Here is a 114442-nt window from a genome sequence, read left to right as displayed (position 1 = left end):
GTCAACCTGGGCATCGCCGCGGCCACCCCGCGCGGTCTGATCGTGCCGAACATCAAGGACGCCCACGCGAAGACGCTCCCGCAACTGGCGGAGGCGCTCGGCGAGCTGGTCGCCACGGCGAGGGACGGCAAGACGTCACCCGCCGCGATGCAGGGCGGCACGGTGACCATCACCAACGTCGGCGTCTTCGGCATCGACACCGGCACGCCGATCCTCAACCCGGGCGAGGCGGCGATCCTGGCGGTCGGCGCGATCAAACTCCAGCCGTGGGTCCACAAGGGCAAGGTGAAGCCGCGTCAGGTGACCACCCTCGCGCTGAGCTTCGACCACCGCCTGGTCGACGGCGAACTGGGCTCCAAGGTCCTGGCGGACATCGCGGCGATCCTGGAACAGCCGAAGCGGTTGATCACCTGGGGCTGAGACCCGACGAGAAGCGAGAGAAGGGTGAGACCGTGCCTCCCAGTCACGGTCTCACCCTTCTTTTGAGCTGCGGAAACGCTGAGAGTGTCACTCCTGCTTACGGTCTCGGAGACACTCTCGGCCTGAGGTGGATAGGGTGAGGGCGGGCGGCCGCAACTTCGGATTGCGACCGCCCACTCCTCTCAGGGCTGGTTCAGCACGTAGACCGGTGCCCCGTCCTCCGCCCCGCCTCGCGAGTGAATGCAGGCGTGCTTGCGCAGCAGCCGGAGACACTCGTTGACCCGGTGCACCGTCAGGCCGGTACGCGCGGCGATCGATTCGAGCGGCTCGCGCAGCTCCCCCTTCTCGACGAGGACAGGGGCGATCACGACGGCCACCGTCCACACGTCCTCGGTCACCGACAACCGCCGCCGCCAGTCGGCGAGTACGGACTCGGTGGTCGGCAGGACTGCGGGACTGTCCTGGGGCGTACGACGTTCGAGGGCGACGGCGTCGAGCCGGTCCGCGATGCGTTCCATCGCGCGGACCATGGCCTGTTGTACGGCCAATGTGGCCTTCTGCGTGGCCAGCATCTCTCGCTGCAACTCGATCGACTCACGCTGCCCGGTCGCGAGTTGCTCGTCCAGGTGAAGGTTGTGCGCCTCGAGTCGGACGATGGCATCCGCGACCTGCTCCGGCATGGCGTACGCAACGGGCGCGCCCGGTTCGGTCGGCTGCACCTCGGCCTGGGCGAGAGTGTAAGACCCATCTCGCTGTACTGTCTCGATGACTTCGGCGACCCACTGCTTGAAGGGGGCGCAGGCGGGCTTGGTGCAGGCGTTGACGAGAAGGATGAGACCCTGCAGAGAGATGACATTCAGGTCTCGGCGCCACTCTCTACCTGCGGGAATGCTGAGACCGTAACTTCCAGTTAGGGTCTCAAGAATCTCTCGATGGTCTTCTGGGACATGGTCGGAGAGTGCTTTCTGCGGGTTGGTGTGTCCCAACCGGTTGCAGACATCCACCGCCGGAAACCAGTGCCTCCCGTCCGGCATGGTCAGCCGTCGCACGCGCGCTCCGGTCGCCGCGTACACGAAGTCGCTGATGTCGATGGCCTCGTGTCGGCCGGCGGGCTTCGCTTGCTTGTTGGGTTCGTTCATGGGAACCACCTCCGCCGCGGAACCTAGGGCGGAGAAAATCGAATATGTCAGCCAAATACCGGCATGTTCACGATTGCGAGGGAAGAACACGAGTTCCGCTGCGGGAGGTCCTACAGGTATGGCAAAAGGCCCGCCGCATGGGGTGCGGCGGGCCTTCTACGGATCGGTGCGAGGCGGGTCAGATCGTGGAGAAGCCGTAGTTGAGGAGCTTCGTCGCGTCCGTCGCGCGCTGCGCGTACGTGGTGGAGGCGAGGACGGTGCCGATGACCGTCTTGCCGTTGCGGGTCGCGGCGAAGACGAGGCAGGCGCCCGCCTCGGGGCCGGAGCCGGTCTTCACGCCGATCGCGCCGCTGTAGCTGGAGAGCAGCGTGTTGGTGTTGGTCCAGGCGCCCATGGTGCGGGTGGAACCGGTCTTGGTGATCGTCTTCGCCGTGTAGCTCTTCGTCTTGACGATCGTGCGGAACGTGGCGTTCTTCATCGCGCTGCTGGCGATTTTCGTCAGGTCGCGCGGCGTCGAGTAGTTGTTGCCGTTCCCGATGCCGTCGAACGAGTCGAAGTGGGTGTTCTTCAGGCCCAGGTTCTTCGCGGCGGTGTTCATCTTGGAGATGAAGTTGGCGACCCGCTTGGCGCGGGTGGTGCCCGAGCCGTAGGTGTCCGCGAGCGCGTAGGCGGCGTCGCAGCCGGAGGGCAGCATCAGCCCGTAGAGCAGCTGGCCGACGGTGACCTTGTCGCCGACGATGAGGTGCGCCTGGGAGGCGTTGTTGGCGACGACGTAGTCGCTGTACGCCTTCTGGATCGTGACCTTCTTGTTGAGGTTCAGGTTGGACTGCGCGAGGACGACCTTCGCGGTCATGATCTTCGTCGTGGAGCCTGTGGAACGCTTGGTGTCGGCTGCCTTCGTGTACAGCGTCTTCGCGTTCGCGTTGTTCATCACGTAGCCGCCCTTGGCCACGATGGAGGGCGCCGTGACGGCCTGCGCGGGAGCCGCGGTGAGGGCGCCGGTCGCGAGCATCGCGCCGGACGTGACGGCGACGGCGACGGCCCTGCGGAAACTGGTGCCCTTGATGCCGGTAATCAACTGAAATACCCCGAGTCGAGTCGAGTCGTAATGCCCCTGGCGTGCGGCCGAGTTGGGGGTGCCAAGGCGGGTGGGGCCGCACGTGTGTGACACGTAAGTAGCACAGATGGTTGTGCGGCTGCTGAGAGCGATTTACATCACGTCCGGATGGCGGACTCCGATCCCTTTTGCGCACGTGTTGTATCTAAGCTGTGGGCATGAGCCTGGCCGTCAAGCAGCCCCCCGCCGCCGACCGCGTCTACTCCCATGTCAAGCAAGGTGTCCTGGACCGACATTACGAAGGCGGCACGCTCCTCACCGAGGGCGAGCTGGCCGAGGCCGTGGGGGTGTCCCGTACCCCGGTGCGGGAAGCGCTGCTACGGCTGGAGGTCGAGGGCCTGATCAAGCTCTACCCGAAGAAGGGCGCCATGGTGCTGCCCGTCTCCGCGCAGGAGATCGCGGACGTGGTGGAGACCCGGATGCTGGTCGAGGAGCACGCGGTGCGCAAGGCCGTACCGGCCTCCCCGGCGCTCGTGGCCCGGCTGCAGGAACTGCTCGACCGGCAGAAGACCCAGGCCGCCGCCGGCGACCTGGCCGCCGCGGCCGTCACGGACCGCTGCTTCCACGCCGAGATCGTCCGCGACGGCGGCAACGCGATCCTCTCCCGCCTCTACGACCAGCTCCGCGACCGCCAGCTGCGGATGGGCGTCGCCATCATGCACGCGCACCCCGACCGCATCGCCAAGTCGCTGACCGAGCACGAGGAGATCCTGGACGCGCTGCGCGCCGGGGACGCCGAGCGCGCGGTCGAGCTGGTGCACCGTCACGTCGACTGGTTCTCCCACCTGGCGCGGGGTGAGGTCCGATGAGCCGCGGCAGCGTGCCGTTGCCCGGCGACCCCTCCTCGAAGGGGGCGCCCCCGGGCGGCCGCCGGGCCGTCGCGGTCTGGGTCATAGGCGTCTCGGTCTACTTCGTCGCCGTCATCTTCCGTACCTCCCTCGGGGTCGCCGGGCTCGACGCCGCCGACCGCTTCCACGTGGGCGCCTCGGCGCTGTCCACGTTCTCGATCCTCCAGCTGCTGGTCTACGCCGGCATGCAGATACCCGTCGGACTGCTGGTCGACCGCCTCGGCACGAAGAAGATGCTGACCATCGGCGGGGTGCTGTTCACCGCGGGGCAGCTGGGGTTCGCCTTCTCCCCGTCGTACGGCACCGCGCTCGCCTCGCGGGCACTGCTGGGGTGCGGTGACGCGATGACGTTCATCAGCGTGCTGCGGCTCGGCACCCGCTGGTTCCCGGCCCGGCGCGGCCCGCTCGTCGCCCAGCTCGCCGGTCTGGCCGGCATGGCGGGCAACCTCGTCTCCACGCTGGTCCTGGCCCGGCTGCTGCACGGCGTCGGCTGGACACCGGCGTTCGCGGGCAGCGCCCTGGCCGGTGTCGTCGTCCTGGTCCTCGTGTTCCTGTTCCTGAAGGACCATCCCGAGGGGCACGAGCCGGAGCCCTTCCCGCACCAGGGGGCGGCGTACGTGCGCCGGCAGATCGCCGCGTCCTGGCGGGAGCCGGGCACCAGGCTCGGTCTGTGGGTGCACTTCACCACCCAGTTCCCGGCGATGGTGTTCCTGCTGCTGTGGGGGCTGCCGTTCCTGGTCCAGGCGCAGGGGCTGTCCCGCGCCACGGCCGGTGAGCTGCTCACCCTGGTGGTCCTCTGCAACATGCTGGTCGGCCTCGTCTACGGCCAGATCGTCGCCCGGCACCACACGGCCCGGCTGCCGCTGGCGCTGGGCACGGTCGCGGCGACGGCCGTGGTGTGGGCGGCGACGCTGGTGTATCCGGCCGAGCACGCGCCGATGTGGCTGCTGGTGGTGCTGTGCGCGGTGCTGGGGGCGTGCGGTCCGGCGTCGATGATCGGCTTCGACTTCGCGCGTCCCGCCAACCCGCCCGAGCGGCAGGGGACGGCGTCCGGGATCACCAACATGGGTGGTTTCGTGGCCTCGATGACGACGTTGTTCCTGGTGGGCGTGTTGCTGGACGCGACCGGAGACAACTACACCGTGGCCTTCTCGTGCGTGTTCGTGCTGCAGGCGCTGGGGGTGAGCCAGATCCTGCGCCTGCGGGGCCGGGCGGTCCGGCGGGAGCGGGAGCGGTTGGTGGCCAGCCGGGTGGAGACGGTGCACGTCCCCGCCTGATTCCGCACCGGACCCTGCTCCCGCTTCTTTCCGGATTCCTACCGGTCTTACTGCGTGACGGCGAAGTTGCGCAGGATCGCCGCCGTCAGTTCCGGGTCGCCCTCCGCCTTCACCCGGTCCGCGACCGCGTCCGGGGTGGTGCGGCCGCAGGCCAGGCGGACGTAGGTCTCCCAGTCGAGGGTGAAGATGGCCGCGGGGCCGAGGGCCGGGGTGGACTCCAGGGTGCCGCGGCCCTGGATGTCGATGCGGATGGTGCGCAGGAACTCGATCGGCCCGTGCACGTCGAAGATGACGGCGGAACTGCGCGGCGCGTACGCGTCGTTGGCCACCACCCGGGGCAGCTCGCCGAGCAGCACGTCCCGGGCGACCTGCGCGCCCGGCGAGTCGAGGTTGCCCGGCCGGCCCAGCGCCGCGCGCAGGTCCTGCTCGTGCACCCACACGTCGAAGGCGCGGTTGCGCATGGCCTCTTCGAGGGTGATCTCCTTGCCCATCGGCCCGCGCACGATGTGCCCCGGCTCCCGCGACTCGTTGCGCAGCTGGCGGTTGCGCCGGATGATCGTGTACTCCAGCTCCGAGGTCATCTCGGGCGCCGTGTGGTGGCGGCGGGCGTCGACCTGCATCTCCATGTAGCGCTGGTGCTCGTTGGTGATGTGGAAGAGGTCGCGCGGCAGTGAGTGAATGGGGCGGGGGTCGCCCAGCATCTCGCAGTCCAGGCCGATGACATGCGAGACCACGTCCCGCACCGACCACCCCGGGCACGGTGTCCGCCGGTTCCACTCGCCCTCGACAAGCGGCGTCACCAGCTCGGATATCGCGTCGATGGAGTGGGTCCAAGCGTCGGCGTAGGGCTGGAGGGCGGGATGCAGACTCACGGAAACGGGACCCCTCGGCGGTCGGTGCTCGGGCAGGTGGTGGCGGCGCTGCCAGTGGTAGGTAGCTGCTGTCGGCGGGTGTCTTGAGACGCTAAGTTACGCTGCTGTGAGGCACCCCGGCAGTGCTTTCGTGTGACGATCGTAGGCCCGTGTGAACGGCTCGAATGCCAGGACGGTGGTAGTGTGCGCGCCTCGCTCATCCAGATCGATGTAAACGAGGGCGAATCGGTCGAATCGCGTCGGCGACGCGTGACCGCACTGGTGCGCGAGCAGGCGGATGCCGATCTCGTCGTGCTGCCCGAACTGTGGACGACGGGCGCCTTCGCCTACGACCTGTTCGCCGCCGAGGCCGAGCCGCTCGAAGGCCCGACGTTCGAGGCGATGTCCAAGGCGGCGAGCGACGCGGGCGTCTGGCTGCACGCCGGCTCCATCCCGGAACGGGACCCTGACGGCCCCCTCTACAACACGGCCCTCGTCTTCTCCCCCTCCGGTGAGCCGGTCGCCGCCTACCGCAAGATCCACCGCTTCGGCTTCGACAAGGGCGAGGCGGTGCTGATGGGCGCGGGGCAGGAGCTGGTGACGGTCCGGCTGCCCGAGACCACCCTCGGCGTGGCCACCTGCTACGACCTCCGCTTCCCCGAACTCTTCCGCGGACTCGTCGACGCCGGAGCGGAGACGCTGGTGCTCTCGGCGGGCTGGCCCGAGCGACGACGCGCGCACTGGACGCTGCTGGCCCAGGCGCGTGCGGTCGAGAACCAGGCGTTCGTGCTCGCGTGCGGAACGGCCGGCACGCACGCCGGAGTTCCGCAGGCGGGTCACTCGATCGTGGTGGATCCGTGGGGCGAGGTGCTGGCCGAGGCGGGCGCCGGCGAGGAGGTCCTCACCGTCGATCTCGACCCGGCCAAGGTCGCCGCGACCCGGGAGCAGTTCCCGGCCCTCAAGGACCGCCTCCTGGGCCTGGAGCCCCCGCACCGCAGGTAGTGCCGCCCGGTCGCCCGGCAGCGCCTGGTCAGTCCCCGTCCCGCTCCTTGTCGGCGAGGTGGATCACGCACACCGCCACCGCGATCAGCAGTGCCGGGTCCGCGTCGTCCCGGACGATGTCGACGCCGTACGTCTCCCGCACGTGCAGCCAGCGCCGGGAGACCACGGCGAGCAGTTCACCGTCGTACTCGACGGCGAACTCCCGGTCGAGGATCTTGCCGCTGACGTCGAGTTCGGTGCCGTCGACCAGATGGACCCGGTAGTGGTGGCGCAGCAGCGACAGCCGCTTGCGCCGGATGGTCGCCAGGGGCTCGCCCTCGCGTTCGAGCACCATGGTGTCGCGCAGGGCGAACATCTTCTGGTGGATGTCGACGAGGACGCGCCCGTGCCGGTCCTTCAGCTCGAACGTGTCGCGCACCCGCATGGCCTTGCCGTCGACGAGGAACACCTTGTCGCCGTGCTCGTCCTCGATCCAGTAGTCCTCACCGAAGCCGAGGAGCCGGTCGCGTACCAGGAATCTCATACCGGTACCGTTCCCCGCCGGGCGCCGGACATCACTGTCCGGCCGACCGAACCGCCGGTCGGGCAGATGTCCGGCAGGTGAACTCTTCGCGGGGGCACCCGTGCCGCCCAACCAGGGGCGGGGATTCCGAGTCGAACGGTACGCAAGTCGTCACGAACGATCCGTGCGTTCCCGTTCCCTCCGGAGGTACCTCGAATGGCCCGTACACCGCACGCACGCACGGCCGTCGCCGCCCTCGCCCTCGGCACGGCCCTGGCCGCACCGCTCGCCGTGGCCGGCACCGCCACCGCGGCCACGTCCTCCGCCACCGCCACGGTCAACCCGTCCGACTCGGAGCTGACCTACCAGGCCGCGGCCGGTCAGGCCAACAAGGCCGCCGTCACCGCGTCGCTCACCGCGGACCGCGCGGGCATCGTCTACGTCATCGACGACGTCGTCCCGATCACCGCGGGCCACGACTGCGCCTACGTCGACGCCGCGGACCATACCAAGGTCTCCTGCCGGGTCGAGTTCGTGGACTCCCAGGACCCGTACGCCGCGCTGATCGTGAACCTCGGCGACCGGGACGACACGCTCACCTACAAGAACGCCACCGACCAGGTCTACTTCTACGCCCAGATCTCCCTCGGCACGGGCAACGACAGGGCCACCGACTCCGGCAGCCTCGACGGCGCCTACGTCTCGGGCGACGCGGGCAACGACACCCTCACCGTCGGCGCGGAGGGCCTGGCCTGGGGCGGCGACGGCAACGACACGATCTACGCGAGCGGCGGCGACAACATCGTCCAGGGCGGCAAGGGCGACGACAAGCTGCACGGCGGCAACGGGGACCAGTACCTGTCCGGCGACGCCGGCAACGACACGCTCACCGGCGGCACCGGGAACGACGACCTCTACGGCGGCACGGGCAACGACGTGCTGTACGGCAACAGCGGCAACGACAAGCTCTACGGCAACAGCGGCAACGACAAGCTGTACGGCGGGGCCGGCCGGGACACCCTCTCCGGTGGCCCCGGCACGGACGTGGTCCACCAGAACTGACCCCGCTCGACACAGGCGCCTGACCGGCTTGCCCACAGGCGCCTGACCGGGTTGTCCGGATCGGCAACGCGACACCCGGCGGGCAATGGCGGGGATCTTCCGCCGGTCTGATTTCGGTGGTCCGCCGGTCCGGCCACAGCGTAGTCTCCGGTGACCTGGGAGGTGACAGCTTGCCGTCGAACGGAAATCTACTGGTGCCGGCCCCGCTTGCGGACGCGGCTCCAACGGTCGGTGAGCTCTGTGCCGCTGGGTACGGAGTCTCAGCGGGCCCAGGATTCTGCCTGATCTACCCGGACCGATCCGTCGAGGGCAACAACTCCTTCGCCCTGGCCGGCCCGATCAGCGAGCGGCTGGGGGTGCCCGTGCTCGCCACCTTCGTCTACGACTCGGACACGCTGGAGATGGAGGTGTCCCGCGACGGAACGCTCGTCCACGCGTACCACTCCTGGCCGGACGTCGACACGACAGGGGACAGCGACGGCGAGGAGTTCGACCCCTGGGCCAAGCCTGAGCCCGTCGGAGCGGATCCGGCGGCCTTCCTGGACTTCGCCGTCGGGCCGGTCGACCACTCCTTGTTGGCCTCCGCCCTTGCGAACGACCCCGTGGACCCGGCGGACAGGGATGTGGACGGACTCTCGGGCGGTTACGTCTGGGCCCAGGCACAGCATCACGACGTTCTGAAGGCGCTCGGACACCCGGACCACGTGCTGAACCTCGCGCACCGGGACTACTTCCACCTCAGCCGACCCTGGCCGGTGCTTCCGGCCGGAATCGAGTGGAGCGACCTCACGCTCTTCGGGGCAGCCGAAACTCCTCCGCTGATGACGCCCGGTCTCCTGGCCGAGATCCGGGCGCTTCTCCCGGGCAATCCCCTGGGCTTCGAGGGCATCGCCCGCCGACTGGGGATCACCACCGGCGCGATCTTCGGCCATGTCCCCGACCTCAAGGACGTGATCCAGGGCCGCACCCAACCCTGAACCCCACGCGGCAGGGGGATTCCTCCCCGTGGAATGCCCGGACACCCCGATGAGGTTGGATGCAGGTATGGCTTCACGTGCACGCGTCCGCGCTCCCGAGCTGATCGGCAAGGGCGGCTGGCTCAACACCGACGGTAAAGCTCTCTCCCTCGCCGACCTGCGAGGACGCATCGTCATCCTGGACTTCTGGACGTTCTGCTGTATCAACTGCCTGCATGTTCTGGACGAGCTGCGGGAGCTGGAGGAGCGGCACCGGGACACGGTGGTGATCGTCGGGGTGCACTCGCCGAAGTTCGTGCACGAGGCGGAGCACCGGGCGGTCGTCGACGCCGTCGAACGGTACGGCGTCGAGCACCCGGTGCTGGACGACCCGGAGCTCGCCACCTGGAAGCAGTACGCGGTCCGGGCCTGGCCGACGCTGGTCGTGATCGACCCCGAGGGGTACGTCGTCGCCCAGCACGCCGGCGAGGGGCACGCGCACGCGATCGCGCGGCTGGTCGAGGAGCTGGAGGCGGAGCACGAGACGAAGGGCACCCTGCGGCGCGGTGACGGCCCGTACGTGGCGCCGGAGCCGGAGCCGACCGCCCTGCGCTTCCCCGGCAAGGCCCTGCTGCTGCCGTCCGGGACCTTCCTGGTCAGCGACACCACCCGGCACCAGCTGGTGGAGCTGGCCGCGGACGCGGAGACGGTCCTGCGGCGGTTCGGCTCCGGCACGCGCGGTCTCGCCGACGGCACGGCGGACACCGCCTCCTTCAACGAGCCGCAGGGCCTCGCGCTCCTCGGCGACGGCTCGGTGATCGTCGCCGACACGGTCAACCACGCGCTGCGCCGGCTCGACCTGGCCACCGGCCGGGTGACCACCGTCGCCGGCACCGGCCACCAGTGGTGGCAGGGCTCCCCGACCTCCGGCCCGGCCCGCGGGACCGACCTGTCCTCCCCGTGGGACGTGGCGGTCTTCGGCGGCCGGGTGTGGATCGCGATGGCGGGCGTGCACCAGCTGTGGACGTACGACCCGGAGAGCGAGACGGTCGCCGTCGCCGCCGGCACCACCAACGAGGGGCTGGTCGACGGGCCGGCGGCCGAGGCCTGGTTCGCGCAGCCGTCCGGTCTCGCGGCCACCGCCGACCGCCTCTGGCTCGCCGATTCCGAGACGAGCGCCCTGCGCTGGGTGGACCCGGACGGGCAGGTCCACACCGCCGTGGGGACGGGGTTGTTCGACTTCGGGCACCGCGACGGCGCGGCCGGACAGGCGCTGCTCCAGCACCCGCTGGGCGTGACGGCCCTGCCCGACGGCTCGGTGGCCGTCAGCGACACCTACAACCACGCCCTGCGCCGCTACGACCCCGCGACCGGCGAGGTCACCACGCTCGCCACGGACCTGCGGGAGCCGAGCGACGCGGTGCTCGTCGGCGAGGACATCGTGGTCGTCGAGTCGGCCCGCCACCGGCTGACCCGGCTGCGGCTGCCCGAGGAGGCGGTCCGGGTGGAGTCGGTCGCCCACCGCACCCGGCGCGCGGCGACCGAGGTGGCCCCCGGCCGCCTCCGCCTCGACGTGATCTTCCAGGCGCCGGCGGGCCAGAAACTGGACACCCGGTACGGCCCGTCGACCCGCCTGCTCGTCTCCTCGACCCCGCCGGAGCTGCTCCTCAAGGGTGAGGGCGCGGACACCGACCTGGCGAGGGAGCTGGAGCTGAACCCGGCCGTCGAGGAGGGCGTCCTGCACGTCTCGGCGATGGCCGCGAGCTGTGACGACGACGAGGCCAACGAGTACCCGGCCTGCCATGTGCACCAGCAGGACTGGGGGGTGCCGGTGCGGATCACCGAGGGTGGGGCCGACCGGCTGCCGCTGGTCCTCGCCGGAATGGACCAGCAGCAGCCGGCGTGAGGGGGCGCGGGGCCCCGCCGTGTGCGGCTGCGGGGGCGTGGGGCGACCAGCCCCACGCCCCCGCAGCCTCTGCTGACCGGACCGGCTACCGCCGCCGGGGAACCAGCTTGAACAGCGCGACCCCGGCCGCCACCAACGTCGTGGCGGCGACCACCATCGCCATGCTGTTGATCCACAGCCCGGTGGCGGCCAGGGTCGCCCCGCCCGCACCCACCGTGCCCGCGCCGATCACTCTGCCGTACATCGCTTTTCTCCTAGGAGGGTTGAGGGGATCTCACGTCGCCACCCACTTCTCCTCGCTGCGGCGCACCAGCCCCCACAGTGAGGTGAAGTAGACGGCGTGCTGGAAGAGGTCGTAGAGCATCTCCGGGACCATCAGCGCGGCGACCAGGACGGCCTTCGGTCCCGCCCGCCGTACCGAGACGGTCTTCTCGACCACGAAGATCAGGCCGATCGCCGTCCAGAACGGCGACAGGCCCGGCCAGCCGTACAGCGAGGTGAACGCGGCCATGTAGGTGAGGTAGATCAGGAAGGAGAGCGCGCCGAAGCCCATCAGGAACTGCTGGGCGAAGTAGCGGGCGGTGACCCGGGTCCAGCCGTAGTCGCGCAGGTTCTCCAGGGCGCCGCGCTGCCAGCGCAGCCGCTGGTGCCAGAGCTTGGGGAGGGTCGGCATGACCTCGGTGGTGACCGCGCAGCCGGCCGGGGACATGGCCCGGTAGCCGAGGGTCTTGACCGCCTTGGTCATCTCGTCGTCCTCGGTGAGCGAGGCGAGGCTGTAGTAGCCGGTCCCGCCGCCGAGTTCACCGGACCGGCGGGCGGCGCGGACCTCGCGCAGCACGCGGGCGCGGAACATCGTGCCGGTGCCGGTGAGGACCTGGGCCTTGCCGCCGGTGCGCTCCAGTTCCCAGGCGTAGCGGTGGAACTCCATGCGCTGGAGGAGGCCGAGGAAGCCGCCGCCGTCCTCGCCGTAGAAGACTCCGCCGACGGCGCCGACCTTGCGGTTGAAGGTGCCGAGCGCGGTCTCCACGAACCAGGGGTTCAGGACGGTGTCGGCGTCCTGCACGAGCAGCAGGTCACGGTCGTCCATGTGCGGCAGCACCCAGGCGATGGCCTGGTTGAGAGCGCCGGCCTTCTTGTGGGTGTTGCCCTCGGTGTGGAAGACGTGCGCGCCGTGGGCGGTGGCGACGGCGGCCGTGTCGTCGGTGCAGTTGTCGGCGACGACGACGATCAGGTCGGGCTGCCGGGTCTGCTGCCAGAGGCCGTCGATCGCGGAGGAGATACGTTCCTGCTCGTTGTGGGCAGGGATGAGGACCGCGAGTCTGGGCCTGCCGTCGGGATCTTCGGGGGCGGCGTGGGCACGGCGCGGGGCGTGACGGCGCACGTCTCGTACCCCCGTTCGTGAAAGCCGCGGTGGGCCCGGATGACGATATTCCGGACCCGTGTCGATCGTCAGTCTTCACGAAAACCCTACAACTGGGGTAGTTGAATCCGGTAACGGGTTGCTCACGGTTGCCGGTGATGCCCTGTGCGGGCTGGTGTGTCCGTTACATGCCATACCCGTCGGTGTAGCCGTCGTGACGGCGCCGGTCCTCCTCGACGACCGCCGTGGGCGGCACCATGACCCGCCGGCGGCGGGCGATGCTGCTGAACGTGGCGACACCGATGATCCCGACGGCCATCAGGATCAGGCCCACGACATCGAGGTTGACGCCCTGCATGTGCCAGTCGGTCGCGAACGCGAGGATGGCCCCTACGGCGATGAGAATGATGCACCCGCCGAGCCCCATGAGCGTTGCCTCCCCTTCAGGTCCGGTCGTTCCGGTTCCCACCGGGTACCCGGAGAAGGGCGGGGCATGTGCGGCGGCCCCGGGCAACTACCCTTCCAGGAACGCCACCAGCGCGTTCGCCAGCAGGAACGGGTCGTCGGCGCCGCACAGTTCGCGGGCGCTGTGCATGGAGAGGATGGCCGCGCCGATGTCGACGGTCCGGATGCCGTGGCGGGCCGCGGTGATCGGGCCGATCGTGGTGCCGCAGGGCATGGAGTTGTTGGAGACGAAGGTCTGGAAGGGCACCCCGGCCTTGTCGCAGGCGGCGGCGAACACCGCCCGGCCCGAACCGTCCGTGGCGTAGCGGTTGTTGACGTTGACCTTCAGGATCGGTCCGCCGTTCGCGCGCGGGTGGTGGGTCGGGTCGTGCCGCTCCGCGTAGTTGGGGTGGACGGCGTGGCCCATGTCGGAGGAGAGGCAGACGGTGGCCGCCAGGGCTCTCGCCCGGTCCTCGTACGATCCGCCGCGCGCCAGCACCGAGCGCTCCAGGACGCTGCCGAGCAGCGGGCCGTCCGCGCCGGTGTCGGACTGGGAGCCGGTCTCCTCGTGGTCGAAGGCGGCGAGGACGGGGACGCAGGGCAGGTCCGCGCCGGCCGTGGCCACGGCCGCGAGGGCCGCCGTGCCGGCGTGCACGGAGAGCAGGTTGTCCATCCGGGGGCCGGCCAGCAGTTCCTGGTCGCGGCCCAGGTACGCGGGCGGTTCCACGGCGTAGGTCATCAGGTCCCAGCCGGTCACCGAGCCGGCCGGCAGGCCCGACTCCTGCTCCAGGAAGGCGATCAGGTCGCCGTCGCGGACGTCGTCGCCGAGGCCCCAGACGGGCTGGAGGTGGCGCTGCTGGTCGAGCTTGAGCCCCTCGCTGCCGACCGAACGGTCCAGGTGGATGGCGAGCTGCGGCACCCGCAGCAGTGGCCGGTCCACGTCGACCAGGCGGGTGGAGCCGTCGCGCAGGCTGAGCCGGCCGGCCAGGCCCAGGTCCCGGTCGAGCCAGGAGTTCATGAGCGGCCCGCCGTAGATCTCCACGGCGACCTGGCGGAAGCCGTGCGCCCCGGAGTCCGGGCGGGGCTTGACCCGCAGGTTCGGGGAGTCGGTGTGGGCACCGACGATCCGGAACGGCGTGTGCGGCGCGGCGCCCTCCGGTACGTACCAGGCGATGATCGCGCCGCCGCGCAGCACGTACTTGCCGCCTGCCGTGCCGTCCCAGGCGTCCGTCTCGGCGACCTGCTGGAAACCGGCCTTCTCCAGGCGGGCGGCGGCGTTCGCGACGGCGTGGTACGGCGTGGGAGCGGCCGCGAGGAAGGACATCAGGTCGTCGGTGTGGCCGCGCTCGAAGCGGGAGGGTTCGCTCATGTTATTCACCTTAACGACGTGCGGTGGCCCGCTCCCGAGAGGAGCGGACCACCGTGGAGGCTACTCAGGCCGGCCGGGGTGTCAGAAGGCCGCCTCGTCCAGCTCCATCAGGTCGAGGTCGACCCCGGCCGCGACCTTGCGGGCCAGGGTGACGCCCGGCAGCACGTTGGCCGCGAAGAACTTCGCCGCCGCGATCTTGCCCGTGTAGAACGCCTTGTCCTTGGAGGACGCCGTCTCCAGCTTCTCGGCGGCGATCGCGGCACCCTTGAGCAGCAGGTAGCCGACGATCACGTCACCGGAGGCGAGCAGCAGGCGGGTGGTGTTCAGACCCACCTTGTAGATGTTCTTGACGTCCTGCTCGGTGGCCGCGAGGTCGGTCAGCATCAGGCCGACGATCGCCTCCAGCTCGACGGCCGCCTTCGCCAGGTGCTCGCGGGCGCCGGCCAGCTCCTCGCCGCCGGTGCCCAGCGCCAGGAACTTCTTGATGTCCTCGGCGAGCGAGTTCAGCGCCGCGCCCTGGTTGCGGACGATCTTCCGGAAGAAGAAGTCCTGGCCCTGGATGGCGGTGGTGCCCTCGTACAGGGTGTCGATCTTGGCGTCCCGGATGTACTGCTCGATCGGGTACTCCTGCAGGAAGCCGGAGCCGCCGAAGGTCTGCAGCGACTGGGCGAGCTGCTCGTAGCCCTTCTCGGAGCCGTAGCCCTTGACGATCGGCAGGAGCAGGTCGTTGAGCGCGTGCTCGGCCGCCGCGTCCTCGCCGTTCGCCTCCTTGACGGCGATGGCGTCCTGGATGGAGGCGGTGTAGAGGACGAGGGCGCGCATGCCCTCGGCGTACGCCTTCTGCGTGATCAGCGAGCGGCGGACGTCGGGGTGGTGGGTGATGGTGACCTTGGGCGCGGTCTTGTCCATGAAGTTCGCCAGGTCCGGACCCTGGACGCGCTCCTTGGCGTACTCCAGCGCGTTGAGGTAGCCGGTGGACAGCGTCGAGATGGCCTTCGTGCCGACCATCATGCGGGCGAACTCGATGATCCGGAACATCTGGCGGATGCCGTCGTGCTTGTCCCCGATCAGCCAGCCCTTGGCCGGGTGCCGGTCGCCGAAGGTCATCTCGCAGGTGTTGGAGGCCTTCAGGCCCATCTTGTGCTCGACGTTCGTGGCGTAGACGCCGTTGCGCTCGCCCAGCTCGCCGGTCTCGAAGTCGAAGAGGTACTTCGGGACGAGGAAGAGCGACAGGCCCTTGGTGCCGGGGCCGGCACCCTCGGGGCGGGCCAGCACGTAGTGGAGGATGTTCTCCTCCATGTCGTGTTCACCCGAGGTGATGAAGCGCTTCACGCCCTCGATGTGCCAGGAGCCGTCCTCCTGCTGGACCGCCTTGGTGCGGCCGGCGCCGACGTCCGAACCGGCGTCGGGCTCGGTGAGCACCATGGTCGAACCCCAGGTCCGGTCCACGGCGAGCTGCGCCCACTTCTTCTGCTCCTCGGTGCCCTCCTCGAAGAGGATGCGGGCGAACGCCGGGCCGGAGGAGTACATCCACACGGCCGGGTTGGCGCCGAGCACCAGCTCCGCGTACGACCAGATCAGCGACGGGGGAGCGGTGGTGCCGCCGATCTCCTCGGGCAGGCCGAGACGCCAGTACTCGGAGTCCATGAAGGCCTTGTAGCTCTTCTTGAAGGACGCCGGGACCGGGGCGGTGTTGGTCTCCGGGTCGAAGACCGGGGGGTTGCGGTCGGCGTCGGCGAAGGACTCCGCCAGCTCGTTCTCGGCGAGCCGGGTCAGCTCCTCCAGGACGCTCTTCGCGGTGTCGGTGTCCATCTCGGCGAACGGGCCGGTGCCGTACAGCTTGTCGCGCCCGAGCACTTCGAACAGGTTGAATTCGATGTCGCGGAGGTTGGACTTGTAGTGCCCCATGGTGACGGCTCCGTATCCGGATCGGCGAGGCACTGAATCCTCGCGCAAGCTTTCACATACCAACGAGTAGCTCCGATGATGCTACCCGTCGGTAATAAGACGCAACCCCCTCCCGTGAAGTGTGAGAAGGGTCTACCTTCTCGCGGACCCCGCGTGTCTCGGTAGGCTTGCGCGCATGTATGGATACGGCCAGCCCATGGACGGTGGGGCCGCTCAACAGCAGCAGTACGCCTCGCCGCAGCAGCAGATGGCTGGCGGTCTCGGCGGGTACGGCCAGCAGCCGCCGCTCTACCCCGAGCCGTCCCCGCCCTCGCTCGCCGACGCGGTGCGCGCCTTCACCACCGGACAGGTGACGGCCGAGGACTTCCAGCAGGTCTTCGCCACGTCCAAGGTCTACTGCCCGCGCGGCGACAACCCCGGATTCCTGGCCCTGCACAACACCCAGCAGCCGGTGATCCCGATGTTCACCTCCCTGAAGGAGCTGCGCCGGTACGCGGGCAAGGAGTCCAAGTACTTCGTCATCACCGGCGCGGAGGTGATCGACCTCCTCCCGACCGGCTACGGCTTCGTCCTGGACATGGAGGGCGAGCACCGGATGGTGTTCGACGCGAAGGCGGTCGAGCAGATGGTGGACTTCGCGATGCGGCGGATGTACGGCTAGCCGCCCCCGCTCCGCGGACGGCTGACGCCAGTCGCCACAGTGCGGGGCCCGACCCGACGACATGCCGCCCCGCCCCGGCCCGCCGCGGGCGCGTGCCCCCCACGGCTGGAAACGTGCCCTTCCGGCAGGCAGCGGACACGGCAGATCGGCGGGGCACGCATGGCGGTGGCACGGAACGTCCTGATCACGGGCGGCTCGGCGGGGATCGGACGGGCCTGCGTGCAGCGGTTCGCACGCGGCGGCGACCACGTCTGGTTCACCTACCACTCCGGACGCGAACGCGCGGCCCGGCTGGTCGCGGAACTGGCCGACACCTGCCGGCACCCGGCGCGGGCCTTCGAGTTCCGCCAGGGCGAGTGGCCCGACCACGAGCGGCTGGTCGCGGAACTGCCCGGACCGGTCGACGTCCTCGTCAACAACGCGGCGGTCGGCTCGAAGACCGTCGAGACCTACGTCCCCGGGCCCGGCCACACCCAGGACGCGGCGTTTCTGCAGATCAACGCCATCGGACCGCTCTGGCTCAGTGAGCAGCTGCTGCCGGGCATGCGGGCCCGCGGCGGCGGCACGATCGTCAACGTGGCCAGCGTCGGCGGGGGCGTGGCGCAGTTCCCCGGCTTCCGGATCGCGGACGGCATGAGCAAGGCCGCCCTCGCCTACCTCACCCGCCACCTGGCCGCCGAACTGGTCCACGACCGCATCGACGTGGTCGCGGTCTGCCCCGGAGCCGTCGAGACCCCCATGTTCGAGGCGAGCACCCTGGCCGGCCTCTCCCCGGCACGCCGCTCGGCCCTCGAATCCGCCCTGCCGCGCGGCCGGCTGATCCACCCCGAGGAGGTCGCGGAACTCGTGTGGTGGCTGACCGGCCCCGGCGCCGGGCTCCTGCACGGCGCGGTGATCGACGCGTCGATGGGCCTCGGGGTACGCCCGGGACTGCTCAGCGACCGGACCGGGACCGCCGGGACCGCCGAGACCGCCGAGACCGCCGAGACCGCCGGGGCCGACCGGTGACCCCGGCCCCCCGCACCTCCCGGCAGGCCGCCCGCCTGGTGGCCGGTTCACCGGCCATCGCCCAGGCGCACTTCCGGGCGGAGGCACTGCCGTACCACCCGCGGCTGCGGCCCGACGGCTGGCTCAACCTCGGCACCGCCGAGAACCGCCTCGTCCAGGACCTGCACGAGGGGACACCACCCCGCCCCCTGACGGCCCGCGACACCCGTTACGCACCCCTGTACGGCACCCCGGAGCTGCGCGCCCACATCGCACGCCACCTGGCCGACCTCGGCGGCGGGCCGGTCGACCCCGAGGACCTCGTCCTGGTGGCCGGGGCGACAGCCGCGCTCGACGTCGCCGCCACCGCCCTGTGCGACCCGGGCCAGGCGATCGTCATCCCCACGCCCTGCTACGGCGCCTTCGACACCGACCTCGCGGGCCGCTCCGGCGCCCGGCTGCTGCCGGCCCCGCCGGACGCGCGGGACGGCCACTCACTCTCCGTACCGGCCGTGGACCGGACGCTGACCGAGGCCCGGCGGGACGGCGTGGACGTACGGGCCGTGGCACTGGCTTCCCCGGCCAACCCGACCGGACAGGTCCATGCGCCCGCCGACCTCAGGGACCTGGCCGAAGCGGCGGCCCACCACGGCGTGGACATCGTGGCGGACGAGATCTACGCCGGCTCCGTGTTCGGACCGCTGCCCTTCACCAGCCTGCGCACGGTCGCCGCCGACCCCGCCCGCATCCACACCGTGTGGGGCTTCGCCAAGGACTTCGGGCTGCCCGGTTTCAAGGCCGGCGTGCTGCACACCACCGACCCCGACACCCGGGCCGCCGCCCGCGCCCTCGCCTATTTCGCCCCCGTCTCCACCCACACCCAGGCCCACCTGACCGACCTCCTCGCCGACCCCGCCCGGGTCCGCCACTTCCACGCCGAGAACCGCCGCCGGCTCGGCGCCTCGCACGCCCGCGCCACCGCCCTGCTGGACGCCTTCGGCATCCCCTGCGCCCCCGCCCAGGCAGGCTGCTCTCTCTGGGCCGACCTCGCGGCCTGGCTGCCCTGCCCCGGCTTCACCGGGGAACGCCGGCTGTGGCAGGAGATCCTCGACCGCACCCACGTCAGCATCCTGCCCGGCGAAGCCTTCCACGCCCCGCGCCCCGGCTGGTTCCGCGTGTGCCACTCGCTCGACGCGGCCCTCGTGGAGGAGGCCCTGACCCGGCTGGGCCGGCTGCTCACCACGAAGGGAGCACCCCATGTCGACGCACCACACCCCGCGGCCGCACCCGCCGGGCCCGCTCGACCGCTGGTATGAGCAGGCGGGCGTCCGCACCGGGGTGCGCCGGATGTTCCACGAGGACACCGAGCGCGGCAAGGTCTTCTTCCCGGCCGCGCTCGTGCCCTACGCCGGCCACGAGGCGGTACGGCGGCTGCCTCCCGAGCGGCTGCGCGAACTGACCGTGCGCCACCTCTACCAGTTCCTGCTCTCGACGACCCACCTGGAGACCCGGGTCGTCAACACGGCCGCCGAGGCCGTGGCGAACGCCAGGACCGGGCTCGACCTGCCCGCCGCGCTGCGCCCGGACGCCTTCAAGGTCTACTGCGACGAGGGATACCACGCCCTCTACAGCCTCGACCTGGCCGACCAGATCGCCGCCGCGACCGGCATCCCCGTCCCGGACGAGGACTACGGCGGCTTCGTCGACCGGTTACGGGCCTCGGCGCGCCGCGCGCTCCCCGACGCGCCCGCCCTCGCCGCACTCCTCCAGGCGGTCGTCTTCGAGACGCTGATCACGGCCGTCCTCAACGAGGTGCCGGGCGACCCCGCCGTCGTCGGCGTGGTGCGCGACCTGCTGCGCGACCACGCCCGGGACGAGGGCCGGCACCACCGCTTCTTCTCCGCGCTCTTCCGGGAACTGTGGACCCACCTGTCCGCCACCGACCGGGTCAAGGCCGCCCACGCCCTGCCCGAACTGATCCGTACCGCGCTGACCTGGGACCTCGCCCCGGTGCGCAGCTCGCTCCGGCTGGCCGGTCTCGACGCGGACACCGCCCGTCAGGTCGCCGACGACTGCTGCGCCCCCGGCCCCGACCCCCGCCGCCTGAACGACACCGCCCGCTCGACGCTGCGCCTCTGCGCCGCCGTGGGCGTCTTCGACCTGCCGGGCACGCGCGAGCACTTCGCCGCCCACGGCCTCGGCGACGGCGACGCGGACCCGGCGGCGACGGAGCCCGTGGAACAGGAGACACCGTGAACCCGACCACCTCCACCTCCTCCACCACCACGACCACCACGACGGCGGCCCTCACCTATGGCGCCTACCTGCGGCTGCCGCAGCTGCTCGGTCAGCAGGTGCCGCGGGCCGCGGCGGCGCACGACGAGCATCTGTTCATCACCGTCCACCAGGTGCACGAGCTGTGGTTCAAGCAGCTGCTGACCGAGCTGACGGACGCCCGGGACCGGATGCTCGCCGGGGACGGCGCGGTGGCGGTGCGGCGGCTGCGCCGATGCCGTGAGATCGAGCGGGTGCTGCTGTCGGCGCTGGAGCTGCTGGACACGATGGCGCCGCCCGACTTCCAGGCGTTCCGCGGCGCGCTGGGCTCGGCCAGCGGCGTGCAGTCCGCCCAGTTCCACGAGATCGAGGCGCTCTCGGCGCGCCGGGACCGGACCCGGGCGATGCGCTGGCTGACCGACGCCGAGCGGGCCCGGCTGGACCGGCGGCTGCTGGAGCCGACCCTGTGGGACGGCTTCCTCGGGCTCCTGGCAGGTCTCGCGGCCGGAGACCGGGCCGCGGCCCTGCGCGGGGAGGGGCCGCTCGGCGACCTGGCCGACGCGCTGCTCGGCCACGACGAGGGGTGGGCACTCTGGCGGGCCCGGCACGTCCTGGTCGTGGAGCGGCAGATCGGCGGCGCCCGGGGCACGGCGGGCAGCTCGGGGGCCGCCTATCTGCGGTCCCGAAGCGGGCAGCGGTTCTTCCCGGAGCTGTGGGAGGCTCGGGGCCGTGCCGTGCTCCCCTGATGTGCCCATGGCGAAGTCGGGGCGATGGCCCGGAGGGAATGCCCTCCGGGCTTTTCTCGTTGGGGGTGGCAGAAAGTTCAACGCTCAACTAAACTGGGCGCACAAGGAGGAGCCGACATGCCTGCAGTGACTGTCGAGAACCCGTTGACCCTGCCCAGGGTGGCCGCCCCGGCCGACGCCGTGGCCCGTCCCGTGCTCACCGTCACGACTGCGCCGAGCGGTTTCGAGGGCGAGGGCTTCCCGGTGCGCCGGGCGTTCGCGGGGATCAACTACCGCCATCTCGACCCGTTCATCATGATGGACCAGATGGGGGAGGTGGAGTACGCGCCGGGCGAGCCCAAGGGGACCCCCTGGCACCCGCACCGCGGCTTCGAGACCGTCACCTACATCATCGACGGGATCTTCGACCACCAGGACTCGCAGGGCGGCGGCGGCACCATCACCAACGGCGACACCCAGTGGATGACGGCCGGCTCGGGTCTCCTCCACATCGAGGCTCCGCCGGAGTCCCTGGTCATGTCGGGCGGCCTCTTCCACGGGCTCCAGCTGTGGGTGAACCTGCCGGCCAAGGACAAGATGATGGCGCCGCGCTACCAGGACATCCGCGGCGGCACGGTCCAGCTGCTCACCACCCCGGACGGCGGCGCGCTGCTGCGGGTCATCGCCGGCGAGCTGGACGGGCACGCGGGCCCTGGCATCACGCACACGCCGATCACGATGATCCACGCGACGGTGGCGCCGGGTGCGGAGGTCACGCTGCCCTGGCGGGAGGACTTCAACGCCCTCGCGTACGTCCTTGCCGGAAAGGGCTCCGTCGGCGCCGACCGCCGCCCCATCCGCCTGGGCCAGACCGCCGTCTTCGGCGCCGGTGGTTCGCTGACCGTCCGCGCGGACGAGAAGCAGGACTCGCACACGCCGGACCTGGAGGTCGTGCTGCTGGGCGGGCAGCCGATCCGCGAGCCGATGGCCCACTACGGTCCCTTCGTGATGAACACCCGCGAGGAGCTCCAACAGGCCTTCGAGGACTTCCAGAAGGGCCGCCTGGGCACGATCCCGGCCGTCCACGGCATGACGGGCACCGGCCCGCAGGCATAACCCCACCTCGCCCCCAGGAGGCCCGCCGCCTTGCGCGCCGGGCCTCCTCCCTCCTTCTCCCTGCCTTCTCCCTGCCTCTCGGCCTCGCTTCGTGGTCGGCCGAGTCGGGTGGTGGTTCACTCGGCAGGAGGTGCACGGTGGGGCATGCGTCGGGCTCGCGTGGTCCGCTGGACCCGTGCAGCTGTTGCCCGAGCCCGTACGCCGATGCGCCGCGTGGTGCGCGGTCCTGCTGCTGGCCGCCGGCGTCGCATACGTGGGCATCCAGCTCTGCTCGCAGTTCCGCACCGCGGTGATCCCGGTGCTGCTCGCCCTGCTGGGCACCGCCCTGCTCGGCCCCCTCTACCGACGGCTCGTACGGGTCGGTGTCCACCGCTCCTTCGCCGCCGGTCTCACCTGCGTCGCCGTCGTCGCCGTCGCCGGCGGTGCCGTCTACATCGTCGTCGCGGCCCTCGCCGACACCGGCGACCAGATCGTCGCCTCGCTCAAGGAGGCCGCGAAGTCGCTCGCCCGGCACTTCGGGGCGGCCGGGACCTCGCTCGGCGATCTGGCCGGCAACGCCCGCAAGCTGCTCGGCAAGTTCGGCGGGACCGCCGCCTCCAACGTCATCAGCGGCGTGAGCGTCGTGGGCGAGGGCATCGCCATGGCCGTCCTCGCGCTGCTGCTCGTCTTCTTCTTCCTGCGCGACTCGGACCGGGTCGTCCCCACCATCCGGGCCGCCGTGCCCGGCTCCGGCGCCGACCTGGCCGAGGCCATCGCCCGCCGTGCCTTCGAGGGCATCGAGGGCTTCATGCGCGGCACCACCGTGATCGCCTTCATCGACGCCTTCTGCATCACCGTGGGCCTGCTGATCCTGCGCGTACCGGGAGCCGTCGGACTCGGCGCCCTCGTCCTGGTCGGCGCCTACATCCCCTACCTCGGCGCCTTCCTCTCCGGTGCCGTCGCCGTCCTGGTCGCGCTCGCCGACCGCGGTCTGGTGATCGCGCTGTGGACGCTGGGCGTCGTGCTCGCCGTGCAGGTGCTGGAGGGGCACGTGCTGCAGCCCGTGATCCAGAGCCGGACCGTGCAGATGCATCCGGCGGTGGTCATGCTGGCCATCACGGCCGGGGCCTCGGTCGCCGGGATCCTGGGCATGCTGCTGGCCGTACCGCTCACCGCCGCCGCCTTCGGGGTCGTCCACGAACTGCGCGCCCGCTACGCCGCCGACGGGCCCCCACCGGCCGACCCGGCCGGCTGAGCCCGCACGCCGACCCCGTCGGCTAGTCTCCGTCGGCCTCGTTCAGCTCGAACCAGATGCTCTTGCCCTGCCCGCGCGGTTCGACGCCCCAGGCGTCCGCCAGGATCTCGATCAGGACCAGACCGCGGCCGGAGGAGGCCAGCTCACCGGGGCGGCGCTTGTGCGGCAGGTCGTCGCCGGCGTCCGTGACCTCGACCCGCAGCCGGCGCCCGGGGGCGTGGCCGGAGACCTCGGCGAGCAGCAGCGCGTCCGCGTCGGTGTGGACGAGGACGTTCGTGAGCATCTCGGAGACCAGCAGGACCGCGGAGTCGACCTGGTCGGGCGAGCCCCAGTCGTGCAGCAGTTCGCGCACGTGCTGGCGGGCCTCGGCGATCCGCTCGGGCTCGTCCTGGGCCACCGACAGCAGCGTGCGGCGGATCCGCGGCCGTACCGCGAGGTGCTCGTCGCTGTCCCGGACGCTGCCCGGCCGGGACAGCAGCAGGACCGCGATGTCGTCCTCGCGGCGGTCGGCCGGTGGCCGGGCGGCGTGCGGGGAGGAAGGGCCGTGCACGGCCTGGACCAGCCCGTCGGCCAGCTTCTCCAGGTCGCCGTCGTCGTGCTCCTCCATGATGGTCCGGACCCGCTGCCAGCCGCTCTCCATGTCGTGGCCGCCGGTCTCGATCAGGCCGTCGGTGCACAGCATCATGGTCTCGCCGGGTTCCAGGGCGAACCGCGTCGTCGGATAGTCGGCGTCCGGGTCGATGCCGAGCGGCAGGCCGCCCGCCGTGGGCCGCCGCAGCACGGTGCCGTCGGCCATCCGGATCGTCGGGTCCAGATGCCCCGCACGGGCGATCTCCAGCACCCCGGTCGCCGGATCCGCCTCGATGTAGAGGCAGGTCGCGAAGCGCAGGTCGGCCTCGTCCTCGTCGTAGGTGATCCCGTGCAGGAAACGGGAGGCACGGGAGAGCACCGCGTCCGGGCGGTGGCCCTCCGAGGCATAGGCCCGGAGCGCGATCCGGAGCTGGCCCATCAGACCCGCGGCCCGTACGTCGTGCCCCTGGACGTCGCCGATGACCAGGGCGTACCGGCCGGACGGCAGCGGGATCATGTCGTACCAGTCGCCGCCCACCTGGAGTCCGCCGCCGGTGGGTATGTAGCGGGCTGCCGTGTCCAGACCGGGTATCCCGGGGCCCAGCAGCGGCAGCATGGAGCGCTGGAGGCCGTCCGTGAGCTCCCGCTCCGAGTCGGCGATCCCGGCCCGGGACAGGGCCTGCGCCAGCATCCGGGCCACCGTGGTGAGCACGGAGCGCTCGTCGGGGGTGAAGGACACCGGGTAGGTGAAGCCGGCCATCCAGGCGCCCATGGTCCGCCCGGCCACCGTCAGGGGCAGGAAGGCCCAGGACCGGCGGCCGAAGCGCTCGGCGAGCGGCCAGGTCACCGGGTAGCGGGACCGGTACTGCTCGGCGGAGGAGAGGTAGACCGCCCGGCCGGTCCGTGCCACCTCGGCAGCCGGGTAGTCCGTGTCCAGCGGCATGCTGCTGAACGGGCTGTCCTCGTCGATGTCCTGGCCGTGGTGGCCGATCATCACCAGCCGGTCGCCCTTGACCCCGTAGACCACCAGTCCGTCCGGGGAGAACCCGGGCATGGACAGGCCCGCGGCGACCTGCAGCACCTCCTCGGTGGACCGTGCCTCGGCCAGGGCCCGGCCCGCGTCCAGCAGGAACGCCTCACGGGAGCGCCGCCAGTCCCCGGTGACCGGGTGCCGGGCCGCGGTGCCGGGGGACGGCTCCGAGACCTCCTGGATGGTGCCCGTCACCCGGTACACGCGCTCCTTGGAGTCGTACACCGGCCGGAACCGGCTGCGCACGGTTCGGATCAGCCGGCCCCGCTCGTCCATGACCCGCAGCCGGACCTCCCCGAGGGTGCCCTCGGCCGCGGCCAGCCGGGTGATGCTGGTGTTCTCGTTCCAGTCCACCGGGTGGAAACGGGACCGGACCACTGCCTCCGACAGGACGGACGGTTCGGCGGGCAGCCCGATCAGCCGGGCCGCCTCCGCGTCGGTGGTGACCAGGCCGGTGGCGGTGTCCCAGTGCCACAGCCCGGTCGCGAGGGCGGCGAGCACGTCCTCCACGGCGGGCAAGGGCGCGCCAGTTCGCATTGCCCCACTTTAAGAAGGTGAGATCGAAGACTGCCACCGTTTACGGTGGGATTAATGGTGGGGAGGCGATCTTTGGGTGCCCGGTACCCTTGATGGGTCCGGGCCCCGTGCCCGTTCTCGCCGGGACGGCAGACCCGGCCGTCACCCCCTCTCTCGAAGGACGATGAACGACGATGCATCGGTACAGGTCCCACACCTGCGGCCAGCTCCGCGCCTCTGACGTCGGCACCGACGTCCGGCTGAGCGGCTGGCTGCACAATCGGCGCGACCTGGGCGGCATCCTCTTCATCGATCTGCGCGACCACTACGGCATCACGCAGCTCGTCGCACGCCCCGGCACTCCGGCGTACGAGGCCCTGGACAAGCTGTCCAAGGAGTCCACGGTCCGTGTCGACGGCCGCGTTGTTTCACGTGGAACCGAGAACATCAACGCCGACCTGCCCACCGGCGAGGTCGAGGTCGAGGTCGGCGAGGTGGAGCTGCTCGGCGCGGCCGCCCCGCTGCCGTTCACGATCAACACCGAGGACGGGGTCAACGAGGAGCGGCGTCTGGAGTACCGCTTCCTGGACCTGCGCCGCGAGCGCATGCACCGCAACATCATGCTGCGTACGGCCGTGATCTCGGCCATCCGCCACAAGATGGTCGCCCTCGGCTTCAACGAGATGGCCACGCCGATCCTCACCGCGACCTCCCCCGAGGGCGCCCGTGACTTCGTCGTCCCCTCCCGGCTGAACCCGGGCAAGTTCTACGCGCTGCCGCAGGCCCCGCAGCAGTTCAAGCAGCTGCTGATGATCTCGGGCTTCGACCGCTACTTCCAGATCGCGCCCTGCTTCCGCGACGAGGACGCCCGCGCCGACCGCTCGCCCGGCGAGTTCTACCAGCTCGACGTCGAGATGAGCTTCGTCGAGCAGGAGGACGTCTTCCGTCCGATCGAGCAGCTGATGACCGAGCTCTTCGAGGAGTTCGGCGGCGGCCGGCACGTCACGTCCCCCTTCCCGCGGATCCCGTTCCGCGAGGCGATGCTGAAGTACGGCTCCGACAAGCCGGACCTGCGGGCCCAGCTGGAGCTCGTCGACATCACGGACATCTTCGAGGGCTCGGAGTTCAAGGCCTTCGCCGGCAAGCACGTCCGCGCCCTGCCGGTCCCGGCGGTGCAGGACCAGCCCCGGAAGTTCTTCGACCAGCTCGGCGACTTCGCCGTCGCGCAGGGCGCCAAGGGTCTGGCGTGGGTGCGCGTCGGCGAGGACGGCTCGCTGACCGGCCCGATCGCCAAGTTCCTCACCGAGGAAAACGTCGCCGAGCTCACGAAGCGGCTCCAACTGGCCGCCGGGCACGCCGTCTTCTTCGGCGCGGGCGAGTTCGACGAGGTCTCCAAGATCATGGGTGCGGTGCGGGTCGAGGCCGCGCGTCGCGCCGGGCACTTCGAGGAGAACGTCTTCCGGTTCTGCTGGATCGTGGACTTCCCGATGTTCGAGAAGGACGAGGACACCGGGAAGATCGACTTCTCGCACAACCCGTTCTCCATGCCCCAGGGCGGCATGGAGGCCCTGGAGACCCAGGACCCGCTGGACATCCTCGCCTGGCAGTACGACATCGTCTGCAACGGCGTCGAGCTGTCCTCCGGCGCCATCCGGAACCACGAGCCCGACATCATGCTCAAGGCCTTCGGTATCGCGGGGTACGACGAGGAGACCGTCGAGCGCGAGTTCGCCGGCATGCTCCGCGCGTTCCGCTTCGGCGCCCCGCCGCACGGCGGCATCGCCCCGGGCGTGGACCGCATCGTGATGCTCCTCGCCGACGAGCCGAACATCCGCGAGACCATCGCCTTCCCGCTGAACGGCAACGCCCAGGACCTGATGATGGGCGCACCGACCGAGCTGGACGAGACCCGCCTGCGCGAGCTGCACCTCTCCATCCGCAAGCCGCAGCCGAAGTAGGGCCATCAGGCGCGCAGAACCAGCACAGCTGCAGGGAGGCTCGAAACCGGCGTCGGTTTCGAGCCTTTCGGCTGTGCACCGCGCATTCACAGCTCTCTCCGATGTCAGGGCCGGTGCGTCCACGTCCACGTCAAGGTGCACGTGGAGAGCGAGTGGACGGACGCGGGCTACGAGGGCGGCCTGTCTACCTCACGTACGACCGCCACCACATCGCCCGCCAACAACGGCTGACACCCCGTCACGCGAGCGTCCGAGGCTCAGGTGCGAAGCCCCGGGCGCTTCGACGCGCTCTGCGAATTCAGATCACCGAGAGCAGTCCGTCGCCCCCCAGCAGGGTGGGGAACGATGTCTGCGTGAGGCCGACCGCGGGTGCGGTGACGACCCGGCTGCCGGAGGCCGTCGGCCGGGTGGAGCCGCCGGGGAAGACCCAGACGGCACCGGTGGAGTTGTTCTCGCCCGCCGCTCCGACGAACAGCTCCGGCCTGCCGTCCTTGTCGACGTCCCCGACCGAGACCGTCGTACCGAAGAAGTCGTCGGTCTCGGAGGCACCGGGGACGCCCGCGGTGTCCTGGGAGAAGGAGTAGGAGCCGGTGCCGAAGTCGCCGCTGCGGCGGCCGGGGACCACGGTCACCTGACCCGCCCGGCTCCTGGCCAGGCTCTCGAACGGCGATCCGATCACGATGTCCGCGAGGCCGTCCCGGTTGAGGTCGGCCACCGCCAGCGACGCGCCGAAGGCGTCGTCCTTCTCGCTCGTGCCGGGGACGCCGGCCGTGTTCTGTGTGATCTGCTCGGGCGTCGTGGCCGGCGAGACACCCGTGGCGGAGCCGTACCAGACGAGGACGCGGCCGCCCGTCGCCCCGTCCACGCCCGCCTTTTCCGGCTCGTCCGGGTCGCCGGCCACGAGGTCGGCGTATCCGTCGCCGTTGATGTCGCCGGAGGCCGTGATCAGGCCGTTGCCCTTGAGCGCGTCGCCGTAGGCGGCGGTCGTGTAGATCTCGCCGCCGCTCAGGCCGCTCAGCCGGTCGGTGGACGAGGCCGGGTCGGGCACGCCGTCGCCGTTGAAATCGCCGAGCGCGACGGAGAGGGGGGACGCCGTGTCGTCGTTGTGGACGGCGGAGCCGAACGTGCCCGTCCGGCTGAACGGTCCGCCGAAGGTCACGGTCCCGTCCCGTCCGGCGGCGGCCACCCGCGTCTTCGAACCGGCGCCGAGGCCGAGCGCGGCGACGTCCTCGCCGTAGTGCCACGGGGAGGAGTACGGCGACGGCAGGTCCGTGCCGCTCGTCAGGCCGCTCCTGCTGCCCCAGAGCACGGTCACCGCGCCGGATTCGGTGCCCTTGGAGGTGTCCTCGTACGGCGTTCCGACCACCAGGTCGGCGTAGCCGTCCCGGTTCAGGTCGGCGGTGGCGGTGGCGGACCCGAAGCCGTCGCCGGCCTCGCTGACGCCCGGCACGCCCGCCGTGTTCTGGGTGATGGTCTTACGGTGGCTCGTCGACAGCCCGGAGGCGGAGCCGTACAGCACGACGACCGCGCCCGCGCCCTCCTTGCCGGACACGTTCGCACCCGGCGCGGGCAGGACCGCGTCGCGGTAGCCGTCGCCGTTGAAGTCGCCGGGCACGGCGCCGTGTACGGCAGCGGCCGGGACGGCCGGCAGCAGGACGCCGCCGACCAGAGCGGCGGCCACGAACGCGGCCGCACCCCATCTGCGCATGAGTGCCCCCCCTGTGGATTCACCGACTGCTCCATCGGCAAGGGGCGCACGCGCATCCCACGCCGCTCGCTCCCCTGCCCTGGCGCAAGTGGACGGACTTTACCAGCAGTTGGGCGTTGCCATGCCGGTCAGGTGTCGTACCGGCCGTCCCAGGGCGCGCCGAAGCCAAGGTGGTCCGGGTAGAGCTCGGCCCACCCGCCGTCCTCGTCGTCCTTCGCCACCAGCCCGAAGAACACGCCGTCCACCCTGAGCTGGAACGGGCGTATCGCGATGTCCTTGTACGTCCGCCTCGGCAGGCTGCGCAGCATGCCCGCCAGGTGCGCGCGGGCCTGTGCCAGCACCGACCCGGCGCCGTCCGGATCGAGCTGCTGCTCGGCCCAGCTGCCCGCGCACCAGATCTGCGAGTCGCGGTAGTGCCCCTCGGCGTCGAAGAGATGCAGCACCGAGTACAGCCGCTTCTGCTCCTCCCAGCCCTCGTCGAGCCGGAACCCCTCGGGGAACGCGTAGGTGACCGACGCCAGGAACTGCCCGCCGGTGTAGTGACCGATGGCCTCGGTACGGCCGTGGGGCTCGTAGGCGATCGGGATGAGCTCGGGGATTGCCATGGCGAAACCATACGGATGTGTTGTGAGCATGCAGGTACGGGGCCGCCGCTCCCCCAAAAAATTCACGTCTTTCCGCCCGGTCCGGCAGAAGGTGACGGCAACCTGTCTCTGCGTAAGCGCCGCGCCCTCGCCGTCTCCGCAGCCGTCGTGGCCGCCGGGGTCGGTGCCGGTGCGCTCGTGCTGAGCGCGAACGCCACGTTCTCCGACACCAAGGACTGCTTACCGCAGTGGGACCCGACCGACGGCGACAGCGGCAACTGGAACTCCGCGTACGACGCGGTGACGCTGCGCGGGGCCAGGCACGCGCGGGCTGACCACAACACCGTCACCGACGCGGGCTGGAGGTCGCGGTGACGGGAGACTTGGAGCCGCGTGGCACGGGGGTGCGGATGCGGGGGGTGACCGTGTTCGTGGTACAGCCGGAGTAGCGGAACTCCATGTTCGGGACAGGGGTTCAGCTCATGTCCCTGACCGACGTACTCGTGTACGGCGGCGAGGAAGACCGCTGTGTGTGTGGCTTCGATCGCCGCGTCGTCGCGTTCCTCTGTTCCCCGCTCGGTGAGAAGACGTGCGCCCCGCTCGGCAGCCGCCGGGTCGTCTCTCAGGAGCGCGCGCCTGCGCTCCCGCCGGCTCTCGTCGTTCACCGCCGTACCCGAGGCCGGCCCGCGTACCGGGTCGGCCTCTGCGCCATGGGCCGGGGCTACTCGTCAGTGAAAATGCCTTCGGCCGTCGGGGCCGTGACGGCCCGGCGGTGCCAGTGGCGCAGGATCTCGGGATCGCCACAGCCGGTGATGCGTTCCCGGACCGCCTCGGGGACGTCGATGCCGCGCACTTCCAGGATGTCCAGGACGTCCTCGGCGGCACGGCGCGCCTCGCCCTGGGCGAGGCCCTCCGCTCGGCCTTCGGCTCGGCCCTCGTCGCGGATTTCCTCAGAGATGTACGACTTGTAGAAGGAGAGGTCCACGGCCACCAGTTTCCTCCACAGTTGCGCGACTGGGTGCTTGCCCATGCCTTGTGAGATGAGTTCGATGATCGGCTCGGCGACATTCTGCGGTGTGTCCCGCAGAACGGTCGTCATTGACTTGAGTATGACCCCGACGTCCGGATGCCTGGCGTGAGTGATCGCGGACAGCGTGGCGAGGGCGAGATCCTTGCGGACCTCTGCCGGGTCGGTGATCACCGGCATGTTGTGCGGTCCCGCCACCAGCGGCCGCAGGGTCAGCAGGGGCCATTGGCGGGGACCGAAGGTGACCTCACGTGCGGCCCATTCCGCCGTGGCGCGGTCCTGGCAGACGACCAGCAGCAACGGCTGCAGCCGGTACTTGGTGAGCAGGTACGAGGCGTAGTAGGCCCAGCTGGCGGGCTTGTCCAGGTCCTTCCCGCCCTGTGCCTCGACCGCCAGGAGCAGCGGCTCGTCGTCCTCCGTGTCCAGCCGCAGGAGGGTGTCCACGCGGCGCTCTACCGGGCTGGTCTCGGTGAGGTCGGTGGGCAGCACGGTGACCGAGGTGGGTGGGGGAAAATCGATGCCGAGTGCCTCGGAGACCCCGGCGAATAGGCCCGGATACTGCTGGAAGATGCGGTGCATCGCCTCGTGGGGCGAGTTGACCATACGGATTCCTGTGGAGGTGGGGGTCGGTAAGAGGTGAAGGCAGCTACGAGCCGATCTGCGGTGGGCGCCGGGTCCTGGTCGACCCGTCAGGCCGCCGCAGGCGTCGGTTGTCGGCGTCGGCAGCAGTCCTGGCAGTTGAGTGGGTCGGGGCCCCGGTAGCCGCGGTCGCAGGTGTCGCAGTTGCGGAGGGGGTGACGGACGGGCGGGGCCGATGCGGCCGGCGGCCGGAACGGGGGCGGGGGCGGAAGCTGTGCGGCCAGGCGGTGGGCCAGGAAGGCGGCCGGGCGGATCAGGGGTTCGTTCGGCAGGTTCTCGGTGAGGGCGTGGCGTACGGCGGTGGGGGCGATGTCGCGCTCCAGCCACGCGGCGACGCCCGGGGCGAGGCGCTCGGCGTCGGTGGCGGAGAGGAGGAGACGGGGGTCGCGGCGGCGGAGGCCAGCGAGGATGTCGAGGGCTGTCTGGAGGAGGGCCGGGGAGGTGTTCGAGGGCTGCGGTACGGCGGGGAGGCGCTTGCGGGGAGTGCGTGGAGGTGGCTTGTCCGTGGCGGCCGTCGTGCGCCGGGCGGGCCTCTCGGGGGTTTCGGCGGGCGCGTTCCGGTGCCCCGGCCGGTTGCAGGAGACCGTGCGGGTGACGATCCGGCCGGTGGGGGTGCGCTCGCGGGTACGGCGGAGGTAGCCGTGTTCTTCGAGCTCGTTCAGGGCGGCGGCGATACGGGTGGGGCCCTCGGGGAAGCGGTCGGCGAGGGTCTTGATGTCGACGGCGGTGCCCTGACGCACCGACTGGATGTACGTCGCCAGCCCGATGGCGAGGAGGGACAGCTCCGGGTGCTGGGCGAGGTGGTTGCCGATCACCGTGAAGTTCTCGGTGTGGCGGGCGTTGTCGTGAACGACGCCGGACTGAGGCCGCGCGTGGGGGTGGTTTTTGCCCGCGATACGGGACTGGGCGCGCGAGGGCGCGCTAGGGTTTTCGGTGTCCATCGGGAAGGTCCGATCTTCCTCGGTGGTCAGGCCCTCGCACTGGGATTGCCGTCCCGGCGGGGGCCGTCGCATGTCTGGGGTTGTGTCGTGGTCGTGCGGTCTTGCTGCGGTGAGCGTAAGGCAGGCAACCGGTCCGAAATCCAGCCGAGTTGGGCATATTCACTCGCGGGGGTGAGTTTGCCCGGCGGGAGGGAGGGGTGGGGTTTGGTGGGGTGCTTTCTCCCTGGTGGGTAGTGCGTAGGGAGCGCAGGTGGGACCGGAGCGTGGGGGGTTGGGTGCCGGTGAATCCACCGCCTTCCCGAACTCGCCGACGCGCCCATCCAGGGCTGGACGGCAGGATCGAGTTGCTGAAGTTCCCGGACGGGACAGCTGCGGGGCGCTCTGACGGTGCGTTCAACGGACGGCCGATCACAGATCCTAAGCACCTGCGCATCCTTGAGCTGCGGTATGGCACCATCCGGGCGCAGGCTCTCTCATCGCGGGAGTCGCTGGCCTTCATCGAGCAACTGCTGGGAGAAACATGATCCGCAAGGTCAGCCGGGGACGCCTCCGGACTGGCTTGGTTCAAGAGCAGCTACAGCGGCGGCACCGACGGCGAGTCCTGTGTCGAGGTCGCCACCACCCCTGGCACCATCCACGTCCGCGACTCCAAGTACCGCGAGGTCAGCCCGCGCCTCGCGCTGACGCCGGAAACCTGGGCGGACTTTGTGGCATACGCGTCGGGCAAGTGACTCCTCAACTGCACGCGTCCCGCGCGCACGTGTGCACCTCGTCCACCACCAGCAGGTCGAAGGCCCGCGGGTACTCCGGCACCGGCGGCAGCAGCTCACGCAGCATCCGCATCGGACGCTCATGCTTCACCCAGTCGATCGAGACGATCAGGTGGGGGTGATGGGTCCACGGGTTGGCGTACAGCCCGGCCGACCGGCGCAGGTCACGCAACATCCGGGTGTTCACGATCCGGAAGTCCGGACCGAACTTGTCCCGCATCTCGTCCCGCCACTGGAGCGTCAGGCCGGCGGGGCACACGATCAGCATGGAACGGGCCCGGTGGCGCAGCATCAGCTCCTGCATCACCAGGCCGGCCTCGACCGTCTTGCCCAGACCGACGTCGTCCGCGATCAGCAGGTTGGTGCGGGGCATGGACAGGGCGCGGACCACGGGGTCCAGCTGGCAGTCCTGGATCTCGACGCCCGAGCTGAACGGCGCCTGGAGGGCCGCCTTGTCGGCGGAGGCGATGGCGCCCCAGCGCACGGCGTCCAGGAAGGCGTCCAGGCGGCCCGGCTCGTCGAAGCCGTCATGGGGAGAGGGCAGCTCGTACTGGTCGTGGACGTCCGTCGCCTGCTCCAGCTCCCAGACCACCCGCAGTTCCTCGTCCCGGCCGTCGCTTTCCAGTGAGGACAGTGTGATCAGGTGACTGGGAGCGGCTTCGGCGGCACGGGCCGGGTCGTCGCTCGCCGCGGTCGAGCGGAGTACGTCGGTGACCACCCAGGGACGGTTGCGTACGGTCATGCGTTGGCCAGGTGCCGGTACCTGCGTACTGACGGTGTCAGGGCCCGTCGGCTGCACGACCATCTCGCTCGTCCCCCCAGCTGCCACTGGCTTCCCTCTCCTCGACGCTCGTAAGAGTCCAGGTGCGGAAGGGGTGGTGAAACCCGTCGTGAGCGCTATGTGCTGCGAGGCCGCAGGGCTATGAACGTCGCGGGCGCGAGTCAGCCGGGTGGTCGAGACCTTGCCGTGAGGGCGCCTCGCATTCTCCGGCGCCGTGCTGCCGGTGCGGGCCGCCTGGATCGTCGGGACACTGAGCAAGGGAAGAGTTCGAGACTGATCTTGCTGCCCCTGCGCGCGGAAGGGCCGACAGAGGGAGTCCTCCAGTCGGCCCTTCTCGACGAACAGCTAGGCGGTGGGCTTCTCCTCCAGGCGGGGGAAGAGGATGGCGCCCTTGGTGACGGTGGAGGCGGGCGGGAGCTGGCCCCACTCGCCGGCGTGCTGGATCCGCTGGTCGGCCAGGGCGCCCAGGGACGGCTCCGCGCCGAGGGAGTCCCAGAGCTTCTGGGAGGTGTCCGGCATGACCGGGTGGAGCAGGACGGCCACCGCGCGCAGGGACTCCGCCGCCGTGTAGAGGATCGTGGCCAGGCGGGCCTTGCCCTCGGGCGAGTCGTCCTTGGCGACCTTCCACGGCTCCTGCTCCGTGAGGTAGCCGTTGACCTGCTTGACGAAGTCGAAGACGGCCAGGATGCCGCCCTGGAAGTCCAGTTCGTCACCGATCCGGCGGTCCGCCTCGGCGACGGCCTTCGCCAGCCCGTCGTGGACGGCCCGTTCGGCCTCGCCGTCGGCCGTGGCGGCCGGCAGCTCGCCGCCGAAGTACTTGCCGACCATGGCCGCGACCCGGGAGGCCAGGTTGCCGTAGTCGTTGGCCAGCTCGCTGGTGTAGCGGGCGGAGAAGTCCTCCCAGGAGAACGACCCGTCCTGGCCGAAGGCGATCGCCCGCAGGAAGTACCAGCGGTACGCGTCCACGCCGAAGTGCGAGGTCAGGTCCTGCGGCTTGATGCCGGTCAGGTTCGACTTCGACATCTTCTCGCCGCCGACCATCAGCCAGCCGTTCGCGGCGACCTTGCCGGGCAGCGGCAGGCCCTGGGCCATCAGCATCGCCGGCCAGATCACCGCGTGGAAGCGGAGGATGTCCTTGCCGACCAGGTGGACGTCGGCCGGGAAGGTGGCCTCGAACTTCTCCTGGTTCTCGTTGTAGCCGACGGCCGTGGCGTAGTTGAGCAGCGCGTCGACCCACACGTAGATCACGTGCTTCGCGTCCCACGGGATCGGGATGCCCCAGTCGAAGGTCGAGCGGGAGATGGAGAGGTCCTGGAGGCCCTGGCGGACGAAGTTGACGACCTCGTTGCGCGCCGACTCGGGCTGGATGAAGTCCGGGTTCGCCTCGTAGTGGGCGAGGAGCTTGTCGCCGTACTCGCTCAGCTTGAAGAAGTAGTTCTCCTCGCTGAGGATCTCCACGGGCGTCTTGTGGATCGGGCAGAGCTTCTGACCGGCGAGGTCGCCTTCGCCGTCGAGGAGCTCACCGGGGAGCTTGTACTCCTCGCAGCCGACGCAGTACGGCCCTTCGTAGCCGCCCTTGTAGATCTCGCCCTTGTCGTACAGGTCCTGCACGAATTCCTGGACGCGGTCCGTGTGCCGCTTCTGCGTGGTGCGGATGAAATCGTCGTTCGCGATCTCCAGGTGCTCCCACAGGGGCTTCCAGGCCTCCGTGACGAGCTTGTCGGCCCAGGCCTGCGGGGTGACCCCGTTGGTCTCGGCCGTGCGCATGATCTTCTGACCGTGCTCATCCGTGCCGGTGAGGAACCACACCTTCTCGCCGCGCTGACGGTGCCAGCGGGAGAGCACGTCGCCTGCGACGGTCGTGTAGGCGTGGCCCAGGTGAGGAGCGTCGTTGACGTAATAGATGGGGGTGGTGACGTAGTACGCCTTACCACCCTGCTTCTCTGATCCAGTGGCCGCCATGAGTCGAAATCCTACTTGGCCTGTGGAGATCGACTCACACGCGTTTCGGGGGGTGGACCGGTTGCTTCCGGTCCACCCCCCCCGGGGGCGGTCCCCTACGGGCGCCAGTCGATCAGGAGGCCGTCGTAGAGCTCCGCGTCGGTGAGTTCCAGGGGGGTCGGGCCCGCGTGGAAGAAGGCCGTGTTGTCGGTCTTCAGTTTGCGGAGGTAGTCGAAGGCCTTGTTCTCGTGCTCGCCGAAGGCGACGAAGGAGAAGAACACGGAGGGGTGGGACTTCGCGGCGTCCGTGAGGGACTGGGTCGCCGGGGTCTTGGCGTCCGGGGCGCCGTCGGTCTGGAAGACGACGAGGGCCGGGGTGCCTGCGGTCTGGGTCTTGTCGTAGTGCGCGAGCACGGCCTCGACGGCGGCGTGGTAACTGGTACGGCCCATGCGGCCGAGACCGGCGTGGGCGTCGTCGATCGCGTTCTCGGGGGAGGCGGGGGTGAGGTCCGTGGTGCCGTCGACCTCGGTGGAGAAGAAGACGACGTGCACGGAGGGGGTGTCACCGGCCGGGGTGAGGCGGGTGGCGAGGGCGAGGGTCTGGTCGGCGAGGGCCGCGGCGGAGCCGTCCTTGTAGTACGGGCGCATGCTCGCGGAGCGGTCGAGGACGAGGTAGGTGGCGGCGTGGGTGCCGGTGAGGCCGGCCTTGGCGAGCGCGACGGTGGCGGCGTCGCCGGGGGCCGTGGCCTCGGCTTCGCCTTCGGCCTGCGTGTGCCCACCCGCACCACCCGTGACGGTTTCGTGGTCGGGTGCGGGTGGCCCCTGTGGGGCGGACTCGCCGTCGGCGGCCGCGGCTGCGGCGGGTTCCGGGGCGACGGCGGCGTCCGTCTCGGGGGTGGGTTCCGGTTCCGGGTCGACCGCCGCAGCCGGTTCGCCATCCGCCTCAACAGCACCCTCGGCCGCCGACTCAGCGACCGGCTCAGGCGCCGTTTCAGCCTCAGCTTCGGCGAACTGCTCGGCCACCGGCTCCGCGGCCACTTCAGCCTCGGTCTCGGCGTCAGCCGTGGTCTCGGGTGCGGGCGCGGGCGTCGGCTCAGCCTCGGTTTCGGCGATGGGCTCGGCCGCCGGTTCCGCGGCCGCTTCGGCCTCGGTCTCGGCCGTGGTCTCGGGTGCGGGTGCGGGTGCGGGCGTCGATTCGGCCTCGGCTTCGGCGAGGGGTTCGGTCGCCGGTTCCGTGGCTGCTTCGGCCTTGGGCTCGGTTTCGGCGGTGGTCTCGGGTGCGGGCGTCGGCTCGGCTTCGGCGAGGGGCTCGGCCAGCGGCTCCGCGGCCGCTTCAGCCTCGGTCTCGGCGTCAGCCGTGTTCTCGGTCGCGGGTGCGGGCGTCGGGTCGGCCTCGGCCTCGGCTTCGGCGAGGGGCTCGGCCACTGCTTCCGTGGCTGCTTCGGCCTCGGCTTCCGGCTCGGCCTCCGGCTTCGGCTCGGGCTCGGCTTGCGGCGCCTGCTTGGCTTCGGGGGCCGGTTCCGGGGTCGGCTCGACCGGGGCCTCGGGTGTCGGGTCGGGTGCGGTGCTGGGGCTGAGTGTCAGCTCCAGTTCCAGTTCCGGCTCGATCGGGCGGGTCGCCTGCTTGGGGACCGTGACGTTGTCGAAGGCGGCCGAGACCAGTTCGTGCTCGTCGGTCGCCGCCTCGCGGGGCTCCGGGACCGCTGCCGCGGTCTGCGGTTCCGGTGCCTGAGCTGCCTGCTTCGACTGCGAGGGGAGCTGGTCCGCACCCTCTGCCTCGGCGGGGCGCGGCTTTCGCGACCGGCCGAATGCGTTCCGCAGGAGAGTGAGAATGCCCATGTGCGCAACCCTTCGCGTGAATTGATACCCGTCAATCGCTGGCCAGGACGGACACGTAAGGTTAGCGGCCCCAGGTTGCGATCTTGGGGAGGGCCGATGACTCCTGTCGGGCGTACCGCGGTCGAGTCCCGGCCTCAGTGCGGCGAGGCGATCGCCCGTGCCGCCGCCACCTCCTGGCGCAGGGGTTCCAGGACGCTGTCCGGCGGCCCCGTCAGATCCGTGCGGACCGCGACGAGGGTCTCCGAGCGGCGGACCCCCTCCGCGAGCTCGCGCAGCTGCAGGGTCACCTGATCGACCTCGGCCCGGTCCGGCGGCGGTGCTCCGTGCCGTACCCGGACCCGGGCGGCCGTCGTGGCGTCGACGATGCGTTCCACGGCGACGACCAGGGGCCACCAGGCGGCCGCCCGGCGACCGGTGGGCGGGGGCTCGGTCAGGGCGCGCTGGAACTCGGTGCGGATGACGGACAGGTCGCGGTAGAGGCGGCGGCGCAGCCGGGCCCGCCCGGCGGGATCCGTGTCCGCCCTGAAGGCCAGCTCGACATAGGACGCGGTGTCGGCCACCGCGTCGGCCAGCCGGTCGCCGACCCGGGTGCGCCAGCTCTCCGGCCAGAGCAGGTACCCGGCGATCAGCGCGATCGCGCACCCCATCAGGGAGTCGAGGAGGCGGGGGAGGAGCAGGGCCGTGCCCTGGTGGTTCAGGACGTCGGAGAGAAGCAGGATCACCGGGGTGATGGCGGCGGTCTGGAAGCCGTAGCCCCGGGGGGTCAGGGCGGGGATCAGGGGGGCCAGCACCATCATCACCGGGACGTCCCACCACCCGCGGGGTACGACGGTGAGCACCGTCGCCGCCACCACCAGGCCCGCCACCGTGCCCAGCGCGCGCAGCAGGGCGCGGGAGAAGACCGAGCCGAAGTCGGGCTTGAGGACGAAGGTGATGGTGAGGGCAACCCAGTACGAGCGCGGGACCGGGACGAGGGAGACCAGGGCCTGGGCGATGCCGATGCACAGGGCGAGGCGGATGCCGTAGCGCCAGGAGTTGGCGGACAGGACCACGTTGCGGGCGGCTCGGGCGGTGCGGATGCCGAGGGCGGCGGGGCGGCCCAGGCGGTCGTCGATGCCGCGGGGGTCGACGTCGGGCGCGGTGGCGACCTCGGCCACGTGCCGCAGGGCGTGGTCGACGGCGCGGCCGGTCTCGCTGACGGGCTCGGGCAGGTGCAGCCCTGTCGGGCCGGTGTAGCCGGTCTCGACGGCCTCGGCGAGGTGCAGGAGCGCCGCCGGCACCTCGGGCGGCAGCGGCCTGCCGGCGAGGCGGGCGAACCGCACGGCGGGGGCGGCCTCCACCACCGGGGTGATCGCGTTCAACTGGGCCAGCAGACGGGTGAGCTCCCGGTTGCGGCCGTGGTAGCGGGCGCGCCGGGCCAGGATCAGGTCGTACGCCTGGTTCAGCGACTGGGTGACGGTGTGCCGGGCGCGGTCGTACGCCTCGCCGTCGTCGGAGTCGTCGACGGACAACAGGTCGGCGACCGTGCGGTAGGCGGCGGCGACGGCCGAGCGTTCCGGTACGCCCGAGCGCAGCGGCCAGGCCAGCAGGGCGAGGAGCAGGACCAGCAGGCCGCCGCCGGTCATCAGCACCGGGGTGAGCCACCAGGCGCCGGGCAGCGGCAGGCCCGCGCCGATCACGGAGTTGAGCAGGAGCAGGAGGCCGGAGACGGAGGAGACCGCGCCGATCGTCGAGATCATCCCGGAGAGCAGCGCGATGCCGGTGACGACGGCGACCGTGAGCCAGCCCTGGCCGTAGACCACGGAGCCGACGGTGACGCCGACGGCGCCGAAGAGTTGCGGGACCGCGATGTTGAGGATCCGCATCCGGTAGGCGTCGGCGGTGTCGCCGATGACCCCGGACAGGGCGCCCATCGAGGCGAGCGCCCCGTACGCGGGCTGTCCGGCCGCGAGCCCGACGGCGAGCGGGAGGCTCATGGCGACGGCGGCGCGCGCGAGGGCGGCCCAGTTGAGGGGGGCCGCCTGCTGGGGCCGGAGGTTCCTTACCAGCCAGTCGGGAGGGGTGAGGCCGATGGGAAGCTCGCGGGGCATGCGGCCCATTATCGGCTGGTCGGCGGCGGGGCACGGGCCCGCGGGGGGCAGGGCCGCGAGGGGCGGGGTCGTGGACGGCGCTTCTGCTGCCTCGCGGGCACCGCTTCGGCCTGAACGGCCTCGTCCGCGGACGCCGCACGGGCCGACACGGGTGCCCGGGGTCGGTCACCCGGCCTCGTCCACCCGGGCCAGGAAGTCGCCCAGCGCGCGGTTGAACTCCTCAGGGCGTTCCAGGTTGGGCAGGTGGGCCGCCCTGTCGATGACGCGCAGGGTGGAGTCGGGGAGCAGGGCGTGCATGGCCTCGGCGTCGGAGACGGGGGTGTACTCGTCGTCGGCGCCCACGACCACCAGGGCGGGGACCGCGACCCTGGTGAGCAGGGGGCGGTAGTCGGGGCGTTCGGCGCGGCCGCGGAGGCCCGCTGCCGCGCCCTCGGGGCTGGTGGCCGTCATCATCCGGTGGACGTGGGCCTTCACGTCGGGGCGGGCGTACGGGGCGACCATCTTCTCCAGGACCTCGTCGGCGTAGCCGCGCATGCCTTCGCGCAGGAGACGGTCGGCCATGGCGTTCCGCGCCCGTCTGCCGTCCGGGGTCTCGGGGTCGGGGAAGGTGTCCGCCAGGACCAGGCCCCGGATCCGGGCGGGACCCAAACGGTCGTAGCACTCCATCGCGATCTGGCCGCCCATGGAGAGGCCGGCGAGGACGCAGGTCGCCACGTCCAGCGCGTCGAGGAGTTCCGCCAGGTCCGCCGCGAAGCGGGAGAGCGGGGTGCTGCCCGGGGTGACCGGGGAGGCGCCGTAGCCGCGCAGGTCGGGGGTGATGACCCGGCGGGTGCGGGCGAAGGCCGTCCGCTGGGGGTGCCACATCGTGCGGTCGAAGGGGTGGCCGTGGACCAGGAGGAGCGGGGTGGGGGAGGTGCGGGCGCTGCGGGAGGCGTGGGGGGTTGGCGGTGTTGGCGGTGGATTGTCGTCGTATGCGAGGGAGGGGGGCATGTGGTCGACCCTAGGGATCACCAACTTCTCGGTGCAATAGAATCTTTGCTCTCGGTGCAATGAGGGGGGCGGGGAGCCGTGGGCGACTTCCGGGGGATCGCGGACCGGATCGCGCTGGACATCGCGCGGGGGCGACTGCGGGCCGGGCAACGGCTGCCTCCGCAGCGGGCGTTCGCGCGGCGGCACGGGATCGCCGCCTCGACCGCCGGACGGGTGTACGCCGAACTCGTGCGGCGCGGGCTGGTGGTGGGCGAGGTCGGGCGGGGCACCTTCGTGCGGGCCGCGCACGTCACGCCGCCGGGGCGGGCGTTGGTCGAGGCCGGTGACGCCCGGATCAATCTGGAGCTCAACTACCCCTCCGTACCAGGGCAGTCGGAGCTGCTGGCACCGGCTCTCGCGCCCCTGCTGCGGCCGGACGCGCTCACCGACGCCCTGCGGCCGGCCGCCGCCGACGGCACCCCGGACGCCCGGGAGGCCGTCGCCGCGCTGCTCGCCACCGGCGACTGGCGGCCCGACCCCGGCCGCGTCCTCTTCACCGGCAACGCCCGGCAGGCCGTCGCCGCCACCCTGGGGTCCCTGGTCCGGCCGGGCGGCCGGGTGGGGGTCGAACCGTTGACGTATCCGCTGGTCAAGGAGATCGCGGGGCGGCTCGGCATCGTGCTCGTCCCGGTGCGGGCGGACGAGCGGGGGCCGGTCGTCGAGTCCGTGCTGGCCGCGCACCGGGCCGCCCCGCTCTCCGCGCTCTACCTGCAGCCGACCCTGCACAACCCGACCTCGCTGACCGTCCCGGCCGAGCGGCGGCTGCACCTGGCACGCGCGGTGGACGACCTGGGGCTGCCGGTCGTGGAGGACCGCATCTGGTCGTTTCTGCACGACGGTCCGGAGCCGCCGCTCGCCGCCCTCGCGCCCCGGTGGGTCCATCTCGTCGACGGGCTCTCCAAGCGGGTCGCGCCCGGTCTCACCGTCGGTTTCGCCGTCGTGCCGGAGCACCGGGTGGACGCGGTGGCGGCCGCCGTGCGGTCCGGCGGGTGGAGCGCGGGGGCGTTCGCGCTGGAGGCGGCCGTGCGATGGATCGGGGACGGGACCGTGGCGCGGCTCGTGGCGGCCAAGCGGGAGCAGGCCGCGCGCCGGCAGGGGCTGGTCCGCGAGGCGCTGGCAGGGTTCACCGTACGGGCCCATCCGGCAGGGTATTTCGCCTGGTGGGAACTGCCCGAGCCGTGGCGGGCCGACGACTTCACGGCGGCCGCGGCGGACCTCGGGATCGCGGTCACGCCCGGTACCGCGTTCCGCGTCGACCCGAAGCGGACGCCGGACGCGGTACGGCTCGGGATGGCGTCGGCGACGGAGCCGGAACTGGTGGGGGCGCTGCGGGCGCTGGCCGGCCTCGCGGCGCACGGTCCGCGCCACCCCCGTGCCGACGGCTACGGCCCGTCCAGCAGACCGTAGCCGCCGGGCCTCGACCCCTGGGCGCCGGCGAGGTCAGAACGGCCTGCTACGGGAACGGCCTGCTACGGGAACAGCCTGTTACCTGGAGCAACCTGTTACCTGGAGCAACCTGGTACGGGAACTACCTCTACCTGACGGTCATGTTCTGGTCGGGAGTCTGCGAGTCCGCCCTGAGGGACGTGGCATCCGCCGTGCCGGCGGCCTGCGACCGCGCCCCGCGCCGCCCGGTGCGGCGCAGCCGGCCGCTGATCCAGGCCACCCCGGCCACCGCCAGGCCGAGCGCCAGGAGCAGCCAGGAGACCGTGCGCAGAGTGGCGGTGAGGGCGTCGTAGACGGCGGCCGCGGCCGGGTGTGAGACGTCCGGCGGCAGGTCGGCCAGGGTGAGCCCGCGGCCGACGGTCAGGGCGAGGCCGAGCAGGGCGCCGCCCAGCGCCGTGCCCAGCGCGGTCGCCGTGACGGCACGGCGGCGGCGGACGGCGAGGGCGATGCCGCCGACCGCGAAGACGACGGCCGCGACGGGAAGCCAGAAGCCGGCGACTTCGAGCACGTGGAACCCCTTCCGGAGCCGGTCCAGTTCGGCGGCCGGGAGTACCGCGACGGCCGTGTGCTGGACCGGGATACGGGCCGCGAGCGGCACATGGTCCTGGGCGAGCTGGTCCCTGACCTGGGCGGTCACCGGGGCGAGGTCGACGGTCACGGGCTCCTCGCGCTCACCCTGGAGCGCGCGCAGCACGGCGTCATGGGTGGCCCGGTTGCCGGCGTCCCAGGCCAGCCGGAACGCCCGGGTCTGGGTGAAGGAACGGACCGCGTCGCGCACGAACGGCGCCACCGTGCCGCGCATCGGCCGGCCGACGTCCACCTCGCGCATGATGCCGTCGCCGACGGTGTCCGCCACGGCGTCCCGGACGTCCGGGTCGTCGGCCAGCGGTGCCATCGTGCTGACGTACTGTCCGGTGTCCGCCAGCCCGTACGCCGCCCAGGCCGCGAGCGCGCCGAACGGCAGCAGCAGGCAGGCGAGGGCGATCAGCAGGGCCGACAGGGCGCACCGCAGGCGTGCGGGCGGCGGGGGCCAGGGGGGCCCTGGGGACGCCGGGGGCACGGAGGGCACGGAGGACACGCCTCCAGGCAATCCGCTGAGGGCCGGTCAGGCGAGCGGGGTGACTGCATTCGGGGCATCGCGGGGCCCAGGTCGAGCCGAACGGACGGTACGGCGGGGCCCGGCGGTGCGAACCCGTGGGGCGCCGCGCTCCGGTGGAGGGTTGACCCGAACGGGTGTTTCCTGGTGGGGGAGCGTCGTCGGTGTGCGCGCAGCGGCTCCGGCGACCGGTGAGGGGAAATAGGGGAACCGTGGGCCCCGGCCGTGGGGGCCGGGGCCCACGCGTACGTCGAGGGCGCCGCGCCGCTACCTGATGCGGTGTCCGGCGGCGTCCTCGTGCGTGTAGAACCGGTAGAACATCAGGATGAACGCCACCGCCGCGACGGCGAGCGAGATGCCGATGGACCGGATGATCGCCTCGCCGGTCTGGCTGTACAGGAAGCCGAAGGCGATGCCGATGAACGCCGTCCACACCAGTGCGTGCAGTTCCCGGGGCAGCCGTGGAGCGTAGGTCAGCACGGCGAACAGCACCACCGCGAAGACGAACGCGGTCACGAAGCCGAACAGCAGGTTCCAGCTGGTGATGGGCCCGCCGCTGCGCCGGTTGGCCGCGGCCCAGTAGCCGTAGATCAGCCCGGTCACCACCGGTATGGCCACCCGGGCCCTGGCGTGCATCCGCGCGCTGAACACGTCGGGCGTCCGGCCGCTCCGGGGCATGCCCCCGGACGTGGGTGCCGCTTGAGCCATGAGCGTGCTCCTCTCTCCTCGCCCCGCCTTCCAGAGCACACCTGCGGGTACCCCCTGGCAAGTCGGTCACCCGCAAAACACCGTCGCGGCGGACAAGGGTGCGCGGTGGTGGCGTGCGGGGCTGTAGCTTCCCAGGGGCGCGGGGAACTGCGCGACCAGCCACGACGCTGCCGCACTCCGCGACCGGCCGGTGGTCCGACGGCGGCTACCGGTTCTCCGGCCCCGCCGTGGCCGAGCATCGTCGCGGCCCAGAAGGCTGTGCGCGCGGCGCCGAGAAGGGTGGGCCGGGGGAGGGCGGGCGCGGGGGGCGTACCGGGGCGCAGGTGGGTCAAAGGCTTTCCGTGGTCGCCGCTTTGCAAGCGCAGCGGTTACCGTGCTGGCGTAAGTGAAACCGGGGAACAAAGGGGGAGGGCCCGATGCCCGGAACCGTGCTGCTGCTCGCGGCCTCGCCGACCGGCAAAGGGCGTCTGGTGGACGCGGCCTCCGTGCTCCCCGTGCTCGCGGCCGTGCCCCCGGCCATACTCTCCGGCACCGAGACCGCGAACGTCGTCGAACTGGCCGACCCCCTGGAACCGCAGGCCGTGCTGACCCGGCTGCGGGCCGCCGCGGCCGCCCCCGGTCCGCTGACCGTCTTCGTCACGGGCCAGCTGCACCTGGACCGCAAGCAGCGGCTGCCGCATCTCGCGCTGGCCCGGACCACGCCCGCCACCCTCCGCTACACCGGTCTGCCCTGGCACTGGGTCCGGGAAGAGCTGCGGCTGCGCCCGGCCGGCGCGACGACGCTGGTGCTCGACCTGCACGCGGACCCGGAGACCTGGGAGCTGCTGCGCACCGCCCCGCTCGACTCCGGGCGGAACAACGCCGTGCACGGGCGGATCGCGCCGCCGCCCGCCCGGCGCGGGATCGGCTCACCGTCGTACATGAAGGCCGTGGCGACCGTGCTGCGCAGCGGGCACCGGCCGGCGATGGCGGAGCTGCACCGGCAGGTGCTCGCGAGGCTCGGCGCGGACGTCGCCGCCGACCTGCTGCTCAGCACGCACACGCCGGACAGCGGGGATCCCCACGACGCCATCAGCGCGGCGGTCCGCCAGGGGCGGTACGCCGAGGCGGACGGACTCGCCGCCCGCTGGGAGGAGGCGGCCGCGCGGGCGCACGGGCCGGCCTCCGAGGACGCCCTGCACTGGTCCGAGGTCCGGGCCGACCTCGCGATGTTCGCGGGGGACGCGGCGCGCAGCTGCCGTACCTGGCTCACCGTGGCCAGGACGCGGCTGGCCGCCGGTGAGCCCGCCGACACGCCCGCAGTGGAGGCGGCCGTGGACCGCGCCCACCACCAGTGGAGCGCCATCAAGGACACGGCGCGGGCCCGTGAACTCGGGCCCGCGCTCGCGGAGTTGAGACTGAGGGTGCCGGGCCGCCGGGAGGGCGCCCTGGAGAACGTCCAGCAGCACCTGCGGCAGCTTCAGACCAGCTGAGCCACTAGCTCGTGAAGGTGAAGTACTTCCAGGCCCCGTACGTCGTGGAGTTGACGGTGTCGCCGGACGTGCCGTTGATGTAGTCGGAGCGGACGCGGAAGCGCCAGCCGACGTCGTCCTTGTGGCTGCCGGTGAACTCGACCTGGGAGATCCCGCTGGTGGCCAGCGCGAAGTACTGCGAAGTGTCGGAGTACCACGTGCCCTGGTAGTAGACCTGGAAGTCGAACCGCTGGGAACGCCCGCCGTAGTACGGCATCTTGGTCGTGAACAGCGGGTTCTTCGTCTTGTGGAAGTAGTAGTAGGTCTGGCCCCAGACCTTCTTCGCCTTGTACTGGCGGCTGACCGACATGGAGATGCTGACCTTCGCGCCCACCGAGCTGGAGACCGAACGCGGCTGCCAGCGGGCGTCGCCCGAGAACCTCGCGGTGACCTTGGTGTCGCGCTTCAGGCCGAGGACGACGGACAGGTTGCCGTGCGCGTCGACCTTGCCGGACTTCACCCGCCTGTCAGGCTGGTCGGAGCCGAACGGGTCGGCCCAGATCTCCACCGTGCGGTTCTTGTACGTCGTCCCGAGATGGGCCGTGAACTTCACGTTCTGCCCGTACGAGTACACCTTGCCGTTGTTGTTCAGCGTCAGCGCCGGCTTGGCGCGCGAGACGTCCACGGTGTCCTTGCCGGAGGCGGCCGTGTGCGCCGCGTCGCCCGCGTAGGAGACCTTGTACGTCACCTTGCCGCCGGCCGGCGGGGTGTCGGTGAAGGAGAAGGTGCCGTCGGCCCTGGTCGTCACGGCGGCGAGTGCCTTGCCGTTCGGCGAGTCCAGGTCGGTGCGGGTGACCGTGAGCCCGCTGCCCGCCGGGATCGCGACCGTCGAGGCGAGCTTGCCGGTGACCGTGAGCTTCTTGGCGCGCGGCGCCGAGGCCGGGGCGTTCACCGTGAGGGTGGTGGCCGCCTTGGCCGGACCGTCGAACTCCCGCAGGGAGTAGACGCCGTTGTTGTTGTAGGACACCGCGAACAGGCGGGAGGCGTCGGGCGCCCAGGCGAGGGCGGAGGCCGCGAGTTCGTCGGAGCCGCTGGAGCTGCCCGTGTTCGGGAAGTCGTACGTGCGGACGGCCTCGCTGTCGCCCGGGTGGAAGACGTAGACGTCCGGGTCGTAGGAGGCGTCGCTGCCGCCCGCGACCGTGCCGTCGGGCGCGATGGCGACCGCGTTCGGGTAGGCGGTGCTGGTGTACTTGCCGTCCTCGTTCAGGTCGGCGGTCCTGAACACCTGGTGGTAGTAGGGCGCCCCGCTGGCCACCACGATGTCCTTGCCGTCGGGGGTGACCTGGAGGTCGCGGAGGTTGCTGCCGGCGTCGGTGCCCGCCAGCCTGGTGGCGGTGCCCGAGGAGACGTCGTACGAGGTGATCTCGGCCGGGCTGATGCCGGGCTGGCCCGCGACCAGGGTGCCGGAGCCGGGCGCCGCGTCCAGGACCGGCGCCGAGTAGAAGCCGGCCTGGCCGAGGGTGACCTCGTGCCGGTCGCTCGTCAGGTCCACCGAGCCGATGCCGCCCGCCCCTGCGGCGCCGTAGCCGAACCACAGCTTCCCGCCCGCGAGGGCGACGCTCAGCGGCTTGTCGCCGACCGGGTAGCGGGTGGTCTCGGTCTCCGTCGCGGTGTCGATGACGGCGATGGCGTCCTGGTCCTGCACGGCCGCGTAGAGCGTGCCCGAGTCGGCCGACAGTTCGAGGCCGGTGACACCGGAGAGGCCGGTTGTGAGCTGCTTGACAACGTTTCCGGCGTAGTCGGTGACGACGATCTTGCCGTTGGCCGGGTCGCTGATGAAGACCCGCTGGTGGGCGCCGTCGACGACGATGTCACCGGTCGACCTGATGGGCAGTTGCGCGCTGGTGTCGGCGAAGGCCGGAGTGGCGGCCAGGGCCGCGGAGCTGAAGAGGACCGCCAGGGTGGTGGCGGCCGTGACGGTGCGCATACGCACGCTGATTCGAACCCCCCGGATCGAATGAAGTGGGCGCCACGGAAGGCGGCCCACGGGTGTACGTCCGCTGTGGGCCGGGTGTGGCGGATGTGCTGAGCGTAGGTCATGCCACTGACAACAGCACCCGGGATTCCGGGGAAAGGCGGCCAACTGCGTTCCGGAATAAGGGCGTTGCCGGCGGCCGCCCTGTCGGTGCGGCGCGCCGGCGGCCGGCTCAGGCGTAGGGGTCGAACGTGATCGCGCTCGGCTTGGCCTTGTTGAGGTGGTCGTCGAACTTGGCGTCCTGAAGCGGGAAGTTCGCGTTGCCCCAGTCCGAGGCGTTCAGGATGCCGCGCAGGTTGGAGGCCATGGTGTCCCAGCTGAGGAGGTTCTCCTGATGCCAGGCGGCGTCGTCGTTCTCCGGGGTCTCGCCCCACTTGGCGAACCGGAAGTCGTGGGTGCTCAGGCCGTCCTTGTGGTAGACGACCTGGACCCGCTGGCTGCTCATCGGCACGTCGGCGACGGCCTCGGTCTCGAAGTCGCCGTGCTGGGAGGCGGAGAGGTACGACGGGTAGTCGGCGCCCTGCCTGACCCAGACGACGATGCACTCCCAGTCGTGGCGGTGGCCGATGCCCGGGGAGGCCTCGTCCTTCTCGAAGTAGCTGGCGTAGATGATCCCGCACCAGCCGTTGTTGCACTTGGCGCGCGAGTAGGTGTTGGCGTGGTCGAGGTGGCCGGAGCGGCACTGGCCGGTGACCGAACCGGTCGGCTTCAGGCCGCCGTTGAGGTTGCCGTCGGGGTCGATGGCGGCGGCCGGGTAGCAGGCGTCGGTGTCGTAGTCGTACAGCGGCTCGAAGAACTTCTGGAACGTGGTGGCGTTCTCCGGCAGGTTCTGCAGCACGCCGGCGGAGGCGCTGAACGGCAGGGCGACGGTCAGCGCGGCGGCGCTGCCCATGACGGCGGCGGCTCGGCCGAGGTGACGGGTCCTGGGTCGGGGCATCGGGGGGCTCCAGTCGACGGTCCACACGATTGGTTCCGGACATGACATCCGGTCGGGGAGAGACTGGCGGGTCGGGCCATGCCAGGGAAAGGGCTTTCCGCAAAACGTGGGACGGCTTTTCGCGGAACTGGGCGCAGCCGCCCACAGGTTGGGACCCGGAGCCGCCGGCGGGACGGCCGGAGCCCCCGGCGGGAAGGGGGAAATCCGCACAGGGTGGCGCGCGGACGGCCGCGTGCTGTTCGGAACCGGGTCTCCGGACACGCCGCTCACCGCCGGACCCGGACGGGCGGCTCGTGGGTGTCCGCCCTTCGGGATCCACCCCGCAGGCCTGGGACACCGCCACCGGCCGCGCCCTGCCCGGCGACGGCGGCAGGACCGCGTCCGCGTCGGCGACACCGCGGGCGACGTGCCGGACGGCTACCGGGCGACGTGCTGAACCGCGGCCGGGGTGGCGGACCTCGGGGAGTCGTCCGTCGCTCTGGCCGGACCGGCGTTCGCGGCGATGATCAGCGCGGCCACGGCTATCACCGCCGCGGCGGCACTGCGGGCGGTCGGGGTCCCCCCGATCGAGCGCATTCGAGACCGGGAACGTGCGGTGGGGCGTGCGCATGTGCGTCCGGGCACGGCGACCTCGCAACAACAGGGGCGGGTTAAGCACGTTTAATCCGCGGTTTAACCTAGGGGTAGGTTGTGCCCAACGGCAAGAGGCACAGGGGGAGTTGGGGGGACTGCAGGATGCAGGAGCGGGACGACCCGGAGACCATAGGGCGGCGGGTGCAGCAACTGCGCACCGACCGCGGACTGACCCAGCGGCAGCTGGCCGAACCGGCCTACACCCCCGCGTACATCTCCACGCTGGAGGCCGGGCGGGTGCGGGCCTCCGACGAGGCGCTGCGGCACATCGCGGGCCGGCTCGGCGTCGGCTTCGAGGAGCTGGCCAGCGGGCGCCCCGCCCACCTCGCCACCGACCTGAGGCTGCGGCTCACCGAGGCCCAGCGCACCCTGGCCACCGGCGAGGCGGAGGCGGCCGCCGCCCAGTACGCGGCCCTCTTCGAGGAGGCGGAGGCGCACGGGCTCGCGGTCGAGCAGGCCACCGCGCTGCTCGGGATGGGCGAGTGCGCCCTGGACACCGGTGAGCTGGCGCAGGCCCGGGAGTACTTCGAGCGGGCCGAGCTGTGGACGGCCGACGAGCCGCTGCCGGTGCGGGTGCCGGCGATCCGCGGCCGGGCGGTCAGCCACTACCTGGCGGGCGAACTCCGGTACGCCGTCTACCTGCTGGAGTCCACACTCGACGAGCTGAACCGCGGCGGCCTGCACGACCCGGACGCGCTGCTGCTCCTGTACGCCTCCGCCATCGGCCCGTACATGGACATGGGCGCCCACGCCCGCGCCGCCCAGGCCGCGGAGCTCGCCCTCGCCCTCGCCCCGCAGGCCGGCGACCCCGCGCTGATCGCCCGGATGCACCGCTCCGTGGCCCGCACCCTGCTCGCCGAGGGGCGGGTCGCCGAGGCCGACGCCTCGCTGGCCAAGGCCGCCGAGCTGTACCGCCAGCTCCAGCTCCGTACCGAACTCGCCAACTGCCACTGGATGCGCGGCTACGTCTACGCGCAGAACGGCGAGCTGGAGCGCGCGGAGAAGGAACTGCGGGAAGCGCTCACGATGCTGTCCGAGACCCGGGCCGCCCTGTACCGCAGCCAGGCGGCGGTCGAGCTGGCCGACGTACTGCACCGCCAGGGCAAGTCGGACGAGGCCGCCGGACTCCTCCACGACGTGCTCGGCGACTTCTCCTCCGAGCGCGGCGCGGTCCACTCGGCCGCCGCGCACCGGCTGCTCGGCATCATCGCCGAGGACGCCCGGGACACGGAGGCGGCGGAGGAGCACTACGTGCGGGCGCTGAGCCTGCTGGAACGGGCGGGCGCGGCGGGCGACCTGGCGGACCTGTGCCGCATGCTGGGCGACCTGCTGCGCCGTACCGGCCGGGTGGAGGCGGCCCTGGACGCCTACCGCACCGGCCTCGGCCACCGCACGGCCCCCGGCACCACGACCCTGGGCCCGGCCCCGGCCCAGCCACCGCTGTAACGAGCCCCCGGACCGTACGCGGCCGTGTCCGCTGGGCCCGTGACCCCGCTGGGCCCTCTGACCCCGGTGGGGCCCGGTGGGGCCCGGTGGGGCCCGGTGACGCGCTGGGCCTCTGCCTCCCGTCGGGCCGTGTCGCCCCTGGGCCGCTGGCTCCCGTTCGCCCGTGCCCTGTGGGGCCCGTGCCCTGTGGGGCCCGTGCCCTGCTGGGCCCGTGCCCTGTGGGGGCCGCGACCCGCTAGGCCTGGGCGCGGCCCTGTTCTCGTACCTGGGAGAGGCGGCGGACGCCGATGTCGAGGGCCTGTGTGGTGGCGTCGTCCGGGAGGGTGCCGAGGGCGCCGGCGGTGAGCACGATCGCGTCGTCGCCCACGCGGACGACGGCCACGTCGAGGGTGAGGGTGGTGGGGTCGGCGGCGGCGGAGGGCTGGGCGGTGAGGGTGATCCGCAGCCCCTGCCGCGCGTCGCCGAGGTCCCGCAGTCCGGCGTCGGCGACCTGGACGGCCTCGGTACCGGCCGCGGTCGTCTGCGCGGTGAACCGTGCGCAGGTGCGGGGCAGGGCGCGCAGCCAGGCCAGGGTCCGGTCGACGTCGGCGGAGTGGCTCGCGTCGACCTGGTAGCGCAGCTGGGCCGCGTCGTCCCCGTCGTCGAGGGCGGTCGCGGCCCGCGGGCCGGCCGGGGCGCCGAGCAGTTCGTCGGTGTACAGGGCTTCCAGCAGGCGCTGGCAGTCGGGCTGTCCGGTGGCCGCCTTGAGCAGTCCGTCGTGCCAGGTGGCGGTGCCGTCGGTGGCCGTCCACGGCACGCCCAGGTCGCTCTCGCCGATCAGCGCGGCCTGCGCCTGCTCGATGGTGAGTGCCGGGGCGCCGGCCTCGGCGCCGGGACCGGCCGAGGCGGCCCGCTCGGCGGTGGTCGCGGTGGTGGCCGGGGCGGAGGCGTGCGCGTCGGCCTGTGGCTCGGCCGCCGTACAGGCGCTGACCGCGGCGAGGAGGCCGGCCAGCACAAGGCCGGAGGCGGTGACTCTCATGGCGGGGCCTCCCCGGGAACCAGGAGCAGCGGAACGGGTGCGCTCCCACGCCACCACGCCCCCACCCCGCCCACCACCGCTCCGGTCCGTCCGGGTGAGACCGCGTCCGGCGGCGGCCCGGCGGCCCACGGCGCCACCGTCGAGGAGGTGGGCGGCGGGGTCCGGCCGGGTTCAGGTGAGGGCCGCGGTCGCCTCCCGCAGTGCGTCGAGGGACTCGCGGGCCAGGTCGGACAAGGGGCGGTCGTTCGCGGGGGTGATCCAGCGGGCGAAGGCGTCCGAGAAGGCCTGGGCGCCCAGATGGGCGGCGAGGGACGCGGTGGGTTCGGTGACGCCGCGCTCGCCGAGGGCGGTGGCGAGGGTCGTGGCGAGGGTGAGCCGCTTGAAGGCGGCGCGTTCCCGCAGTTCGCTGTCGCTGTCGATGACCCGCATCAGCCGCGGGCCGAAGGCACGCTGTTCCGGGGTGAAGGAGGCGGCGAGGGCGTCCAGGGCGGCGGCCACCGCCTCCAGCGGGGTCGCGGTCCCGGCCGCCGCCGCGGCGCCCTCGGCCAGCAGGCGGCCGTGCTCCTCCTGGCCCGCGAACAGCACCTCGCACTTGTCCGGGAAGTGCCGGAAGAACGTCGTCTTGGTCAGCCCGGCCCGCTCGGCGATCTGGGCGACGGTGGTGCTGTCGTAGCCCTGCTCGCCGAACAGGTCGATCGCTGCTTGCACGAGGCGCAGTCGCGCGTTCGGTTGCCATCGAGCCATGGGGAACAGCCTAAGTGATGTGACTCAGTACCGTCACGGTGTACGGTGACGACAGTGACGGTACCGAGTCACATCACTTTTCTCGCGCCCTCGGAGGGCTCTCATGCGTGTTTTCGTCACCGGCGCCGGCGGTCATATCGCCTCCGCCGTCATTCCCGAACTGCTGCGCGGCGGGCACCAGGTCGTCGGCCTCGCCCGGTCCGAGAGCTCCGCGGCGGCCGTGCGGGCCCTGGGGGCCGAGGTGCGCCGCGGCGACCTGGCGGACCTGGACGGCCTGCGGGCTGCCGCGGACGACGCCGACGCCGTCGTCCATCTCGCCTTCGACCACGCGGCGATGGCCGCCGGGGACATGGCCGGGGCGGCGGCGACCGACCTGACCGTGGTGCGGACGTTCGGCGAGGCGCTCGCCGGCACCGGCAAGGCGCTCCTGGGCGTCGGCATGGGGCACGGCGACGGCAACGAGCACCTCGGCGCGGCGTACGGCGCCAATCCGCGGCAGGCCACCGGGCGGCTGCTCGCCGACCTCGCCGAGCAGGGGGTGCGGACCGTGCTCGTCGGGATTCCGCCGGTCGTGCACAGCGCGCGGGACCGGGGCGGTTTCCTGCCGACGCTGATCCGGATCGCACGGGCCACGGGGGTCTCCGGCTATGCCGGGGACGGTGCGAACCGATGGTCCGCCGTGCACACGCTGGACCTCGCGCGGCTCTACCGGCTGGCGCTGGAGAAGGCGCCGGCCGGAGCGGAGCTGCACGCCGCGGCCGAGGAGGGGATCGCGGTGCGCGAGATCGCCGAGGTCATCGGGCGGCGGCTGGGGGTTCCGGTGGAGAGCGTCCCGGAGGACCGGCGCGCCGGGCACTTCGGGTTCTTCGCGGCGTTCATGTCGCTGGACGTGCCGGTGCGCAGCGGGCGGACGCGGGAGTCCCTGGGGTGGGAGCCGCAGGAGCCGGGGGTGGTGGCGGACCTCGCGGGACGGCACTACTTCGCCGAGGAGTGAGGCGCGGCGGCCGCGGTGCCGCCCGCTGAAAGGTTCCCTCGGCCGCCTGGAGTCAGGGCTGACGGAAGCAGGACGGCGGCCCCGTCGGCACCGGCGCTCACCGAGGGGCCGACCGGTCACGTCCCCCCGTCACGTCGACCGGTCACGTCAGCCGGTCACGTCCGCCCGTTAGGTCGGCCGGTCACGTCCGCCCGTGGCGGAGCTCTGCCGCCGACGACGACCCGGGCCCCGGCTCCCGCGCAGACGACGGCGGTTACGATCGGCGGCCTTCCGTCACGGCACGGAGGCGCCCGGCGCGCGTACGCCCCGGCCGTCCACGACGGCCGGGGCGTACGCGCGTGCTCGAAGGGACCCGCCGTGATCAGGCGCGGGTCGCCTTGCGGCGCCGGCTCGCGACGACGATCGCGCCGCCGCCGGCCAGCAGCAGGACCGCGCCGCCGGCGATGTAACCGGTGCTGGAGCTGGCGCCGGTGTGGGCGAGGTCGCCGCCACCGCCGGAGTCGGTGCTCGGGGCCGACGCCGGGGAGGTCGTCGACCCGGACGGGGAGGGAGACGCACTGGCCGTGCCGGTCGTCGCGCTCTCCGAGGGCGCCGGGGCGGTCGTCCCGGTGGCCGGCGGGGTGGACGACGAGGCGGACGGCTGGGCCGGGGCCGACTCGGACTCCGAGGCGGAGGGCGACGGGGACGGCGAGGACGACTCGGTCGTCGAGCAGTCCTTCGTGCCGCCGTTCCAGGACGCGATCAGCTTGTCCTTGATGACCGTGTGGTCCGGGCCGGCCGGCAGGTCGCCGTGGGTGTAGCCGTCGTTGGCGTCCGTCTTCCCGTCGAACTTCGTCGAGCCCCGGTAGAGGTCGATCTGCGCGAAGCAGCCGGCGTCCGGGACCGCGATGTCGAGGGAGTCGGTCTGGCCCTGCTTGACCGTCACCGTGTCGAAGTCGACGAAGATCTGCTGGCCCGAGGTGGCGAAGGTGGGCCCGTGGGCGATGTAGGAGGCGAGCGAGGCGGTGCAGGAGGCGGCGCCGCCCGCGGCACGCACCTTGAGGTGGACCTTGCCGTCGGCGGTGACCTTCAGGTTCTGGTCGTCGACCTTCACCGAGTCGAAGAAGCTCGAACCGTCGATCGAGAACTGGCACTTGTCGGTGCCGGTCTCCGTGCCCGCGCCGGTGCCGGGGCTGTAGTGGCCGCCCGACTTCCAGCCGTCACCGCCGTGGTTGCCGTGCGCCCAGGCGCCGGACGCGCCGGCGACGGAAGCGGCGCACAGGGCGAACGACGCGACGCCCGTACCCAGCAGGCGGCGCGCGGTGACATGTCTGGCTATGGACATCGATATCCCATCCGTGGGGGTGCTCATCTCCCGCCGCCCGGCGCGGTTCGTCGCGAGAAGCGGACGGGCGGCCGGCGGGCGGCGGAAGGGCAGCGGGAAGCGAAAAAACACCAGGCCCATCGTTCACATGCGCCACGGTGTGCGGCCCATGGTTGTTGGCCCGCCTGAGACTGTCAACCTGCTTGCGAGCAGCGGCCGTTGGAGATTCATCACAACTCCCTCACACGGGGAACGATCCGTTCCGGGCGGTGTGAAGTTTCGCTTTCTCGGCAATATGGACAGACTCCCTTTCGGTGTCCTCTCTCCCTCCGGCAGCCCGAGAAGCCGAGAAGCACGACGAGAAGCACGAAAGGAACGCGCGTGGTCGACCTCTCCTCCAGGAACCCCGACTGGTGGCGTCAGGCCGTGATCTACCAGGTGTATCCGCGCAGCTTCGCCGACGCGGACGGCGACGGGCTGGGCGACCTGAGAGGCGTGACCGAGCGGCTCTCCCACCTCGCCGCGCTCGGCGTGGACGCCCTGTGGCTCAGCCCCTTCTACCCGTCCGAGCTCGCCGACGGCGGCTACGACGTCGCCGACCACCGGGACGTCGACCCGCGCCTGGGCACCCTGGACGACTTCGACGCGATGGTCGCACAGGCTCACCGGCTGGGCCTGAAGGTGATCGTGGACATCGTCCCGAACCACACCTCGCACCTGCACCCCTGGTTCCGGGAGGCCCTGCTGTCCCCACCCGGCTCCGCGGCCCGGGAGCGCTACGTCTTCCGGGCCGGCCGCGGCGCGCACGGTGAACTCCCGCCATCCGACTGGCAGTCGGTGTTCGGTGGCAGCGCCTGGCGCCGGGTCCCGGACGGCGAGTGGTACCTGCACCTCTTCGCCGCCGAGCAGCCCGACCTGAACTGGGAGCACGAGGACGTCCGCGCCGACTTCCGCGCCACCCTGCGCTTCTGGTCCGACCGGGGCGTGGACGGCTTCCGGATCGACGTGGCGCACGCCCTGGTGAAGGACCTCGCCGAACCGCTGCGGGACGTGGCCGAGTTCGGCCCGACCGGTGAGGAGGCGCTGGAGCGGGTCCCGCCCGGCACCCACCCCTACTGGGACCGTGACGAGGTGCACGAGGTCTACCGCGACTGGCGCAAGATCTTCGACACCTACAGCCCGCCCCGGACCGCCGTCGCCGAGGCCTGGGTCCCGGACGCCCGCCGGGCCCTGTACGCGCGCCCGGACGAACTCGGCCAGGCCTTCAACTTCGAGTACCTGCAGACCCCGTGGGACGCCGAGGCGCTCCGCGAGGTCATCACCGGCTCGCTCGCCACCGCCCACGCGGCCGGCGCCAGTGCCACCTGGGTGCTCTCCAACCACGACGTCGTACGGCACGCCTCCCGGCTGACGCTGCCGCCGGGCACGGACGAGAACGCCTGGCTGCTGTCCGGCGGCCGCACCCCGTCCGTCGACGGCTCCCGGGGCCTGAGGCGGGCCCGCGCCGCCACCCTTCTCATGCTGGCGCTGCCCGGCTCGTCCTACGTCTACCAGGGCGAGGAACTCGGCCTGCCCGAGGTCGCCGACCTGCCCGTCACCGTCCTCCAGGACCCGATCTGGGAACAGACCGGCCACACCCGCAAGGGCCGCGACGGCTGCCGGGTGCCGCTGCCGTGGACGACGGACGGTCCGTCGTACGGCTTCGGGCCCGGCGATGCCTGGCTGCCGCAGCCGGAGTGGTTCGGGGCGTACGCCGTGGAGGCACAGGCCGGTACGACCGGCTCCACGCTGGAGCTCTACCGCACTGCCCTGCGGCTCCGCCGCAAGCTGCTGGAGGGCGAGACGCTGACCTGGGCCGAGGCGCCCGCGGGGGTGCTGCACTTCGCCCGGACGGAGGGCTGGCGGTGCGTCACGAACCTGTCGGATGCACCGGTGCCGCTGCCGCCGGGCGAAGTGCTTCTGGCAAGCGTGCCGTTGCCGCATGACGGCACGCTGCCGCCCGACACCACCGTGTGGCTGGGCGCCTGACGTGACTCAGCCGGCGGTGGGGGCGGCGCCCGGCGTCACGTTCACTCCGCCGGTCTGACCGCTCGCCCCGCCGCCGACGTTGGCACCGCTGCCCTGGAAGCCGGCCTCGCCCGGCAGCGCGGGCGGGCTGGTGGTGCTGTTGACCGGCGGAGTGAGGACGACCTGGGGCTGGCCCGCGGCCGGGGGCGGCGGGGTCAGGTCGGTGGCGGGCAGCTTCGGCGCGGTCGTCTCCTGGAAGAGGACCGAGGGGAAGTCGACCAGACCGGTCTGCTCCATCACCGTGATGTGGTCGAGCACCGTGGCGTTGGCCTGGTCGGCCAGGATGCGCACCAGGGTGTTCTGGGTCGTCGAGCGGATCTTCGCGATCGTGTTGAAGATCGAACCGTGCGTCACGCGCAGGATGTTGGCGAAGTCGGTGTCGAACTTCTTGCCGGTGTCCGCGGTCAGGGTGTTGACGAAGCCCTGCTGCTGCGGTGAGGGCAGGTTCGGGATGGTGATGTTGAGCATCGGCGCGATCTTGCGGCAGGAGGCGTCCAGCGCGGCGTGGCCGTCGATCAGGTGCTTGCTCGCCGTGAGGACCGCCTGGGACTGGCCCTTCTTCAGGCCGAGCTGGCCCACGGGGTACTCCCAGAGTCCGGCCGCTCGCACCTTCACCACGAAGTCCCGGTCGCCTTCGGTGAGCGGACCCCACTGGGTGTTGGCGATCACGCGGGTGGCGGCGCTGGAGGTGGTGTTCACGCCCAGCATGCTCGGGTAGGCGAGGGCTGCGAGGGTGAAGCTCAGGGCGCCGCCCACAAGGAGCGTTCCCGTCGCGTTCCGCGAAAAGCGCACCAGTGCCTCCTGGCCGGTCGGGGGTCCCGCACGGGGCGGGAGTCGGTTCGCAGGGAAGTACGGACGGGAAAGCGCCCGGAACCTTTTGATTTGGTAAAGAACATGTGAGGAGAGGGCCTGCCGTGGGCGCGTCTTCCCATGTCTTGGCCAGGAGAGGGTGATGATTTCCCCCGATCTGAGTGGGCATGACAAAGTCGCGGGCAGGCTTCGCCGCATGCCCCCACACTCCTCCCCCCGAGTCCCCCGGCTGCCCGACCGAACGGTCCCGCGGGGCCCCGCCGCGCTTCCCGTCCTGCCCTACCGCAAGCCCACCAGGGGCCGCGACTACTGGGTGTTCGACGACGTCCTGCCGGACGTGGACGCCGTACGGGAGCGGTGCCTGACCAAGGACGACTGGGTCCAGGGCTACCCGTACACCTCGGAGACCTGGCCCGGCCTGCGCACCATGCCCGGTCTGGAACCCGGCGAACTCGCCGTGGTCGAGGAGCTGGTGCGGACGGCCACCGGGGCCGCGCGGCTGTGGGTGCAGCAGGCGCCCGGCGGGGGCACGCTCAACCACAACTGCGTGCAGGTGGTCGGCGAGGGCGAGAGCGAGCCGCGTCCGCACACCGACTCGCGGGCGCTGTGCCGGTACGCGGCGGTGCTGTACCTCAACCCCGGGGTGGCCAAGGACTGCGGCACCGCGTTCTACCGGCAGTCGCTGCCCGGCGGCCGGCTCGGCGGCAACATCGTGCAGGCCCCGCACAACAACCTGGTCGAGGCGCTCGGCACGCGGTACGTCCCCGGCGACCACTTCGAGGAGGACGTCCGGGTCCCGCACAAGTACAACCGGCTGCTCCTCTACAACGCCAACCTCGTGCACAGCGCGACCGGTTACACCGGGAAGACGCTGGCGGAGAAGCGGATGACGGCGGTGTTCTTCTGGATGGCGTGAACGGCCGCTTCTGTAACGGCGCGTGTGACACGACCACGACGGGTCCGTGACGGCGATCTCCGAACTCCCCTGCCGGGGGCCGCATCGAAAGGGGTGTCCGGCAGAAGGCCGGGGAGATCGATCACCACCGTTGGGGGATCCCATGCCGAAGCTTCGCAACCGCCGCACGCACGTCCGCCGGACCGCCGCCGTGACCGGAGCCGCCGCGCTGCTGGCCCTGCTGACCGCGTGCAACGGCACCGCGAGCGGCTCCGTCAGCGCCGCGGGCGGTACGGCGGCCCCGGCCGCCGGCGACTCCACGACGTCCGCCGCCTCGACGGGCGGCTCGGGCAGCGGTTCCTCCGGCAGCGGCTCCTCGGGCACCGGGACCGGCGGCGGGACCGGCTCGGGTGCGTCCGGCACCGGCGGTTCGTCCGCCTCCGGGGGCAGCTCCTCCGGCGGTTCTTCCGGCGGTTCCTCCGCCACCGGCTCGGTGCCCGCCTGCCAGGCCGCGCAGCTCGGCTACTCCTGGGCCGACTCGGGCAGCGGCACCGGTCAGCAGAAGCACGCGGTCGTGGCGTTCACCAACAAGAGCGGCCACTCCTGCACGATGTACGGCTTCCCGGGTGTCGACCTGGTCAACGGCGGTCAGAAGTGGTCGCTCAGCCGCACGAACGACACCCCGCGGCGGGTCACCCTGGCGAACGGCGCCTCCGCCGAGTTCCCGATCACCTTCCTCGTGCCGGCGCAGGGCGACACCACCACGTTCACCCCCACCACGGTCGTCGTCACCGCGCCGAACCAGCGCACGTCGTTCGACCTGACCTGGCACGGCGGCCCCGTGGTGCTCCAGGACGGCGCCACCCACCCGGGCACGTACATCGGCCCGGTCGGCCGGTGACCGCGGGCCGATCCGTGCCGTGCGGCCGCGACCGGCGATAATCGCCGCATGGCACCCCCCACGGCGGCCGCCGCGTGAACGTCACCCCCCTGCACCGCCGCCTGCTGCCCGATCTGCTGTCCGTCGGGGCCGGGTACCCGCTGGCGCTGACCGGCGACTACGCGGCCCAGGCGCACGGCCTGTTCGACCGTCCGGGCCGGACCGTGGACGCGGCCACGCAGAGCCCGGAGCCGCTCCCGGCGATCGCCGAGTCGGTCGCGGCCGGCCTGCGGGAACGGGGCTGGCGCGTCGTCGTCCGTGAGACGGACCCGCTCTCCGCGCGCCTTGTCGTCACCGACCCGGTCAGTCAGGAGGACGCCGAGGTCACCCTCCTCAAGGAGGCCCTGTGGCACCCGCCGGTCCCGACCGGACTGGGCCCGGCCCTGGCCCCGGACGACGTGGTCGGCATGCGGGTCTGGGCGCTGGCCGACCGCGGCCTGCCCCGCGACCTCCTGGTCGTGCACGCCGCCGCGGACCGCTGGACCCTCCCCGACCTGGAGGACCTCGGCCGTCGGCACGCCCGTGACACCTTCGACCTCACCGACCTGCAGTCCCGCCTGACCGGCACGGACTGGATGGACGACCGGGAGTTCGCCGCCTGCGGCCTGGACGACGAGGCCGTCACCGCGCTGCGCCGCTGGGCCCAGTCCTGGGCAGACGACATCGCGGAACGCCTGATCGAGGGCGGCCCGCCGCCGGACTAGGGCCAGGCCGCCGGGCTCCCGCCCCGCCGCCGGACCAGGGCCGGCCGCCGGGCTCCCGCTCGGGAACCGGCGTCGCGCGGCGCCCGGGGGCCGTCAGGCCGGCTGCCACAGTTCGACGCGGTTGCCGTCGGGGTCGGTGACCCAGCCGAAGCGGCCGACGCCCGCCATGTCCTGGGTCTCCTCGGCGACGTCCGCGCCCTTGGCGCGCAGCTGGGCGAGCATCGCGTCCAGGTCGCGGACGCGGAAGTTGAGCATGGTCTGCTGGGTGCGGGAGCCGAAGTAGTCGGTGCCGGACTCGAAGGCCGCGAAGACCGTCGGCCCGGCCGCCGGCTGCCACAGGCCGTGGTCGTCGGCGTCCAGGCCCAGACAGTCCCGGTACCACGCGCTCAGGGCCGCCGGGTCCGCGGACCGCAGGAAGTAGCCGCCGATGCCGAGTACACGTTCCATCCCGCCATGGTGCCAGGACGGAGCCGACGGGGACGTGTGAAGTCACGGGACGCGCGGTACGGACGTAGGGGCAGGCATGCCGTGTCGGGTCGGTCGTCGGGAGTCGTCGTGAGCAGTGTTGCCATCGTGGGGGCCGGGCCCGGACTGGGCGCCGCCGTCGCCCGGCGGTTCGGGCGGGAGGGGTACGCGGTCGCGCTCGTGGCGCGGGACGGGGAGCGGCTCGCGGCGCTGGCCGGGGAGCTCGCCGCGGAAGGGGTGCGCGCCCGCGGTTACCCGGCCGACGTCCGGGATCCCCTGGCGTTGGCGGGGGCGCTGGCGCGGGCCGCGGAGGAGCTCGGGACCGTCGAGGTCCTGCAGTACAGCCCCGTGCCGCACCGGGACTTCATGCTGCCGGTCCTGGACACCACCCACGCGGACCTGGTCGGGCCGGTCGAGTTCTCGGTGTACGGGCCGGTCGCCGCGGTGCAGCAGGTGCTGCCCGGGATGCGCGAGCTGGGGCGGGGGACGATCCTCTTCGTCAACGGCGGCACCGCCGTCATCCCGCACCCCGACCGGGCCGGGACCTCCATCGCCTTCGCCGCCGAGAGCGCGTACGGGCACCTGCTGCACGACCGGCTCGCGGCGGAGGGCATCCACGTGGCGCAGCTGGTCGTGCCGGGGGCCATCGTGGCGGGGCACCCCCGCAAGGACCCCGCCGTGCTCGCCGACACGCTGTGGGCGATGCACAGCGACCGGCACGGGTTCCGGCACTACGCCGACGACCTGGAGAGCTGAGGCGGCACGGCCGCGCCGCCCCCGTACCGGTCCGGATGAAAGGGTCGATCTGCGCGAACATCATGTATGGGACAAAATGGTGTTCGCCTGATTGCTCCGCACAGGGAGCCAGGGACGGCTAAGGGGGCCAGCGATGGCTGTGGAAATAACTCCTCTCCTCAAGCCCTCCAAGCTCAGAAAACGTGGAGGCCTGCTCGGTGAGTGCCTGGCAGAGTTCCTGGGGACGTTCGTCCTCATTTCCTTCGGGTGCGGTGTCGTGGCGATGGCCGTCGCGGCGCTGCCCGGGTCCGGGCGCGCCGAGACGCCCACGACCATCTTCCTCGCCGCCGGTGACTGGCTCCTGATCGCCTGGGGCTGGGGCCTCGCCGTGACCTTCGGCATCTATGTGGCCGGCGGTGTCAGCGGCGCCCATCTGAACCCGGCGGTGACGCTGGCGTTCGCCGTGCGCCGCAGGTTCCCGTGGGTGAAGGTGCTGCCCTACTGGATGTCGCAGGTGCTGGGCGCCCTCGCCGGAGCGGCGCTGGTCTATCTCGTCTACCGCGACGCGATCAACGCCTTCGACGCCGTTGCGAAACCTCCCAAGGTGGGCGGTCACACCGAGGCCACCTTCTCGATCTTCGCCACCTTCCCGGCGCCGTACTTCCACGGCGGGAACTGGGGGCCGCTGATCGACCAGATCGTCGGCACGGCCTTCCTCGTCATGTTCGTCGTCGCGGTCATCGACCTGCGCAACACGGCCGTGGGGGCCAACCTGGGGCCGTTCGTCATCGGCCTCGCCGTCGCCGCGATCGGCATGTCGTACGGCGCGAACGCGGGCTACGCCATCAACCCGGCCCGTGACTTCGGGCCGCGGCTGCTCACCTGGTTCGCCGGGTGGAAGAGCTACGCGTTCCCGGGGAGCGGGGCGTGGTTCAGCAACTACTTCTGGATCCCGATCGTCGGACCGCTGATCGGCGGCGTGATCGGGGTGCTGATCTACGACCTGTTCATCGGCGACGTCCTGCACGCCCGCCTGAAGCTGGGCGAGCTGCCGGAACCGGGCCGCACCCGCCCGACCACCGACGACTGACCGCCACCGCCGTTTTCCGGCGTTTGCTTCCGTACTCCGGGCACGAGGCCGATCCTGATCGTGGACATCGGCGGCCACGCGACACACCCACCCCGGGAGACGACCTCATGACCACCAGCCCCCTCGTGACCGGCCTGAGCGACAGGCTCCCCGAGCTGCGGGACCTGTACGAGGACCTGCACGCGCACCCGGAGCTGTCCTTCGCCGAGGAGCGGACCGCGGGCGTCGTCGCGGCGCGCCTGCGCGAGCAGGGCTGGGAGGTCACCGAGGGGGTCGGCGGCACCGGGGTGGTCGGGGTGCTGGCCAACGGGGACGGGCCGGTCGTGCTGGTGCGGGCCGACATGGACGCGCTGCCGGTGCAGGAGGAGACCGGGCTGCCCTACGCCTCGCGGACCGACGGGGTGATGCACGCCTGCGGGCACGACGTGCACGTCACCTGTCTGCTGGGGGCCACCGGGCAGCTGGCGGCCGCGCGGGACGCCTGGCGTGGCACCGTGGTCGCCGTGTTCCAGCCCGCCGAGGAGGTGGGCGGGTCGCCGAAGATGCTCGCGGACGGGTTCGCCGAGCGGTTCCCGCGGCCCGACGTGTGCCTGGCCCAGCACGTGGCGGCGGCCCCCGCCGGGCTGGTCGGGACCCGGGCGGGGGCGCTGATGGCGGGCGCGGACAGCATGCGGGTCACGCTGTTCGGGCGCGGCGGGCACGGCTCCACGCCGGAGGCCACCGTCGACCCGGTGGTGCTGGCCGCGGCCGTGGTGCTGCGGCTGCAGACCGTGGTCTCCCGGGAGGTGGCCGCGGGGCAGCAGGCCGTCGTCACGGTCGGCTCGATCCACGGCGGGACCAAGGAGAACATCATCCCGGACACCGTCGAGCTGAAGATCAACGTGCGGTCCGCCACGGCGGCCGTCCGGGAGCGGGTGCTGACGGCGGTCGAGCGGATCATACGGGCCGAGGCCGCCGCCTCCGCCGCCCCCAGGGAACCGGAGATCGTGGTCATCGACTCCTTCCCGGTCACCCGCAACGACCCCGCGGCGACCGAAGCCGTCCAGGCCGCGCTGGCCGCCGAACTCCCCGGCATGACCTTCGAGCTGACCTCGCCGGTGCCCAACAGCGAGGACTTCGGGGCCTTCGGCACGGCGCTGGGGGTGCCCTCGGTCTTCTGGTTCTTCGGCGGCGCCGACCACAAGCTCTACGAGGGCGTCGACCTGGAGGCCCTGATCCGCGACGGCATCCCCCCGCAGATCCCCGCCAACCACTCCCCGCGCTTCGCCCCCGTCCCCGACCCGACCATCGAGACCGGGGTACGGGCACTGCTCGCGGCGGCGGCCCACTGGCTCGCCCCCTGAACTGCGCTACTGCGCCGAACTGCGCTACTGCGCCGCGGGCGGGGACGCCGACCGGTCCAGGGCCGGACGCAGGTCGGTGCGGCGGCGGATGCCCAGCTTGCGGTAGGTGTGCGTGAGATGGGTCTCCACGGTGCGCCGGGCCAGATGGAGCAGGGCCGCGATCTCCCCGTTCGTGCGGCCCTCGGCGGCCAGTTCGGCGATCCGCCGCTCGCTGCCGGTGAGCGACGCGGCGCCGGTGCGGCGCCTGGCGGAGCGGGCGCCGCCCTGGCGCAGCACCCCCTCGGCCAGCTCCAGCACCCGGACCGCGCCCAGCCGTTCGGCGTGCTCGGCGGCCTCCCGCAGGCAGTCACGGGCGCGGGCCGCCTCGCCCGCGGCGGTCAGCCCGCGGCCCAGCGCCAGCAGGGCCAGCGCCGGCTCGGTCCCGGCCGGGCCGCCGCCCCGCAGCAGCCGTACGGCCTCCTCGGTGAGCTCCAGGCCGCGGCGGCCGCCGGTCGCCGTGCCGAGGACGCGCAGTGCCCGGCCGACCGTGCGCGGGGTGCCCCAGACCCGGGCCAGCCCCAGCTCCTCCTCGGCCAGGGCGATGGCCTCCAGCGGGCGGTCCAGGGCCAGCCGGCACTCGGCGGCGGCCGTCCGCCAGGGGGTGACCACCGGGCTGATCACGTCCCGGGCCGTCTGGCGGCGGCCGCACTCCAGGAAGTCGTGCAGCGCGGCGGCCGGGTCACCGGCGGCGGCCCGCACCACGCCCCGCGCGTACAGGAACCGGTTCAGCTCCCAGGAGTCCGGTGCCTCCCGCAGGTCGATCCCGGCGACGAGACGCTCGGCCTGCGCGGCACGGCCCGTCTCCACGAGGGCGATGAGGGCCTGCGCGTGGGCGTTGGTCGGCGCGACCGTCGCGGGCACGGCGGCCAGCCGCGCGTAGTCGGCGCGGGCCGCCGCGATGTCCGTGCGACTGTTGAGTAACGCCTGGTGCATGGGGTGCAGCAGGTCGGGGCGCTGCCCGGCCAGACCCCGGTCCACCAGCCGGTCCGCCTCGTCGAGTTCGTCGGCCCACTGGGCGACCGTGGCGGCCGTGCCGACGAGGAACGGCTCGGTCAGCGGGTCGGCCGGTTCGGCGAGCAGGGCGCGCAGCCGCCGCATGGCGTCCTGGGCCGAGGTCAGGCCCGCGGAGGCCGCGTGCCGCACCAGCAGGGCCTGCCCCGCCGTGCCGACCAGCTCCGGGGAGCGGTCGGCGGTCTCGGACAGCCGCCGGTAGACCTCCTGCCGCACCTCCTGGTCCTGGTCGGACAGGAGCACCGAGGCGGTGTGCAGGGTGCGGACCAGGTCGGGGTGGCCGTCCAGCTCGCCGTGCACGGAGCGCAGCAGTTCGACGGCCTTGCGGGTACGGCCCCGGCCGGTCAGCGCGGTGCCCAGGGCGACGGCCGCGCGCACCCGGTCCTGCGGGGCGGCCGGCATCCGGACCGCCTCGGCCAGCCGCGGGATCGCCGCCGTCGAGCGGGGCGCCGCGTACTCCAGGGAGCCCAGCTCGGTCAGCAGCCGCTGCCGGCGGTCGGCGGGGAGGGGTTCCTCCAGGGCGCGGCGCAGATAGCCGACGGCGTCCTCGGCGCGGTCCTCGGAGAGGGCGACGGCGGCCGCGTCCTGGAGCACGGGCAGCGCCCAGGGGGCGTCCACCGGTCCGGAGACGAGCAGTTGGCGGGCCACGGCCTCGACGGGGGCGTCCTGGTGCAGCATCGCCTCGGCGATCACCCGGTGGGTGCGGCGGCGGCGGGCGGCGGGGACGCCGGTGAGGATCGCGTCGCGCAGCAGCGGGTGCGGGAAGTGGGGGTGGCCGTCGGCGCCCAGGGTGAGCAGGCCGAGGTTGGTCATGGCGGTGAGCCAGCCGGCCACCCGGACGGGGTCGGCGTCGGCGAGTGCGGCGAGGAGCGGGGTGATCTCGCTCTCCGGCAGACCGGCGACGGGGTCCTCCTCCAGCACGGCGAGGGCGCGGGCGACCTCGGTGGTGGCCGGTCCCGCGCTGTCCAGCCACCACTGGACGGCGGCCGGGTAGGCGCCCGGGTAGAGGGCGGCGGTCGTCTCGGGCACGTCCGGACGGCGGCTCGCGTCGAGGTCGTCGAGGAGGGCGCCGAGCAGCAGCGGGCTGCCGGCCGCCGCCCGGACACAGGCGTCGACCCAGGGCCGGGACGCGTCGGGGAACCGGGCGCGCACCCGGTCGGCGGCGGCCGCCGGGGCGAGCGGAGCGAGGGTGTGGGTGCGCACCAGCGCGGGCGGGAGGGTGTGGGCGAAGCCGGGGGCGGGCGGATCGAGGTCGTACTGGCTGCGTTCGCTGACGACGAGGAGGATCGGTAAGCGGTCTATGTGCCGGGCCGACTCCACGAGCCAGCGGCGCGAGGGGGCGTCGGCCAGGTGCACGTCGTCCACGACGACGAGGAGGGGGGAGTCCTCGGCGTACGCGCGCAGCAGCCGCCAGAGCCCGGCGGCGGTGGACCGCTCGTCGCCGTCCACCGCGAGGTCGGCGAACTCCGGCACCGGGCCGAGGAGTTGTAGAACCGTCGCGAAGGAGATGGCGGCGTCGCCGGGTGAGCACCGTGCGCGCAGGACCTTCAGGCCGAGGGCGGCCGCCTGCTCGGCGGTGGCCTCCAGGACGGTGGTGCGGCCGGTTCCGGTGGCGCCCCGCAGCAGCACGAGCCGGCCGCCACCGGTTCGCGTGCGCTCGGCTTCCTCGGCCAGCAGGTCGAGGGCGGCGGCGAGTTCAGGGGACGGACGGGTCATGCCTGGCTCCTCGCGGTGCGCTGGTGCGTTCGGGGGGTTAGAGGGGGTGCGGGTGGGAGAGGTTGTGGGGTGGCGGGGGTGCGGCGGTTTTGTTGCGTGGGTGGCACATTTGACGCGGGGCTGTGGATGTGGGGGTGTCTGGGGCCGTGGTGCGGCTGCGGGCCGGTGGGGATTGATCGCGCAGTTCCCCGCGCCCCCAGGACAGTGGGTCCACCGGTCCCACCTCGAAGGGGCGCGGGGAACTGCGCGACCAGCCACCACGCACCCGCACTCGCCCCCCGGGCCCCAGGCACCCCCGACGCACCCCCGGCCCGTCGGCCCGAACATCTCGTGGTTCATCTCGTGGTCCTCCACGATTGTCCCTGCCCCTTCGGCCACAGCAGGCTGGTGTCCTAACGCCCGTCACTGTTCCCTCAGAGGTGACGGACACGTGGACATAGGGGAAGCGGTTGGTCAGCAACAGCTCATTCGCGTCGGTCGGCCGCACGCCCGTGGTGGTGTACGCACCGGACCCGATCTCCCGCGAGGGCGCGCTCAGCCAGCTCCGGCGCCACCCGGAGGTCGAGGTGCGCGAGGAGTCCGAGACCGGGCCCGGCACGGTGGCGCTGCTCATCAGCGACAGCCTCGACGCACCCGAACTGACCCGGCTGCGCCGGGTGGTGCGCAGCGAGGGGGCGCGGGCCGTGCTCGTGGTGGGAACGCTGCGCGAGACCGAGCTGCTCGATGTGATCGAGTGCGGGGTCGGCGCCATCGTGTGGCGCCACGAGGCCACCGAGATCCGGCTCGTGCAGGCGGTGCTGGCGGCCGCCCGGGGAGACGGCGACCTGCCGGCCGACCTGCTCGGCCGGCTCATCAACCAGGTCGGCACCCTGCACCGCAGCGCCGCGGGCCGGCCGGGCGCCCCGGCAGCCGGGCTGTCCGCCCGCGAGGTGGACGTGCTGCGGCTGGTGGCCGAGGGGTTCGACACCGGTGAGATCGCCAGCAAGCTGTCCTACTCCGAGCGCACCGTCAAGAACGTCATGCACGGGCTGACCACCCGACTGCATCTGCGCAACCGGGCCCACGCCGTCGCCCATGCCCTCCGGGAAGGCTACATCTGACCGATCGGGCAGCGGACACCGGTTCCGGGGCAGGCCGGTCTGCCCCGCCGTTCCTGCGGGGGCGGCCGGGACCAGGGGCAGGATGGAACGGAGTGACGAGGGGGCCGCTGCGGCCCATGGGGTGGTGAGTCGGGCGTGATCCACGAGGTGGACCAGGTGCTGCGGAACCTGCTGACCGGCGGCGCGCTGGAGGGTTCCGGCATCGAGGTCTCCTTCGACGCCCCGACCCGCGACTGGTCGGCCCGCCGCAACGGCCCGGTGATCAACAGCTACCTGTACGACATCCGGGAGGACGTGCACCGGCGCCAGCGCGGGCACGTCGACGTCCGCGACGACCGGGACGTCGTGGTCAAGCGCCGCCAGCCGCCCCGCTGGTTCCGGCTGTCGTACCTGGTGACGGCGTGGACCAAGCGGCCCGAGGACGAGCACCGGCTGATCAGCGCCGTGCTCGCCACCCTGATCCCGCGCGAGCTGATCCATCCGTCCGAACTTCCCGGCTCCCTTGGCGCGTTGGGCCTGACGATCCCGCTCTCGTGCGCGGGCATCCAGTCCGAGGCCCGCTCCCTCGCCGAGATCTGGTCGGCGCTCGGCGGCGAGCTCAAGCCGTCCCTGGACGTGGTGATCACGGCACCCTTCCCGGCCTACCCCGAGTACGACGCCGGTCCGCCGGTCACCGAGGGCGCCGCCGTGCGGGTACGCGCCGGGGCGGACGGCACCGAGCCGGTGCTGGAGGAGCGGGCCCACCGGCCCCACCAGGTCGCCGAGGCCGCGGCCGCCCGGAGGAACCGGGCGTGACCCTGGACGTCTCCCTGGAGCCGGCCGCCGCGCTCCTCCTGCGGCTCTCCGCGCTGCGCGACCGGGCCGCCGCCCTCGTCGCCCACCGCTCGGTCGACGACCCGACCGCCACCGACCCGCTGCGCGGCCTCTACCTCTCCGAAGAAGCGGTGCGGCACCTGCTGCTCCCGCCCGCCGAACCGGCCGAACTCCCCGGCCTCGCCGAGGGGTTCTCCGACCCGCTCGCCGACCTCGGGGCCCGGCTGCGCCTCACCCACCTCGACACCACCGTCCTCCTCATCGCCCTCGCCCCCGACCTGGACCGCACCTTCGAGCCGCTGTACGGCTACCTCAACGACGACGTCGGCCGCCGCCGCGCCACCGTCGGCCTCGCCCTCGACCTGTACGGCGCCCCCGCCCACCTGGCGGCGGCCCGCGCCCGCTTCCACCCCACGGCTCCGCTCTGCGCGCTCGGCCTGCTCACCGTCGAGGAGCCCGAACGCCCCTTCCTCAGCCGCTCGTTGCGCGTACCCGACCGGGTCCTGGCGCACCTCCTCGGCGACCCCACCCCGGACCCGGCGCTGACCGGATGCCTGCGTGAGCCGGCGTACGACAGCGAACCCGCCGACCCGGAGTTCGTGCGCCGGCTGGCCGAGCGGATCACCGCCGGGCCGCTCCTCGCCTTCCTCCGGGAGCGGCGCGAGGGCGAGGCCCTCGGTTCGGCCACGGCCGCGCTGCGGCTCGCGGGGCGGGAGGCGCTGCACTACACCGGGTCGGAGGAGCAGATCCCGGAGCTGCTGCGGGAGGCCCGCCTGAGCGACCGTGCGGTGCTCGTGGGCAGCGACCGGCCGGGCCCCCTGCTGCGGGCCCTGAGCACCACGGCCGCGGACGTCACCGTGCTGGTCGCCACCGCCCGCCCCTACGACCCCGAGTGGTGCGACCACCGCGACCCGCTGGTCCTGGAGGTGCCCTCCCGGCGCGCCGCCGCCGTGGACGCCTGGGCGGCCGTGCTGCCCGGCGACCCGGGCTTCGATCTCGCGGCCACCGTCGCCCCGTACCACCTCGGCGGCGACCGCCTCACCCGGGCGGCCCGCGCAGCGCAGGCCCTCGCCGCCTTCGACGGCACCCCGCTGACCGCCGCCCACCTGCGGCTGGGCGCCCGCCAGCAGTCCGCCTCCGGCCTGGAGCAGCACGCCCGCCGGATCCGGCCCGCGGTCGACTGGCGGGACCTGGTGCTGCCCGAACGGCCGCTCACGGAACTGCGCGAACTCGCGCTGCGCGCCCGGCACCGCGACCGGGTGCTCGGCGACTGGCGGCTGAGCGCGGGCGGCGGGCGGGGACGCGGGGTGCTCGGCCTGTTCGCCGGCGAGTCCGGCACCGGCAAGACCATGTCCGCCGAGGTGGTGGCCGCCGAACTGGGCCTGGACCTCTACGTCGTGCAGCTCTCCTCCGTCGTCGACAAGTACGTCGGCGAGACCGAGAAGAACCTCGAACGCATCTTCACCGAGGCCGACCGCACCGACGCCGTGCTGCTCTTCGACGAGGCCGACGCCGTCTTCGGCAAGCGCTCCGAGGTCAAGGACGCGCACGACCGGTACGCGAACCTGGAGTCGGCCTACCTCCTCCAGCGCCTGGAGGCCTTCGACGGCATCGCGCTGCTCACCACCAACCTGCGCGCCAACATCGACGAGGCCTTCACCCGCCGCCTCGACCTGGTGATCGACTTCCCGTTCCCGGACGAGCAGCAGCGGCTGGCCCTGTGGCGGCACGGCCTGCTGCACGTGCCGAGCGAGGACGAGATCGAACTGCGTGCACTGGCAGCCGAGTTCGAGCTGGCCGGTGGTTCCATCCGGAGTGCGGTGGTGACCGCGGCGTACCTCGCGGCAGGCCGGGGCGAACCCGTCGGCGCGGCGGACCTGCTCGAAGGGGCGCGGCGCGAGTACCGCAAGGCGGGGCGGTTGGTGCCGGGCACGTGGGGGTGAGCGTCGTCGGCCGGCTGCGGCGGCGTCGCGGCTGGTCGCGCAGTTCCTCGCGCCCCTTACGGGGCGCAGGCGCTCAGGCCGCGGACGGGTGGACGATCAGCCATTCCTGGTCGTCCGTGCGGGAGCAGTAGTACAGGGTCAGATTGGTGTCGTTGCCGCCGGTGCTGAAGCCCGCGACGTCCAGGCAGAGGTTGTCGCTGGCGAAGTTGCGGATCCAGTAGGCGCCGCCGGGCTGCTTGTCGATCCACCACAGCTGGTTGTCGGCCTTCGTGCCGTCGCACTTGTACTCGGTGATCGGCGAGGTCAGCTTGGCCGAACCGTAGTCGGGCAGGTCCATGCAGAGCTGGTCCTTGACGTTGCGGATCTGGAACAGCGCGGCCGAACCGGGGCCGCCCTTCGGGTACCTGACCTCCAGGTTCCACAGCTGATTGTCGGCGGTGGTCTCGTCGCAGGTGTACTCGCGCACCGGGCCGTTGCTGGTGCCGTCGCCGTAGCCGGGGAGGTCCGCGCACTTCTTCGTCGTCGTGTTGCGCAGCAGGATGTTCGTGGCCGGTACGACCGGTTTCGCGGTCTTCTTCGGCTTGGGTGCGGCCTGGTCCTGGCCGCCTCCGCCGCCCGACCGGGTGTCCGGCAAGGCGGGGGCGTCGTTCTCCGGTTGCTGCGCGACCGTTGACGGCGTGGGCGCGGGGGCGGCCACCAGCGGGGCACTGGCCGAGGGGCTGGGCGCGATGCTGCTGACGCCCGCCTCCTGGACCTGTTCCTGGGCGAGGCTCTTGACCTGTGGTTTGTAGGTGAACCAGAGCATGGCGAAGGCGACGGCGAGGGCCAGCAGGGTGCCGAAGAGGGTGGCCAGCCAGCGGGGCAGGAAACCGCGCTGGACGTAGGTTCCGTCCACAGGCTGTGGACTGACTCCGGACCGCTGGACGACGAGCGCGTAGGGCCGCTGTTCCTTGGGGCCGAACCAGATGATCTTGCGGGGTTTGAGGGTGGCGTCGATGAAGGCGGCGCGGCCGGGTTCGATCTGGACGTTGCTGGGGTGCAGGTCGTAGGCGAGCTGGTCGCCGTTGTCGCTGCCGCTGACGGAGGCGGTGAGCCTGGTGTTGCCGAGGTTGTCGACGGCGAGTTTGGGGCGGCCTCGGAAGCGGCCCTTGACCGTGGGCGGGACGAGTTCGGCCCGGAGCTCGGTGAAGGGGGTGATGGTGAGGTTGCCCTCGGGGACGGTGACGGCCTCGGGGTGTTCGGTGGGGGTGATGCGGACGGCGTAGGGGTTGGGTCCGGCGGTGGCGTCGGGGGTGCGGGGCGGTGCGAAGGTCAGTTCGACGCTGCCGGTGGTGCCCGGGTACAGGCGGAGAGTCCGGGGTTCGACCGTCGTCCAGGGGGCGATGGGCCCGACCGGTTCGAAGCGGTACTCGTCGACGACGTCTCCGGTGTTGCGCAGCCGCAGGCGCACACGGGTCGATGAACCCGGGTCCACCGTCGCGGACGCCGGTTCCAGCGAGGTCCACAGGGTCACGGCGTCACCGTCAGCTTGAAGGCTTCGAGCCAGAGCGTGTTGTCGAGGGTGCCGACGAACGTGAGCGCGTTGTTGTCGCTGCGGGGACCCTGGCACCACTGGTCGCCCCAGTCGTGGTCGCGGACCTTCGCGTAGTTGCAGCCCTTGCCGTTGCCGACGTTGAAGGCGAAGCCCTCGATGTAGGGGTCGGACGCCTTGGTGCTGCCGATGTAGTTGTCCTTGCCGTCGGCGATGATCGCCGTCCAGTTCGGGTACCACGCGCCCTGGCCGTTGGTGGAGTTCGGGTCGTAGTGGAACCAGTTGGCGGCGGAGCCCTGGACCCCGTACACCGCGAGGTTGATGGCCTTGATCGGCAGGTTCTTGCCGACGGTGCCGGACATGGTGCCGTCGCAGACGGGCTTCTGCCAGCCGGTGCCCTGCACGTAGGAGCGGTAGCAGATGTGCCGTCCGGCCGGGTCGTCGGCGGCGAGGCGGTTGACCGCGGTCGCCGCGGTGTCCTGCTTGGGCTTGGCGGTCACGGTGGCCGTCGCGCCACCTCCGCCGCCCCCGCCGCCACCCCCGTTGCCGTTGCCGTTCCCGGTGTTCGCCGCGGGCGCCGAGGAGGGCGTCTCGGTGGGCGCCGGCGGCGGGGTCGGGGTCGCCGAGGGGCTGGGCGCGATGCTGCTCACCCCGGCTTCCACGGGCTGTTCCTGGGCGAGGCTCTGCACGTGGGGTTTGTAGTTGAACCAGATCAGGGCGAAGGCGACGGCGAGGGCCATGAGGGTGCCGAAGAGGGTGGCCAGCCACCGCGGCAGGAAGCCGCGCTGGATGTACGTCCCGTCGACGGGTTCCGGCTGCACCCCCGACCGTTGCACGGTGAGCCGGTAGGGCCGCTGCTCCTTCGGCCCGAACCAGATGATCCTGCGGGGCTTCAGCGTGGCGTCCACGAAGGCGGCGCGGCCCGGCTCGATCTGGACGTTGCTGGGGTGCAGGTCGTAGGCGAGCTGGTCGCCGTTGTCGCTGCCGCTGACCGAGGCGGTCAGTTTCGTGTTGCCGAGGTTGTCGATGGCCAGCTTCGGGCGTCCTCGGAACCGGCCCTTGACGGTGGGCGGGACCAGCTCCGCGCGCAGCTCGGTGAAGGGCGTGATGGTGAGGTTGCCCTCGGGGACGGTGACGGCCTCGGGGTGCTCGGTGGGCGTGATGCGGACGGCGTACGGGTTGGGTCCGGCCGTGGCGTCGGGGGTGCGGGGCGGGGCGAAGGTCAGCTCGACCGTGCCGGTGGTGCCCGGGTAGAGGCGGAGCGTGGCCGGTTCGACGGTCGTCCAGGGGGAGATGGGGCCGACCGGTTCGAAGCGGTACTCGTCGACGACGTCACCGGTGTTGCGCAGCCGCAGCCGGACACGGGTGGAGGACCCCGGGTCGACGGTCGCGGAGGCGGGTTCGAGAGAGGTCCACAGGCTCACACGGCAACGCTAGGGGAACCACGGCGGCCGGTCAGTGGACGACGGGGCAGGCCAGGTTGCCCCGGCCCACGCCCGTGTTGCCCCGAGGGCCATCGTCACCTCTCGTCGTCCGAGTCGAGGATCACTTGCCGGCGCCGCCTCCGGTGGCGCGGCGCCGGAGGAATGTCGTACTCGTCGGCGAACACCTGCTGGCTGCTCACCGGCTCGTCGTAGTCCGAGGGCGGGGCCTCGTAGTTACGGCGTCGCGAGGCCGCCCGGCTGCGGTGGCGCGCGGCGCGGCTCTGGCTGCGGGCGCGACGGGAACCGCGCAAGGGGCGGGACTCCTCCTCCTCCAGATAGTCGTCACCACCGCCGTACTCGACGTAGGCGTCGAGGTCGGCCTGGGTCAGGACGGCGGGACCCCGGCTCCGACTGCGCTCGACCCGCCGCCGGCTGCGGCTGCGCTGCCGGGGCGGCGGCGGGGCGTACAGGTCGTCGTCGCTGTACGGGTCGACCTCGGCCGGGCGCCGCCGGCTGCGGCTGCGGGCGGGCTCGGCCACTCCGGCGGCCATGTCCTCCTCGTAGAGGCTGCCCCGGTGGTGCCGCCGGCCGCGCGGCTGCTCGTCCTCGTAGTACTCGGAGTCCGCACGGCTCGGAGCCAGGCTCGGAGCCCTGCTCGCCGCCCGCCGGCGACTCCGGGAGCGCCTGCGGAACGCGCGGTCCTCCTCACGCTCGCGGTAGTTCGACGTGCCACCGCGATCCTCGGGGCTGTCGCTGCGCCGGTCGGCCTCCACGTAGTACGTCCTGCGCCGGGTGGCCACGTCGGCGCTCTTGTCCTTGCCGGAGATCCGGTGCGAGTAGCCGTACTGCTCCAGGTCCCCTTCCGGGTCGGGACCCGACCTCACCCGCATTCCCGGGGGCACGGCCTTCCTGTTCTCCAGGCCGTAGAAGCTGTCGTGCGTGCTGCGCTTCTTGTACTGGCGCGGGTCGGGAGCCGTGATGCTCACCGAGACGTCGTCGCGGTTCATCCGCTGGGGGAGCCGGTTGGTGTCGCCGACCAGCTTCTGGGTGGAGTAGCCCTTCATCCGCCCCGTGCGCGGCATCTGGAAGTGCAGGTTGGCGCCCTCGTCGACGTGGCGCAGCCGGTCCGCGGCGTCCGGCCGGCTCAGGTCCATGTTGTTCAGGATCGGCACGCCGAGGCGGCGCAGGGCCTCGCTGTTGCCCGCGTACTCCTGGTACTCGTTCTCGGGGCGTTCCTCGAACGTCGTGATGCCGATCTCGTCCGCCCTGCTGGGGTCCTTGCGCAGCCGCGCGCGGGCCGCGGAGGCGTCGGCCTCGGACAGATAGACCGTGCTGCGGCCCTCCAGCCGCTCCTCGGCCGTACGGGCCCGGCCCGGCGGATGGAGACCGCCCACCCGGGCGCGAGGTCCGAGGACGTTCTCCGGGTGGACCTGGACCCGGCCGAAGCGCTCGGTGTCGAAGAGCTCGTAGCCGCCCGAAGTGGCCCGGACGTACCGCCCGACCTCGTTGTGGCCCTCGAAGAGGAACTCGAAGAACTGCCCGGCGTCCTGGGGATGCATCCGCATCGCCGGGGGCCGGCTCCGGCCGCGCTCCCTGGGCATCCGGGCCACCACCGGAACGGCGCCCGCGGGCGCGGCGGCCGCCGCGGGCTGCGGCGGCGCGGCCGGCCCGCTGCCGCCGCTCATGATCCGACGGGCGATCGACTCGGCCTCCTGCTCGTGCCGGTCGCTCGGGTCGGAGAGGTGCACCCCGCCGGTGCTGGTGCCCTCCACCGGGCCGCGCTGCTGCTGCCAGGTGTGCGCCAGCTCGTGCAGCATGGTGTGTTCGTCCACGCCGCCCGCACCGACGACGATGTGCCGGCCTGAGGTGTACGCACGGGCCCCGAACTCGGCCGCCGAGCGTTCCGCCTCGGGTCCGGTGTGCATGACCACGTCGCTGAGGTCGGTGTTCAGACCCCGCTCCGCCTTGCCGCGGATCGCCGGGTCGACCGGGCGGCCCGGCGTGGCCAGCACCCCGAGCACCGAGGAACGCTGTACGGCGGCGTTCTTGCCGTCGTGCCCGCAGTTCGCGTCGTGCTCGTGCCGCTCCTCCTCGAAGGCCCGGGACAGGGCCGCGTTGCCCACCCGGCGCTGGAGAGCGAGCATCCGTCGCGCGGTGGTGTCCACAGGCGCCTGGGCACCGCGGTTCTGCCGTTGTTTCGGGTCCTGCCGGTCCTGGGACTCCTGTGCGCGCACGCTGCTCCCCTCACGATGGGCGTCCCAGCCTTAACCGCCCCGGTGCGGGAACGGGAGGGCCGCGGGGGCAGACCCGGGGGCAGAACCGTCCGGCCGCGGGGCGGGGGGAACGGTTCACCTGCCCTTGGGGGCAACGAGGTTGCCCGCGGACAGGCACCGCAGGACGTTTCACCGGACGCGCTTCGCGCGTGAGGGTGGGAAGCGTTCCTGTCTCGTACCCCGAGGAGAGCAGAGCATGCCGTCCTACCTGTCGCCCGGCGTCTACGTCGAGGAGGTGGCCAGCGGCTCGCGCCCCATCGAGGGGGTGGGCACGTCGGTGGCGGCCTTCGTGGGCCTGGCCCCGACCGGTCCGCTGAACGAGCCGACGCTGGTGACCAACTGGACGCAGTACGTCGCGTCCTTCGGCGAGTTCACCGACGGGTACTACCTCGCCCACTCCGTCTACGGCTTCTTCAACAACGGCGGCACGGCGGCGTACGTCGTCCGCGTCGGCGGCTCCGTCGAAGGCGCCGAGGGCTCCGCCGACGGGCGCGCCGCGGTGGCCGGTTCGGCCGCCCCGGCCGCGCTGCCGCCCGGCGAGGCCCGGCAGCTCGGCACCTTCACGGTCAGCGCCATCGCCTCCGGCGACCTGAGCGTCGAGGTCGCCGACCCGGAGGGCGAGGGCCCCGCCGAACGCTTCCGGCTGCTCGTCAAGGACGGCGGCAAGACCGCCGAGACCTTCGACGTGACCGCGAAGAAGGGCGGCCGCAACTATGTGGTCACCCAGGTCAAGGAGCGCTCCAAGCTCATCACCGTGACCGAGGCCGCGCCCGCAGCGCAGCTGGCCCGTCCGGAGAACCAGACGGTGGCCCTCGCGGCCCCGCCCCGGACGCCGGCGTCCGCGCCCCCCGTCGTGGACGCCGGCTCGCACCCCGGCCCCGCCGAGTACCTCGGCGACTCGGCCGACCGGACCGGCTTCGGCGGCCTGGAGGCCGTCGACGAGGTGTCCATGGTGGCCGTCCCCGACCTGATGGCCGCCTACCAGCGCGGCGCGATCGACCTGGAGCAGGTCAAGGCCGTCCAGCTCGGTCTGATCGCGCACTGCGAGCTGATGGGCGACCGGGTCGCGGTCATCGACCCGCCGCCGGGCCTCAACGCCCGCCAGATCCGGGTCTGGCGCCAGGAGACCGCCGGCTACGACTCCAAGTACGCGGCCCTGTACTACCCCTGGATCAAGACCTTCGACCCGTCCTCCGGCCAGTCCCGGCTGATCCCGCCGTCCGGCCACGTGGCCGGCGTCTGGGCCCGCAACGACGCCGAGCGCGGCGTCCACAAGGCCCCGGCCAACGAGGTGATCCGCGGCGCGGTCGACCTGGAGCTCCAGATCACCCGGGGCGAGCAGGATCTGCTCAACCCGATCGGCGTGAACTGCATCCGGGCCTTCCCCGGCCGCGGCATCCGCATCTGGGGCGCCCGCACCCTCTCCTCCGACCCGGCCTGGCGCTACCTGAACATCCGCCGGTACTTCAACTACCTGGAGGAGTCGATCCTGATCGGCACCCAGTGGGTGGTCTTCGAGCCCAACGACCACAACCTCTGGGCCCGTATCCGGCGCAACATCTCCGCGTTCCTGGTCAACGAGTGGCGCAGCGGCGCCCTGTTCGGGCAGCGGCCCGAGGAGGCGTACTACGTCAAGTGCGACGAGGAGACCAACCCGCCGGAGTCGGTCGACGTCGGCCGGGTGATCTGCGAGATCGGCATCGCCCCGGTCAAGCCCGCCGAGTTCGTGATCTTCCGGCTGGCCCAGTTCAGCAGCGGCAGCGGCGAGCTGCAGGAGTAGCCGACCCCGGGGTCTTCGGGCCCCGGGTCTCCCCACCCCTTGATGTCACGGCACCTTGAGAAGAACGGGCAGTAACACATGAGTCTCCAGCCGGGTGACGCCCTCACATCGCACAATTTCGGCCTGCAGATCGACGGCGTGATGGTCGAGTACCTCGCCGAGGTCAGCGGCATGACGATGGAGCAGGACGTCATCACCTACCAGCAGAACACCCCGGACGGGAAGAACCATGTCCGCAACCTGCCGGGCGTGAAGAAGAACGGCACCTGCACGGTCGTCCGCGGTATGACCCAGTCCTCGTCGTTCACCCAGTGGATCAACGAGTCGATCAACGGCCAGATGGCCACGGCCCGCAAGAACGCCTCCATCATCATGATGGACTTCGAGAACAACCCGGTGAAGCGCTACAACCTGCGCAACGCCTGGTGCAGCAAGATCGACACCAGCACGGTGAAGGCGGGCGAGGCGTCCGCGCTGACCGAGACGGTGACCATCACGTTCGAAGAACTGGTCATCGAGTAATGAGGCGTTCGGCTGCCAGGGCCGGGGGCGTGGGCGCGCCGATCGCGGCGGCGGCGGAGGCGGCGGCGCCCCCGGTCCCCCAGCAACCGGAGACACCCCGCGAGGTGCTGCGCACGGAGTTCCCGTTCCAGCTCCCGCGCGGGTACGTCGACGAGCAGGGCACCGTCCACCGGGACGGCGTGATGCGCCTGTCGACGGCCCGGGACGAGCTGATCCCGCTGCGGGACGTCCGGGTCCAGGAGAACCCCGCGTTCCTGTCGGTGGTGCTGCTGGGCCGGGTCATCACCCGCCTCGGCACGCTCCCGCTCGTGCACGACGGGATCGTGGAGAACATGTTCGCCTCCGACCTGGCGTTCCTGCAGGACTTCTACCGCCAGATCAACGCCGAGGGGCACACCCGGGCCGCGGTCAACTGCCCGCACTGCTCGGAACCCTTCGAAGTGGAACTCGGCGGGAGCCGCCTGGGGGAATCGTGACGTACGCGACCGACCGGCTGCACGAGGAGATCGCGTACGTCGCCTACCACTTCCACTGGAACCTGGAGGACATCCTGGACCTGGAGCACGCCGACCGGCGCCGCTACACGGCCGAGATCGCGTCCCTGGTGACCAGGGCGACGGCCGCCGCAGGGGCGGAGGGCTGACGGGTGGGGCTGTGGGATCGGATGCGGGGGCGCGGACGGGGTCCTGAGGCCGACGGGTCCGGCGACGGGAGCGGTGCCCCGAGCGGTGACCGGAACGGCAACGGGCCTGAGGCTCCCGCGACTCCCGCGGAGCCGTCGCGGCCCGTGGTGGCGGCGGCCTGGTCCGGGCTGCCGCCGATCCAGCGTGCGCTGGGAGCGGGCGGGCCGGTCGCGGACACCGGGTTCGGCGGCCGGTTGCCGACCTGGCAGAACCCGTCGTTCATGGGCACGCGCTCGCACGCGGTCCTGGACGGCGAGTCGAGCGCGCGCCTCGCCGGCGGCGGCCCCGCGGGCACCATGGGCGCGGCGGCCGTGTCCGGCCTCGAACGCCCGCTGCAGTCGCTGCCGCTGGCGGGGCCGACAGCAGCGGCGGGTTCACCGGGGCCGCCGACCGGCCGGCGCGCGTCGGTTCCGGTGGTGCCGTTGCGGGCGATCGCAAGCGGGTCGGCCGGGGCTGCTGGGTCTGGGGCCGTCGGGTCTGCTGGGTCTGCCGGGTTCGCCGGGGCCGTCGGGTCTCGGGAGGCTGGGAGGCCTGGGGCGGCGATGGGGTCTGCCGGGGCGCCGGGGTCCGCTGGTTCGGCTGGTTCGGCTGGTTCGGGGGCGCCCGTGGTGCAGCGGGTGCCGTTGGCGGGGCGGCCCGGTGGTGGTGCGGCTGCGCCGGGGACGGGGGGTACATCAGGAGCCGTGCGGAACGCGACCGGTGCGCCGACGCCGACGCCCTCCGTGGGGCGGGCCGGGCAGCGGGCGACGCCCGCTGTCCAGCGGTCGGTCCCGCCGACGGCCCCGGCTTCCGCTTCCCCTGCCGCTTCGGCGGCGGTGCCGGTGGCGTGGGCGCCGCAGCCGACTCCGGTCGCCCCGGCTCCGGCCACCGGTCCGCGCGTTGCGCCGGCCCCTCCCGTCCCGCCGCGCCGCAGCGCGCTCACGACGGCGCCGGCGAGCACGACGGTGGCGGCTGTGCAGCGGCGTACGTTGCCGTCGGCGCCGCGGGTGACGGCCACCGAGGGTGCGGTGCCGACGTCGGGGGAGAGTGACCGAGCGGGCGGTGCGACGGGGGTGGCCGGGGCCGTACCGGGGGCGGTCGAGAGCGGCGGTGGGGGACCGGTGCCGGTGACCGGGGGCTGGTCGCGCCCACGCGGTGACGGCCGCACCCCCTCCGCCGGCGCTCCGCGGGCCGCCGCGTCCGGAGGGACACCGGCACCTGCCGTCGTACAGCGGTCCGCGTCCGGCGCCGGCCCGGCTTCCGCCCGGCCGCGCATGACGACTCCGGGGCCGACCAGAGCATCCTCCGCCGGTGCCGGTAGCCGCGGCGGCAGCGGTGCCAGTGCCGGTGGCGGTAGCAGTGCCGGTGGCAGTGCCGGTAGCGGTAGCGGTAGCAGTGCCAGTAGCGGTGCCAGTGCCAGTGCCAGTGCCAGTGCCAGTGCCAGTGCCAGTGCCAGTAGCGCTAGCCGTGCCGGTGCCGGTGCTGGTGCCGGTGCTGGTGGTGCGGCCTCGGCGTCCGTGGTGCCTGGGTCCACGGGCCGCACGGCCCCCGCGTCGCCGACCCCGGCGCGTCCTCCCGCCCCTGCCACGGCCCCTGCGCCACCCTCGGCATCCGCAACGCCCCCGGGCAACGGCGGGTCTGCCGGCATGCCCGGCGCCGGGGCGCGGACCCCCGTGCAACGGCAGGCGGTCAGCGGGGGTGACACCCCGGCCCCACCGCTGCCGCCGGGCAAGCCGTTGACGGCTCCGGAGCAGCAGCCGGGCAGCCCCGGCCCGGCCCCCGTGCAGCGCCGTACCGTCCAGGACCCGTCCGCCCGGTCCACCCCACCGTCGCCGCAGAGCGGCCGCACGGGGGCGAAACCGGCACCGGCACCCGGGTCCGGCGCGACGTCCACCGGTGTCACCGGCACGGAAGCCGCCAGCGGCACCGGCAGCACCGGCATCAGCTCAACAGCCAGCACCGGCATGACCACCACCGGCACCACCGGCACAGCGTCCACCGGTCCCACCGGCACTGCCGCTACCGGCAACACCGGCATGACCACCACCGGCACCACCGGCACAGCGTCCACCGGTCCCACCGGCACTGCCGCTACCGGCACCACCGGCAAGACCACCACCGGCACCACCGGCACAGCGTCCACCGGTCCCACCGGCACTGCCGCTACCGGCACCACCGGCACGGCCTCCACCGGCACCACCAGCGCAGCCGCATCAACCGGCACGCAAGCAACCGGCAGCCAGGCCGGCGGCCTCCAAGCCACCGGCCCCCGATCCGCCGCCGCTGCTTCGCCCGCTGTCGGTGCCACACCTGCCGCCCCCGGTGTCCCGGCCGTCCAGCGGAGCGTGCGGGCCTCCCGGTTCACCGACGCGAGCGGTGGCCGCGAGGCGACCGTGCAGCGACGGGTCGCCGAGAGTGCCGTCGACGCCGTACGGGAAGCTGCCCGTCCGGCAGAGCGGGGAGCAGTACCTGCTGCCGTGCCGATGCTGCCGGGTGGCCCCGGCCGCCAGGGCACCACGCCCGGCGCCCCGAACACGGCGGCAACGCCCGAGCGTGGAGCGACGGCTCCGGGTGCCCCGCGCCCCGGCCTCGGCGCTCCGCTTCCGCGCGCGTCCGGGAGCGGTGGTCCGGAGGCGTCCGTGCAGCGGCGGTCGGCGGGCAGCCCGCAGGTCTCCTCCGATGCCGTCGTACCGGGAGCTCCGGTGCCGGATGCGTCGGCATCGCCAGGCCCGCGTGCGCACGGACCCGCCGCGTCGTCCCCGGGCCCGGTCCCGGCGGCCCGGCCCACCCCGGCGACAGCGCCGCCCCCCGCGTCAGCCTCCGCGTCCGCCCCCGTACAGCGTGCCGCCACGACCGCCGCCTCCGGCGCGCCCCGTCTCGGTCTCGGCGCCCCCTTCGCGGGCCCGGCTGCCGTGAGGTCGGCCGGCCCGCCGTCGGCGGCGCCCGCCGTGCAGCGGCAGCCGGCGTCGAGTGGTTCTCCGGGTGACCGGTCGGCGCGCTCTTCCGGTCGGGCACCCGCAGCGCCCCGGCCCGGACAGCCGGCGTCAGCCCCCGCCCTGCCGACGACCAAGGCCAACCGTGCCCCGTCCGCCCCCGCCGGCTCCGCGACGCCGCCGCCCCCCTCTCCTCCCGCGCCCGCCACGGCCCGCCCGTCGGCGATGGCCGCACCCCCTTCCCCGTTTCCTCCCTTCGTCCAGCGCACCGCGACCCCCGCCGCCCCCGTCATGCCCGCGGGCCGTCCGGCAGCCGCGCAGCGGCAGACGCAACCGGCGCCCCTCCCCGGCGCCGTCCCGCCTCCGGCCGGACCGGTGGGACCGGTGGGACCGTTGCCCCTCGCGGTGCAGCGCGCCGCGACCGCGCCCGCCGCCCTGCGCGTCAAACCGGCCGTCACCACCTCCGCCGCCGGGCCCGCGCAACCCGTCCCGCTGCGGCCGACCACCCCGATCTCCGCCACCGCCTCCCTCCCCGTCCTTCCGGTCCTCCCCGCCGCCCCCCGCGGCCGGCCCACCGTCCAGCGCGACGCTCTCACCACCGCGCTTCCCGTCGGCCAGGCCACGTCCTCCTCGGCCAAGACGTCGGCCACCCACACCGCCCGTGCCGAGGCGCCGCGGACCCGGACGTCCCGCCAGCCGCCGCCCCCGGACGATCCGCCGCCCGGTTACACGGCGGTCGAGGGCGGCGGTTTCGACCCCCGCGCCCTCACCGAGTTCCAGGTGGACGCCCTCGTCCACCGGATCATCGACCGGATCACCCGCCACGTCCGCACCGAACTCCGCCGTGACCGCGAACGCGTCGGGAAACTCCGCGACTTCCGCCCCTGACCGCCTCTGACCGCCCCTGACCGCCCCGGTCACGACGACCGCGCAGCCCCTCCGCAGCCCCGCACCACTCCACAGAAAGGCCCCTGATGGACCGTCAGGACCCGGGAACCACGGTCTGGTTCAGCCTCTCCATCGACGGTGAGGACCTCGGTTACTTCAACGGGTGCGAGGGACTGTCGTCCCAGGTGGAGATCGAGCAGCGGCAGGAGGGCGGGAACAACGGGTTCGTGTGGCAGCTGCCCACCCGGGTCACGTTCTCCCACATCCGGCTGACCCGTCCGCTGACCCCGGACACCACGAAGGTCGCGAAGTGGATCTCGTCCGTGCAGACGGGGATCGAGCGGCCCACCGGGCAGATCACGGCGCTGCGCGCGGACGGCTCGGAGGTGGCCCGGTGGGGGCTGCTGGACGTACTGCCGGTGAGCTGGCAGGGGCCCTCCCTGGACGCGGGCAGTCCGTCCGTGGCCACGGAGGTCCTGGAGATCGCCCACCACGGATTCACGGACTGAGAGGCAGAGCAGACCATGGCCAGGAGCAGCCGGGGCGCCGGCAAGAGCCTCGTGCGGGCCACCCTCGCGATTCACGAGCCGCCCGTGGGCACCAGCACCAGTCCGGGCGGCATCATCAAGACGTTCGGCTTCGAGTTCAACCCGGCGCAGCTGTCCATCGCGCGCCGGGCGGACTGGAAGTCGTCGGCGGCGCCGATCGAACGGGACGGCGCGCTGCCGGAGTTCCTCGGCACCCACCCGCGCGAGATGAGCGTGGAGATCTTCCTGGACCGGTCCGACGACCCGGACAGCAACGACGTGATGAAGAAGGTGGAGTCGCTGCTGGCCTGCTGCGAGGTCACCAGCAAGAGCATCGCCGCCAAGCAGCCGTCGCCGCCCTGGGTGGTCTTCCAGTGGGGCTCGTTCTCGACGGCCAACTTCACGGCGTACGTCGCCTCGGCGGACGTGTCCTACTCGCTCTTCGGGACGAGCGGGATGCCCATCCGGGCCAGCTGCCGGCTCCAGCTGCACGAGATCCCGAGCAAGACCGCCGGACAGAACCCGACGTCCGGCGCGCTCACCGCGCAGCGCGTGCACCGGGTCGTCGCCGGGGACTCGCTGCAGTCGCTGGCCTGGCGCGAGTACGGCAGCGCGGCCGCCTGGCGGGCGATCGCGGAGGCGAACGACATCGACGACCCGGGATGGCTGCCCACGGGCACGGAACTGGTGTTGCCGGCCGCCGAGGAGGTGCGGTCCTGATGGTGAAGCACGCTTTCTCGAACGTCGTCAAGGTCGTCATCGGCGGCAAGGAGCTGACCGCCACCTCGGAGTACGGGCGGTACCTCGTCGACGCCCACGTGGACCAGGGCGTCGGGGTGCCCGCCGCCTTCCAGCTGACCTTCCGCGACCCGGCCCGCAAGCTGCTGGGCAAGCTGGGCGTGCAGTTCGGCACCCCGGTGGTGATCACGCCGGTCTCCGACGGCCAGGGCACCGGCGACCCGCTGCTCACCGGCGAGGTCACCGGGATGGAGGCCGAGTACGACGGCACCGGCAGCTACGCCGTGGTCCGGGGCTACGACTACGGGTTCCGGCTGATGCGGCAGCGCCGTGTCGTCGCCTACCGCAACCAGACCGCCTCGGACATCGCCCGCAAGCTGGCCGCGCAGGACGGCGTGCCGATCGGGCGGATCCAGGCCACCAGGACCGTCTACGAGTTCATCAGCCAGTCGAACGTCACCGACTGGGACTTCCTGTCCCGGCTCGCCGACGAGAACGAGATGGTGATGTCCGTCGACGCGGACGGCAAGTTCCAGTTCGTGAAGCCGAAGAGCGCCTCCGGGGCGCCGTCGCCGCAGACCGACGGCGACAGGAGCCCGTTCGTGCTGGAGGCCGGGCACGACATCCTGCGGCTGCGCACCGCGGTCACCGCCTCCGACCAGGTGAACAAGGTCGAGTCGCGGGGCTGGGACGTCCGGACGAAGAAGACGCTCACGGCGACGGTGACCCCCGCGGGCAACACCGGCTACAGCATCGGCACCACCCCGGCCCAGGCGGCCCGCGAGTTCAAGACGTCGAAGCTGGTCGAGACGCGTACGCCGTACGACAAGCAGACCGAGGTGAAGTACGCGGCCGACGCCCTCTCCGACGACGTCACCTCGACGTTCGCCGAGGTGGAGGTGGTCGTGCGGGGCAACCCGAAGCTGCGGCCGGGGGTTCCGGTGGCGCTCGCGGACGTCGGGGACCCCTTCGAGGGGAAGTACACGGTCACCTCGGTACGGCACGTCTTCGGCGACGCCAAGCACTACGAGACCTGGGTGACCGTCAGCGGCCGGCAGTGGCGGTCGCTCTACGGCGTGGCCTCCGGCGGCGGCGGGGACGCCGGCGGCGACCGGCAGCTCAGCGTGGCGCAGGCCCTCGTCACCGACGTGCAGGACCCGCTCCAGCAGGGCCGGGTGAAGCTCAAGTTCCCATGGCTGGACGACACCTACGTCAGCGACTGGACCCGGACCATGCAATGGGGCGGGGTGCGCGGCGGCGGCGTCTTCCCGATGGACGTGGGCGACGAGGTGCTGGTCGCCTTCGACCGGGGCGCCCTCGACCACGCGTACGTCATCGGCGGCCTCTACAACGGCAAGGACAAGCCGACCCGGGTCAAGGACGTGCCGCTGCACGACGGCATGCGCGGCCGGGCCACCCGGCACACCGTCTCCGACCGGACCGGCAACCGCATGGACCTGCTCGACCAGCGGGGCCGCAAACAGGGCGTCCGGCTGGCCAGCGGCGACGACAAGCTCACCGTCTTCCTGGACCGGCAGAAGACCGAGATCACCGTGGACAGCAAGGGCAGCGTCTCCATCAAGGGCAGCAGGTCGGTGTCGGTGGAGGCGGGCGCGAACCTGTCCCTGAAGGCGGGGGGCGCGCTCAGCATCAGGAGCGGGGGACCGCTGTCCCTGCAGAGCGGGGAACTCGTCGACATCAAGGCGCCCGCGGGCGCGGTCTCCGTGAACGCCGCCGCCGTGAACGTGATGGCGAACGCCGCCCTGTCGCTGCGCGGCAACGCCGCCGTCGCGATCAGCTCCCTCACCACGGTCGGGATCCAGGCCCCCGAGGTGCCGGTGCTGGGCAACCTGATGATGGGCGGGCTGACGGTGATGGTGGTCCCGGCATGAGCGGGCGCGAGGTCTTCCCCGAGGGGCGGGTGCGGGACTGATGGCAGAGCAGTTCGTCGGCTCCGGCTGGTCGTTCCCGCTGCGGATCGGGCCTACCGGCGGCATCGCCCTGGTCAGCGGCGAGAAGGAGGTGGAGGAGGCCATCCGCCTCGTCCTCTCCACGGCCCCGGGCGAGCGCCCGATGCGGCCGGAGTTCGGCTGCGCCATCCACGACCTCGTCTTCGCGCCCGTCAACGAGCAGACGGCCGGCCGCATCCAGCACGAGGTGCACGCCAGCCTCGACCGCTGGGAGCCGCGGATCGAGGTCGAGGACGTCGAGGTCAGCACCGGTGCCGACCCGAGCGTGCTGCTGATCGACGTCCGCTACTCGATCCGCGGCACCAACAACCCGCGCAGCCTGGTCTTCCCCTTCTACGTCATCCCCTCCCACGACGAGCCGGACCTGCCCCCCGCCTCCCCGGACTCCTCCGAAAGCGACCGCTGATCCCGATGGCCCTGCCCTCCCCGAACCTCGACGACCGGCGCTTCCAGCAGTTCGTCGACGACGCCAAGCGTTACATCCAGCAGCGCGCCCCGGAGTGGACCGACCACAACGTCTCCGACCCCGGCATCACGCTGGTGGAGACGGTCGCGCACATGGCCGACCAGCTCGTGTACCGGCTCAACCGGGTCCCGGAGAAGAACCACCTCGCCTTCCTGGACCTGGTCGGCATCACGCTGTTCCCGCCCTCCGCCGCCCGCACGGACGTCACGTTCTGGCTGTCGGCGGCCCAGGAGGAGGCGGTCCCGGTGCCGGTCGGCACCGAGGTGGCGACCCGCCGCACCGAGACGCAGGAGGCGGTGGTCTTCGCCACCGAGCGTGAACTGACCATCGTGCCGAGCGAGTTGCGGCACCTGCTGCGGCAGCAGGAGGGCGCGGCCGTCGTCGACCTCACCCACGAGCTGGCCGAGGGCAAGGACCTGCTGTGCTTCACCGAGTCCCCGAACCCCGGTGACTGCATGCTGCTCGGCCTGTCCGCCGCCGTCCCGCACTGCGCGGTCGCCCTGGACCTGGACAGCCGGGTCGACGGTGTCGGCGTGGACCCGCGCCAGCCCCCGCTGGTGTGGGAGGCGTGGACGGAGGACGGCTGGAAGGAGTGCGAGGTCGACCGGGACGGCACCGGCGGCCTCAACCGCCCCGGCGAGGTCGTGCTGCACGTCCCCGGCGGCCACGTGCTCTCCCGCAACGGCGGCCTGGAGGCCAGCTGGCTGCGCTGCCGGGTCACCGAACCCCACGCCGACCAGCCCTTCTACACCACCTCCCCGACGGTCCGGTTCGTCGAGGCCTGCACGGTGGGCGGCACCACGGCCGCCGTCCACGCGGAGACCGTCGAGGACGAGGCGCTCGGCGAGTCCACCGGGCTGCCCGGCCAGCGCCTCAGGCTCGCCCACGCCCCCGTCGTCGGCGACAGCCCGCCGCTCCTGCTGCAGACCGCCGAGCACGACGGTGCGGAAGGCTGGGTGGACTGGCAGGTCGTCCCGCACTTCGCGGCCTCCGGGCCGTACGACCGGCACATCACCCTCGACGCGACCACCGGCGAGATCGCCTTCGGCCCGGCGGTCCGCGAACCCGACGGCTCGCTGCGCCAGTACGGCGCGGTGGCCCCGAAGGGCGCCGTCGTCCGGGCCCGCCGCTACCGCACCGGCGGCGGCCGGGACGGCAACGTGGCCCGCGGAGCCGTGCAGATCCTGCGCTCCTCCATCCCGTACGTCGCGGAGGTCGTCAACCGGGAGGCCGCGCGGGGCGGGGTCGACGGCGAGACGGTCGCCGAGGCGAAGGTGCGCGCGCCCATCACCCTGCGCGCCCAGGAGCGGGCGGTGACCCTGCGCGACTACGAGGAGCTGGCCCGTCGCGCCGCGCCGGAGACGGCCCGGATCACCTGCCTGGAGGGCGAGGAGAGCGAGCACGGTTCGTACGCGGTCCGGGTCCTGGTGGTGCCCCAGGCGGTCCCCGATCCGGGCGGCCGGCTCCGCTTCGAGCAACTCGTCCCCGGCGACGCCCTGCTGGACCGCATCACCCGCTACCTCGACGAACGCCGGCTGATCGGCACCCGGCTCGCGGTCGGGCCGCCCTTCTACCAGGGCGTCACGGTCGTCGCCACCGTGCACGCCTTCCGCGGCGTGGACGTCGACCGGGTCCGCCGCCAGGCCCACGACGCCCTCTACCGCCACCTCGACCCGCTGACCGGCGGTGCGGACGGCAAGGGCTGGCCGTTCGGGCGCCCGGTGCAGGCCGGCGAGGTCTTCGCGGTGCTGCAGCGCGTCCCCGGCGTCGAGCTCGTCGACGAGGTCGTCCTGCACCCCGCCGACCCGCTCACCGGCAAGCGCGGCGACCCGACCGACCGTATCGACCTGGACGCCCCGTCCCTCGTCTTCTCCTACGACCACCGGGTGCGGGTGATCGGCGAATGACCGGCAACGACGTGACCGGAGGCTCCCGTTGAGAGGATCCGTCGACGGCCTCGGCTCCTCCGTCCCCATCGGCCCGATGCTCCCCGCGGTCTTCGCCGACGACGACCTCGCGCTGCGCTTCGTCGCCGGCCTGGACGACGTGATCGCCCCGATCCCCAACGTCCTCGACTGCCTGCCCAGCTACTTCGACCCGGCGCTGGCCCCGCTGGACTTCGCGGAGTGGCTCGGCACCTGGGTCGGCGCGGAGACCGACGGCACGGAGCCGGAGCCGCTGCTGCGCGCGGCGGTGGCCGCGGCCGCCCGCCTGCACCGGATCCGGGGCACCCGCCAGGGCCTGTCGGAGACGGTCCGGCTGGCCTTCGGCGTGGCACCGGAGATCACCGAGAGCGGCGGCGCGACCTGGAGCGCCCGCCCGCTCGGCGCCTTCCCCGGCGCCCCGCGCCCCCACCTCCACGTCCACCTCACGCTTCCCTCTCCCACCCCCGCCGACGAGGTCCGCCTGGAACGCCTGGTGGCCGCCGCCCGCCCCGCTCACATGCCCTACTCGGTCCAGGTGACCGCGTCCGCCGAAAGGACCCCGCAGCGATGACGACCAACCGGAACTGCACGGAGTGCGGCGCGGTCGCCGAACCGGGCCAGTCCTTCTGCGACGACTGCGGTGCGGTCCTGAGCTGGGCACCCACGGAGGAGCAGCCGTCCCAGCCGCCGGACGCCCCTGCTCCCACCCCCGGCTGGGACGCCTTCACCCGCAGAAACGGCGACACCGGCCTGCCCACCCGAGACCTCCGCGCAACAACGGCGACGGCTGCCGCACCACAAGCGGCCACGCCAACGCCCCCTCAGAGCACCGGAGACGTGCAGGCGGCGGCCCCGTCAGCGCCTCTTCAGGGCCACGGCGCCCCGTCGATGCCGTCCACGACAGCGCCCCGTGAGGGGCGCGGGGAACTGCGTGACCAGTCCCCATCCACCGCCACGTCCCCCACAGCCGAAACCACCCCCCTCCCCACCTCCCCACCGCAGACAACCGACGACGACCACGACCGGGCCCGCCGCCTCCTCATCCCGGTGAGCGAACCCACCCCCGCCCCGGCCGCCCAACCCATCGCTCCGGTCCTCCCCGGCCGCCCCACCCCCCAACGCCCCACCGCCGTCCGCGCCCCCGGCGAGGACCTCGGCGCCCACGGCGGCACTCCCTGCCCCTGGTGCGCCACCCCCAACCGCCCCGACCGTCACTTCTGCACCCGCTGCGCCATGCCCATGGCCGGCCACCCGGACACCGGCCCCGCGGCCCGCCGCCCCTGGTGGCGCCGCATCTTCGACTTCCGCCGCCGGGAGACCCCGTGGGCAGGCGACCGCCCCCGCCTCCGCCGCACCTTCGACCGCGTCGTCACCTGGATCGTCGCCGCCGTCGTCCTCACCGGCGTCACCGTCCTGGCGGTCAACACCCCGAAGGCGATCAGCGCCACCCGCGACCACTTCGCCAAGCGCGCCCCGGTCTCCCCGGACAGCTACCGCGCCTCCCGCTCGTACGCGGGCCACAAGCCGGAACTGCTCTTCGACAAGCTGAACAACACGTGGTGGGGTCCGGGCATCGTCGGGGGCGGCGAGGGCGAGTGGATCGAGGCGCGCTTCGACGAACCGACCCGTCTGCTGAACGTCGTCATCACGTCCGGCGAGTCGACCCGCAACGACCAGCTGAAGAACTCGGCCCTGCCGCACCGCATGACGGCGACCATCAAGACCGCCGACGGCAAGACCCTGACCCGCGACATCGTCCTCGACCAGACGGCCGGTGGCCAGACCCGCGACCTCCGGGCGGCGGACGTCGTCTCCGTCCGCTTCACGATCGATTCGTCGTACCGGGCACCGGGCCGCACCCAGGTCGCCATCGCCGAGATCGAGTTCTTCGGCCCGTCGAGCGCGAACTCCTAGGCGGCGGGTGGTCAGCTCCGCATCAGGGCCCGGTAGACGGCCGTCGACCTGGGGTTGCCCCGGCAGCCCCAGACACCGTGCGGGCAGTAGTCGGTGATCGTCTGGTACAGCGGGCGGGTGTCCGCGAACCAGGTCAGCATGGCGCGCAGGTACGCCGGGTCGTCGCCGTTCTCGTACAGCCCCCACTCGGGGTAGGAGACCGGTTTGCCGTGGGCGCGGGCGAAGTCGAGCTGGGCCCGCAGCCCGTACGGCTCGGTGACCTGCTCCTCGAAGGACATCCCCCGCGGGGCGTCGTAGGCGTCCATCCCCACCACGTCCACGTACGCGTCGCCCGGATAGCACGCGGTCCAGGGGACGGCGTCGAGCCCCCGGTTCGGCGCGAAGTCGAACCGGAACCGGGCGCCCGGCACCGACCGCATGGCCGTCACGATCCGCCGCCAGTACGCCCGCCAGGAGACGGTGTCCGGTCCGCAGCGGTGGGTGTAGGTGTCCCCGTTCATCTCCCAGCCCAGCACGACGACGGTGTCCGGCGCGCCGACCGCGACCAGCCGGCGGGCCAGGGCCCGGAAGTGGCCGTCGTACCGGCCGTCGGCCCCGATCTGCAGCTGGCGCCGGACCTCGGCGTCCGGGACGTGCGCCTCGGTGTGTTCCAGCATCGGCACGTTGAGGACGAGGAGCCGGTCGGGTTCGGCCCGCCGCCAACGGGCCCAGGACCGCACGAAGTCCGGGGCGCCCTCGATGTTCCGCCACACGTCGCCGGGCAGGTAGGTGTGCCCGACCCGGGGTTCGTCCCGCAGCCAGTCCCCGAGCGCCGCCACCCGCCGCACCCCGTCCGCGCCGTACCCGACGTACGCCCCGAACGGGCCGGGCGCGGCGGGCCGTGGGGTCTCCGGACGGGAGACGGGGAGCAGCAGGAGGGCGGCCAGCGCGGCGACCCACAGGAACCTCAGACGTGCCATGGAGGCAGTCTGGCCGCTCGGCACGCGGGGACCACATCATGTGGTCATACCGTGACCCTGCGTGCTGTCGGCGTGGTACCGGTGGGGCCGCCGTGCGGGGCGTCACCGCGTCGTCGTGTCCCACAGCGCGGTCGGATCCCAGGGTGTCGCAGGGTTCCACTGGCCGGGCGGGGGTGCCTGGGGGTCCGGTCGGCCGTGCCACGTCGGCGCGGGTCTCGGCGGGGTGACCGGTCCGCCTGGCCTGCCGGGTCTGCCGGTCCGGTCCGGTCCTCCGGGGCTCGGCTTCGGCGGCGCGCTCGGGGCCGGGCGGGGGCGAGGGCGGGGGTGCGCCGGGGACGCCTGCGCCGGTACGGGTACGCCGTGGTGACGCAGCCACGGAAGCGGCGGCACCGCGGAACCCGGCCGCGGGGCGGTGCGCACCTCGAAGTGGAGGTGCGGGCCGTCGGCGTTGCCGGTCGCGCCGGCCGCGCCGACCAGCTGGCCCGCCGACACCCACTGGCCGGGGCGGACGCTGATCACGGACAGGTGCCCGTACTGGGTGTAGTAGCCGTCGGGATGGTGTAACACCACCTGGTTGCCGAACTCGTCGCCGCAGGTCGCGGCGACCACGCGGCCGGGCCCGACGGCGTACACGGGCGTCCCGGTGGGGACCGCGAAGTCCTGGCCGGTGTGCCGGTGTCTCCAGCGGTGCCCCTTGGCGGCGTAGCGGGCGGTGAGCCGGTAGTGGACCGTGGGCGCGGTCCAGCGGGCGGTGCGAGCGGTGTGGTCCCCGCCGTGGGTGCCGTGGTCGCGGGCGGCGGCCGCGGAGGACGGGCTGCTGCGCCGGCCTAAGGCGCAGTGGGCCGGGCGCTGGTCGGCCTTGGCGGGCGTGGTGAGGAACGCGCCGGTCAGGAGGAGCATCAGCGCGGCGGTGAGCAGCCGTAGATCATTCGTTCGCATCTTCGGATCCTCCGACGACCGGCCCGCCGACGGGCGGCCCCACGCGCCCGGCGCCACGACTTTCGCCTGTTCGGATGAACGCCCGCCCGCCGTCCACCCGTACCTCCGGGCACAGCACGCGTCCGCAGAACGGAGTCCCCCCGTGAACGCATCCGCAGCCATCGGCGTGACCGGCCTCGGCGTGATGGGCCGCAACCTGGCCCGGAACTTCGCCCGGCACGGCTACCCGGTCGCCGTCCACAACCGCACCCCGGCCCGCACCCGCGCGCTGCTGGAGGAGTACGGGAGCGAGGGCGACTTCGTCGGTGCCGAGACCGCCGCCGAGTTCGTCGCCGCCCTGGAACGCCCCCGCCGGCTCATGATCATGGTGCAGGCGGGCGCCGCCACCGACGCCGTCATCGACGAGTTCGTGCCGCTCCTCGAACCGGGAGACATCGTCATCGACGGCGGAAACGCCCACTTCGCCGACACCCGTCGCCGCGAGGCCGCGCTGCGCGAGAAGGGCCTGCACTTCGTCGGCGTCGGCGTCTCCGGCGGCGAGGAGGGCGCGCTGCACGGGCCGTCGATCATGCCGGGCGGGTCCGTGGAGTCGTACACCGTGCTCGGGCCGATGTTCGAGGACATCAGCGCCAAGGTGGACGGTGAGCCGTGCGCCGCGCACGTCGGGGCGGACGGCGCCGGGCACTTCGTGAAGATGGTCCACAACGGCATCGAGTACGCCGACATGCAGCTCATCGCGGAGGCCTACGACCTGCTGCGCCAGGTCGGCGGGTACCCGCCGACCGAGATCGCCGACATCTTCCGGGAGTGGAACGGCGGCCGCCTCGGCTCCTACCTCATCGAGATCACCGCCGACGTGCTCGCCCACGTCGACGCCGCGACCGGCGCGCCCTTCGTCGACGTCGTCACCGACGCGGCCGGGCAGAAGGGTACCGGGCGCTGGACCGTGCAGACCGCGCTGGACCTGGCCTCCCCGGTCACCGCGATCGCCCAGGCGACGTTCGCCCGCGCCGCCTCCGGCCGCGGTGCGCTGCGCGCCGCCTACGCCGGGCTGCCCGGCGGGACCACGCCCCCGCTCAGCGCCACCGAGGCCGACCGCTTCGCGTCCCGTGTCGAACACGCCCTGTACGCCTCGAAGGTCATCGCCTACGACCAGGGCTGGACGATGATCCAGGACGCGGCCGCCGAGTACGGCTGGAAGATCGACCTCGGCGCGGTGGCGCGGATCTGGCGGGGCGGCTGCATCATCCGCGCGTCCTTCCTGGACCGCATCCGCGCGGCCTACGGGGCCGACCCGGACCTCGTCAGCCTGCTGGCCGAGGCGGAGTTCGCGCAGGAGATCGCGGACGCGCAGGTGCCGTGGCGGGAGACGGTCGCGTCCGCGGCCCGCCGGGGCATTCCCGTCCCGGCGTTCTCGGCGGCCCTCGCCCACTACGACACGCTCCGCGCGGGCCGACTCCCCGCCGCCCTCCTCCAGGGCCAGCGCGACTACTTCGGCGCCCACACCTACACCCGCGTCGACCGCCCCGGCACCTTCCACACCCACTGGGCCACCAAGGGCCGCCCAGAAACAGAGTCCTGAGCGACGCCCTGTCAGGGGCGCGGGTACTGCAACGCCGGGCGGTGCAGCGCCCCGTCAGGGGCGCGGGGCTGTGTCTGATGTGCGGCTCCGCCGCGTGGGCGCGACCGCCTCTGTAACGCCGGGCGGTGCAGCGCCCCGTCAGGGGCGCGGGGAACTGCGCGACAAGCCACGACGATGCCGTCGGACCGCTGACGGCGCTTCGTGGCAGTCTCGGTCGTACCACCGTCCGGCGGTGTCGGAGCGTGGCCCGCCGCGGGTCCGTCGTGGCTGGTCGCGCAGTTCCCCGCGTCCCTGACGGGGGCGTTACAGACGGGGCGTTGGCGAGGAGGATCCGTCGGTCAGGCCGACCGCAGGTCAGACGCGGACGCCGAACATGAACGGGCCGCCGATGGTGGACATCGACTCGTAGCGGACGACCGTACCGGTGCGCGGCGCGTGCAGGATCTGGCCGTTGCCGGCGTACAACCCCACGTGGTGCAGGTCGTTGAAGAAGAAGACCAGGTCGCCGACCTGGAGTTCCGAGGCCGAGTAGATCTTCGTGCCGATCGTCGCCTGGGACTCGGAGGTACGGGGTATGGAGACGCCGGCCTGCGCGTAGGCCCAGGACGTGAGGCCCGAGCAGTCGAAGGACGACGGCCCGGTCGCGCCGTAGACGTACGGGCTGCCGAGCCGGGTCTTGGCGGCGGCGAAAGCGGCGGCGGCCCTGCCGGTGGCGGACGTGTCGTCGCCGAGGTCCACGCGCGCACTGGCCGAGCGGCTCGCCCGGTCCTGTTCGGCGTTCAGCGCGGCCTTCTCGGCGGCCGTGAGGCTGTTGAGCAGCTTCTGCGCCTCCGCCAGCTTGCCCTGGACCTCCTTCTTCTTCCTGCCCAGTTCGGCGCGGGTGGCGGCCAGATCCCGGAGTTTGCCGGTGGCCTCGGCCCGCTCCTGCGCCAGTTCACGCTGTTTGGCCTGGATCTTCTTCAGCGTCTCGACCTGCTGGCCGCTCAACTGGTCGAGGGTGGATGCCTTGTCCAGGTAGCTGTCCGGGTCGGAGGAGAGGAACAGCTGGAGGGAGGGGTCGAGGCCGCCGCTGCGGTACTGGGCGGTGGCCATGGAGCCGATGCCGTCCCGCAGTTCGTTCAGCTCGTCCTGCCCGCGCGCGACCGAGTCCTGCAGCGCGGATATCTGCTTCTGCAGCTTCTCCTGCTTCTCCTTGGCCCCGTTGAACTTCTCGGTGGCCTGCTCGGCCTGCTCGTAGAGCTTGTCGACGCGGGACTTGACCTCGTCCTTGCTCGGCTTCTCGGCGGGCGCGGCGTTGGCCGCCTGCGCGCTCAGGGCCACGGCGGCAGCGGCGGCGGAGGTGAGCACGGTGACGCGGGCGCGGCCCGGCTGCTTGGCACGACGGTGGGACGCCACGGAGGCGAGCTCCTTCCGAGCAGAGGTTCGGGCAACAGACCCTAATGACTCTCTTACGGTCAGTTCAAATCTTCGCATGAAAATTCTTGGCCGGAACTGACTCAAGAACATCACTTTCTGACGCCCCGTCGAACGCCACGGCGACCGGAAGGGTCTGATGATTGTAAAGAGTCTTGACAGTCAATTGGTCTAGTCCAATCATGGGCGTCCATGAGACGCACTCGTGCCCTGCACGCCCTGCCCGCAACCGCCCTGTCCGCCGCGCTCGTTGCCCTCGGGGCAGGCGCCGCGCACGCGGCTCCGCACGCCACCGCGCACGCGGCGAGGCCCATGCCCGCCCATGTCGCGGCCCCCTACTTCGAGGCCTGGACCGGCGAGAGCCCCGCCGCGCTCGCCGCCGAGTCCGGCAACAAGTACCTCACCCTCGCCTTCCTCCAGACGCCCACCGCGGGTTCCTGCACCGCCGACTGGAACGGCGACGCCACCCAGCCCATCGCCCGGAGCACCTTCGGCGCCGACATAGCCGCCCTCCAGGCCCGCGGCGGCAACGCGATCCCCTCCTTCGGCGGCTACGGCGCCGACACCACCGGCACCGAACTCGCCGACAGCTGCACCGACGTGGACGCCGTCGCCGGCGTCTACGAGAAGCTCGTCACGACGTACGGCATCAGCCGCATCGACCTCGACGTCGAGGCGGACTCCCTCGCCGACACGGCCGGAATCGACCGCCGCAACAAGGCGATCGCCAAGGCCGAGCGCTGGGCCGAACGCACCGGCCGGCCGCTCCAGTTCTCCTACACCCTGCCGACCACCACCAAGGGCCTGGAGGGCGACGCCCTGGCGGTCCTCCAGAACGCCGTCGCCGACCACGCGCGCGTCGACGTCGTCAACATCATGACGTTCGACTACTACGACGGCGCCGCCCACGACATGGCCGCCGACACGAAGACCGCCGCGGACGGCCTGCACGCCCAACTGCACGCCCTCTACCCGCACAAGAGCGCCAAGGAGCTGTGGGGCATGGTCGGCGTCACCGAGATGCCCGGCATCGACGACTACGGCCCCGCGGAGACCTTCACCACCCAGAACGCCGCGACCGTCGAACGCTGGGCCGCCGGCCAGGGCATCGACACCCTCTCCTTCTGGGCGCTCCAGCGCGACAACGGCGACTGCGTCGGCACCGCCGGCGCCAACGCCTGCTCCGGAATCGCCCAGGACCCCTGGTACTTCAGCCACACCTTCGCCGGCTTCGGCGGCCCGCGCCGGTAGGGCCGCCGGCAAGGCGGCGTGCCTACGGCCCCCGGCGGACCGGCCGTCGGGGGCCGTAGGGCCGCGGGCCGTGGGGCCCGAGGCTCTGCCCGGACCTGGTCGAGATCAGGTCTTCGGACAGCGACGTCTCCTCGGGCCAGCGGTTCCGGGTGCGCACCGAGTACGTCCACAGCTCCAAGGACACCGGCAACGCGGACACCTGGGGCGGCTGGCTGTACCTGACGGTACGCAACTGAGCCCCGCGCCCGACCGCTTCGGCCCGGGTGTCCACAGCCTGTGGACACCCGGGCCGAGTCATGAGCGGTGCAGGGCCCACGGGTTGACGACCGTCCCGCCGAAGGTGACGTTCAGCTTGCCGGACGAGGCGAAGGACCGGCCGGAGGCGGAGAAGGTGCCGGTACCGGGGGCCGGTCTTGCGCGTCGGAGGCGGCCGGTGGCTCAGGCGATGCGTGTTCCGGTGCCGCCGACGTGGACACGCGGGTCGCCCGCGCGCAGGGTCACCGTGAGTTCACCGGGGCGGCCCAGGTCCTCGCCCTGGTGGAGGGTGAGGACGGCGTCCTCGGGGACCAGGCCGAGCTCACGGGCGTACCCGCCGAACGCGGCGGCCGCGGCGCCGGTCGCCGGGTCCTCGACGACGCCGCCGACGGGGAACGGGTCACGGACGTGGAAGACGGTGGCCGACTCACGCCACACCAACTGGACGGTGATCAGGTCGAGTCGGTGCATCAGCGCTTCGAGCCGCGCGAAGTCGTACGCGAGATCCGCGAGGCGGCCACGGGTCGCCGCCGCGACCACGAGGTGACGCGCGCCGGCGAACGCGATGCGGGGCGGAAAGGCCGGGTCCAGGTCGGCGGCCGGCCAGTCGAGCGCGGCGAGCGCCTCCGCGAGGTCGGCGTCGGCGATCTCCTCGGTGTGCGGCTCGACGCTGGTGAGCGTGGCCTGGACCGTCCCGCCCTCCTCGGTCACCGCCACCGGTACGGTGCCCGCGCGGGTGGCGAACAGCAGCTCTCCGGGGCCGGTCCGCTCGGCGAGTGCGACGGCGGTCGCGATGGTGGCGTGACCGCAGAACGGCACCTCGGCCCTGGGGCTGAAGTAACGGATGGTGTACGCCCGTCCGGCCGGGCCGCCGAGATCCGCCGGGGGCGCGGTGAGGAACGCGGACTCGGAGTAGCCGAGTTCGGCGGCGATGGCGAGCATGTCGCCGTCGTCCAGACCGGTGGCGTCCAGCACGACACCGGCGGGGTTGCCGCCCTCGGGGGAACCGGCGAAGGCGGTGTAGCGCAGGATCTCGGGCCGCGGCGCGTTCGACGTCATGATCGGGGCAACGCGAGCTGGACGGAAGGCTATTCCTGAACGCGAGTCCTGCCCGCCCGGACGTCCTGCCCGTCCCCTCGGTCCGCCGGGGCCCGTCAGTCCTGCGGGTCCTGCCGCCGGTGGTGGGTGGCGGTGATGCCGGCGAGGACGAGGTCGATGCCGGCGAGGAACTGCTCGCGGTCGTCGTGTCCGCGGATCTGGTCCGCGACGGCCCGGGTGAACGGGTACTCCTCGGGGTCGAGTTCCTCCCACGCCGTCGACACGGTGTCGAGGAACTCGGCCCGGTCGGCGCCAACCGCGAGCGTGCGGGCGCCCGCGCTGTTCGCGGCGTTCTGCCCGGCCGCGCCGAGCACGTAGTGCACCAGGGCGGAGGTCACCGTGAACCAGCTGCTCTCGGGCACGTCGAGGGCGCGCACCCGCCGGCCGATGCTCTCGAAGATCCGCGGCGTCACCGTCCCCCAGGGGCTGCGGGCGAGCTGCGTGGCGAGCTGCGTCGCCAGCCACGGGTGCCGCACGATCGCGTCGAACAGCCCGAGCGCGACGATCCGGATCCCCTCCTGCGGCGACCCCGGCACCTCGGGCTCCTCCGGCGGCGTGTGCGGTGCCTCGGCAGCGGACTCTTCGGCAGCGGACTCTTCGGCAGCGGATTCAGTGGTCCCGCCGGTCGGGACGGCGGGGCCGATGGCCACCGCGGCGGCGACCACCGCGTCCGTGGCCGCGCCGAGCAGCTCGTCCTTGTTCGCCACGTGCCAGTAGATCGCCCCGGGCCCCGTGGCGAGGCGTTCGGTCAGGGCCCGGAACGTCAGCCCGCTTTCACCGGCCGTGTCGAGCAGCTCGACGGCTGCCTCGACGATGCGCTCCCGCGAGAGCGCCTCCGTGCGCCGCTGTGACCGGCGTGTCCGCGTTGCCATGGCGCCATCTTGACACGGATGGAGTGCCGTTCCACGATGGAACGGCATTCCATCATGGAATTCTGTTCCATCCCTGTTCCGTACCGGTCTCCCGACCCAGGAGTTCTCATGCGCACGCCCGTCACGATCATCGGAGCCGGACTCGGCGGCCTCACGCTCGCCCGCGTCCTGCACGTCCACGGCATCCCCGCCACCGTCTACGAGGCCGACGCCTCCGCGACGGCACGCGCACAGGGCGGCATGCTCGACATCCACCGGCACAACGGCCAGCCGGCGCTCCAGGAGGCAGGCCTGTACGAGGAGTTCCGCGGCCTCGTGCTGGAGGGGCGCGAGGCGACCCGGGCGCTGGCCGCCGACGGCACCGTGCTGTTCGAGGAGGCCGACGACGGCACGCGGGGCCGCCCCGAGGTGCTGCGCGGCGAGCTGCGCCGGATCCTGCTCGCGTCGCTTCCGGCCGGCACCGTCCGGTGGGGCCACAAGGTCAGCGCCGTCCGCGCCCTCGGCGAGGGTCGCCACGAGGTGAGGTTCGCCGACGGCACCGCGGTCACGACCGGCCTGCTGGTCGGCGCCGACGGCGCGTGGTCACGGGTGCGGCCGCTGCTGTCCGCCGCCGTGCCGGAGTACAGCGGCACCTCGTTCGTCGAGACCTACCTGTTCGACGCGGACACCCGGCACCCGGCCGCCGCGAAGGCCGTAGGCGGCGGGGCGATGTTCGCGCTCGCGCCGGGCAAGGGAATCCAGGCGCACCGGGAGACCGGCGGAACCCTCCACACCTACGTCGCGCTGCGCAGGTCGCGGGAGTGGTTCGCCGACGCCGGCTTCACCGGCTCCGCCGCCCCCCTCGATCCCGCCGGGGCCGCCGCGGCAGCCGCCCGGATCGCGGCGGAGTTCACCGGCTGGGCGCCCGAGCTCACCGCGCTGATCACCGACGGCGACACCGATCCGGTACTGCGTCCCCTGTACACCCTGCCCGCCGGGCACCGATGGGACCGGGTGCCGGGGGTGACCCTGGTCGGTGACGCGGCCCACCTGATGATCCCGAACGGCGAGGGCGCCAACCTGGCGATGTACGACGGGGCCGAACTCGGCAGGGAGCTCGCCGCCCGTCCCGACGACCCCGAGGCCGCGCTCACCCGGTACGAGGAGGCCATGTTCGCGCGCAGCGCCACGGAGGCCGCCGACACCGCCGACCTGCACGAGCGCATGTTCGGCGAGGACTCCCCCCACGGCATGATCGCGATGTTCACCGGAGCCGGAGCCGGGGCCTGAGAACGGTGCCGGGGCTGGCACCGACGTCGGGGCCGACACTCGCACCGTCACCGTCACCGTCACCGTCACCGTCACCGTCACCGGCCCGCGCACCGCGCCTGCACCGGCCCGCGCACCGCGCCTGCACCGGCCCGCGCACCGCGCCTGCACCGGCGCGCAGCGCACCGCCTGACTGCCCCGGCGTCCTGACTGCTCCGGCGCCCCGGCGCCCCGGCGTTCAGCGGGTCACGTCGTGTGGCGCAGGCCGGTGACCAGGAGGCCGACCATGCGGCGGGCGTCGTAGCCGGAGTCGTTCTCCGCGCCGATGCAGAGGTTGCCGACGCCGCGCAGCAGCTCGTACGCCGTCAGCGGGGCGTGGATCTCGCCTGCCTCGGCCGCCGCGTCGAGGAGCTGGGCGCAGACGGGGACGAGGCGGTCCAGGAAATAGGCGTGGAGGGTGTCGAAGCCTGCCTGGTCGGAGTGGAGGGCGGCGGCGAGGCCGTGCTTGGTGGCCAGGAAGTCCACGAAGAGGTCGATCCACTCGCGCAGGGCGTCGTAGGGGGTCGGGGCGCTGGTCAGCAGGGCCGGGCCGGCCTCGGCGCAGGCGTCCACCTGGTGCCGGTAGACGGCGATGATCAGGTCGGCGCGCGTGGGGAAGTGCCGGTAGATCGTCGCGGTGCCGACGCCCGCCCGCGCCGCGATCTCGCGCACCGGCGCCTCCACGCCCGAGGCGACGAACGCCGCCGCGGCCGCCTCCAGCAGCGTCAACTCGTTGCGCCGCGCGTCCGCCCGCCGGGGCCGGACCGCCCGCTCCTCGTCCTTCATGGTGCGTCCTTCGTCGGGTGTTCGTCGGCCGTCACTCTAGCGGGGCGTTGTCAAACGGGACAGTGTTCCGTATCGTCGGAGGCGTGAAGTGGGACATTGTTCCGTTTGGTTCGTGTGAGGAGACGCATCATGCAGTACCGCACCTTGGGCCGTACCGGCGTACAGGTCAGCACGCTCGGGCTCGGCGCGATGAACTTCGGGGCGATCGGCCGGACCACTCAGGAGGAGGCCACCGCGATCGTGGACGCCGCCCTGGACGCCGGGATCAATCTGATCGACACCGCCGACATGTACGGGCAGGGGGAGTCGGAGGAGATGCTCGGCAAGGCGATCGCCGGCCGCCGTGACGACATCGTGCTGGCCACGAAGGCCGGCATGCCGATGGGGGACGAGCGCAATCACCGGGGCGGTTCGCGGCGTTGGCTGGTCACCGCGCTGGAGAACAGTTTGCGGCGGCTCGGCGTCGACCACGTCGATCTCTACCAGATACACCGCTGGGACCCGGCCACGAGCGACGAGGAGACCCTGTCGGCGCTGACCGATCTGCAACGCGCCGGGAAGATCCGCCACTTCGGCTCCTCGACCTACCCGGCGTACCGGATCGTGCAGGGCCAGTGGGCCGCCCGCGAACACCACCTGAGCCGGTACGTCACCGAACAGCCCAGCTACTCCCTCCTCCAGCGGGGTGTGGAGGCCCATGTCCTGCCGGTGACCGAGGAGTACGGGATGGGGGTGCTGGCATGGAGCCCGCTCGCCTCCGGCTGGCTGTCCGGCGCCGTGCGCAGGGGGCAGGCCATCACCACCAGCCGCTCCCGTTCCCTGCCCGACCGCTTCGACCTCGGTCACCCGGTCAACCAGGCACGGCTCGACGCGGTGGAGCGGCTGGCCGCCGTCGCCGACGGGGCGGGGCTGACCCTGATCCAGCTCGCCCTCGGCTTCGTGACCGCGCACCCCGCCGTCACCAGCGCCCTCATAGGCCCCCGCACCGTGGACCACCTGCGCTCCCAGCTGGCCGCCGCCGACACCGTGCTCACCGCCGACGTCCTGGACGCGATCGACGCGATCGTCGCCCCCGGCACCGACCTGGCCGCACACGAGAAGCACGACACCCCGCCCGCCCTGCTCGAACCGGCCCTGCGCCGCCGCTGACGCGCGCCCCCTGCCGCGGCCGGGCAACTCCGGTCAGCCGACGAGCAGTTGACGTGCAACGGCACAGTGCGACGGAATCTCCCGGCACCGGTACGATCTTCAATCCTTCACGCAGCTCCGCACTCCACGATCCAGAAGGAACTCAGGAAACTCATGCGCAAATTAACGTCGGTCGTCGCCGGCGCGGTGCTGGCCTTCGCCGGTATGGCCGGAATGCTCAGCACGCCCGCCCAGGCGGCGACGGGTCAGGAGTACGTGGCTCTGGGCGACTCGTACGCCTCCGGGGTGGGAGCGGACTACTACGACAGCGCCAGCGGCGACTGCAAGCGCAGCACGCTCGACTACCCGGCGCTGTGGGCGGCCGCGCACTCCGACTACACGCTGACGGACGTCTCCTGCAGCGGCGCCACCATCGCGGACGTGCGCGCCAAGCAGCTGTCCGCGCTGAGCACCGGCACCGATCTCGTCACGCTCACCGTCGGCGGCAACGACGCCCAGTTCTCCAGCGTGGTCCAGGGCTGCCTCACCCAGAGCGACAGCTACTGCCAGACGGCCACGCTGTGGATGTCGTCCTACGCCAGGAACCAGATGGTCACGGACCTGACGGGGCTGTACAAGGACATCAGGGCCAAGGCGCCGAACGCCCGGATCGTCGTCCTCGGCTACCCGCGGACGCTGTCCATGACCGGGACCTGCCCGGTGATCGACCTCTCCGGCGCCAAGCGCACCGCCATGAACGGGCTGGCCGACGCGCTCGCCGACGGCACCAGGGCCGCGGCGGCCGCCGGGTCGGTCGAGTTCGTCGACATGCGCGCCACTTTCGACGGCCACGGCGCCTGCGGCTCCGACCCGTGGATCAACAACCTGAACGCCGGCACGGCGGTCTTCCACCCCACCCTGACGGGCTACCTGGCGGGCTACGACGCGCGGCTCAGCGAGGTCACGGGCGGCTGACCGCCCCACCCTTCCCCGCCTTCCCGCGGGCCGAAGCGGCGGCCTGCGGGAAGGCGGGTCTTGTTACCGTCACCGGCATGAGCGAGCCGAACCGACCGAACGGACCGAACGGACCGAGCGGACCGAGCGGACCGAGCGGACCGAGCGGACCGAGCGGACCGAGCGGACCGAGCGGGCGAGGCGGGCCGATGTGGCCGCTGTACGCAGCCGGGTTCACCACCGCCTTCGGCGCGCACGGCATCGCCGCCAACCTCGGCGGCCACAGCACGGACGCGGTCACCTCGCTGCTGGTGCTCGGCGGCCTGCTCGCGCTGTACGACGGCGCCGAGGTGGTGCTGAAGCCGGTGTTCGGCACCCTCGCCGACCGGATCGGGGGCCGTCCGGTCCTGCTCGGCGGCCTGGCCGCCTTCGCGGCCGCCTCCGGGCTGTACGCCGTCGCCGGCAGTCCCGGCTGGCTGTGGGCGGCCCGCCTCGGCCAGGGCGCCGCGGCCTCCGCCTTCTCCCCGGCGGCGTCCGCCCTGGTGGCCCGGCTCAACCCGGCCGTGCGGCACGGGCGCGCCTTCGGCAGCTACGGCTTCTGCAAGTCCGTGGGATACACCCTCGGCCCGCTGCTCGGCGGCGTCCTGGTGTGGGCCGGGGGACTGCGCCTGCTGTTCACGGTGCTGGCGGTGCTCGGCGCGGCGGTCGCCGGCTGGGCCGCGCTCGCCGTCCCCGTCGTGCCGCCGCTGCCCAGGGCCCGGCAGACCCTCCTCGACCTCGCCCGCCGGCTCACCGACCCGGCGTTCCTCGCCCCGACCGCCGCGCTGGCCGCCGCCACCGCCGCGCTGTCGGTCGGGGTGGGGTTCCTGCCCGTGTCCGGCCGGGTGGCGGGGCTGGGCCCGGTCGCCACCGGCGCCGCCGTGTCGCTGCTCGCCGCGACCGCCGCGCTGGTCCAGCCGCGCGCCGGACGCGCACGGGACGCCGGACGCCTGACGACACGCGCCGGCCTCACCGCCGGACTGCTGCTCACCGCCACCGGCCTGGCCTGCGCCATGCTGCCCGGCCTGGCCGGCATCCTCACCGCCGCCGTCCTGACCGGCGCCGGCACCGGACTGATCACCCCGCTCGGCTTCGCCGCGCTGGCCGCCGGCACCCCCGAGGAGCGCCTGGGCCAGACCATGGGCGCCGCCGAGCTCGGGCGCGAACTGGGCGACGCGGGCGGCCCGTTGCTGGTGGCCGTGATCGCCTCGGCCACCACCCTGACCCACGGCTACGGCACCCTGGCCGTGCTCGTCGCCCTCGCCGCCGCCGCGGTCGCCACCGTCGCGCCGGTCTGAGTATCCGTACTCTGGTCGGGCGTCCGGCGCGGCCGGAACCCTTGGGGGCATGAGAATCCACAAGCCCGTCCTCCGGGCGATGGTGCCGGCCCTGGTGGTGGCCGGGGTGGCGGTCGCGGCCTGGGCCGCCTGGCTGGGCTGGGACCAGCAGTACGAGGTGCAGGGCGACGGTTCGGTGAGCGGGCCGTACCAGGTCTGGCAGGTGGCCGGGCTGATCGTGACCCTGCTCGCCGCGGTGGTCCTGGCGGCGGCCCGGGAACACCGCGCCGCCGCGGTGGGCGGGACGACCGTGGGGCTGACCCTCGCCGCCTTCGTCGACTGGTCGGGCGACGCCAGTGGGCAGTTCATGGTCGGGGTGGTGCTGGTCATGGCGGGGAGTTTCATCGCCTCCGCCGTGGTGTCCGCCGTGATCGACAGCCTGCCGCGGGACCGTCCCCGCACCGGCCAGGTCGACCGGCAGGCCGACCGGTAGTCCGCAGGGCGGGTCAGGCGGGCAGCGGCTGTTCCGCCCAGATCGTCTTGCCGGTGGGCGTCTGGCGGGTGCCCCAGCGTTCCGAGATCTGGGCGACCAGCAGCAGGCCCCGGCCGCCCTCGTCGTAGACGCGGGCCCGGCGCAGGTGCGGGGCCGTACTGCTGCCGTCGGAGACCTCGCAGATGAGGGACGCGTCGCGGATCAGCCGGAGAGTGATCGGACCGTCGCCGTAGCGGACCGCGTTGGTGACCAGTTCGCTGACGATCAGTTCGGTGGCGAAGGCCGCGTCCGCCAGACCCCAGGCCGCCAGCTGCTCGCAGGCCATCTTCCGGGCTCCGGCGACGGCGGACGGATGCTGGGGGAGCTGCCAGGTGCGGACCTTGGAGGCGTCCAGCGCCGAGGTGCGGGCGAGCAGGAGGACGATGTCGTCGGCCGGCCGGTCGGTCAGGACCGTCCGCAGCACGTGCTCGCAGGTCTCCTCCAGCGGTGCGGCCGGGTCGGCCAGGGCCCGGCGGAGCAGACCGAGGCCCACCTCGATGTCGTGGCCGGCGGTCTCCACCAGGCCGTCGGTGTAGAGGGCGAGCACGCTGCCCTCGGCCAGTTCCACATCGACGGACTCGAAGGGCAGGCCGCCGAGGCCGAGCGGCGGGCCGGCCGGCAGGTCGAGGAAGCGGACGCGGCCGTCGGGGGTGACCAGGGCCGGCGGCGGATGGCCGGCCCGCGCCATGGTGCAGCGGCGGGACACCGGGTCGTACACGGCGTACAGACAGGTCGCGCCGATCTCGCCGGAGGACGCCGCCTCCGCCCGGCCGGGCACCTCCGGCCCCTCCTCGCGGTCGAGGCGGATGACCAGGTCGTCCAGTTGGGTGAGGAGTTCGTCGGGGGCGAGGTCGACGTCCGCCAGTGTGCGGACCGTCGTGCGCAGGCGGCCCATCGTGGCCGAGGCGCGGATGCCGTGGCCGACGACGTCCCCGACGACCAGGGCGACCCGGGCGCCGGAGAGCGGGATCACGTCGAACCAGTCGCCGCCGACGTCCGCGCCGGACCCCGTGGGCAGGTAGCGGTAGGCCACCTCGGTCGCCGCCAGACCGGGCGGCCGGCCGGGCAGCAGACTGCGCTGCAGCGCGAGGGCGGTGCGGCGCTCGCGGGTGTAGCGGCGGGCGTTGTCCACGCTCACCGCGGCCCTGGCGACGATCTCCTCCGCGAGCCGCTGATCGTCCTCCGTGAACGACTCGGGCGTGCGGTGCCGCAGGAAATGCGCGAGGCCGAGGGTGACGCCGCGGGCCCGCAGCGGGACCAGCAGCACCGAGTGGATCATGTGCCGGGCGACGGACTCCGCACGGGCCTGGGAGGTGCGGAGCCACTCCTGCATACCGGGATCGCCGGGCCGGTGGCAGGTGCCGTGGCCGGCGAGCAGGGTCCGCATCGGGGGCGTGTCCACCGGGTAGCGGAACGCGTCGCCGGGACGGGCCACCGCCTCCGGGCAGCCCGGCAGCACGGACCGCTGGGCGGTACGGCGCACGGCGACCGGTTCGCCCGGCCGCAGCGGCTCCGGTTCGTCGCCGAGGACGACGGACTCCAGCAGGTCGACGGTGACGAAGTCCGCGAACCCGGCCACGGCCACCTCGGCCAGCTCCTCCGCGGTGCGGGTCACGTCCAGGGTGCTGCCGATCCGCATGCTGGCGTCGTTGAGGACGGCCAGGTGGCGGCGGGCCCAGTACTGCGCCGTGGTGTCGAAGACGACCGCCGACAGGCCCTGCACCGTGCCGTCCTCGTCCTTCAGCGGGGAGAAGTACATGGACCAGGCATGCTTCCGGGTCTCGCCGGGCGCCTGGCCGTGCTGCTCGTGGAAGATCGTCCGCCCGGTGCGCAGGGCTTGCCGCTGGAGGCGGTCGTACTCGTCGAAGGGCGGGTTGGACTCGATCTCGTACAGGCTCTTGCCGCGCATCTCCGCGACGGACAGGCCCATGATCCGGGTCATGCTCTCGTTGGCGGCGACGAGCCGGGCCCGCCGGTCGTAGATCGCCACCGGCATCGGCAGCTGGGCGAGGGTGTAGTCCCACAGGATGGCCGCCCCGGGCTGTCCGCTGCCGGACAGGGGCGCCCGCGCGGCCCCGGTCACCAGCCACAGCGGCCGGCCGGCGCCGGTGTCCAACGGGGTGCCCTGGAGCCGTACGACGACCCGGTCGCCGGAGCGGTGCCGCAGCGCCACCTCGGTGGACCACCGCCGCCCGTCCGCGACGTGCCGGCGCGCGGACGCGGGCAGCTCGGCGGCGAGCAGCAGCCGGGCGGCGCGGCCGACGACCTCGGCGGGCTCGTACCCGAGCAGCTGCCGGGCGCCCGCGCTCCACACCAGGACCGCCCCGCCGGCGTCGACGACGACCGCCAGGTCCTCCGGTACGCGTCCCGTCATGGTGCCTCCGGACCTCCGGGTACCCGCTCCGCTCCCAGGATCCCGCCCCGCCGTACTCCGCTCAACCGCCACCGCCACCGCCACCGCTCACGGCCACGGCACCTGCCGCCTGACGCCCACCGCGCCGACGAGGCGAGGCGGGTCGAGTCGAGCCGGGTCGAGCAGAGTAGAGGCGGGTCGAGCAGAGTCGAGCCGGGACGAGTCGGGTCGGGGCTATGCGTGTCCGGTCCGTAGCAGCAGCACGGCGAGGTCGTCGGTGTGGCCGCCGGCCGGCCAGGCCTGGTGGACCAGGCTGTCGACCAGGCGCTCCAGGTCGTCGGCGTCGGCATGGGCGAGATGTTCGGTGAGCGCGGCGGTGGCACGGTCGACGTCGGTCCCGGGGCGCTCGACGAGGCCGTCGGTGTAGAGGGCGAGGACGGCACCCGCCGGCAGCGGAGCTCGGGTGACGGGATAGCGCGCGTCGGCGTCGACGCCGAGCGGCGGGCCGGGGTCGAGGTGCAGGGCGTGGGCCCGCCCGGGTGCCGGGCGCAGCAGCGGCGGCACATGACCGGCACCGGCCAGGGTCAGGTCCTGGCCGGCCAGGTCGAGGTGGACGTAGAGGCAGGTCACCAGGAGGTCGGGGGCGAGGTCGGTGAGCAGCCGGTTGGTGCGGGCGATGACCTGCTCCGGGGCGGCTCCGGCGGTGGCGTGGGCGTGGATGGCGGTACGGACCTGGCCCATCAGGGCGGCCGCGGCCATGCTGTGGCCCTCCACGTCGCCGATGACGGCGGCCGCGTGGGTGTCGTCCAGGCGCAGCAGGTCGTAGAAGTCGCCGCCGACGTCGATGCCGTGCCCGGCCGGCAGGTAGCGGACGGCGAGGCCGAGACCGGGCAGGGTGGGCAGGCTGCGCGGCAGCAGCGCCTGCTGGAGCTGGTGGACGAGGTGGTGCTGGGTGTCGTAGAGGTGGGCCCGGTCCAGGGCCTGGGCGAGCAGACCGGCCAGCGGGGTGAGGACGGCGCGTTCGTCGGCGGTGAAGGTGTGGGGGCGTTCGTAGGAGAGGATGCAGCAGCCGACCGGGCGCCCGGAGATGACCAGGGGCAGGAAGGCCCACGCCTGTTTCCCGCTCATGCGCGGCGCCCTGGGGTAGCTGCGGGCCAGCTCGGCCGGGCTGCCGAAGAAGGCGGGCACGCCGGTCGCCAGGACCTCGCCGGCCGGGGTGACGCCGGTGCCGAGAGGGAGGGCGTCGAGCCGTTCCACGACCTCGGCGGGGTAACCGTGGTGCCCGGCGATCCGCAGGCGGCCCGCCTCGGCGACGCTGAGCACCATCCCCTGGGCGCCGAAGGCCGGCAGGACCTGGTCCGCCATGAGCGCGACGAGGTCCTGGGTGGTCACCGCCTCGGTGAGCGCGGCGGCCAGGTGGACCAGCTGGTAGAGGCGTCCGGGCGTGGTCGGCGCGGGCTCGGCGTGCCCGCCCGCTGCGACCGCCTTCTCCTCCTCTTCTGCGGTGATGCGCACGCTGATGCCGCTGGCGTCCGGATGGAGGTGGAAGGCCAGCCACTGGTCCGGCGGCCGGAGCGCGCTGAAGGACACCGGCGCCCGGCTGATGACCGCCAGCCGGTACCGCTCCTCGTATCTCAGGTCGTCCAGCCAGGGCAGCGACTGCCAGGGCCGGGTGCCGAGCAACCGGTCGGCGTCCCGGCCGAGCAGCCGCGCGGCCGTGGCGGACATGAACGTGACCCTGCCCTCCAGATCCAGGGCCAGGGCGCCCTCGGGGAGCCGGTCGAGGTAGTCGACGGCGGCCAGCGCGGTCTGGGCGGCCGGGCGCGGGGAGTCCACGGGGACCAGCCGGGGTCGCTCGGGGAGCGCGGGAAGCGACGGGGAGTCGTCCAGGAGCCGGGCCAGCCGGCGGACGCTGGCGGTGATGTGGTGGCGTTCGCGAGGGGTGGGCCGGATCGGGTGGTCGGCGGGCCACAGCAGCACCACGCCGCCCCAGCGCCGGCGCACCCCGCGCAACGGGGCCGCGGCGAGCGCGAAGGGGTACGGCAGGGCGGCCGCCGCCCGCGGATAGCGGCGCGCCATCTCGTCCTGGGAGCCGACCCAGACCAGGCGGTCCTCCTCGATCGCGTCGGCCACCGGGACGGGGGCGCTCAGCGGCAGCCGCTGCCAGGGCATGCTGAAGTCGACGGGCAGGCCGCACATCGTCACCAGCCGCAGCAGCCCGGCCGGCTCCTCGATGAGGTAGATGCCGCCGATCGCCGCCCCCGTCCGGCGCACCATGTCGGCCACCGCCACGTCCAGGGCGTCGTCGACCGAACGGTCACCCCTGGGCCGGGCACGGAGCCGCATACGTTCGTCCTCCGGTCGTGTGCGGTGGGCGGCGGGCATGCCGCACGGAACTCCTCACGGGCCCGCTACGCCGCGTATACCACCCATTCCCGACAATATGCTCATACATTCCTACGACGACGGCGGCGCGGGTCGCTGTCCGCAGCGGGCGCCCGAGGCCCGGAACCGCCCCTCCACGGGGTGTCGGTTTCATGCCAGGCCGGGCCGGGCCGACGTCGACAACGGCGACTGCCGACGACGGACCCGGTCCACCCACTACCGCCTGCCTGCCGGCGACGGACCCGGTCCACCCACTACCGCCTGCCTGCCGGCGACGGACCCGGTCCACCCACTACCGCCTGCCTGCTGGCGACGGACCCGGTCCACCCACTACCGCCTGCCTGCCGGCGACGGACCCGGTCCACCCACACCGCCACGGCCGTTGAGCCCCCTCCGACCGCGCGGACTAGGATCCCGCCCATGGCCCTGACGGTGAGCGACGTTGACCGGTTCGAGGCGGCCCGGCCGCGCCTGGCGGCCATCGCCTACCGTCTCCTCGGCTCCGCGAGCGAGGCCGAGGACCTCGTGCAGGAGACGTACCTGCGCTGGCAGGCCGCCGACACCGGCCACATCGAGGTCCCCGAGGCCTGGCTGACGAAGGTGCTCACCAACCTCTGCCTCAACCAGCTCACGTCGGCCCGCGCCCGGCGTGAGACCTACGTCGGCCAGTGGCTCCCCGAGCCGCTGCTCGCCGGCGACCCGATGCTCGGCCCCGCCGACACCGCCGAACGCCGGGAGTCGGTGTCGTACGCGGTCCTGGTCCTGCTGGAACGCCTCACCCCGGCCGAGCGCGCGGTGTACGTGCTGCGGGAGGCCTTCGACTACCCGCACCGGGAGATCGCCCGGATCCTGGACCTCACCGAGTCCGCCAGCCAGCAGATCCTGCACCGGGCCAGGAAGCACGTCGCGGACGGCCGGGCCCGCACCGAGGTGGACGACGCCGCCGCCCGGCGGATCATCGAGGAGTTCCTCGCGGCCGCCACCAGCGGCCGCACCGAACCGCTGGTCCGGCTGCTCACCGAGGACGCCGTCGCGGTCGGCGACGGCGGCGGGAAGGTCCCGGCCGCGGCCAGGCCGTTCGAGGGCGCCCTCGCGGTCGCGAAGTTCATGCGGGGCCTGTTCAAACAGAGCCCCGCCCAGCGCGCCGTGGTCGGCGGCACCGCCGAGCTGCACCTCGCCGGCGCCAACGGCGGCCCCGCCCTGGTGGCGGTCGTCGACGGCCGCGTCTTCGGTGTGATGTGCCTGGAGATCACCGCCGACGGCATCGCCGCGTTCCGCACTCAGGTCAACCCCGACAAGCTGGAGCGCGCGACCATGCGGTGGGCGGCGGCCGACCACGGCGCCCCCCTGCTCCGCCTCTTCTGACCCCGCCCCCTTGCTCCCCCTCTCCCTCTCCCTCCGCCTCTTCTGACCCCGCCGTCCGGCTTGCCCTAGCCCCCTCCGCTCCCCATGTGACCCGCTTCACACCGCCCTCCTGTCAGGAAACGGCGGGCCGCCCGGTTCAGGGGGCGACCCGCTGAAGAGCTGGATGACAGGAGCACGGACATGCAGCACCGCATCGTCGTCCTCGGCGCCGGATACGCCGGAGCCATCACCGCCGGCCGCCTCGCCCGGCGCCTGCGCCGCGAGGACGTCACCATCACCCTCGTCAACGCCGAACCCGACTTCGTCGAGCGCGTCCGGATGCATCAGCTGGCGACCGGCCAGGAGCTCACGCCCCGGCCCCTCGCCGAGATGTTCGCGGGAACCGGCGTGGAGCTACGGCTCGCCAGGGTCACCGCGGTCGACGTCGACCACCGGACGGTCACGACGGTGCCCGTCGCCACCGGGGACGCCACCGGGGACGGCACCGGCGAGGACGCCGAGCGGGAGCTGGAGTACGACACCCTCGTGTACGCACTCGGCAGCGACTGGCACGACCAGGGCGTCGAAGGTGTCGCCGAGCACGCCGACCACATCGCGAGCCGCCCCGGAGCGCTCCGGCTGCGCGAGCGCCTCGCCGGTCTGGCGGCCGGCGCCCCCGTGGTGGTGGTCGGCGGCGGGCTCACCGGGCTGGAGGCGGTGACCGAGATCGCCGAGTCCCGCCCGGACCTCGACGTCGCCCTCGCCGCCCGGGGCGCGCTCGGCGACTGGCTCTCGCCCAAGGGCCGCCGGCACCTGCGCGAGGTCCTCGACGGGCTCGGCGTCACCGTGCACGAGCACACCGCCGTCACCGCCGTGGCGCCCGGTCAGGTCACCACGGCCGAGGGTGCCACCGTCCCGGCCGCCGTCACCGTGTGGACCACCGGCTTCGCCGTCCACCCGATCTCCCGGGCCACCGCCCTGGAGGTCACCGCCGCCGGCCGGATCGTCGTCGACCGGACCATGCGCTCGGTCTCGCACCCGGACGTGTACGCCGTCGGCGACGCGGCCTCGGCGACCGGCGCGGGCGGCAAGCCGCTCCGGATGTCCTGCGCCTCGGGCGTCCCGATGGCCTGGCAGGCCGCCGACGCCATCGCGGCCCGCCTGACCGGCGGGAAACTCCCGAACGCGCCCCTGCGGTACTTCAACCAGTGCGTCTCGCTGGGCCGCCGGGAGGGCCTGATCCAGTACGTCACGGCCGACGACCGGGCCGTACGGGCGGCGCTGACCGGCCGCACCGCCGCCCGCTACAAGGAACTGATCTGCAAGGGCGCGGCCTGGTCCGTCGCCCACCCGACGCTCGGCCTCCCGGCCCGGCGCCGCCGCGTCGTACCGCGACCGGCCGCGGCGACCGCGCCCCTCACGACCACGACACCGGCCTGACCGCACACGCGGGGGGAGCCGGTCAGCCCTTCGGCCCGGCCGACTGCACCACTTCGAAGGACCACAACGTCGCCCCGGCAGCCGCCGGCTTCGGCCGCTCCCCCTCCGCCCCGCCCTGATGCGCGGCCTTCATCGGCCCCTCCATCCACGCCTGGAAGGACTCCTCGTCCCTCCAGCGCGTGTACACCAGATACTGATCGGTCCCCTCGACCGGCCGCAGCAGCTCGAACCACTCGAACCCGTCCGACCCCTCCACGGCATGCGCCCGCGAGGCGAACCGCTTCTCCAGCGTCTCCCGCTGCTCGGCGGGGACGGTCAGCACGTTGATCTTGACTACGCTCATGCCCCCATCCTGCCCCAGGGGTGATCAGGAGAGCGTGAGCGACCGGGACCTGTCGGGCACCCCCTGCGTCCGGCGCCCGCGTCGCACCGCACTCGGCGGCGCCATTCCCGTGAGTCACAGCTGCCGCAGGGACTTCACCGAACTCACGTACAACCCTTACCTCTTGAGGCGGGTCTCCTCATCGCTGGACATCACTGACTCCGGCCGTCCGCGGGATGTGGGCGGCCCCCGCATGCCGCAGGAGACGACCCGCATGCACACGTTCCCGCGACTCACCCTCGCGACGGCCACCGCGGCCGCGCTGACGGGCGGTCTGCTCACCTTCTCGGCAGCCTCCGCGTCGGCCGCGGACTCCGTCAAGGTCGCCCGCGCCGACTTCAACGGCGACGGCATCGGCGACATCGCCACCTCCGCCACCACCGCCTACGTCAGCGGTCACAAGGGTGCCGGCCAGGTCATCGCCCTCTACGGCTCCGCCACCGGCATCACCACCGCCAAGCGGACCACGCTCAGTCAGAACAGCCCCGGCGTCCCGGGCACGGCCGAGGCCGGCGACGCCTTCGGCGAGGCCCTGGCCTACGCCGACTTCAACGGCGACGGGTACGACGACCTCGCCGTCGGTGCGCCCGGGGAGAAGGTCGGCACCGACACCGACGGCGGCACCGTCACCCTCCTGTGGGGCTCCAAGAGCGGCCTCACCGGCAAGGGCGTAGACATCAAGGACCCCTCGCCGAGCGCCCACGACTACTGGGGACTGACGCTCGCCGCCGGCGACTTCGACGGCGACGGCAAGGCGGACCTCGCCGTCGGCAGCTCGGCCGCCACCCTCTGGGTGTTCAAGGGCGGCATCTCCACCGGCGGCACGCCCGGCGGCCGGTACACCGTCAAGCCGCCGGTCCAGTCCGGCACCGGCTCCAACCCGTACGGACCGATGAAGCTCACCGCCGGCGACGTCAACGGCGACGGCCGCAGCGACCTCGTCGTCGACGGGTACGAGACGAAGACCAGCGCCCACTGGAACACCAACTACTGGCTGCCGGGCACCTCCAGGGGGCTCACCGTCACCGGCGCCAAGGCGCTGAAGAGCGGCGTCGTCACCGGCATCGGCGACGTCAACGGCGACGGCTACGGCGACATCGTCAGCGGCGCCGCCTGGGACGCCGGCAGCGGCGGGACGGCCTTCCCGGACTCCGCCAACGGGGGCCGGGTGGCCATCACGTACGGCAGCGCGGCAGGCCCGGCCAAGGCAACCATGTTCAACCAGAACAGCGGCAACGTCCCCGGAACCTCCGAGAAGGGCGACAAGTTCGGCTGGGAGATCGACCTCGGTGACGTCAACGGCGACGGCTGCGCCGACCTGGTCGTCTCCGCCCCCTACGAGGACCTCGGCAGCAACACCGACACCGGCCAGGTGACCGTCCTCTACGGCTCGAGGACCGGGATCGACCTCGCCTCCGGCGCCCAGTCCTTCGCGCAGAGCACGGCCGGCGTCCCCGGCGACGACGAGAAGGACGACCTGTTCGGCGCCGACATCAAGCTGGACGACGTCACCGGCGACGGCAGGGCCGACCTGGTCGTCGGCTCGTACGAGAACGGTGGTGACGGCGCGGTCACCTACCTGCCGTCCAACGGCTCGAAGATCACCACGACCGGGTCCCGGGCCCTCCCCGCGAACAAGCTGGGCGTGTCGACGACCGGCACCCCGCAGCTAGGCGCCGTCTTCGCCGACTGACCGGCGGGTCGCGAGCCGTCGGCGACCGGCGCACTGAGCGGCGCACCGACCGGCACACCGAGCGCCCCTGAGACGTCCCCTCGGGGCCCCTAGGGGATGTCACAGCTCTGCCGCAATGGCGGGCTCGGCCGCCCGAGCCCGCACGCGGCCGTTGCGGACCAGGTACGTTCGATGACGTGGCTGGATTCAGGAACGGACGCGGCGGCCGGGACGACCGTGCCCCGCAAGCGCGACCGCAACAACCCGCGTACGGGCAGCAGGCACCGCCGCAGAGCTTCGGCGGACAGCCGGCCGGACCGTCGTACGGGTACCCGTCGGCCCCGCAGCCGTACCCGCAGCACGGCGGCGGGTCCGGCTGGCCGCAGGCGCAGGCGCGCGGCGGCCACCCCGGACAGAGCGGCGGCGACGGCCCGGAGTACTTCGGCGACGACCGCGGCTACGGCGGCGGCTACGGCTCCGGCGCCCCCGACCCGTACGCGGCGAACCAGCCGGGCCACACCCAGGCCTTCTCGGTCGACGAGGCCGACGGCTACACGCGGGGTGCGACCTACCACGCCGGCTCTGCGGCGCCGTCCGGCCCGATCGGCCCGCGCCTGCACTGGAAGGACCTGCTGAGGGGCATCGTGCTCGCCCCGAACCAGACCTTCCTGCAGATGCGGGACTACGCGATGTGGGGCCCCGCCCTCATCGTGACCTTCCTCTACGGTCTGCTCGCCGTCTTCGGCTTCGACGGCGCCCGCGCGGACGCGATCAACGCCACGCTCACCAACGCGGTCCCGATCGTCCTCGTGACGGCGATCGCGATGGTCCTCTCCGCCTTCGTCCTGGGCGTGGTGACCCACACCCTGGCCCGCCAGC

The 114442-nt window shown here is 72.7% G+C and carries 95 protein-coding genes and 2 pseudogenes (2 of these 97 only partly in view); 55 read left to right on the top strand and 42 right to left on the bottom strand.

The window, feature by feature from the left end:
* On the top strand, positions 1-420 hold the final stretch of the coding sequence (locus AB0M11_RS04675; RefSeq protein WP_365701301.1) for a dihydrolipoamide acetyltransferase family protein. The gene continues 981 nt to the left of window position 1, outside the view; 420 of the gene's 1401 nt are visible here — the last part of the coding sequence; its start codon lies off the left edge, out of view; its stop codon occupies positions 418-420.
* A gap of 182 nt (positions 421-602) precedes the next feature.
* Here AB0M11_RS04675 and AB0M11_RS04670 read toward each other — a convergent pair whose 3' ends face one another.
* Both AB0M11_RS04670 and AB0M11_RS04665 read right to left on the bottom strand, forming a co-directional pair.
* On the bottom strand, positions 603-1559 hold the full coding sequence (locus AB0M11_RS04670) for a Bro-N domain-containing protein (protein ID WP_365701299.1): 957 nt from the start codon (positions 1557-1559) through the stop codon (positions 603-605).
* A 178-nt stretch (positions 1560-1737) separates the two neighbouring features.
* Positions 1738-2637, bottom strand: a complete 900-nt coding sequence (locus AB0M11_RS04665) for a D-alanyl-D-alanine carboxypeptidase (protein ID WP_365701297.1) — start codon at positions 2635-2637, stop codon at positions 1738-1740.
* Positions 2638-2834: 197 nt separating this feature from the next.
* Between AB0M11_RS04665 and AB0M11_RS04660 the strand changes: the two genes are divergently transcribed.
* Both AB0M11_RS04660 and AB0M11_RS04655 read left to right on the top strand, forming a co-directional pair.
* A complete protein-coding gene (locus tag AB0M11_RS04660) occupies positions 2835-3485 on the top strand; it encodes a GntR family transcriptional regulator (protein ID WP_365701295.1) in 651 nt (216 codons plus the stop codon).
* Entirely contained in the window at positions 3482-4801 is a 1320-nt protein-coding gene (locus tag AB0M11_RS04655) for an MFS transporter (protein ID WP_365701293.1), read from the top strand. Before AB0M11_RS04660 ends, AB0M11_RS04655 begins: the two co-directional genes overlap by 4 nt.
* Positions 4802-4848: 47 nt before the next feature.
* Here the strand turns inward: AB0M11_RS04655 and AB0M11_RS04650 are convergent, their stop codons facing one another.
* Positions 4849-5673, bottom strand: a complete 825-nt coding sequence (locus tag AB0M11_RS04650; RefSeq protein WP_365701290.1) for a maleylpyruvate isomerase family mycothiol-dependent enzyme — start codon at positions 5671-5673, stop codon at positions 4849-4851.
* 183 nt (positions 5674-5856) lie between these two features.
* Between AB0M11_RS04650 and AB0M11_RS04645 the strand changes: the two genes are divergently transcribed.
* Complete coding sequence (locus tag AB0M11_RS04645) at positions 5857-6654, top strand: carbon-nitrogen family hydrolase (protein ID WP_365701288.1); 798 nt, start codon at positions 5857-5859, stop codon at positions 6652-6654.
* A 28-nt stretch (positions 6655-6682) separates the two neighbouring features.
* On the opposite strand, the gene AB0M11_RS04640 is transcribed toward AB0M11_RS04645, so the two are convergent.
* Positions 6683-7177 carry an LURP-one-related family protein gene (locus AB0M11_RS04640; RefSeq protein WP_365701286.1) on the bottom strand — a complete coding sequence of 165 codons (495 nt, stop codon included), beginning with the start codon at positions 7175-7177 and terminating at the stop codon, positions 6683-6685.
* 195 nt (positions 7178-7372) lie between these two features.
* Here AB0M11_RS04640 and AB0M11_RS04635 point away from each other — a divergent pair, with 195 nt between their 5' ends.
* From AB0M11_RS04635 to AB0M11_RS04625, 3 genes are all read left to right on the top strand, one after another.
* The gene (locus AB0M11_RS04635) at positions 7373-8218 is read left to right on the top strand and encodes a calcium-binding protein (protein WP_365701284.1); all 846 of its coding nucleotides are present in this window, start codon (positions 7373-7375) and stop codon (positions 8216-8218) included.
* 194 nt (positions 8219-8412) lie between these two features.
* Positions 8413-9195, top strand: coding sequence for a hypothetical protein (locus AB0M11_RS04630; RefSeq protein WP_365701282.1), 783 nt, complete (start codon positions 8413-8415; stop codon positions 9193-9195).
* Positions 9196-9262: 67 nt separating this feature from the next.
* The gene (locus AB0M11_RS04625) at positions 9263-11080 is read left to right on the top strand and encodes a thioredoxin-like domain-containing protein (RefSeq protein ID WP_365701280.1); all 1818 of its coding nucleotides are present in this window, start codon (positions 9263-9265) and stop codon (positions 11078-11080) included.
* 85 nt (positions 11081-11165) lie between these two features.
* On the opposite strand, the gene AB0M11_RS04620 is transcribed toward AB0M11_RS04625, so the two are convergent.
* The 5 genes from AB0M11_RS04620 to AB0M11_RS04600 form a co-directional block, all read right to left on the bottom strand.
* Positions 11166-11324 (bottom strand): hypothetical protein, encoded by a 159-nt coding sequence (locus AB0M11_RS04620; RefSeq protein ID WP_365701278.1) that lies wholly within the window; start codon positions 11322-11324, stop codon positions 11166-11168.
* A 30-nt stretch (positions 11325-11354) separates the two neighbouring features.
* On the bottom strand, positions 11355-12461 hold the full coding sequence (locus tag AB0M11_RS04615) for a glycosyltransferase family 2 protein (protein ID WP_365701276.1): 1107 nt from the start codon (positions 12459-12461) through the stop codon (positions 11355-11357).
* A 163-nt stretch (positions 12462-12624) separates the two neighbouring features.
* Positions 12625-12867 (bottom strand): DUF6458 family protein, encoded by a 243-nt coding sequence (locus AB0M11_RS04610; protein WP_365701274.1) that lies wholly within the window; start codon positions 12865-12867, stop codon positions 12625-12627.
* 87 nt (positions 12868-12954) lie between these two features.
* On the bottom strand, positions 12955-14253 hold the full coding sequence (locus tag AB0M11_RS04605; RefSeq protein ID WP_365701272.1) for a M18 family aminopeptidase: 1299 nt from the start codon (positions 14251-14253) through the stop codon (positions 12955-12957).
* Positions 14254-14334: 81 nt separating this feature from the next.
* The gene (locus tag AB0M11_RS04600) at positions 14335-16161 is read right to left on the bottom strand and encodes an acyl-CoA dehydrogenase (RefSeq protein WP_365701270.1); all 1827 of its coding nucleotides are present in this window, start codon (positions 16159-16161) and stop codon (positions 14335-14337) included.
* A 175-nt stretch (positions 16162-16336) separates the two neighbouring features.
* Between AB0M11_RS04600 and AB0M11_RS04595 the strand changes: the two genes are divergently transcribed.
* From AB0M11_RS04595 to AB0M11_RS04565, 7 genes are all read left to right on the top strand, one after another.
* The gene (locus tag AB0M11_RS04595; protein WP_365701268.1) at positions 16337-16822 is read left to right on the top strand and encodes an SseB family protein; all 486 of its coding nucleotides are present in this window, start codon (positions 16337-16339) and stop codon (positions 16820-16822) included.
* Positions 16823-16981: 159 nt separating this feature from the next.
* On the top strand, positions 16982-17830 hold the full coding sequence (locus AB0M11_RS04590; protein ID WP_365701266.1) for an SDR family oxidoreductase: 849 nt from the start codon (positions 16982-16984) through the stop codon (positions 17828-17830).
* Positions 17827-19125, top strand: a complete 1299-nt coding sequence (locus tag AB0M11_RS04585) for an aminotransferase class I/II-fold pyridoxal phosphate-dependent enzyme (RefSeq protein WP_365701264.1) — start codon at positions 17827-17829, stop codon at positions 19123-19125. The genes AB0M11_RS04590 and AB0M11_RS04585 overlap by 4 nt, the downstream gene beginning before the upstream one ends.
* Positions 19067-20065: a diiron oxygenase gene (locus AB0M11_RS04580; protein WP_365701262.1), complete on the top strand. Its 999-nt coding sequence runs from the start codon at positions 19067-19069 to the stop codon at positions 20063-20065. Before AB0M11_RS04585 ends, AB0M11_RS04580 begins: the two co-directional genes overlap by 59 nt.
* The gene (locus AB0M11_RS04575; RefSeq protein ID WP_365701260.1) at positions 20062-20829 is read left to right on the top strand and encodes a tryptophan 2,3-dioxygenase family protein; all 768 of its coding nucleotides are present in this window, start codon (positions 20062-20064) and stop codon (positions 20827-20829) included. The genes AB0M11_RS04580 and AB0M11_RS04575 overlap by 4 nt, the downstream gene beginning before the upstream one ends.
* A 117-nt stretch (positions 20830-20946) precedes the next feature.
* Positions 20947-21924 carry a pirin family protein gene (locus AB0M11_RS04570; protein WP_365701258.1) on the top strand — a complete coding sequence of 326 codons (978 nt, stop codon included), beginning with the start codon at positions 20947-20949 and terminating at the stop codon, positions 21922-21924.
* A 175-nt stretch (positions 21925-22099) separates the two neighbouring features.
* Entirely contained in the window at positions 22100-23158 is a 1059-nt protein-coding gene (locus tag AB0M11_RS04565; RefSeq protein WP_365701256.1) for an AI-2E family transporter, read from the top strand.
* Between the two features lie 22 nt (positions 23159-23180).
* Here AB0M11_RS04565 and AB0M11_RS04560 read toward each other — a convergent pair whose 3' ends face one another.
* Positions 23181-25295, bottom strand: a complete 2115-nt coding sequence (locus AB0M11_RS04560) for a SpoIIE family protein phosphatase (protein ID WP_365701254.1) — start codon at positions 25293-25295, stop codon at positions 23181-23183.
* A 173-nt stretch (positions 25296-25468) separates the two neighbouring features.
* Here AB0M11_RS04560 and aspS point away from each other — a divergent pair, with 173 nt between their 5' ends.
* Positions 25469-27232: an aspartate--tRNA ligase gene (gene aspS / locus AB0M11_RS04555; protein WP_365701252.1), complete on the top strand. Its 1764-nt coding sequence runs from the start codon at positions 25469-25471 to the stop codon at positions 27230-27232.
* 298 nt (positions 27233-27530) lie between these two features.
* Here the strand turns inward: aspS and AB0M11_RS04550 are convergent, their stop codons facing one another.
* Together AB0M11_RS04550 and AB0M11_RS04545 are read right to left on the bottom strand one after the other, a co-directional pair.
* A complete protein-coding gene (locus tag AB0M11_RS04550; RefSeq protein ID WP_365701250.1) occupies positions 27531-28940 on the bottom strand; it encodes an FG-GAP repeat protein in 1410 nt (469 codons plus the stop codon).
* Between the two features lie 128 nt (positions 28941-29068).
* A complete protein-coding gene (locus AB0M11_RS04545; RefSeq protein WP_365701248.1) occupies positions 29069-29545 on the bottom strand; it encodes a hypothetical protein in 477 nt (158 codons plus the stop codon).
* Positions 29546-29722: 177 nt separating this feature from the next.
* On the opposite strand from AB0M11_RS04545, the pseudogene AB0M11_RS04540 reads away from it, so the two are divergent.
* Positions 29723-29881, top strand: a pseudogene (locus tag AB0M11_RS04540) (pectate lyase); the annotation flags it as partial.
* 364 nt (positions 29882-30245) lie between these two features.
* Here the strand turns inward: AB0M11_RS04540 and AB0M11_RS04535 are convergent.
* Together AB0M11_RS04535 and AB0M11_RS04530 are read right to left on the bottom strand one after the other, a co-directional pair.
* Positions 30246-31154 (bottom strand): hypothetical protein, encoded by a 909-nt coding sequence (locus AB0M11_RS04535; RefSeq protein WP_365701246.1) that lies wholly within the window; start codon positions 31152-31154, stop codon positions 30246-30248.
* An 86-nt stretch (positions 31155-31240) separates the two neighbouring features.
* Positions 31241-32131, bottom strand: a complete 891-nt coding sequence (locus AB0M11_RS04530; RefSeq protein ID WP_365701244.1) for a helix-turn-helix domain-containing protein — start codon at positions 32129-32131, stop codon at positions 31241-31243.
* Positions 32132-32448: 317 nt separating this feature from the next.
* Here AB0M11_RS04530 and AB0M11_RS04525 point away from each other — a divergent pair.
* Positions 32449-32655: pseudogene (locus AB0M11_RS04525) on the top strand (Scr1 family TA system antitoxin-like transcriptional regulator); the annotation flags it as partial.
* 30 nt (positions 32656-32685) lie between these two features.
* A complete protein-coding gene (locus AB0M11_RS04520; RefSeq protein WP_365701359.1) occupies positions 32686-32862 on the top strand; it encodes a DUF397 domain-containing protein in 177 nt (58 codons plus the stop codon).
* A 4-nt stretch (positions 32863-32866) separates the two neighbouring features.
* Here AB0M11_RS04520 and AB0M11_RS04515 read toward each other — a convergent pair whose 3' ends face one another.
* From AB0M11_RS04515 to AB0M11_RS04495, 5 genes are all read right to left on the bottom strand, one after another.
* Positions 32867-33643: an SNF2-related protein gene (locus tag AB0M11_RS04515; protein WP_365701242.1), complete on the bottom strand. Its 777-nt coding sequence runs from the start codon at positions 33641-33643 to the stop codon at positions 32867-32869.
* A 384-nt stretch (positions 33644-34027) separates the two neighbouring features.
* Positions 34028-35644, bottom strand: coding sequence for a methionine--tRNA ligase (metG, locus tag AB0M11_RS04510; protein ID WP_365701240.1), 1617 nt, complete (start codon positions 35642-35644; stop codon positions 34028-34030).
* 95 nt (positions 35645-35739) lie between these two features.
* Positions 35740-37461 carry a VWA domain-containing protein gene (locus AB0M11_RS04505; protein WP_365701238.1) on the bottom strand — a complete coding sequence of 574 codons (1722 nt, stop codon included), beginning with the start codon at positions 37459-37461 and terminating at the stop codon, positions 35740-35742.
* A 134-nt stretch (positions 37462-37595) separates the two neighbouring features.
* On the bottom strand, positions 37596-39551 hold the full coding sequence (locus AB0M11_RS04500; RefSeq protein ID WP_365701236.1) for an FUSC family protein: 1956 nt from the start codon (positions 39549-39551) through the stop codon (positions 37596-37598).
* Between the two features lie 165 nt (positions 39552-39716).
* The gene (locus AB0M11_RS04495) at positions 39717-40541 is read right to left on the bottom strand and encodes an alpha/beta hydrolase (protein ID WP_365701234.1); all 825 of its coding nucleotides are present in this window, start codon (positions 40539-40541) and stop codon (positions 39717-39719) included.
* A 78-nt stretch (positions 40542-40619) separates the two neighbouring features.
* On the opposite strand from AB0M11_RS04495, the gene AB0M11_RS04490 reads away from it, so the two are divergent.
* Entirely contained in the window at positions 40620-41987 is a 1368-nt protein-coding gene (locus tag AB0M11_RS04490; protein ID WP_365701230.1) for a PLP-dependent aminotransferase family protein, read from the top strand.
* A gap of 127 nt (positions 41988-42114) precedes the next feature.
* Here AB0M11_RS04490 and AB0M11_RS04485 read toward each other — a convergent pair whose 3' ends face one another.
* Together AB0M11_RS04485 and AB0M11_RS04480 are read right to left on the bottom strand one after the other, a co-directional pair.
* Positions 42115-43095 carry a hypothetical protein gene (locus tag AB0M11_RS04485; protein WP_365701357.1) on the bottom strand — a complete coding sequence of 327 codons (981 nt, stop codon included), beginning with the start codon at positions 43093-43095 and terminating at the stop codon, positions 42115-42117.
* Between the two features lie 294 nt (positions 43096-43389).
* Positions 43390-43830 carry a hypothetical protein gene (locus tag AB0M11_RS04480; RefSeq protein ID WP_365701228.1) on the bottom strand — a complete coding sequence of 147 codons (441 nt, stop codon included), beginning with the start codon at positions 43828-43830 and terminating at the stop codon, positions 43390-43392.
* A gap of 416 nt (positions 43831-44246) precedes the next feature.
* Here AB0M11_RS04480 and AB0M11_RS04475 point away from each other — a divergent pair, with 416 nt between their 5' ends.
* Complete coding sequence (locus AB0M11_RS04475; RefSeq protein ID WP_365701226.1) at positions 44247-45302, top strand: hypothetical protein; 1056 nt, start codon at positions 44247-44249, stop codon at positions 45300-45302.
* Between the two features lie 4 nt (positions 45303-45306).
* Here the strand turns inward: AB0M11_RS04475 and AB0M11_RS04470 are convergent, their stop codons facing one another.
* From AB0M11_RS04470 to AB0M11_RS04460, 3 genes are all read right to left on the bottom strand, one after another.
* Positions 45307-47274, bottom strand: a complete 1968-nt coding sequence (locus AB0M11_RS04470; protein ID WP_365701224.1) for an Ig-like domain repeat protein — start codon at positions 47272-47274, stop codon at positions 45307-45309.
* Positions 47275-47488: 214 nt separating this feature from the next.
* Positions 47489-48253 carry an NPP1 family protein gene (locus tag AB0M11_RS04465; RefSeq protein ID WP_365701222.1) on the bottom strand — a complete coding sequence of 255 codons (765 nt, stop codon included), beginning with the start codon at positions 48251-48253 and terminating at the stop codon, positions 47489-47491.
* A gap of 417 nt (positions 48254-48670) precedes the next feature.
* Complete coding sequence (locus tag AB0M11_RS04460) at positions 48671-48829, bottom strand: hypothetical protein (RefSeq protein ID WP_365701220.1); 159 nt, start codon at positions 48827-48829, stop codon at positions 48671-48673.
* A gap of 159 nt (positions 48830-48988) precedes the next feature.
* Between AB0M11_RS04460 and AB0M11_RS04455 the strand changes: the two genes are divergently transcribed.
* Positions 48989-50332 carry a tetratricopeptide repeat protein gene (locus tag AB0M11_RS04455; protein WP_365701218.1) on the top strand — a complete coding sequence of 448 codons (1344 nt, stop codon included), beginning with the start codon at positions 48989-48991 and terminating at the stop codon, positions 50330-50332.
* 235 nt (positions 50333-50567) lie between these two features.
* On the opposite strand, the gene AB0M11_RS04450 is transcribed toward AB0M11_RS04455, so the two are convergent.
* Both AB0M11_RS04450 and AB0M11_RS04445 read right to left on the bottom strand, forming a co-directional pair.
* Entirely contained in the window at positions 50568-51350 is a 783-nt protein-coding gene (locus tag AB0M11_RS04450; RefSeq protein WP_365701216.1) for a hypothetical protein, read from the bottom strand.
* Positions 51351-51521: 171 nt separating this feature from the next.
* Positions 51522-52094 (bottom strand): helix-turn-helix domain-containing protein, encoded by a 573-nt coding sequence (locus tag AB0M11_RS04445; RefSeq protein WP_365701214.1) that lies wholly within the window; start codon positions 52092-52094, stop codon positions 51522-51524.
* A 103-nt stretch (positions 52095-52197) separates the two neighbouring features.
* Between AB0M11_RS04445 and AB0M11_RS04440 the strand changes: the two genes are divergently transcribed.
* The gene (locus AB0M11_RS04440; protein WP_365701212.1) at positions 52198-53088 is read left to right on the top strand and encodes an SDR family oxidoreductase; all 891 of its coding nucleotides are present in this window, start codon (positions 52198-52200) and stop codon (positions 53086-53088) included.
* 361 nt (positions 53089-53449) lie between these two features.
* Here the strand turns inward: AB0M11_RS04440 and AB0M11_RS04435 are convergent, their stop codons facing one another.
* Positions 53450-54412, bottom strand: a complete 963-nt coding sequence (locus tag AB0M11_RS04435) for an LAETG motif-containing sortase-dependent surface protein (protein WP_365701210.1) — start codon at positions 54410-54412, stop codon at positions 53450-53452.
* A 360-nt stretch (positions 54413-54772) separates the two neighbouring features.
* On the opposite strand from AB0M11_RS04435, the gene AB0M11_RS04430 reads away from it, so the two are divergent.
* Positions 54773-56419 carry an alpha-amylase family glycosyl hydrolase gene (locus AB0M11_RS04430; protein ID WP_365701208.1) on the top strand — a complete coding sequence of 549 codons (1647 nt, stop codon included), beginning with the start codon at positions 54773-54775 and terminating at the stop codon, positions 56417-56419.
* Between the two features lie 6 nt (positions 56420-56425).
* Here the strand turns inward: AB0M11_RS04430 and AB0M11_RS04425 are convergent, their stop codons facing one another.
* Positions 56426-57214 carry a DUF4142 domain-containing protein gene (locus AB0M11_RS04425; RefSeq protein WP_365701355.1) on the bottom strand — a complete coding sequence of 263 codons (789 nt, stop codon included), beginning with the start codon at positions 57212-57214 and terminating at the stop codon, positions 56426-56428.
* Positions 57215-57464: 250 nt separating this feature from the next.
* Between AB0M11_RS04425 and AB0M11_RS04420 the strand changes: the two genes are divergently transcribed.
* From AB0M11_RS04420 to AB0M11_RS04410, 3 genes are all read left to right on the top strand, one after another.
* Complete coding sequence (locus AB0M11_RS04420) at positions 57465-58184, top strand: DUF6445 family protein (protein ID WP_365701206.1); 720 nt, start codon at positions 57465-57467, stop codon at positions 58182-58184.
* Between the two features lie 142 nt (positions 58185-58326).
* On the top strand, positions 58327-59064 hold the full coding sequence (locus AB0M11_RS04415; RefSeq protein ID WP_365701204.1) for a DUF4232 domain-containing protein: 738 nt from the start codon (positions 58327-58329) through the stop codon (positions 59062-59064).
* A 74-nt stretch (positions 59065-59138) separates the two neighbouring features.
* On the top strand, positions 59139-59807 hold the full coding sequence (locus tag AB0M11_RS04410) for a hypothetical protein (RefSeq protein WP_365701202.1): 669 nt from the start codon (positions 59139-59141) through the stop codon (positions 59805-59807).
* Positions 59808-59900: 93 nt separating this feature from the next.
* On the opposite strand, the gene AB0M11_RS04405 is transcribed toward AB0M11_RS04410, so the two are convergent.
* Complete coding sequence (locus tag AB0M11_RS04405; RefSeq protein WP_365701200.1) at positions 59901-60254, bottom strand: VOC family protein; 354 nt, start codon at positions 60252-60254, stop codon at positions 59901-59903.
* A 108-nt stretch (positions 60255-60362) separates the two neighbouring features.
* Here AB0M11_RS04405 and AB0M11_RS04400 point away from each other — a divergent pair, with 108 nt between their 5' ends.
* The 3 genes from AB0M11_RS04400 to AB0M11_RS04390 all read left to right on the top strand — a co-directional run bounded on the left by AB0M11_RS04400 (position 60363) and on the right by AB0M11_RS04390 (position 63440).
* A complete protein-coding gene (locus AB0M11_RS04400; protein ID WP_365701198.1) occupies positions 60363-61028 on the top strand; it encodes an SDR family NAD(P)-dependent oxidoreductase in 666 nt (221 codons plus the stop codon).
* A 133-nt stretch (positions 61029-61161) separates the two neighbouring features.
* Positions 61162-62097: an MIP/aquaporin family protein gene (locus AB0M11_RS04395; RefSeq protein WP_365701196.1), complete on the top strand. Its 936-nt coding sequence runs from the start codon at positions 61162-61164 to the stop codon at positions 62095-62097.
* Positions 62098-62204: 107 nt separating this feature from the next.
* Complete coding sequence (locus AB0M11_RS04390; protein WP_365701194.1) at positions 62205-63440, top strand: amidohydrolase; 1236 nt, start codon at positions 62205-62207, stop codon at positions 63438-63440.
* A 24-nt stretch (positions 63441-63464) separates the two neighbouring features.
* On the opposite strand, the gene AB0M11_RS04385 is transcribed toward AB0M11_RS04390, so the two are convergent.
* The gene (locus AB0M11_RS04385; protein WP_365701191.1) at positions 63465-66206 is read right to left on the bottom strand and encodes an AAA family ATPase; all 2742 of its coding nucleotides are present in this window, start codon (positions 66204-66206) and stop codon (positions 63465-63467) included.
* A 449-nt stretch (positions 66207-66655) separates the two neighbouring features.
* Between AB0M11_RS04385 and AB0M11_RS04380 the strand changes: the two genes are divergently transcribed.
* From AB0M11_RS04380 to AB0M11_RS04370, 3 genes are all read left to right on the top strand, one after another.
* Positions 66656-67306, top strand: a complete 651-nt coding sequence (locus tag AB0M11_RS04380) for a response regulator transcription factor (RefSeq protein WP_365701189.1) — start codon at positions 66656-66658, stop codon at positions 67304-67306.
* 135 nt (positions 67307-67441) lie between these two features.
* Positions 67442-68101 carry a DUF4255 domain-containing protein gene (locus AB0M11_RS04375; protein ID WP_365701187.1) on the top strand — a complete coding sequence of 220 codons (660 nt, stop codon included), beginning with the start codon at positions 67442-67444 and terminating at the stop codon, positions 68099-68101.
* Entirely contained in the window at positions 68098-70062 is a 1965-nt protein-coding gene (locus tag AB0M11_RS04370) for an ATP-binding protein (protein ID WP_365701185.1), read from the top strand. The genes AB0M11_RS04375 and AB0M11_RS04370 overlap by 4 nt, the downstream gene beginning before the upstream one ends.
* Positions 70063-70135: 73 nt before the next feature.
* On the opposite strand, the gene AB0M11_RS04365 is transcribed toward AB0M11_RS04370, so the two are convergent.
* The 3 genes from AB0M11_RS04365 to AB0M11_RS04355 all read right to left on the bottom strand — a co-directional run bounded on the left by AB0M11_RS04365 (position 70136) and on the right by AB0M11_RS04355 (position 75251).
* Positions 70136-71575 carry an RICIN domain-containing protein gene (locus tag AB0M11_RS04365; RefSeq protein WP_365701183.1) on the bottom strand — a complete coding sequence of 480 codons (1440 nt, stop codon included), beginning with the start codon at positions 71573-71575 and terminating at the stop codon, positions 70136-70138.
* Positions 71572-73017, bottom strand: a complete 1446-nt coding sequence (locus AB0M11_RS04360) for a hydrolase (protein ID WP_365701181.1) — start codon at positions 73015-73017, stop codon at positions 71572-71574. Before AB0M11_RS04360 ends, AB0M11_RS04365 begins: the two co-directional genes overlap by 4 nt.
* Before the next feature lie 95 nt (positions 73018-73112).
* Positions 73113-75251: a DUF4157 domain-containing protein gene (locus tag AB0M11_RS04355; RefSeq protein WP_365701179.1), complete on the bottom strand. Its 2139-nt coding sequence runs from the start codon at positions 75249-75251 to the stop codon at positions 73113-73115.
* Positions 75252-75486: 235 nt separating this feature from the next.
* Here AB0M11_RS04355 and AB0M11_RS04350 point away from each other — a divergent pair, with 235 nt between their 5' ends.
* From AB0M11_RS04350 to AB0M11_RS04295, 12 genes are all read left to right on the top strand, one after another.
* Positions 75487-77070, top strand: coding sequence for a phage tail sheath subtilisin-like domain-containing protein (locus AB0M11_RS04350; protein WP_365701176.1), 1584 nt, complete (start codon positions 75487-75489; stop codon positions 77068-77070).
* A gap of 78 nt (positions 77071-77148) precedes the next feature.
* Positions 77149-77592: a phage tail protein gene (locus tag AB0M11_RS04345; RefSeq protein ID WP_217545812.1), complete on the top strand. Its 444-nt coding sequence runs from the start codon at positions 77149-77151 to the stop codon at positions 77590-77592.
* Positions 77592-78068, top strand: a complete 477-nt coding sequence (locus AB0M11_RS04340; protein ID WP_365701174.1) for a hypothetical protein — start codon at positions 77592-77594, stop codon at positions 78066-78068. The genes AB0M11_RS04345 and AB0M11_RS04340 overlap by 1 nt, the downstream gene beginning before the upstream one ends.
* Entirely contained in the window at positions 78065-78235 is a 171-nt protein-coding gene (locus AB0M11_RS04335; RefSeq protein ID WP_361297466.1) for a DUF6760 family protein, read from the top strand. The genes AB0M11_RS04340 and AB0M11_RS04335 overlap by 4 nt, the downstream gene beginning before the upstream one ends.
* 3336 nt (positions 78236-81571) lie before the next feature.
* On the top strand, positions 81572-82075 hold the full coding sequence (locus tag AB0M11_RS04330; RefSeq protein WP_365701172.1) for a hypothetical protein: 504 nt from the start codon (positions 81572-81574) through the stop codon (positions 82073-82075).
* Between the two features lie 86 nt (positions 82076-82161).
* The gene (locus AB0M11_RS04325; RefSeq protein ID WP_181806069.1) at positions 82162-82584 is read left to right on the top strand and encodes a phage tail protein; all 423 of its coding nucleotides are present in this window, start codon (positions 82162-82164) and stop codon (positions 82582-82584) included.
* A 15-nt stretch (positions 82585-82599) separates the two neighbouring features.
* Positions 82600-83322, top strand: coding sequence for a LysM peptidoglycan-binding domain-containing protein (locus AB0M11_RS04320; RefSeq protein WP_365701170.1), 723 nt, complete (start codon positions 82600-82602; stop codon positions 83320-83322).
* Positions 83322-85232 carry a VgrG-related protein gene (locus AB0M11_RS04315; protein ID WP_365701168.1) on the top strand — a complete coding sequence of 637 codons (1911 nt, stop codon included), beginning with the start codon at positions 83322-83324 and terminating at the stop codon, positions 85230-85232. The genes AB0M11_RS04320 and AB0M11_RS04315 overlap by 1 nt, the downstream gene beginning before the upstream one ends.
* A gap of 40 nt (positions 85233-85272) precedes the next feature.
* A complete protein-coding gene (locus AB0M11_RS04310) occupies positions 85273-85716 on the top strand; it encodes a GPW/gp25 family protein (protein WP_365701166.1) in 444 nt (147 codons plus the stop codon).
* A gap of 5 nt (positions 85717-85721) precedes the next feature.
* The gene (locus AB0M11_RS04305) at positions 85722-87683 is read left to right on the top strand and encodes a putative baseplate assembly protein (RefSeq protein ID WP_365701164.1); all 1962 of its coding nucleotides are present in this window, start codon (positions 85722-85724) and stop codon (positions 87681-87683) included.
* 76 nt (positions 87684-87759) lie between these two features.
* Positions 87760-88272: a phage tail protein gene (locus AB0M11_RS04300; RefSeq protein WP_365701353.1), complete on the top strand. Its 513-nt coding sequence runs from the start codon at positions 87760-87762 to the stop codon at positions 88270-88272.
* Entirely contained in the window at positions 88269-89615 is a 1347-nt protein-coding gene (locus tag AB0M11_RS04295) for a zinc ribbon domain-containing protein (protein WP_365701162.1), read from the top strand. Before AB0M11_RS04300 ends, AB0M11_RS04295 begins: the two co-directional genes overlap by 4 nt.
* A gap of 11 nt (positions 89616-89626) precedes the next feature.
* Here AB0M11_RS04295 and AB0M11_RS04290 read toward each other — a convergent pair whose 3' ends face one another.
* Both AB0M11_RS04290 and AB0M11_RS04285 read right to left on the bottom strand, forming a co-directional pair.
* On the bottom strand, positions 89627-90574 hold the full coding sequence (locus tag AB0M11_RS04290; protein WP_365701160.1) for a glycosyl hydrolase: 948 nt from the start codon (positions 90572-90574) through the stop codon (positions 89627-89629).
* Between the two features lie 102 nt (positions 90575-90676).
* Entirely contained in the window at positions 90677-91513 is an 837-nt protein-coding gene (locus AB0M11_RS04285; RefSeq protein ID WP_365701158.1) for a M23 family metallopeptidase, read from the bottom strand.
* Positions 91514-91655: 142 nt separating this feature from the next.
* Between AB0M11_RS04285 and gndA the strand changes: the two genes are divergently transcribed.
* Positions 91656-93095 carry an NADP-dependent phosphogluconate dehydrogenase gene (gene gndA / locus AB0M11_RS04280; RefSeq protein WP_365701156.1) on the top strand — a complete coding sequence of 480 codons (1440 nt, stop codon included), beginning with the start codon at positions 91656-91658 and terminating at the stop codon, positions 93093-93095.
* A gap of 354 nt (positions 93096-93449) precedes the next feature.
* Here gndA and AB0M11_RS04275 read toward each other — a convergent pair whose 3' ends face one another.
* Positions 93450-94490 carry an NlpC/P60 family protein gene (locus AB0M11_RS04275; RefSeq protein ID WP_365701154.1) on the bottom strand — a complete coding sequence of 347 codons (1041 nt, stop codon included), beginning with the start codon at positions 94488-94490 and terminating at the stop codon, positions 93450-93452.
* A gap of 210 nt (positions 94491-94700) precedes the next feature.
* Between AB0M11_RS04275 and AB0M11_RS04270 the strand changes: the two genes are divergently transcribed.
* A complete protein-coding gene (locus AB0M11_RS04270) occupies positions 94701-95759 on the top strand; it encodes a chitinase (RefSeq protein ID WP_365701152.1) in 1059 nt (352 codons plus the stop codon).
* A gap of 438 nt (positions 95760-96197) precedes the next feature.
* Here AB0M11_RS04270 and AB0M11_RS04265 read toward each other — a convergent pair whose 3' ends face one another.
* Both AB0M11_RS04265 and AB0M11_RS04260 read right to left on the bottom strand, forming a co-directional pair.
* Complete coding sequence (locus tag AB0M11_RS04265) at positions 96198-97073, bottom strand: PhzF family phenazine biosynthesis isomerase (RefSeq protein WP_365701150.1); 876 nt, start codon at positions 97071-97073, stop codon at positions 96198-96200.
* Positions 97074-97168: 95 nt separating this feature from the next.
* Positions 97169-97984: a TetR family transcriptional regulator gene (locus AB0M11_RS04260; RefSeq protein ID WP_365701146.1), complete on the bottom strand. Its 816-nt coding sequence runs from the start codon at positions 97982-97984 to the stop codon at positions 97169-97171.
* Between the two features lie 108 nt (positions 97985-98092).
* Here AB0M11_RS04260 and AB0M11_RS04255 point away from each other — a divergent pair, with 108 nt between their 5' ends.
* Positions 98093-99253: an NAD(P)/FAD-dependent oxidoreductase gene (locus AB0M11_RS04255; RefSeq protein WP_365701144.1), complete on the top strand. Its 1161-nt coding sequence runs from the start codon at positions 98093-98095 to the stop codon at positions 99251-99253.
* A 225-nt stretch (positions 99254-99478) separates the two neighbouring features.
* On the opposite strand, the gene AB0M11_RS04250 is transcribed toward AB0M11_RS04255, so the two are convergent.
* Positions 99479-100057: a TetR/AcrR family transcriptional regulator gene (locus AB0M11_RS04250; protein ID WP_365701142.1), complete on the bottom strand. Its 579-nt coding sequence runs from the start codon at positions 100055-100057 to the stop codon at positions 99479-99481.
* Positions 100058-100186: 129 nt separating this feature from the next.
* Between AB0M11_RS04250 and AB0M11_RS04245 the strand changes: the two genes are divergently transcribed.
* The 4 genes from AB0M11_RS04245 to AB0M11_RS04230 all read left to right on the top strand — a co-directional run bounded on the left by AB0M11_RS04245 (position 100187) and on the right by AB0M11_RS04230 (position 103948).
* The gene (locus tag AB0M11_RS04245) at positions 100187-101206 is read left to right on the top strand and encodes an aldo/keto reductase (protein ID WP_365701140.1); all 1020 of its coding nucleotides are present in this window, start codon (positions 100187-100189) and stop codon (positions 101204-101206) included.
* Between the two features lie 153 nt (positions 101207-101359).
* Complete coding sequence (locus AB0M11_RS04240; RefSeq protein WP_365701138.1) at positions 101360-102160, top strand: SGNH/GDSL hydrolase family protein; 801 nt, start codon at positions 101360-101362, stop codon at positions 102158-102160.
* A 188-nt stretch (positions 102161-102348) separates the two neighbouring features.
* Positions 102349-103476 carry an MFS transporter gene (locus AB0M11_RS04235; protein ID WP_365701136.1) on the top strand — a complete coding sequence of 376 codons (1128 nt, stop codon included), beginning with the start codon at positions 102349-102351 and terminating at the stop codon, positions 103474-103476.
* A 49-nt stretch (positions 103477-103525) separates the two neighbouring features.
* On the top strand, positions 103526-103948 hold the full coding sequence (locus AB0M11_RS04230; RefSeq protein WP_365701134.1) for a hypothetical protein: 423 nt from the start codon (positions 103526-103528) through the stop codon (positions 103946-103948).
* Positions 103949-103961: 13 nt separating this feature from the next.
* On the opposite strand, the gene AB0M11_RS04225 is transcribed toward AB0M11_RS04230, so the two are convergent.
* Together AB0M11_RS04225 and AB0M11_RS04220 are read right to left on the bottom strand one after the other, a co-directional pair.
* The gene (locus AB0M11_RS04225; protein ID WP_365701131.1) at positions 103962-106361 is read right to left on the bottom strand and encodes a SpoIIE family protein phosphatase; all 2400 of its coding nucleotides are present in this window, start codon (positions 106359-106361) and stop codon (positions 103962-103964) included.
* Positions 106362-106574: 213 nt separating this feature from the next.
* Positions 106575-108686, bottom strand: a complete 2112-nt coding sequence (locus AB0M11_RS04220; protein WP_365701129.1) for a SpoIIE family protein phosphatase — start codon at positions 108684-108686, stop codon at positions 106575-106577.
* A 459-nt stretch (positions 108687-109145) separates the two neighbouring features.
* Between AB0M11_RS04220 and AB0M11_RS04215 the strand changes: the two genes are divergently transcribed.
* Positions 109146-110090 carry an RNA polymerase sigma-70 factor gene (locus AB0M11_RS04215; protein ID WP_365701127.1) on the top strand — a complete coding sequence of 315 codons (945 nt, stop codon included), beginning with the start codon at positions 109146-109148 and terminating at the stop codon, positions 110088-110090.
* 180 nt (positions 110091-110270) lie between these two features.
* The gene (locus tag AB0M11_RS04210) at positions 110271-111509 is read left to right on the top strand and encodes an FAD-dependent oxidoreductase (RefSeq protein ID WP_365701125.1); all 1239 of its coding nucleotides are present in this window, start codon (positions 110271-110273) and stop codon (positions 111507-111509) included.
* A gap of 22 nt (positions 111510-111531) precedes the next feature.
* Here the strand turns inward: AB0M11_RS04210 and AB0M11_RS04205 are convergent, their stop codons facing one another.
* Positions 111532-111852: an antibiotic biosynthesis monooxygenase gene (locus tag AB0M11_RS04205; RefSeq protein ID WP_365701123.1), complete on the bottom strand. Its 321-nt coding sequence runs from the start codon at positions 111850-111852 to the stop codon at positions 111532-111534.
* A gap of 253 nt (positions 111853-112105) precedes the next feature.
* Here AB0M11_RS04205 and AB0M11_RS04200 point away from each other — a divergent pair, with 253 nt between their 5' ends.
* Together AB0M11_RS04200 and AB0M11_RS04195 are read left to right on the top strand one after the other, a co-directional pair.
* The gene (locus AB0M11_RS04200) at positions 112106-113584 is read left to right on the top strand and encodes an FG-GAP and VCBS repeat-containing protein (protein ID WP_365701121.1); all 1479 of its coding nucleotides are present in this window, start codon (positions 112106-112108) and stop codon (positions 113582-113584) included.
* A 176-nt stretch (positions 113585-113760) separates the two neighbouring features.
* On the top strand, positions 113761-114442 hold the 5' portion of the coding sequence (locus AB0M11_RS04195) for a YIP1 family protein (RefSeq protein WP_365701119.1). It continues 269 nt past the right edge of the window; only the first 682 of its 951 coding nucleotides appear in the window; it begins with the start codon at positions 113761-113763; its stop codon lies off the right edge, out of view.

Source organism: Streptomyces sp. NPDC051987 (assembly GCF_040680735.1).
GTDB lineage: Bacteria > Actinomycetota > Actinomycetes > Streptomycetales > Streptomycetaceae > Streptomyces.
Note: the sequence above shows the minus strand (reverse complement) of the source record. Positions and strands in the feature narration are given on the sequence as shown.

Coding starts and splice junctions, on each gene's coding strand:
- AB0M11_RS04670 (WP_365701299.1), bottom strand. CDS start 1,559: ATGAACGAACCCAACAAGCAAGCGAAGCCCGCCGGCCGACACGAGGCC.
- AB0M11_RS04660 (WP_365701295.1), top strand. CDS start 2,835: ATGAGCCTGGCCGTCAAGCAGCCCCCCGCCGCCGACCGCGTCTACTCC.
- AB0M11_RS04655 (WP_365701293.1), top strand. CDS start 3,482: ATGAGCCGCGGCAGCGTGCCGTTGCCCGGCGACCCCTCCTCGAAGGGG.
- AB0M11_RS04640 (WP_365701286.1), bottom strand. CDS start 7,177: ATGAGATTCCTGGTACGCGACCGGCTCCTCGGCTTCGGTGAGGACTAC.
- AB0M11_RS04635 (WP_365701284.1), top strand. CDS start 7,373: ATGGCCCGTACACCGCACGCACGCACGGCCGTCGCCGCCCTCGCCCTC.
- AB0M11_RS04625 (WP_365701280.1), top strand. CDS start 9,263: ATGGCTTCACGTGCACGCGTCCGCGCTCCCGAGCTGATCGGCAAGGGC.
- AB0M11_RS04620 (WP_365701278.1), bottom strand. CDS start 11,324: ATGTACGGCAGAGTGATCGGCGCGGGCACGGTGGGTGCGGGCGGGGCG.
- AB0M11_RS04610 (WP_365701274.1), bottom strand. CDS start 12,867: ATGGGGCTCGGCGGGTGCATCATTCTCATCGCCGTAGGGGCCATCCTC.
- AB0M11_RS04605 (WP_365701272.1), bottom strand. CDS start 14,253: ATGAGCGAACCCTCCCGCTTCGAGCGCGGCCACACCGACGACCTGATG.
- AB0M11_RS04600 (WP_365701270.1), bottom strand. CDS start 16,161: ATGGGGCACTACAAGTCCAACCTCCGCGACATCGAATTCAACCTGTTC.
- AB0M11_RS04595 (WP_365701268.1), top strand. CDS start 16,337: ATGTATGGATACGGCCAGCCCATGGACGGTGGGGCCGCTCAACAGCAG.
- AB0M11_RS04590 (WP_365701266.1), top strand. CDS start 16,982: ATGGCGGTGGCACGGAACGTCCTGATCACGGGCGGCTCGGCGGGGATC.
- AB0M11_RS04580 (WP_365701262.1), top strand. CDS start 19,067: ATGTCGACGCACCACACCCCGCGGCCGCACCCGCCGGGCCCGCTCGAC.
- AB0M11_RS04570 (WP_365701258.1), top strand. CDS start 20,947: ATGCCTGCAGTGACTGTCGAGAACCCGTTGACCCTGCCCAGGGTGGCC.
- AB0M11_RS04560 (WP_365701254.1), bottom strand. CDS start 25,295: ATGCGAACTGGCGCGCCCTTGCCCGCCGTGGAGGACGTGCTCGCCGCC.
- aspS (WP_365701252.1), top strand. CDS start 25,469: ATGCATCGGTACAGGTCCCACACCTGCGGCCAGCTCCGCGCCTCTGAC.
- AB0M11_RS04550 (WP_365701250.1), bottom strand. CDS start 28,940: ATGCGCAGATGGGGTGCGGCCGCGTTCGTGGCCGCCGCTCTGGTCGGC.
- AB0M11_RS04545 (WP_365701248.1), bottom strand. CDS start 29,545: ATGGCAATCCCCGAGCTCATCCCGATCGCCTACGAGCCCCACGGCCGT.
- AB0M11_RS04535 (WP_365701246.1), bottom strand. CDS start 31,154: ATGGTCAACTCGCCCCACGAGGCGATGCACCGCATCTTCCAGCAGTAT.
- AB0M11_RS04530 (WP_365701244.1), bottom strand. CDS start 32,131: ATGGACACCGAAAACCCTAGCGCGCCCTCGCGCGCCCAGTCCCGTATC.
- AB0M11_RS04515 (WP_365701242.1), bottom strand. CDS start 33,643: ATGACCGTACGCAACCGTCCCTGGGTGGTCACCGACGTACTCCGCTCG.
- metG (WP_365701240.1), bottom strand. CDS start 35,644: ATGGCGGCCACTGGATCAGAGAAGCAGGGTGGTAAGGCGTACTACGTC.
- AB0M11_RS04505 (WP_365701238.1), bottom strand. CDS start 37,461: ATGGGCATTCTCACTCTCCTGCGGAACGCATTCGGCCGGTCGCGAAAG.
- AB0M11_RS04500 (WP_365701236.1), bottom strand. CDS start 39,551: ATGCCCCGCGAGCTTCCCATCGGCCTCACCCCTCCCGACTGGCTGGTA.
- AB0M11_RS04495 (WP_365701234.1), bottom strand. CDS start 40,541: ATGCCCCCCTCCCTCGCATACGACGACAATCCACCGCCAACACCGCCA.
- AB0M11_RS04480 (WP_365701228.1), bottom strand. CDS start 43,830: ATGGCTCAAGCGGCACCCACGTCCGGGGGCATGCCCCGGAGCGGCCGG.
- AB0M11_RS04475 (WP_365701226.1), top strand. CDS start 44,247: ATGCCCGGAACCGTGCTGCTGCTCGCGGCCTCGCCGACCGGCAAAGGG.
- AB0M11_RS04465 (WP_365701222.1), bottom strand. CDS start 48,253: ATGCCCCGACCCAGGACCCGTCACCTCGGCCGAGCCGCCGCCGTCATG.
- AB0M11_RS04460 (WP_365701220.1), bottom strand. CDS start 48,829: ATGCGCTCGATCGGGGGGACCCCGACCGCCCGCAGTGCCGCCGCGGCG.
- AB0M11_RS04455 (WP_365701218.1), top strand. CDS start 48,989: ATGCAGGAGCGGGACGACCCGGAGACCATAGGGCGGCGGGTGCAGCAA.
- AB0M11_RS04450 (WP_365701216.1), bottom strand. CDS start 51,350: ATGAGAGTCACCGCCTCCGGCCTTGTGCTGGCCGGCCTCCTCGCCGCG.
- AB0M11_RS04445 (WP_365701214.1), bottom strand. CDS start 52,094: ATGGCTCGATGGCAACCGAACGCGCGACTGCGCCTCGTGCAAGCAGCG.
- AB0M11_RS04440 (WP_365701212.1), top strand. CDS start 52,198: ATGCGTGTTTTCGTCACCGGCGCCGGCGGTCATATCGCCTCCGCCGTC.
- AB0M11_RS04435 (WP_365701210.1), bottom strand. CDS start 54,412: ATGTCCATAGCCAGACATGTCACCGCGCGCCGCCTGCTGGGTACGGGC.
- AB0M11_RS04420 (WP_365701206.1), top strand. CDS start 57,465: ATGCCCCCACACTCCTCCCCCCGAGTCCCCCGGCTGCCCGACCGAACG.
- AB0M11_RS04415 (WP_365701204.1), top strand. CDS start 58,327: ATGCCGAAGCTTCGCAACCGCCGCACGCACGTCCGCCGGACCGCCGCC.
- AB0M11_RS04405 (WP_365701200.1), bottom strand. CDS start 60,254: ATGGAACGTGTACTCGGCATCGGCGGCTACTTCCTGCGGTCCGCGGAC.
- AB0M11_RS04395 (WP_365701196.1), top strand. CDS start 61,162: ATGGCTGTGGAAATAACTCCTCTCCTCAAGCCCTCCAAGCTCAGAAAA.
- AB0M11_RS04390 (WP_365701194.1), top strand. CDS start 62,205: ATGACCACCAGCCCCCTCGTGACCGGCCTGAGCGACAGGCTCCCCGAG.
- AB0M11_RS04385 (WP_365701191.1), bottom strand. CDS start 66,206: ATGACCCGTCCGTCCCCTGAACTCGCCGCCGCCCTCGACCTGCTGGCC.
- AB0M11_RS04350 (WP_365701176.1), top strand. CDS start 75,487: ATGCCGTCCTACCTGTCGCCCGGCGTCTACGTCGAGGAGGTGGCCAGC.
- AB0M11_RS04345 (WP_217545812.1), top strand. CDS start 77,149: ATGAGTCTCCAGCCGGGTGACGCCCTCACATCGCACAATTTCGGCCTG.
- AB0M11_RS04340 (WP_365701174.1), top strand. CDS start 77,592: ATGAGGCGTTCGGCTGCCAGGGCCGGGGGCGTGGGCGCGCCGATCGCG.
- AB0M11_RS04325 (WP_181806069.1), top strand. CDS start 82,162: ATGGACCGTCAGGACCCGGGAACCACGGTCTGGTTCAGCCTCTCCATC.
- AB0M11_RS04320 (WP_365701170.1), top strand. CDS start 82,600: ATGGCCAGGAGCAGCCGGGGCGCCGGCAAGAGCCTCGTGCGGGCCACC.
- AB0M11_RS04315 (WP_365701168.1), top strand. CDS start 83,322: ATGGTGAAGCACGCTTTCTCGAACGTCGTCAAGGTCGTCATCGGCGGC.
- AB0M11_RS04310 (WP_365701166.1), top strand. CDS start 85,273: ATGGCAGAGCAGTTCGTCGGCTCCGGCTGGTCGTTCCCGCTGCGGATC.
- AB0M11_RS04305 (WP_365701164.1), top strand. CDS start 85,722: ATGGCCCTGCCCTCCCCGAACCTCGACGACCGGCGCTTCCAGCAGTTC.
- AB0M11_RS04300 (WP_365701353.1), top strand. CDS start 87,760: ATGCTCCCCGCGGTCTTCGCCGACGACGACCTCGCGCTGCGCTTCGTC.
- AB0M11_RS04295 (WP_365701162.1), top strand. CDS start 88,269: ATGACGACCAACCGGAACTGCACGGAGTGCGGCGCGGTCGCCGAACCG.
- AB0M11_RS04290 (WP_365701160.1), bottom strand. CDS start 90,574: ATGGCACGTCTGAGGTTCCTGTGGGTCGCCGCGCTGGCCGCCCTCCTG.
- AB0M11_RS04285 (WP_365701158.1), bottom strand. CDS start 91,513: ATGCGAACGAATGATCTACGGCTGCTCACCGCCGCGCTGATGCTCCTC.
- AB0M11_RS04270 (WP_365701152.1), top strand. CDS start 94,701: ATGAGACGCACTCGTGCCCTGCACGCCCTGCCCGCAACCGCCCTGTCC.
- AB0M11_RS04265 (WP_365701150.1), bottom strand. CDS start 97,073: ATGACGTCGAACGCGCCGCGGCCCGAGATCCTGCGCTACACCGCCTTC.
- AB0M11_RS04260 (WP_365701146.1), bottom strand. CDS start 97,984: ATGGCAACGCGGACACGCCGGTCACAGCGGCGCACGGAGGCGCTCTCG.
- AB0M11_RS04255 (WP_365701144.1), top strand. CDS start 98,093: ATGCGCACGCCCGTCACGATCATCGGAGCCGGACTCGGCGGCCTCACG.
- AB0M11_RS04250 (WP_365701142.1), bottom strand. CDS start 100,057: ATGAAGGACGAGGAGCGGGCGGTCCGGCCCCGGCGGGCGGACGCGCGG.
- AB0M11_RS04245 (WP_365701140.1), top strand. CDS start 100,187: ATGCAGTACCGCACCTTGGGCCGTACCGGCGTACAGGTCAGCACGCTC.
- AB0M11_RS04240 (WP_365701138.1), top strand. CDS start 101,360: ATGCGCAAATTAACGTCGGTCGTCGCCGGCGCGGTGCTGGCCTTCGCC.
- AB0M11_RS04235 (WP_365701136.1), top strand. CDS start 102,349: ATGTGGCCGCTGTACGCAGCCGGGTTCACCACCGCCTTCGGCGCGCAC.
- AB0M11_RS04230 (WP_365701134.1), top strand. CDS start 103,526: ATGAGAATCCACAAGCCCGTCCTCCGGGCGATGGTGCCGGCCCTGGTG.
- AB0M11_RS04225 (WP_365701131.1), bottom strand. CDS start 106,361: ATGACGGGACGCGTACCGGAGGACCTGGCGGTCGTCGTCGACGCCGGC.
- AB0M11_RS04220 (WP_365701129.1), bottom strand. CDS start 108,686: ATGCGGCTCCGTGCCCGGCCCAGGGGTGACCGTTCGGTCGACGACGCC.
- AB0M11_RS04215 (WP_365701127.1), top strand. CDS start 109,146: ATGGCCCTGACGGTGAGCGACGTTGACCGGTTCGAGGCGGCCCGGCCG.
- AB0M11_RS04210 (WP_365701125.1), top strand. CDS start 110,271: ATGCAGCACCGCATCGTCGTCCTCGGCGCCGGATACGCCGGAGCCATC.
- AB0M11_RS04205 (WP_365701123.1), bottom strand. CDS start 111,852: ATGAGCGTAGTCAAGATCAACGTGCTGACCGTCCCCGCCGAGCAGCGG.
- AB0M11_RS04200 (WP_365701121.1), top strand. CDS start 112,106: ATGCACACGTTCCCGCGACTCACCCTCGCGACGGCCACCGCGGCCGCG.